Below are 115,343 nucleotides of genomic sequence, written 5' to 3' on the forward strand. Positions count from 1 at the left end.
TTCTCCATCGCCTTGTCCAGCAGCTCCAGCGCTTGCGTCTCGTCGGCCGGCGCGGCCACCGCCGATTCGCGCGGATAACCGAGTGCGGCCGCCTCGTAATAGTCGAACGAACGAAGCAGCAGTTGGGCTCGCTTCACCTGTTGAGCCGTTCCCGCCTGGGCGACAGCTAATTCCAGCCTACTACGGCTGTCGGCGATTTCCTGCTCCGTCACCAAGTTCATGTAATCCGAATCGAGGAACGGCAAATATTCGTACCTGCCGCGCACCCCGGGGACGGATGCTTTCCATGCCTGGAACCAGTTCGACGGAAGCACGCGCGTAGTCCAGAACTGCTCCCAATGATCGAAATATTGCTTCAAATAGGGTGCGGCCGCGGCGCCAACGGCATGCGTATACCAGTCGTCCAGCAATACGTCGACGTTCTGATTCGGATTCCACTGGAGTTTCGCCGCTAACCACGCTTTCGGCCCTTCACCGAAGTTCGGATACAACTCCGCAGCATGTCCGATCACATGATGACTGTCCCCCGCTGCATAGTTGTCCTTCATCAAATGCGGATAGACGCGAGGCAGCGCATACGGCGTTCCGTACAAATAATCGTACCAGCCGATTTTGTCCGCCTTCGCCGCCCATGTAGCCATCGCAGTCGATCCACTCGCGGATAAGTCCGGATCGGCCCACGCCATCCGGTCGTCGGTGATGTACGGAATGACATGCGAATTCAGCGCAAAAGAAGGTGGGTCGTAGACGCTGCTGTAAGCGAGCAAGCCGAAATATTTGTCCGGTTTCGTTTGCAGCACGCCTGCCGCCACCTGGTTTACCCACCCATAATAAATGTCTGACATGTCAAGCTTACCGATCGAATTCAGTTTGTTCGGATAACTCGGGTGAGCCGGATTCGCTTCGCAAAAATTTTTGCTGTCATTGATACCGAGCGAATAGTACATCTTATCCGGGTTCGCATCGAAATATTGATTGATCCTATAAACCGCCGCCGTGACCGTTGCCGGATTGGAGAAGCAGGGCTGCCAGTCGAACGGATGCGTCGGCACGTTGCCGCCCGGGTAATATTCGGGATGGTCCGCGAATTTCTTCGGATCGAACAGCACGTTCATGTTGTGATGAAACGCAATGGTTTCGTGCATGCGGTTGAAGCGCGCCCACTTTTCCCGCTCCGGGGTCCACAATCCGAAAAATTGACGCGAAATTGCTGCAGGCTCCTCGCGGATCGCTGTTCGCGGAACAGTGACTTGCGTCCGCGCCGGCACGTCTTCCCCGTCGGGACCGGGAAGTAGCCAACGGACGCCGACATAACGCTCGAGAAAATCGTATACGCCGAATTCTGTTCCGGTCGGCGTCGGACCGACAATTGCAATGGTATGACCGTAAGGGCGAATCACGAAGCCGTCCCCGTTCATCCCCGATAGCTCGGTGCTTGCATTCGGGTCCCCGCCCGTACCAATGTAGCCGACGAAGATGCGGACGTAGCCGTTTTGCGATGGGCTCAGGTCGGCTTCGGTCATAACCGGCAGGCTCGCTCCCGTCGACTTGTAAACATAGTCGGTCAACGTCCCCGCCGCGGCGACCGTACCTGAATCGGCACTGGGCGAGACGAGGACGACCGCCTTCGCCTCGCCGTTTTTCACAATGTCGAGCGGTACGCCCGACGAAGCCTCACCATTGCTGGCGGCATAAACGAGCATGCCCGCTCCGAGCATTATGACCAAACAAACCGCAATCGTGTGTTTGACCTTGCATCTCATTGCAATCCTCCTTCGCAATAAATAATTGAACGTTTACAATTCTGTTGTTAAAGTAATGAAACCGGTTTCAAAAAGAATTATATTAAACGTTTACAATTTTTACAATACCCTTTTTTTAAAAATATTGATTTTACTTGTATATGAATAGGTAATTTTAATATAATACAGTTATCGTAAACGTTTCCTATTTGATTCCTGTATCACATTCTTGAGCCAGTTATATGCTGCTTGCGACGCTAGACGTTTTGTATTCATTTGTATGTTATACTTATTCCGACGACGATAGGTAAAGGGAGTCGATTCTCCATGACGACAATTAAAGATATTGCCAAAGCCGCCGGGGTTACGATCGCCACCGTGTCCAGGGCGTTGAACAATGAGCCAGGCGTCAACGAGCTGACGAGAAGCAAAATTGTCGCGCTCGCCAACGAACTGAACTATATCCCAAATTTTGCCGCCAAGCGGTTGGTCAATAAAAGATCGAATTGTATCGGCATCATCTGGCACGGGGCGCGGGGATTGTTCTTCAGTCATTGGTGCAACAGCTTGCAGAAGCGGGCCGACCAGCGCGGGTTCAGCACGATGATTTCGCTGGCGCATCCGGATAAAGCGATCCGGCAGTTCAGCGAACATTTCATCGATCGGCTTATATTCTGGAGCAGCCCGGGATTGCCGCTTAGTCTGAGCTTTCTCCAGCAAAAGGAGAAGTTTGCAGGCTCCATGCTGGTAATGGGAGGCAATGTCCTGGAGAACGCACACCGGATCGGCATCGATCGCAAAGGCGCCATATTCAAGGCAGTACAGCATTTGGCCGAGTTCGGTCACCGGAGCATCGCATTTATTGGCCAAGACGAGGAAAAACTGTCTGGATTCATGCACGGTTTGCTGGAGTTTCAGCTGTCGTATCACCCGGATTTTATCATCCATTATCCGAGGCCTTCTTCGCTGCCGGAAGCGAAATTGCTGGCGCTCATCGGCAAAAAACCGCAAGAGAGACCGACTGCCTTCGTCTTGGACAGCCACGGTGTGCTGTTCGAGTTCAACAAAATTGTGAGAAAGCAGCAGGCCCGCATCCCGGAACAGTTTTCCGTTGTTGTGTACGACAGTATTCCGGAGATGGAGCAAGTTTTCGACGTTCCGCTCACTACTGTCGGCCCGAACATTGAGCAACTGACCGAAGCGGCGCTGGACATTTTGACCGGCGACCAGCCTGATGCCTCCCAGGGCCGGTGGGTGGATATGAATGTGGAATCGGAGTTGACCGTCCGTGAATCGGTATTACGGACGGAGAATAGGAGTTGACAAGCAATTGTAATTCGTATTGTCGCCCTGCATTCTTCGCTTCCTTCAGCAGTTCGATCGCCTGGGTCGCCCAGCTTCGTCCCCAGGAACACCACCGTGCGGGAATGGGAACATGTCGCGCATGATTGACAGGTTGCCGGCGACGATGGCATACTGCTCTGCCGCTTGACGAGCCAATTGGCGCAAAGTGAAGGAGGAGTAGTCTGGGAACCATTGGATTGTTTCTACCAAGACGCCACGGGCCTGTAGAGCCGCATGGGTCATTTCGATATCCAGAGACGTGAAGGCCAAGATCGGGAAGGAATGGGGCTTCACTGGCCCCCGGGCGGGAGTAAGGTGAAACATGTACTTCCCGTCCAGCTGCATTTCGGCGAAGGAGCCAAATTCATGGGGACCAATCTCGAATCCGAGGTTTTCATGGTACTATTCGGCTGATTGCCTAACATCCCGGACATGATGGATGATGGTGGTTTTTTGGTGATCGAGGTGGGCGGTCATCTTTCGTTCTCCTTCCATATCTTCTAGTAGGTTTGGACTTTGCCATATGGCGTAAGCCGCCTGCTATAGCCCTAAGCGCCATAGGCACAGCAGAAGGCTTATAGCCTTCATTGAGCTTCTTCACAGGCTGAATCATAACGTACCTCCCGTTGTGATGATCGGAATATAGCACTCCACGACGGTTGTCCGCTCCAGATCGGCGTCGTCCCCCGACACATACCGGGCGAACACGCTCGGGTTCCATCGGATACGTATGCTCTGACTAGTTGGGCCACCGGTAGAGCGCATAGAACAGCCGGTACAGGTTGGAAAGCGACATGGCCGCCGCCCCCCAGTGATCCGCTCCAGCTCCAATGGCTCGAACAGGTGGTCCACGATTTAGTCGAAGTCCCACTGGACAGCGTCAATGGTCACGGTTACCTTCCTCCCTATGCTTTGGAATCATTTCAATTAAGTTCATCTTAACAAAAAGACCGGCGCAAGGTATGTATTTTTTTATCAAATCGCCCCACTGCGCGGGCCATGATGGTAACGAAATAGAGAAAGCATGTTAATAAGGAGAGCCATCAGAATATGAGGGCTCTCTCATTTACATTTTTAACTATCGTGCCCGTTAGCTTAATAAAGGACTTATTTACAGACTTTCATTATGTTCTGATAAATGTTATCAATTTCGTCATCATTTAGAGCCACATCTTTATATTGTTCAATCATTCTGAGTAAAGAGTGATAAAAAGTCACATCTGCCTGGTTATTATAAAGATTGGCAGTTTTAATTTTAGGAATAATGATGACAATGGGATGGAAAGGAATCCTTTTTTCAATGGGATGCACATGCTTTTTTAACGATACGGAAAACAATTGTGCTTCAATTAATGGATTTCGGACTTTTATATGAGTATCACCAAGCCCCGGTACTAAGGGAAGTCGAATACTTGAAAAACGAGTCCAAGTCCAATTCTCACCATGTTCCCTCCCCTTGAGTCCAGAGAATCTGTGTTTTAAATTCAATAGTTTAATTAGAAATATGCCGTACTTAGATACAATCAAATAATCGATGAAAAGATTTTGCCCTGTGGCCGAATACGGCACCATTTCTCCATTTTTTAACTTATGAACATGATATTCGGGCAAGGATACATTCTGAATAATTCTGTAATTTTTATGATTTAGCTTTTTTAAATTTACCCTTATATGCATGTTCTCAAAAGAAAGCCTTAAAAAAGGCATAACATATTTGTAAACGATAAAGAATACCACAACATATATATATAACTTCATTACCCACCTCTTCTTGTATCACGAGCACCCGGATAACAGGGCACCGCATAACACATAGATTGTATGCGCCTTTTTCATTCGTTCCACTGCCACGAATGATTCACTCCACTATCTCTTTATCTTTATCTTGTCCTTCGTGCTCGGCATTCCACCCCTAATGGCGGTTATGAAAGCCAAAGCGGCAGGAATGAGGATCGCAAATATAAATAGAAGCAGCGCCAATCCGTTGCTGTACAAACTTACTTTGGCTAACCCGACAATCAAGGAGTAGATGTAGGCAAACGTATTGATTATAGTGAAAAAAATGCCGATAACAACCATCATTACACGATTGTTAGCCATGTTCCGCTTGATTCCTGAAATGTTCAACTGAAACGATGCGGAAATGGAAAAAGTTGAAGTAAAAGTAAGAACGACGCCGGCAAGAGGCTCCGATTCCGCCGCGACTGCGGCTAAACAAAGACCGAGCAGAAACAACACTGCTCCCCATATTAGCCATATTGATTTCTTTCACTCGGCATTTCCCCCTTTAAAGAATAAGGCCCTCCACTTCATTCGTGCTTATTTGTCTCATCCAACCATCCATCAAGCTCGGAAGCTAATCGTGAAAGTTCCATTTGCACTTCCGCTTCCGAACGGAGAGAAACAAGATGATTCAACATATTTTTTGCCGCAGCGATCTTTTTGATTTTGGGGTTGCGGTAAACGATCGGCTTGACGGCATGATTCAATTCGTCTATGAATACCTTCCATGCCGGCTCGTCGTTCAGCTTAAGCTTTTGAATGGAAGACCGGGAGACAGGCATTCCCAGTTTCGACCAATCCGCTTGGAATTCGCTATCCGGGTTAAGGACAATATCCTTGATAAACTTCCAGGCCAGCGGTTGCTGCTTGGAAGCGGCGACGATGGACAGAGCAGCCTCGATCCCGATCGTATTGGCCCGAACTCCTCTCGCCAGGCGGGGCAGCGGCGCGACTCCGATCCTATCTTTCAACTCCGGGTTACGGGCAAGAAACAAATAGTTTCCGATTACCCCGATGCCCATTCCCATATTGCCTGAGAAAATTTCCCCCAGGATTGCATCTGCCCCGTTCGGCATCTTTTTTATGACATCTTGGTTGTTGATCTCCTTCAGCAGCAAGGCGAACGCTTCGATGACAGGTCGGCTATCCAGATATCCGGTAAAGCGGCTATTGTCAGGTGACAGCATGCTGCCGCCGTTGCTTTGTGCAAGGGATTCAAATAACCCTGGGAAGATCGGAACTGCGCTGCCGCAAATCTCCTTCCCCCGAGCCGTGTTGGCCTCTTTCAAACGGGCCGACATGGCGAAAAACTGTTCCCATGTCCAATCCTCCGTAGGCTCGGGCAAATCTGCCCTGTTGAACCAATCTCTGTTGTAAAATACGGCCAGAGGTTGAGGAGACATCGGGATCCCTGTCCATTGTCCGTCCTCTGTCATCAGATCGGTTAGCGGTTTGTACAAGTCGTCGGGAGTTATTCCATCTTCCTTGCAAAAGGGAAGCAGATCGGCAAACAGGCCCTGTCTGCTGAACGCGGCATCATAAGGCCATAAGACGAGGTCTACGGCATGGGATCCGCTTATTCGTTCCAAAAACTTGGCCCCCTGGAAATCGGGTATTGGCATTGTGGCAATGGTAACCTCTATCCCGGGATTGGCGGATTTGAAAACTTGCGCACATTCGACGAATGTGGATATTCTGCATCGGAGCGAGCCGTCGTCATTGTTGGGTATAAGAATCGTCAAACACCGTTCTTTCGAACTTGGCTGTTCCGGAGGCACTACGGCTCCTGATGAGTTACACGCATCATCCATATACTGGTCTATCAAGAACTGCTTCCACTCCGCCTCGAACTGGCCAGATGGGCGCCCAACGATGGATTCGAGGTTGCCCGGGTCTCGAAGCAGGCGGTGGAGGGCGTCCCAGCTATGTCGGGTTACGATAAAATCAATCACGGTGTAGCATAAATCGAAGCCTCCAAGCTCTAAAAACTTAAGCCAGTCCGCTACCCGCAAGTAAGTCATCGAAGGCAGTTCACGTTGTCGGTACCTGGAAGTTATCCGACTTCGTACTTGCTCGCGGGACAATCCTTGCCCGACATACCCTCCTATCCCATATACTAGAAAAAGCGGTGTTTGAGGATTCGATTGCTTGGTTAACGCCATGCTATACAGAGCCAAAGATTGCCGGACGGTATTGTGATAATCAACTCCCGGATTCAAAGGTGAAACGATCTTCACAACGTTCAACTTACCGACGTTTCCGATGCTGGTTTTTTTAGAGGGATGCCCTTCGGGAAGCATAGAAAGCATCGACTCCCGATCGGGATAAATCTCATACGCTATTTTGGTGTGCGGGGTGAAATTTAAAGCTGATGTAATGCGCCGGAAGTTTTTGCGTAAAATGGCCGTGAAATCGTCGGTCACCTTCTGGAATTCCGGACCGCTTTGCCCCGTTTCCAGCATATTGACCATATGAATGTACTGCTTCGGGTTGAAGGGCACTGCGATGTGCCAGTTTTCCAAGTCATTTCTCATTTTTCCGAGACAGCGGTACATCCTGTTTTTGATCGCGCCTTCATTCAATTTCAACAGCTTGGCGATGTCGCGGAAGGAGTAGTCGGCAATATAACGCAAGGTGAGAATTTCCCGGTCGAGCTGATCCAGTTTATTGAAGGAAGTACCGAGATCAATTTTGAAATCCACCTCCTTCGTGAAGTCAGTCGTTATGAACCGCGAAAAGCCAGTCTCCTGACCTACCGGCAACTCCTTGGTATGATACGCCCTCCGTGCTTCGTTCATCATGATGTTGGAGGCAATGGCATACAGCCAAGTGTACAAACTCGACTTGTTCTGAAACGAGTTCAGCGACTGATTGGCTTTGAGAAACACCTGCTGCGTCAAATCCTCCGCTTGATCGATTCCGGCTTTGTAAACGATGTACCGCTTGATGCGATCATAATGCTCCATTAACAGATCATTATCGTGCCAATTCACGGATCGGTGCACCTCCCAGTTGTGTTAGACACTTCAGGATGGAAAAAAGACACAAATTTTTTTAAAATTTTTCTCTGTTCCGGACAAAGCGGGGGCTTTTGAAGCTGCGAATGTAACGACCAGGAGCAGTTCGCCGGGGTGCTTTCTCCCATTGTATTCGTTACCTAGGCTCTGTCAGTTGTTAGTTCTATTTTTCGCTGAGGATCTTCAGCGTTTTTTAAGTTCTGAGTGCTTTTCGGAACTGGATTGGGAAAACAAAAAAGAGCGCTTAATCCAAAGATTAGCCACTCTCACCCAGGCGTACATATAATAACGCCAGAAGCGCGTACTCGCGCGGGGAATCACAGGTGATCTTGAAACGATTACCACTTTATTCCACACTTATATTGCATTATCCTGCCCGTTAGCGCAACGACGGCAGCCGAACATTTTGGCCGGCTGCCGTCGTGTAACCACCTTTTTCGCTTGACCGCTTATCCCATCTATTACTTGTCGAACGAAATCAGATCGATCTCTCGCGAATAACCGTCACACCCCACCAAACGATACTTCGAGCCCCCCTCCCCGGCCTTTGCATCCTCGAGCCGTTTGCAGCTTACTGCCATGATCGCCATGCTGCCGAACCGATCGCGAGACCGATCTTGAATGTAATGGATGTTTTTGGAGGCACTATCGTAAATCAACGATTCAATAAGCGGATCACCCTCAATCGTATGCGACGTCAGACGAATCCAGTCTTCCGTATCCTCATGCACGCTTCGCACGAAAGTTTCGATCTTCTTCTTGTCCGGGCGCCGCTTCATCAGATCGCCGTTGCGTTCCGCCATCTCGTACGTATACGGATCGGGCAGAGCAGGTAATGGCGCCAAGCTGACCGAGACCGCTTCCTCCCGCTCGTCATACGACACCTTTCCACCAAACTGCTCCGCCAGGTACCGGATCGGTACATAAGCATGACCTCTATAATTCAGAATCGCTAATTCCTCCGGAAGCTTCTTCTGCTCCCCATTCAGCCACAACTTGACCGGAAACAAGTCGACTTCGATCTTGCTGGTCGCATAGGCGAACGGCGCCAACGCCAGAAGCAATCCGAATAGCACGCCGATCACAAATTTCTTCATCGTCGCTACACCTCCCATGTTTTACCGTTTAAACGCAGAAGGAGGCTTTTTGTTGCGCCAGACCGCAATCATCGTTGACTGGAATCGGCCAGCTGTTCGTAAAGCAATTCCCGCTTCGCTTCGAGCATCGCCGCAAGCTTGCCCGCATCATCTTCAACCATCATAGCGTCGATCAAACAGCGCCACGTAGTGCAATAATTTCCACTCAATTCGGTTATGGATTTATGTTCTTGTCCAAATACGGTAAAGGATATATGTTCGTGCTGAGCTGGGGTCAGAACAACGTAAAAAACACGAGCCTTATCGTAGGTGAAGACACCAACCCCGGCCTTTGCATCATCGAGCCGTTTGCAGCTTACTGCCGTGATCGCCATGCTGCCGAACCGATCCCGCGAACGATACAATAAGCGGATCACCCTCAATCGTATGCGACGTCAGACGGATCCAGTCTTCCGTATCCTCATGCACGCTTCGCACGAAAGCTTCGATCTTCTTCTTGTCCGGGCGCCGTTTCATCAGATGGCCGTTGCGTTCTGCCATCTCGTAAGTGTACGGATCGGGCAGAGCAGGTAATGGCGCCGACCTGACCGAGATCGCTCCCTCCCGCTCGTCATACGACACCTTCCCGCCAAATTGCTCCGTCAGATACCGGATCGGCACATAAGCATGACCGCTATAATTCAGAATCACATATTCCTCCGGAACATGCTTGTGTGCCGTTCCTAGAGACTCGGACCCTCGACGAACTGTAGATAAGCAAAACGTACGATTAGTGAAGAGAACAGGAGAAATGTAAGAAATCTAAGCATACGGTAATCAATATATGTTCTTGTCCCAATACGGCAAAGGATATAGGTTCTTGTCCTGAGCCAAGGACAAGAACCTATATCCTTAAAACACAAAAACCGCGACCTACGCGGATTCTTAAGCATACATGTTCTTGTCTCCCGACAGATCAGTGCAGGAGATTTACACAGAAAAACCGCATACACGTTGTGTGTTGAACATAACTGGCGAGTGTGGATACACCCGCGATTGTCAAAGCCGATCTGCGATTTTCAACCCCAAACCTAAAAACGCTCACCAGGTTATCCGCCTTCAATGGTTAACGGCTAACCTAGCGAGCAGTCGATTTATATAGTAGTACAACGTCACAAAGGATATACGGCCCCGTCATCCCTTTGGAATGCGTGCGCTTTACCGTTGAATTATAAGCATCTGTTATGTGAAACATTTATTGTAAACTAAGCTTGCATCGCTCCGAAGTCTTTCCAAATCCCCTATTCACAACAATTCCATCTCGAGAGTTTTTTTCAAACTGTCCGGTCATAGTCAATGACGACCATCTGGTGGCATTCGACAACCGGAACCCGGTAACGGATCGCCGCCCCCTCTTGCGTGAACGCCAGTTCCTCCATTTGTGGCGCCAAATAGACCCGCTTCACAGGCTCCGGCACATTCAGCGAAACATCAACCTTATAGATCGGCGTCATATCCTCGATAATTTCCATATTCCTTCCGCGTTTGACCGGGCATGCATACAACAGATGGTTCACATAACGCGCTTCATGCGGCTGATGCTGCAGCGTAACCGTCCCCTGCGCGGGCAAGCTTGTCTTAAGCGTTCGGCCGGGGCCGAGCAGCAAGTCCAGCGCATGCAGGATCGTTTCCTTGATGAACAAGCTGGCGTTCTCGCCATAATCATAAAACGCGTTCCAAGCATAATAAATGCCGTTTGCGCTTTGAATCATACCCGGCCCCGCGTTGTTGCGGCAATTTGGCGTGTGCGTGTAGTAATAGGCGCTCGCAGTGCGGTTGAAATAAGAATCTTCCCGTATGCCCAACTCGACGCCGCCCGCGGCCAGCTCCACCTTCTGCCCCAGCGCATAGAAGACGAACGAACCTTCCCCCAAGCTCGGTGTTGCAAAATGCGGCCGGAAATAGGCCGGCTGGAACGGATTCGTGCCGGTCCACGCTGCGCCGAGGTCCAAAGCGAACGCATCGCCGGCTTCGTTCAACCCCGATTCGCCGGTAGCGAGCACCTTCCCGCCGCTCTTGAAGTACGCGTCAAGCTTGGCGGCGAGTTTCGGCGTGATTCGTACCCTATCCGGCAGGATGACGACCTTGTAGGCGGTGAAATCCGAATCCGTGTCGAGGAAATCGAACAGGATGTTCCCCTCCTGCAAAATCCGGTACGCGCCGATGTCCGACCGCCCTTTCCTCTCCTCCGCAGGGCCAAGCGACTCGACGGCGAGGATGGCGACATCGGCGACGTTGCGGGCATCCGTACACCACGGCTCCTTCGCTTCAACCTCCCGGTAAGCTTCGCCGACCGACCGATAGACGATCGGGTCCATGAGGCCGTCGGGATGCAGATGATCTCCGACCGAACAGAGCGTGCCATGCGCCAGCGAAAGCGCCGCTTCGAAGCGGAGTGCGTTCGGATGTTTGTAGTTGCCGAAATCTCCCCAGTTTTTATGGAAACGTCCAGTCATGCCGACGATCTTTTTCTCAATTTGCTGCAAATATCTGGCCGACATCGGAAAAAAATCGTAACCCCAGCCGCCGGAGGGCAGGCATTCCACCTCCAGATGGCTGTTCATCGCGGCCATGTCGCGGCGTCCGAAGCGAATGCCGCTATTATGGTATACAGGCATATCCGGCTTGATCGCCCGCACGCGCTCGTTGATCTGGGCGGTGTAGCGAGCGTAAACCCGCTCCGCCATTTCCTCGGCCGCCTGCTTGTCGTACGGGTCTTTCCCTTCCGCCAGCAGCGTCGACCGGCAGTAGTGGCAGTAGCATGTTTTCGGATAAACGATGTCGAGGAAAATACCGTCCGCGTCATAACCGGTAGCGACCTCCTCGATGTGCTGCGTTATATATTCCAGATACGGCGAATGGAAGCAAAAAACATGCAGCCCCGGCTCGCGGAACCCGGCCTCGCAGGTGATTCGGTCGTTCTCGTCGCGGCGCAGCCACTCCGGACGCCGCCTTGCAAGCTGCTCATCCAGCCCGACGTTGAGATATACCGGCGTTTTGACGCCGATCTCATGGGCCGCTTCAATCATTTCGGCAAGCAGGTCCAACGACAAGCCCGGGTGCTTGGCGAATTTCTGCGTATCGTAATAAGCCCATCCATGAAAGCATTTGGCGAAAATCGTAATTGAATCGACATTCCCCAGCCGCAGCATATCTTGAAACTGTTTTTTGGAAAACTGCGTGCCGATCATTACATTTTTATCGTTATGGAAATCAAGATGAATTTGTCTGAATCTCATACGTAAACTCCCTCCGAAAATTGACGCGTATTTATTCCTTCACGCTTCCGAGCACGATGCCCTTCATGAAATATTTTTGCAGGAACGGATAAACGATTAGGATCGGCAATGCGCCCATAAAAATTTGCGCCGCCTTCACCGTTCTGTCCGAAATGTTCCGTAGCGCTTCCTCGTTCAGATCGGTCAACTCCGAGAAATCTTTCTGGATAATGATCGTTTGCAAATAACTTTGCAGCGGATAATGCTCAGGCGAGTTCATCAGAATAAGGCCGTCAAACCAGCTATTCCAATGAGCGACCATCGTCAGCAGCAAAATCGTCGCCAGCGACGGGGTCGATAGCGGCAAAATGATTTTGGCCAGCGTCCTGAAATGCCCCGCCCCGTCGATAAACGCCGCTTCCTCCAGTTCCTTCGGCAGCCCGCGGAAAAAATTGAGCAGCAGGATGACGTTGAACACCGGCACAGCGCCAGGAAGGACGAGCGCCCAAAGCGAATCCAGCAAGCCAACTGACTTAATGACCATGTAATACGGAATGAGTCCGCCGCTGAACAAAATCGTGATGACGAGCATCCAGACGTACCATGTTCGCGATTTGAACTTTGCCGATTCTTTAGACAACGGATAAGCCAGCAAAACGGTCATCAGCATATTAACGATCGTGCCGAGAATGACCCGCTTCACGGATACGAGCAAGGAACGGACAAATTCCTGCTTGCCGAGCACATAGGAATAGGACGTCGTAGTGAAGTCTACCGGCCATAGCTTGACGGTCCCTGCGGACGCCGCATGATTCGCGCTAAACGATACGGCAAGAACATGAACGAGCGGCAGCAAGCATAGCACGGCCAGCAGACAGAGAAAGGTGTAGTTGAACAGATTGAAGCCGATTCTCCAGCCGGTTGCCCGCATTTCATCCTCCCCTTTCAAAAAATCCGGTAATTGGCAAAGCGATGCGCCAGAAAATAGGCGGACGAGATCATCACGAACGAAACGAGCGATTTCAGCAAGCCGATCGCCGTCGCTGTGCTATATTGGGCGCTGATCAGCCCCATCCGGTACACGTACGTGTCGATAATGTCGCCGCTCTCATACACCTGCGGATTGTACAAATTGAATACTTGATCAAAGCCGGCGTTCAGCACGTTGCCAAGGCTAAGCGTCGCCATCAGCACGATGATCGGCCGCATGCCCGGCAGCGTAATATGCCAGGTTTGACGCAGCCTGCCCGCCCCGTCGACAAGCGCCGCCTCATAGAGCGACGGACTGATGCTCGTCAGCGCGGCCAAATAAATGATCGTGCTGAAGCCGAACTCCTTCCATTCGTTCGTGACGACAAGCACATAAGGAAACCAGTCGTTGCTGCCGAGAAAATAAATCGGTTTGATGCCAACCACGCCCAAAATCGCATTCACGATACCGACAGAGGGCGAAAGCAGGTCAAGCAGCACGCCGCCGAGAATGGTCCAGGACAAAAAATGCGGCAAGTAGATTAGCGTCTGCACGCCGCGCTTGATAAATGTGGACGCCACTTCATTGAGCAGCAGCGCGATCCCGATCGGCACGACCAGTCCGGCCGCGATTTTCATCAGCGCGATAAAGACCGTATTGCGCAGCACCTCGAACGTGTCCGGCAAGCTCAGCACATAACGGAAATTTTTCAACCCAACCCACTCCGAGCCGAGAAATCCTTTGGCCGGGATATACTTCTGGAAAGCGATAACAATGCCGAACATCGGACCGTAATGAAACAGAATAACGAGCAGCAAGCCGGGCAAAATCATCAGATGAAGCGGCCAGTTTGCCAGCTTCTTGCGAAGCCTCCTCCCGTATCGTGGAGAAGGAGGGAGAGGAAGCGTACCCTCTCCCCCATGTCCCGGCCCGCTTACTTGGCCGTTTTGTACCATTCGTTAACCTCCTTAACGACTTCGTCGCCGCCTTGTTTTTTCCACTGCTCCACGTATTTGTCGAATTCGTCGACCGGCGATGAGCCCAAAATGATTTTAGTCAGCGCCTCGAATTCCAGCTTGTCGAGCACAGGCTTCTTCTCCAGCATCGAAGGCAGCGGCGACGTAATGAACTCGTTGACAAGGTATAAATTGTTTTTGCGGTAATGGTCGGCCACCGACATCGTACCGCCTTTGTTGAACATCAAATTCCATCCCCAGTTGCTGAGATCGCCCGCCTGGAATTTCAAAATGCGGTCGTACACACCCTTATCCTCCGGCGTCAGCTTCGACAGATCCTTCGTCTCCAGCGCCCCGATAATACGCAAGCTCTCGTCGATGTTTTTGTACGATTTGTAAGCGGCCATCGCGTTAAGCAGCCAAACCTGGTTGCCGTCCGCCGACGTATTGTACTGCTGGTAAATATCGTTCGACGTATTTTCGTAGAACGATTTTAGCCAAAATTCAAGCAGCTTGAACACCGCTTCCGGATGCTGAACCCCTTTCTTGACCACCCAATAGTTGCTTACGCCGACCCCTACCTGCGATTTGGCCGGCTTGTCGTCCACCGACAGGATCGGAAACGCCTTCCACTCCATCGTCGGGTCTTTATCCTTCGCGGCTTGCAGCGGCGACAGACCGGCATACGGCGTGTTATAGAACATGCCGACTTTGCCGCTCGCGATCGATTCGTATACCTTCGATAAATTTTTCGCCCCGAACTCGGGATCGATTTGTCCCGCTTTAAACATATCCTGAAGCTGCTTGAACGCCTTCTTCATCTCCGGCTGCGTGGTGCTGTACGCCAAGCTTCCGTCCGCCCCTTTGACGTAAATCCCCCAATAGGCGTGGAAGCTGTTAAAAAAGCCGGTCAACAGCCCAAACTCTTTATCGATAGCGAGCCCGAACGTATCGTTTTTGCCGTTGCCGTCAGGGTCCTTCGTTACAAAAGCCTCGCTGATCGCGAGCAAATCGTTGAACGTCTTCGGCTCCGGCAAATTGAGCTTTTTCAGCCAGTCGGTGCGGACGAACACCATTTGCGAACGTTCTTTGGCCGCCGCCGTGTATGGAATCGCCATCAGCTTGCCGTTAATCGTAGCCGATTTTAGCGCCGTGTCCCCGTCCTCTGTCAGCAGCTTTTTGATGCTGTCGCTGGCATTCTTGTTGTAAACATCCGTCAAGTCGGCGATCAAGCCGGCTTCGGCAAGCTGCTTGAACTGGGTTGGAGTCACCTGGAAGAAATCCGGAATTTCCCCCGATGCGATCGTCAAATTCATTTTTTGCTCCAATTGGGTCGGATCGACCGCCCATAGCGTCTTCAGCTTGATGCCGTATTCCTTCTTGTAGGCGCGGGTCCAGGCGTTATTCTCGAGTGAATCGCCTTCGGCAAATTTGACGGTCGGCGCTTGTGCCCGTACGGTCGTCAAGGTGATCGGCGGGTCGTATTTGCCGTCCTTCATACCGTTTGCCGTACCGCTGTCCTGCGGTTTGGCGCTTGCCTCGGGTTTGGCCGATGGCTGCGGCGTTTGCTCCTTTCCTCCGCTGCATCCCGCAATGGCGATTGAAAGCGCGGACATAAGTGTTACGGTTGTGAGTCCAGCCTTTTTCATTTCAAACATCCCCTTCTAAATGCTGTCCATGTGACCGCAAGCTGCTATCGGAACCGCTTGCATTTGTAGAGTAACCGCAACAGCCACGGCTGAAAAGCTTCTGTTTAGGTTGACTTATTCCGTTAAACGCCTATATGCCGGATAACATCCTTCATGGAATAAAAAATTGGAAATTGCTTGTACGGCAAAAATCGGTCTGGCATCAATCGGGTTGCTTCATGTAAACGTCATCCAGCCAAGCGTTTCCGTTCACGGCTTGATCCGCTTTGAAATAAAGCTGCATCGATGACGGTGTTAATCGGCGCCGTGTAGGTAAGCGAGGCCGGGCAGCTCGCGAGATGCCAGCATACCCGACCTCGTCTGCATCACGGATAGGTCCCTCTTTACAGCGGAACTTCGTTCAGCTCAAGATCGTCGACCCACGCCGCGCCGTTCGCGGCCTGATCGATCTTGAAGTAAATCCAGACCGTTTTCGTTTGCGGCAACGCAGTGAACGCAACCTCAACCTTCGTCCAGTCGCCCGTTCGGGCTCCTTCTGTCCACAAATAGGAAGTGCTTCCGCCGCTTGCATCAACCTGTCTGACGCCAAGCGCCACGGAGCCGGCCGTCGCGCTGTTCTTGACCCAGCCCGACAAGACGTAGCGATGACCCGACGTTACGGCGATCGCCTTCGGCGTGTCCGTATTGAGCACATTGAACGTGTCGTTCGCGTCGGGAATGAGCTTCGCCGAATATTGCCCCGTGCGCGCGACCGTCTGATCCCACACGGCGGCCCGCATCGACCAGCCGTCCGGTCTCGCCCAGCCGACCGTTATTTTCTCGAAGCTGCTGTTGTATACGAGATTCGTATCGACGTTCACCTGAAGCGGCAACGTGGCATAACTGACGTCCCCAACCTTCGCTTCGATGGTTACGCCATATGTGTCTTTGGTTACCGAAGCAGGAACGTAGACCGAGCCCTGTACCGTCCTCTTCTCCCGTGCCGCCAGAGCGACGGAGTCGTCAAGCGTCATGGTGATTCCGTTCGGCGTCATGCGTGGCAAATCGACCGTTATCGGATGATTCGTGCCGTTCGTCAGCTCGACAGCAAACGAATACGCTCCGGCCTGCCTAATATCCATAACGCTCGGCGTCAACTGTGCGTCAAGAACGGTCATGACTTCGTTCAATTCCAGATCGTCCACCCACGCTGCGCCGTTCGCAGCCTGATCGAGCTTGAAGTACACCGCTCCGCGCTTCGTATTAGTCAGAGCCGTGAAGACGACCTCGACCTTCGTCCAATCGCCGGTTTTTGCCGCTTCCGCCCATGTATAGGTCACCGATGCGCCCCCTGCGTCGATTTGGCGAACGCCGAGCGCGACCGAGCCTGCCGTCGCTTCTGTCTTCACCCAGCCGGTTAGCTTATACGTGGTTCCGGCAGCAAGCGGGAATTCTTTGCTCGAATCCGTATTCAGTACGTTAAACGCATTGCTTGCGTCAGGAATCAGCTTGGCGGATGATTGGCCGCTGTGAGCCACGGTATTATCCCATACGCCCGCACGCATGTACCAGCCGTCCTTTCTTGCCCCGCCGGCGGTAACCTTCTCGAAGCCGCCGTTGTATACAGGGTTCGTATCAACCGACAGTGTAAACGGCAGTACCCCGTAGCTGACGCCGTAAACCCGGGTTTCGACGGTTACGGCATAATTGCCGCGCGCAGCCTCTGCGGGGATTGTGACAGCTCCCTGAACCGTCTTCGTCTCATGCCCGGTCAACGTCGCGGCCCCAGGGAGATCGACCGTCACGCCATCCGCAGCCGTCCGCTCCAGTTCAACGGTAATCGGCTCGTCAGAGCCGTTCGTCAGCTCGACGGAGAACGGGTACGTTCCCGCCTCTGTGACATCCATGCTCCCCGGGGTCAGCTTGGCGGCAAGAAGCGGCAACACCGTAAATGCCCTTTTTGCCGCGACTTGAATGTCTGAGCCTTTGTATTCGAAGGAAAGCGTAGCTTTTGCCACATAATCGCCTGGCGGCAGCGTTGCCGGAATAACCGGATTTACGCTGTGGGCGGCGCTTTCCCCACTCTTGATTTTACCGAACTGCGTCTCGATCGGCGGAATTCCCATCGCTTCCGGCAGTTCGATGCGCAATCGCGCATTTTGGATCGCCTTGTCGCCGACATTCCGGATTTCTGCGCTTAATGCCCATTCATCGCCCTGCACAAGCGACGATACCGCAGCTTGCAAATCCAGGAGCGCCATCGATTGCAAGATCGGCATAATGCTTGCGGTCACATCGTCCAGCAAAGCGTTCAACTGCTCTCTTTTGCCTTCCAAAACAAGATCGGATTTTCCGCTAACCCAATTTTTCAGCTTACCGGCACCGTCCAGCGCTTTCTCCGACTTGCTCATGGCTTTCCCTGCATCCACAGACGCCGCCGTCAACTCCTGCTTCACCTTCAGCAGCTTTTGGATCAGCTTCTCCGTTTTCTTCAACCACTGATGGTTTGCAATGAGGCCGGTTGCGCCTTGAAGCTCTCCGACCGCCCGATCGATCCCTGCCGTTAAAGGCGTGATCCGGTATACAACCGATTGCTCCGGCCCGAGGTTGACGCTAAGCTCATGCGCCCAACTGCTTGACTTCTGCGGCGGGGCGCCGTACAGCAGCTCCACCTGACTGCCTGCCTGCGCAAGCGGAAGCACGGCTGTCTGCGCTTGCTTGGTCAGGTTGATGGCTACGGCGTATTGCTCCTGCCCTTTGGCATAGATCGCCCATTGGACGTCACTGCCGATATGCTCCGCCGCCTTGTTGCCTGCGGAGACGAGATCCCCCATCAAGGCGATCTCGTCCTTGAAATTCACCAAACCCGGCCACAGCGCAGAATCCCGCAGCTTCCAGCCCGGGTCGTTGATTGAATAATACCCGAGACCCTTGCTGCCTGCGAGGAACGCCTGATAAGCCATATTGCGAAGTTGATCGATTGTCGGCAAATAGTTCCATATGGTTCCGGCATGTTTGAACGTTTGCAGCACCGTCCAAACCGGTTTCGTGCCGTCCACGTCCGCAGCCGCTTTACGCACCCCGTCTCCGACCGCCGAGATCGGCTGGTTGTAGTCCTGGTTATACGGGTAAACGTCCGTAACGAGAATGTCCGTCGCCTGACCCGTCGAACGATAATAATGCGAATCGACCTCGACCATATATGTCGGATGAACGGGATCGATCGAGCGAATCAGCTTGTAGGCATCCAGCAATTCAGACTGCGGAATACCGTTTCCGCTCGGTTCGTCCATAATCATATAAGCGAGCACAGCGGGATGGCTTTTGAATTTCGTTACAACTTGCCGGGTCAGCTCGAAGTTTTCCTTAACCTTCATATCAAGATAAAGCGGAACGAGCACCTTCAGCCCGCTAGCCTGAGCGGTATCCAGCATCGACTGCAAGGATGTCTCACTTCCGTTATTTGTGCCTTGAATCGTATTGACACCGATCTCCTTCAAGTAGGGATAATCCTCCGGGTAAGCATGGTAAGCGATGACCGGGAAGAAGGGCTGCCCGTCGACAAGTACCGGACCGTTCTGTGGGAGGGAAGTCGGACGCTCCCAACGGTATATCGCACAGGTTTCCAGCTCGATCCGTTGCCCCGCCTCATCTTTCAGCTCCACCTGTAGTTGGTAGGGCTGCTCAAGCGCCATCCCTGACGTCGGGAAGGCAACGTTCAAAGTTGCTTCGGCGGCAATGCCGTTCTGCTCAAAGACCGAATGGCCGGAAGCCTGCTCAACGAACCGAACATCAACCGTTTTGCCCGCCATACTGCCGTCCGAAGGTTCAAGCTTGATTAAAGCGCTTCCATTCGTCACATCGGGATAAAAATACCGCTGAGACGGTTCGATGATAATCTGCGGCTTGTCTTTTGTCTTGACAGCCGCCAAATCGTCGAAGTAAACGGTTCCCGTTCCGTACAACCGCAAGTACACATACATATAGGCCGATTCCGGCGGCACCTGAATGTTGTATTCCAGCTCATGCCACTGTCCGTCGTTAGCGGTTCGCGCCGCTTGGTAGCTATAACCGGTTACCCAGTTCTCGACCGTGCTGTCGATTCCTTTGTAAAATTCAAATTTATAGCCTACATTTCCGTTAACTCCGATTGCTTTGAACCAAGTCGTGATGTTGTATGTAGCCCCTTCCTCTACCGGAACAGGAATCGCCACCCACGGATTATTCCCTGTGCTCGTTTGAATGGAGACGCCGTAATTCCCCGTATGCGCCGCTTCCGGGGCCGCCTTGAATGCTTCCCCCCAGGCGTTGCCGATGACTTTCCACTGCGCGGGAACAACTCCCGTCACTTCCTCGAAGCCGGGATTCGCGACAAGATTGCCGCTCGAGGCCGCCGCTGTCCGTGCCTGAAAAGCGGCAATCAGTTGAAATGTTAAACAGAAGGAGAGCAATAACGATAACCAGGACTTCCTGCACAAGTGCATGTCTTTCATCCTCTCAAGCGTTTTTTGGGCAAGCAGAAAAAAACAGGGCGCCGGAATGCTCAACGCTCGCCGTTGCTTACACCGGACACCCCCTTTTTTTCTATTTAGTTGCATGAGATCTGTTCCCCCGGTCGCCGACAAAGCCGAACGCGACGGCCAGGAAGCTTGTTACGCTGATGGTTCGATTATCTCAATCGCGACGGCCGTATGCAAACCGAACGGAGGCACGACGAATGAGATGCGGTCGGAAGACTTGCAAATCGCAAGCTCGGTTCCTTCCGGGATTAACCGGACGCTGCCGGCATCGAGACGCAGCGAAATTTCGACTTCTCCGACCGGATGCACCTCCTCGATGAACACCTTCGAGCCTGCCGCCGTTTCTTCGCGCACATTGACCAGATGAACGATCACACGCGATTCGCCGGGCTGCCGCATCACGTTCATTTCCACGGAGAGCGGCGCGCGAACGACGATTCCCGGATCGGGATTCAATACCCGCAGGCCATTCAGGTATACATTGCGCAGCCACGGCGAGCCGCTGCTCCAATACCCCGCCTCCAGCGGCAGCGGGATGTACAGGCAACTTCCTTGACCGAACGCGTTCACCACAACGGACGGATGAGGCGTCTCGGCTGCCGGATGGGCGTGTTGGTGGTACACATGACGATGAACCTTCGTCTCAACGGCCGGCTCCATCAGCCCAGCCAGCTTCGTCCCGGTTGTCGGCGACACCTTTAGCGCAGGCAGCGCCGGGGTTTTCAGCAGCAGCGGCATATTAGGTACGTTGCCCGCAAGCCGGGCATCAAGCGGATACAGATACGAAACCCCATACAGCCACATGTCAAGGAAATCGGCGCCAAACACATCGCTCAGTCCAAAGTTTTCGCTACGCTCTCCGTTTGCTTGATACAAGGAGGTGCGTCCGCTTGCCAGCAGCTTGCCGCCGCTTCGCACATAGTCGCGTATGATCGCCTGCAGCTCTTCGCTCACATACGCTTGATCCGGCAGTATCACCATTTCATACCGGCCGATATTCGCCGCGAGCCCGTCTTCGTCAAGGAAATCGAAGTGGATATGCCCTTCCGACAAGAGCCGGTGTACGCCTTGCAATGTCGCTTCGTCCAGACTGCGCGGCAGCGCCGACGCTTCCAGCATGCGCTTGTTGCCGATGCTGAACAGCACGGCGACGTTAGGCTCGCTGACCGCCTCCAGCAGCCACGGCTCCAGCGACTGAACCCAGTCATTGGCATGCTTGACCGCCTCCATGACCGGCTGCGGCACGCTGCCCTTCAAGGCACCGGAGGGATACGCGACGTGGCCGAAGCTGATCGAGCCTCCGTTCGCCACGGCGATCGCCGCTGTCGTGCGCAGCGTTTCCGGCGGCGCGACCGTCCATTCCCCCCAGCTCCCCATCTCGCTTGGCATCATCAGCTCGAACGGCTTGCCGAACGACCGTTTCCAGCGCGCGAGCAGGCTGCCGTACATGTAGTGCGGCGGATGAAACTCCGAGGTGAAGTAATCCGCATACCGGTCCGCCTCCACTTGCCCGAACCGAGGGTCGCCGGCATGATTCCAGCCGATCAGGAAGTCCGGACGGATCGCCTTCAGCCCGTTCGCCGCATCGCGCAGAAACCGGTAGCGAATGTCGCGCTGGAACGATTGCCACTGAGCCATTTCCTTCGTCCCTGGGACCGGCGCCGTCGGGGCATCATAGCCGAATCGGTTGCGGTACGCCGCGCGGCAATATTCGCAGTGGCAGCAGTTGTCCCACACATACGTGATGTCGAAGAAAAATCCGGCCACCTCGTAGCGTTCCGCGATTTCGTACAATTGACCATACACGTAATCCCGATAAGGCGAGTTCATGCAGAGCAAATCGTAGAAGCCGAACGCTTCCTGAATCGGCGTCTGATCGGCGGCCCGCTGCCGGTAATCCGGGTTGGCGGCGGCGACATGGCTGTTAAGCCCGACATTATAATAGGCAATGATGGCGATGTTATGCTTTTTGGCTTCGGTTATAGCTTCGGAGAGCAGATCGCCGTTCAGCTTCGCATTTTTATGACCGATCTGCGTGTCGAAGTAGCTGTTTCCGAATGCATCCTTGGTCATGAAAGTAATGGTCTGCATACCCGCTTCGGCAGCGGCGGCGAAATACTCCGCTACGTTCAACCGCACCTCCGGAACAGCTTCTCCCGCGTGAAAGTCAAACAGCCCGCGGCGTATCGTTTGACGGTACAACTGGTTTTCCATCCGTAATGACTCCGTTATTTCTTGTTGATTTTGCGTATTTTCCGACCGTAAACCCTGCATTTCCGCGATCATCTCCCCCCGCCTGTTATCATTTCCGGCAAGCCGACCGGTCGCAACCGCTTGCAAATGTAGCGTAACCGTCATAATCATCGCTGAAAAGCTTCCGTTTCCGCCTACTTATTCCGTTTTACGCCTTTTAGCCGGTTCATGACCGGGAATGAATAAATAATTCAAAATTGCAGGTTCCCCACGCGCGGCAATATCGCCTATTATTAAAACAGAGAAAAATAGATACAGGGGGGTACGGAGGTGATCAACAGTCTGCAAGTTAAACGAAACTCCTTATTTGTCAAGCTGCTTCTCGGATTTATCATAATCATTGTCATTTCCTTTATTTTCAATGTGCTGTCCTTCAAATTTTTTACCGTCAGCATTCATGAGGAAGTTGTCCTGTACAACAAGTCGAATATGAGCAACACCGTGTCCAAATACGAAGATCATTTTCAATTAATGGAAGAGATTGCGATGAACTTCTATAACAACACAAATGTAACCGCTCTCAGCCGGGATAAAACAAACTTCTTCGCGATGAACGACTTGGCCGTCGAATTTACGACGCTGGTCATGAATTATAAAAATCTCGGTTTGGACAACCTGTTTCTGTATAACGGCCGCCATTCGTTTCTTGTTGACAAAAGCGGATTAATGAAGGAAGACGATATGTTCGCCAAGCAGTACATCAGCGCCAAATACGACGCCGCCTTTTGGGCGAAGCAATTTGATGAAGATTTTTATATGCGCATTTATCCTGCCGCGGACTTTACAAGACAAACGTTACACGGCTCTATCGAGCCTGCCGGCAAGCTGTTTCCCGTCATCGTCAAAAGCAAGCTGCAAAAGAACTACTATATCGCCGCTCTGCTTGACGCCGAGGCCCTTTATGAGAAATACCATTTGTCGGTTTCCGATCTTTTCTATATTGCCGACGCCGACGGAACGTTGTATTACAGCTCGAATGCCCAAGGTCAGACCGTAACTCCGCAGTCGCTCGCGGCATCCGGCAACTATTATATGAAAAATAATAACTATTACTTTTATACAAAAGGAGAGAAAACCGGGTTTACGTACGTTAATGTGGTCCCGAACCAGAACATCGCCGCCAAAATTTCGCGGCTCAGCGCCATTCTCATCTTGCTGCTGGCGGTATCGCTGGCGCTCAGTCTCATTATTTCCGTGCTGCTCAGCATCCGCTTCAAGAGCCCGATCCAAAAGATCGTCGAGTCTATGCACAAAATGAATCCGAATATTCAACTGGGCAGCAAAATCAACGAATTCAACGCCATCGTAGATAATTTGCGGACGATCATCGCCTCGAACCGCAGCATTCATAAGGATTTGCAAAATAAGAACACGCTGCTCAAAAAATACGGCTACTGGAACAAAGTCAAAAGCATCCCGATCGGAAGCCGCGACGTGCAAAGCTTGATCGATACGTCAAGACCTTATTTTTTCGTCATGTTCCATCTTCATTTCACACGTCGCTTCCATGAGCTGATTTCCGAGGAGCAGAAACAGTCCCATATTCTCGAATTTATTCAACTGAACATTCAACAATCGTTCCCGCAATCGGAGACGGTACAGTCGGAGAAAGATTTGATCTTCTCGATCGTATTTGCCGAGCCGGGTGCTTCGGAAACATTGCGCGGCGTGCTGGACAGGATGAAGCGGGTGTTTGACACGGACAGCGAATATTATTATGTCACGATCGCCTTCAATCCGGCGCCGTACAGCCCGAGCGGCTTTACGGCCGCTTATGACGAGGGACGGGAAATGATCCGCCGCCGCCGGCTGAACGGCGAGACGCAGATCGTCTCGGACTTCGCCGGCCCCCAGCAGGACTTTCATCTGACGCCGTCTGAGGAGAAAGAGTTTACTGCCCATTTGGCGGCAGCCAACGAGGCGGACATTATGACGATGATCGGCCGGATGATGAACAGGCTCCGCGCGAACGGCACGGCGGAGCAGTACCGGCAGCTTGCAGGCGAGGTCGTTTCCAAAACGTTGTTGGCGCTAGTGCTGCAAAATATTAACGCGGGAGCTTTGCAGGAAGAACTGTCGCCCTACGAACAGATTAAGGAATTTGTTTCGGAGGAGCAGTATGACGACTTCTTCAGAAGCTTGATCCGTTACGCGGCAACTCTCATGAACGATAAGAGAATGGAAAAAGACTCGATTATCGATTTCGCGCTGGCTTATATGGAGCAGCATTACGGGGATGACATAGGCCCGGATGCCGTTGCCGAGAAGCTGAATCTGTCGTCCGGATACATGTGCAAATACATCAAAAATAAAACAGGCAAAACGTTCGGTGACTTCCTCGACGATATCCGGATCATGAAGGCGAAGGAAATTTTGGAATCGACCGATTGCAAAATCCATGAGGTTGCTCTTCAGGTCGGTTACCAGAACGCGAATTCGTTCACGCGGATGTTTCGCAGGCTGACCGGCGTCACGCCGGGCGAGTACCGGCGGGAGAAGCGGATCGACGTCGCTTCGGACATGCAATAACGGAGCCTCCCGGCTCCGTCAGGCTGTCGAGAAAGAGTCGACAGTGGCAAACACGGAACGCTCGGTGCAGTGTTTATTTAAGCCGTGATGCTTCCTCAGATGAAGCGGAAAAGCATTCCACATAACAGGTGGCTTGGACAATCGACTGACCGCTCCCCAGACGACTCTTGAACGCGAAAGTCCAATCTTACAACGGCTGGATTCATCCTGCCGGAAGTACCCAAAACAAAGAGGGGCAATAATTTCTCCATGGAGTCGATTGCCTCTACTCTCGGTCAGACGTTACGTTCTGTTTGACCAATAGCATTTTTCCATCCTCTAGCAATATCCCCGTTACTCTAACCTGCAAAAGATTGCCCATCGCTCCTCGCCCCCCCAATGTCCCTCATTTTAGAAGTTATGAAACACCCTATTTCATTCGGCACTGCTTGAAATCTCCTTAGAGTTCTGTATAAAGAAATGTAAAAGCAAAAATACATTGCAATTGTAACCTAAAGGTTATATTATGTGTATTAAAGGTTACAATATTAAGGAGGAGATCGCTTTGGCATCCGAAGTAACACAGTTGGAAAAGAACAGGACAACATTCATTAAAAGAAGTCTGATCGGTTTTGCAATATGGCAACTGCCATATTTGATTCAACATCTTCATTTTGATACATTCATCACAGGCTTCATAACCATTATTTCCGTTATTGGTGCGATTGTCTGGGCGTATTACCTCATTAAAATTGTTCGGTTATCGTTTCTGTCGCAAAAGAAGCGCTCGCTGGCCATCTCCTTAAATAATGAGTATTTTCAAATGATTCGACTTAAGAGCTTTACGGTCGGATTCTGGGTTGTTTTGGGGTTAGTTGGGATTTTATTCGTTCTCAGCTTGTATGTTGCATTAAATATCCGGCTTGTTTTACACCTGTTGCTCGTTGTTGGTGTCATTTCTCCCCTGGTAAGTTACCTAATCATTGACAAAGATGAGGTTCTCGAAGATGAGTGAAGATGTTCTAGAAAATACGATAAAGGTGCAACGAGCCAAAATGAATCTGACACAAGAACAGTTGGCGGAATTGATTGGGGTCACCAGAAAAACGGTCAACACGATTGAAAACGGCAAGTTCATACCGAGTACCGTGTTAGCCATTAAGATGGCAAGAGTTTTTGGTCTTCCCGTCGAGGAATTGTTTATTCTGAAGTGATGGACCGAACCCTGAAATAACAAAACACCCCCTTTTCGAACAAAATTCAATTGCTCGAGAAGGGGGATTATTTAGCTTAACCTAGTTTATGAATCGAATCGTCGAAGCGGCCATACTACACTAAAACTTTACTTGCCCTTGTACGCCAACATTTTCAGCAATACGGTTACCGCCTCGGCTCTAGTCGTTTTATCGCCCGGAGCAAATTGGTTCGCTCCTTTGCCTTCCATGATGCCGAGCTTCTTTAGATCCTCCGTCGCGCCTCTCGCCCAAGAAGGAATGTCCTCGTCGTCCGCGAAGCCCGATTCTGCAGTCGCAGCGGCAGATTGGCCCAGAGCCCGAGCGACCATCACAGCCATCTCCGAACGGGTGATTTCGGCATCCGGACGGAAGGTGCCGTCGTCATAGCCGCTGATGACGTGCACCTCGACTGCTTGCGCCACCGCTTTCTGCGCCAAGGAAGCGATCTTGCCGTTGTCGGTAAACTTCAGTTCCGCCCCATTCCCCTGCTGCTTCGACGCATTCATCAGTATAACCGCAAATTCCGCGCGCGTTACGGTTCGGTTCGGCTTGAACGAGCCGTCCGAATAACCGTTGACGATGGCGGCGCTTGCCGCTTGCTTGATATTCGGGTGCTGTCCAAACATACTTTGTGCGAAAAATCGTACAATATGCCCCGACCGCATCGAAACCAGCGTTTGCTTGTATGAATTATATGACAAACTTATTAAGCTGGCCAACATTTTCGCAAAAAAACAGTCCTTGAAGGCTGCTAGTTGCCCACGAATCTCTTACGATCATGCGGGTCGTTACACCACGTTGAACTTTTCGGTGAACCACTTAAAGTTGACCGCCGGCTCCCCGAGGCGGTAAGCCTTGCTTTTTCCGCGTCTACGGTGCTCGTTATACTTATTTGATATAAATTCGACCCCGTTTCAGGTTAAGGACGCAGCCGTTTTCGTATCCGCCGGCAGCTTGAAGTAAAACCGACTGCCTGTCCCGGGCTGGCTTTCCGCCCAAATCGATCCTTTATGGAATTCAATGATCACCTTCGCGATCGAAAGTCCCAATCCGTTTCCACTCGAAGAATTGGGGGCCACTTTGACCGTCCGGTTAAAAATAACCTCAAGATGCTCCGGAGCGATGCCTTCTCCTTCATCCTCCACGCTTACGAGTACTTCTTCGTTTTCCGACCAGGCATGCAGACGGACCATGCCGCCTTTAGAGGAGAATTTGCCTGCATTATGCACAAGGTTGGCCAGCACACGGCTTACTTCATGGGAATGCATCGCGACCACGGCACGCGGGTCAACGGAAACCGAAACTTGACATTGCAAGCCGGCCATTTGAATCGTTGAAGCTAACGTATCAAATTCGCTTGAAATCCAGTCCGCGAAAGAAACCTTTTCCAGTGCTTCCGTATCGCGAGATCGCTCCAGATTGCTTATATCAAATAAATCGTCGATAAATGTATTGATATACAAAACTTTATCATACAACGTTTTCAGAAATCTTGCTTTCGCTTCCGGTTCAATCTCTATGCCTTGGATCAACACCCTGATTCCGCCCTGCACAACCGTAAGCGGCGATCGAATATCGTGCGAGATGTTTTGCAATAGATCGTTGCGCGTTTGCTGCATCCGTTCATTCATCGTAATTTGCTGCAGCGCTTTTTCTTTATCCAATTGAGTCTGCCTTAATTGATAGGACAGTGCAATCGAGAACATGATATATTCGGCTATCGAACCTACCTGAAAGCCGTAATGGGTCAGGAAATTTTCCTGCATCAAGCTGTACGTGTTCAGTATCGTGGGAAGAGCCATCCCCAGAAAAGGAATGGTAGCCATAACCACATAACGAGCCGCCACATTCCCGCGATACACCGTCCAATAGGTGCTGACCGTGAGCAATATGGCAAACATCGATTCATACAATATAGCGATGGTCGCATATCCCGGCCAATGAAACAGCGAAGCAATCAATACGAGCGGAGACGAAACATTCAGCAATCGGTAAATAATAAGCATGCGGGGAGCATAGATGTGCAATTGTAGGATTTGGCCCAGAAACAAAAGCCCGAACCAAAGACAGGAGATGAAGAAGAAATAATCGATGCCCTCGTAATTGCTAAATATACGAAGCAAAAAGGCCAGCAATTTACTTTCCGTGCCAAGAAACTCTTTCAATAACCCGTTCCATACGAGCTGAGAAATACTGAAGCATAAGATGTATAACGAATAAAACAGATAGGCCGATATTCGGTTGAAAATGAACATGGATAGCATATAGGCGGCCATCATCAATACAAATCCATAATAAATGCCGAAAAAGATATACTCGTTCTTGAGTTTGCCCAGGAAAGTACGATTATCCATCAATTCGATCGGAATAATCATAGAGCCATTAATTACGGTTCTCATATAAATGGTCTCGGGAACGCCTACAGGGAGATGGATGTAAAACGAAGTGAAGTGCTCGTCGACTTTCTCCAGAATATTGGGCTGTCCGGTATCCGCGGAGTTTTCGTTATGGAAGTACATGTCAAACTGTTCAATGACCGAATTGTTCACGCGAATGACCCATCGATCGATGGGAGATTGATTAATAACTGTCGTCCTTATCCAATACGTTCCAGCAGTCAATCCGAATGCGGATTTCCCTGAAGCAGGTTGAAATTGTTTAGCCACACTGGGAGCTTGAATATCGGCAAGCGTCAATCGACCGTTCTCATCGACAAAAACATCCATCTGATCGTTTACGAAATAAATGCCTTCATTCTCATGCAATACAATCTCATTGCCGGATACAGGCGCGTAAGTTGCAGGAGTTACCAGCATCCATATTACAGCAACGCCACCAATGAGCAATAGGATGGATAGGGCAAAAAACCAATTTTTCGCGATAATCGTCTTCTTACTGTCCATCGTGTCAGGCCCCCGTAGATAACGGCAGTTTCTCATCCTGTAATATCGGATACTCTATAGGTTTACTTGTATAACATTCAATTTCCTATGTTGCAATTCCTTCTTTCTTTCGACGGTATTCGAGTGCTTTCTGCTCGTTCGTTAAGGGGGCAAGACCTTTCACACAACATCTAGTCCTCTGCAGTCAGCTCCGTGCACAAATCCCACAATTTCGCTACTTGAATAGGATCAATCGCATATTGAGGATAGTTTCGGGATCCGAAAATATTTTTCAATTGCGCGAAGCCCTTCTCGCTTATCGATGGCTGAACAACTTCTCGTTTATGATTAAAAAGCAGACCTGTCGCATGCTTGTAATCCTGCGACGTGCAGAGCTGATAATAGTTGTCCGCCATGCCCGTTGGCAGAGGATTGGTGAAGTTTTGGAGCTTCGCCAGCATTCTGAACATTGGACTCATCTTCTGAATCGTCTCTTTCGACAGCTTGACCCGGTTAATTTGCAAGGCGTTCACTTTAATCCCCTGGCTTTTGAACTGCTCTGCCATTTTGAAGGTCAGCATTAAAAACGCCATTTTCGAGTCTCCGTACATTTTATAGACGCTGTAAGGCCGGGTTTCGCGATATTCTCCTCGTAGATTGTCAAATTCTATGTTTCGTTTCGGATCGAAGAAATGCTTGATGTTGGTCGTGCAAGCATTGAGCACACGAGGATCTTCCGATTTCGCGAGATGATCTGCCAGCAGATGAGTTAACAAATACGGACCGAATGCATTCGTGGCAAAAGACAGCTCGATATGCTCCGGGCTGAGTTTGTACGCCTTCTCGCCGTGATTCAAGTAGGCAGCATTATGAATGAGAATGTCGAGGTACGGATACTTGGCTTTAAAAGTGGCACGGAATGAACGAATGGAGGCGAAAGAAGATACGTCCAGCTCCATCAGATCCACTTGAGCACGGTCGGTTACGCCAATAATCTCTTGCTGCGCAGCTTTGCTGATCGTTAGATTGCGGCAAGCCATGACGACGCGATAGCCTTCCGCAGCAAACTTCAATGCCGCCGCTTTGCCGATACCCGAATTGGCTCCGGTAATGACTACGATTTTCTCTTTCATACAGAGCCTCCTGATTTGCGCGCGTGAGCCGCTGTGATGATATCCGTAGCCGCACTGTTCAAGATGTGAATCATTTTCTCTTCATCAAAATCATTGGGCAGCAATCCGTTAGCCACCATAACCGAAAGTCCCGTCTGAAAAATTTTCATTTTCAACAGAATGGCCATCAACTCCTCGTCAGCGAGGCCTTGAAGATGAGCATCTTGCTTCATGAGACTTACGAGCATGTCCATATCTTGCTCTCGATCGTTCTTATAATCGTTTTTGTTCATGACGAGATCCCGGTACAGCACACCATACTCCTTCGCAAATCGGATACTGGCGATACCAATATCCTGGAACGGGTTTCCTGAATGCTGTTCCTTCAGCAATTGCTTACTGATTGCGAACGTCTTCTTTACAACTTCCTGAATCAATTCGTCGACTTCTTTGAAATTCACATAGATCGGCGCGATGGAGCTGCCCAGCTTTTCCGAAACTTTCCGAATCGTAATAGCATTGATTCCTTCTATTCTCGCAATTTCGAAGGCTGCATCAATGATTTGTTCCTTCGAAAATTTCGTTTTAGGTGCCATACTTTCACCCCAATTATACAGTTCGATCGATATATATCATATGTTATATATCGATTATTATACATGTGTTTTGGAGGATTACAACATCATCTCGATCGAAGATTAGGAAGCGAAGGCTATATAAAATAATGAACAAAAAAAACGGCACTTCTGCCGTTTGTCTTTGTCATATGGTGGACCTTAGGGGGATCGAACCCCTGCGGCGCGTCACTATGCAGCTCGAATTGGAATCATGGTATAATAATAACAAGGATTGGAGTTGATTCGGATTCATGACCTACTTGATACAAACTGGGAGGTGTTGAAAGTGAACGAACCAGCTTTGGGTAAAGCAATGACCGCATTGGAATATCTGAGCCAAGATGCGGAAGCTCGTCGCTTATACGAGATGAGACAAAAAGCTCTTCACGATGAAGCCTCTATGCTGGAAGGTGCCAGAACGGAAGGGAAATTTGAAGTGGCTCAAAACATGCTGGCAAAAGGAATGGACATCGCCACAGTCGCGGAACTGACTGGACTTTCCGCCGAGCAACTGGCTCAACTGAGACGAACACATTGAATACATTAGGCTGCGTAGGATCGATTCCCAGCAGCCTTTGTTCATTTGATGCATATAAATGCTACTTTCGTTTGAAAAGCGAAGATACGACGTTAGAGAAAAAATAAAGTAAATTTGCTTTTTTTGCGGCCACCTACTTCATATCCTCCATGAATCGTCTGAAGTTCTCCACAATTTCCTTCGATTTTGTGTGATGTACGTAATGATCAGCATCGAAGGTGATCACTTTACCGTTCGCCACGTCAGCCGCTTGCTCCTCGTGCAAAGGAATCCATCCCTCTACGTCTTCATTGTTCCCTTGGATAAGAAGCAGCAGGGGAAGATCGGCCGGGAACTTCATATGCTGGGCTCCTTTAAAGTTCGAAGAGATATGCTCCATCTCGTTCAAGACGGTCGGATTGAACATGTTTTTGAGTTGAATCATCCGCAACTGTTTCCTTGTCTCCTCATCATAAGGCAAGCCTTCATAAGGATCGGCGCCTAGCTTCATCGCCAGTCGGGCAAAACCTGATTTTTTGAGTAGCTTATATTGTCCGATCGGGAATTGGACATCCATGCCTCCCTGAGTTGGAACACTGGTATCGATTCCGATAAACGCAGTGACTTCATCCCTATACTTGCTCACATAATCAATACCGTATAAACCGGCGATCGAGTGTCCCATCAAAATATAGCGGTCCATGTTAAGGCTCTGAAGCGCCTCATGGATTTCTTGAACGATAGTATCGGTCGTGCGGTCCTTATCGGTTAAGTCGCTTAATCCATAGCCAAACGGCTCGATTGCGACTACTTTATAATAAGGAGACAACTCGTCGATAAGCGGCTTGAAATCAAGCACAGGCGACGCAGTTCCATAACCCGGAAGCAGCACGATGGTTTGTTCCCCATCCCCTTGAATAAGCACATTCATCTCCTTGCCGTCTACCGGAACGAGTTGACCGTAAGCCTGTATTTTACCCTCCTCCGATTTGCTGCTGATCACATTAACGGTATATACGATCGCGACAATAGCTACAACGATGATTAGGATTGCTGCCAATGTTTTGAGCAAAATTCCAAGCCACTTTTTCATCATGCCTCCACCTTTCTTCACCAGTTAGTTAAGCGTTCTAAAACGACGATTATTCCAAGCTTAACCGATGAAGATGTACAGACGATGACGTGACTATGAACTGAATATGAACAGCGGCCAAAATATTGCGGATCACTCTGCCGGATCCGCCATTGGCAAGGTGACGATAAACGCGGCGCCGTGTCCTGGCTCGCTCTCGACTCGAATATGGCCCTGATGCAGCGATACGATCCGCTTCACGATGGCGAGCCCCATGCCGCTGCCGTCATACTTGCGGCTATGGGAACGATCGGCTTTGAAGAACCGCTCGAATATCCGTTTTTGATCCTCCCGAGAGATGCCGATACCCGTGTCGGCTATGCGTACGGTCACGTTTTTGGCGTCTTGCCTGGTACTGACATGAATCGTGCCGCCCTCTTCGGAAAACTTGATGCTGTTGCCAATAATGTTGGTCCATACCTGGTTGAGCTGATCATGATCTGCCGCGATTGTTACGGGCTTCAGATTTAATTCAAAGCTAATGTTGCGCACTGACCATTGCGGCTGAATCGCCACAATGACACGTCTGACCTGCTCATCAAGTCTGAGCTCCGTTACCCGGAGCTGCTGTGTATTGGATTCCAGCAAGCTCAGCTTCAGCAGGCTGTCGCTCATTTTGGACATGCGCTTCGCTTCGGAGATAATAATATCGAGGTAACGCTCGCGCTCGCTTTCGGTAATGCCAGCTTGCTTGAGCGCTATGGCATATCCGGATATCGAGGTGAGCGGCGACTGCACCTCATGCGATACATTCGATACGAATTCCTTGCGCATCTGTTCCAGTTGCTTCAGGTCGCGCATCATTTCCTCGAAGCTGCGGGCAAGCGTGCCCAGCTCCCCTTTTTGCTTAATGTTCAACTTGACGTTGAAGTCTCCCGCCGCGATACGTTTGGTCGCTTCCGTCAGCTTTTTAATCGGCCTAACGAGGAACACAGCTGCAACTAGAATGAGCAAGCTTCCCGCAATCAAGCAGTTGGTCAAAAACCTGATCAATAGCGATACGGAAGAAGCGGCAAGCGGCTCTACAAACATTGCTTTCATCCCTGTGTCTGTGTGAAGAGGCATGCCTAGCAGAACGGGTACTAACCCCTTCGAGCTGATCTGCAGCACTTCTCCAGCCAGCACTTGACTGATTTGTTCCGGCGTTACTTCGGATACGCGCTGGCCGTTCAGCTCTCCGTATGACTGTAGGTGACCGTCTTTGTCGTACATGCGAATAGAGTAGGAATGGAGCTGATTCATTCCGCTGACATACGAATCCGCCTCCTCTAACGGCAAGGCATCATAGATCCTTGCGACGTCCTGACCGAAATGGACAACATTTGCCAGCAGGTTATCGTTCAACTTCTCCTGATACAACCATGTCGTGGTAAAAGAAGCAATGATCGTCCCGCCGATGACAGAAGCCAGAAAGGTCAGTACGACGCGGGTATATAAGGAACTGATCATGGCGATACCTCAACCCGGTAACCAAGACCGCGGACCGTTTCGATCCGAAAATCAGGCGTTGTTGCGAACCGTTCGCGCAGTCGCTTGATATGGACATCAACCGTCCGTTCATCGCCTGTGTAATCCATCCCCCAGATTTGATCGATCAGTTGCTCGCGCGTATAGATTTGTCCGGGCTTGCTGGCCAGCTTGTACAATAATTCAAACTCCTTAAGCGGGAGCGCCAGCGAATCCGCCCCCCTTATCACCTTATACGTCTGTCGGTCCAGCTGAACGCTGCCGAGCTGAATGGTCTGCATCGAGCTGCCCCCGTATCGCTTCAGCAGCGCCCTTACGCGAACGGCCAGCTCCAGCGGATCAAACGGCTTCGTCAAATAATCATCCGCCCCAAGCTGGAACCCTTTCACCTTCTCCCATGTCTCGCCTCTTGCCGTCAGCATCAGCAACGGGAGATCCGGATTGGCTTTTCGAAGCTCCCTGCACAGCTCCCAGCCGTCCATAAGCGGCATCATAATATCAAGCACGACAAGATCGACTCTCGTCGAGGCATATAAGGTCATCGCTTCTTTGCCGTCTGCGGCTTCTATGGTCTCAAATCCGTCATTTCGCAAAAACAAACAGACGAGTTCGCGAATATTCAAATCATCATCAGCAACTAATATCGTAGGCATCTGTTCCCTCTTTTCCCTCGTTATAGTTGTTAACCAGTATCAACTTCTGAATCATGCCAAATACTGCATATTGAATATGTTCCTCCTGCTTTACCGCAAACTTTTCGCGGCAGTAAATTTAACGCCGTGCTCCTCCAGTTTGTTCTGTCCGCACGAGTGGACCCGGGTTCGCGCCCAAGCAAGCTACCACTGAAATAAAAAACACGCGCCATAACGAGGCGCGTAGATATCATTTGTTTGGTGGAGCCTAAGGGGACTGAACCCCTGACCTTATCGCTGCCAGCGATGCCCTCTTCCGCAATGGTTATACTGCCCCGATTAGCAGTATTGAATTATTTTAAGAAATGCATTATGATACGTTTAAGTAATTAAACATTATAACGGAGTGAGCCATGAGCGAATTCATCGGGAATCAGAAGGCAATTCATATTTTTGAGAAGCTGGGCCCCTATTTTCAAGGACTGGGAGACCCTATTCGTCAGCAGATCATATCGCTGTTGATCGATAAAGAGAGTATGAATGTGACGCAGATCGCAGAGCATATTCCGATGTCGCGCCCTACCGTCTCTCACCACCTGAAAATATTGCGGCAAGCAGGGCTGATTACCGTTCAGAAGAAGGGTACGGAAATGTTCTACAGGCTTGAGTTTGACGGAGTGATCGCAATGATGAAACAGCTTGTCCAGTTCGTTGAGGAGGAATGCCGGTACTAGTGCCATTACCTTGGCCAGCACATGTCGTTCCTATTTTTTCGATTTGTACGTTTAAAAAATTAAACATATAAGCATTCAAACATTTAAACGGAGGTTTATCTTATGATCAGAAAGTTGGTACTTATTGTAGGAGGATACGGTGAAGTAGGCAGACAGATCGCCCAAATCTTACACGATCGGCACCCCGATCTGGATATTGCCCTGGGAGGAAGGTCTCCGGGAAAAGCAGCACCATTCGGATCGGGACGGGTCCAAACAGTCGTTGTTGATAATAATGCGGAAGATCCGCTGCTCTATGCTGGCGACAATGTATCGTTGATCATCAACGCCGTCAACGATCTACAGGATCGGCTGCTTCTGTCTGCCGTTAGAAGAAGGATTCCACTCATCGACATTACGCGCTGGACAGAGATATTCCAACAAGCGATCACCAAATTGAAGAACACGGAGCTTCATGCCCCTGTCGTTCTGTCTTCCGGATGGATGGCGGGAACTGCTTCACTGTTCGCTATGCTGAATTCAACCTCACTTCAGAATGTCTCTGTTCATATTCATGCGCTTTACTCGGTGCGGGATAAAGCAGGACCCGACTCCGTGGCGTACATGGATCGTATGAACGTTCCATTCTACATTACCGAACCGAAAGGAAGTCGGCTTGTATTTCCAATGACCGATCCTGTAAAAGTGCAATTTCCAAACGGATACGAAACAAAATGCTATCGGCTTGGCACCCCGGACCATGTGACCCTGCTCAAGCCAGGCCATATCGACTCCGCCAGTTTCCGCATTTCCTTCGACAACAAAGCATCCACCTACGCGCTTGTTGGACTGGTCAAGAGCGGTATATGGAAGAGGATCAGCGGGGACCGATTCCGTTCACTTAGACGAAGCCTGCTCTACAATCCGGGCACGGGCAGCACGCATCACATCCTTATTCATCTAAACGGTCGTGACCATAATGGGCGATCGGTTGAACGGAGAATAGCGATTTCTGATCCGCTGGGTCAAACTCATCTCACCGCCTTGGGAGCTGCCGTCCAGGCAGAAAAGCTATTACGAACCTCAGAGGATAAGCCGCTGGCTCCAGGCATTTATTATCCGGAAGACCTGCCTGATGTAAGGATGGACAAGTCTGCAATTATCCATTTTTTCGAACAATATGGGGTTCATATATCTCACTAATGTTCTTTAGTTAATCTGGATTCCAGTTGTGTTGCTCTGTAACAATGACAACGGTCCGCGAAGCGCCCACCACTTCGAGCACTTCGCGGACGAATTGAATTAGAATGGGAGGCATCATCCATCGTGGTTCTCTACAACGATCTCCTGTAGCTGCTTTGGACATATAACCTCAACCCTGATAAACAAAAAACGGCATCTCTGCCGTTTTTGTTTAATGTGTTGGTGGAGCCTAGGGGATCTAACCCCTGACCTCATCGCTGCCAGCGATGAGCTCTACTACGGATGGTCATTAACATACCAAAATCTACTTTCAAGACTAATTGTCCCATCGGTTTTGCAATATTCATCATCATTCAATTATTCATGTACCAATTGATCTTTTTTCAAACACTCGCTTACCATGGTGAGACTAAGAATACAAATCCCTAATTAGCCATGAATATTATCATCGTTCATTTGGTTCATTTTTGAAATTCCAGAAGACACTTCCTTAATCCAATCGCCTCTTAGTTCCTTACCAAATAATTCCTGATAAACTTTTGCTTTAATTTGTATCATCTCTTTAGCTAAACCACCCTCTAATTCTTGAAGGATTTTTAAGTCTGCATCAGATAAAGGTTTGCTTTTGGTCGCAACATGATTGCGATATATGGAAGTCTCCATACGCCAAGCGTAAAACTCTGCTGTAAATTGCTCCTTCATATTGTTTAACATCTGAATGCCTGGAACATCTAAATCCCCTGAATAGTAAATGATGCAGTTTGGGCTTGCTTCAAGACATTTTTCTATAAATACTTTAGAAGCGGTTCTTGCCTGTCCGATCGTACAAAGAAGAACTGGAAAATCCGGTGGAAGTTGTTCTAATGAGAATTCATTTAGATTAAGAAAATGAATGGTTTCATCAACTAGATAAGATATCACAGACGGATTTTCCAGAATATATATTGACGAGTACTTTGGTAATTGCTCCATCTCTTCAATCTCACGTAAATTTAACGTGCGGGGCGAAGTCCCTTTGACGAGATGTGGAACAAAAACATGCGAAATCGAACTAAGATCATCATCCAGAACGTCGAAATTCCTATAAATTTGACGTTCGAACAAATACTCTGGTATGGCTGACATATGGTTATCAATATTTCCGTTTTGATTTAGACTTTGGCTATTTATATCATTGAGAGCGCTCCATAATAATCTTCCTTTTGCATTTGTTTTATCAAAGGCATGTGAATCCTCAGTAACATAAGCAGCGAACATAGGTAATCTAATTTTTCCAGTTGAGATCCCACATCTTTCAAACATTTCATCTTTTCTCATCAGCAAATGCCATAGAGCGCTCAGACATGTCAGCAATTCTGAATAGACATTTGTGTCTCTGTCAAAAACAGTTCTCAAAACCCTATAACCCTTGGCATCTCCTTCCTTTAATCTTTGAAACCAGTTAAATGTCTGTTGAATAAATATTTCAAGTTCAGTATTAGAGATATTAAAACGAGTAATAAAATCTAGTTCAACTTGAATGAATAGATTAGCCCAAGCTGAAAGTTTTGACTCTTTTTGTTGGCGTTTGGTGGAAAGTTGATGGCCGTAGTATAATTCTAACAATTCAAGTAAAGAAACTGAGTATCCTGCTTCTCTAGCCGCTTTTTCAAAATCAGCGGCTGGGAAACGTGGACCCTTGTAGCGAATGCCAAGAAAGCCGCGCAAAGCTTTTTCCTCTTCTTCGGTGGGTCGCATTGGCACCGTGCCGAATGCTCCGTAGCTTTCAAACTTCTTGCAATACAAGTCAAAAAGGCGGCCAAAGCCGCCGCTCTGCCGAAAAATCTCAACTAGTTGTCTGTTATCCTGCATAGAGGGAACGCTCCTCGATACTTTGCTCTAGCGATAGAAGATGTTTTTCTTTCCCATCCCAATAGTAACGTGCAACAGCGAGTACTGGAGAATCCACAGGTCGAAGAATTTGGGCAATGGAGAGTTCATCAACCGTTTCGTAGCAACCCCACAGCACCTGGGAGTTCATAATGTAATCAAACTCAAAGTCATGCACAAGTTGAAACATCTGTGCAATATTTTCGTTATCGATACCCGCAAAAGCTTCATCCAAAGAAATAACACGCGGTGCATCAGGTGCGGCATAAGAATATTTGGCAGCTATCGCCGCAAAGAGCGGCGAGTAGATGCTCATCGCCTTTTCCCCGCCGCTGAGCTCCCCGAACACTTTGTTTGTAAAGCGCTCCTCGGGAATACCCTTGCGCGTGATGAACATGTCAAACCGGAACCATTTGCGGTAATCCAGCGCCTTTTTCATCTCTTCAAACATAGAAAAACTCGCGTCGTCCCTGCACTTTTTTCGAGCTTCATTGATTTTGGATATGAAATGTAGACGCACCTTTTCCTTTTGAGATGGCGTCAGATATATGGACTCCTTGGATAAGTACGACAACAGCTCTGTTGTTGAAATTTGGTCCTCTTCTTTGCTCGTGAGGGGGATCCATTCGAGCCGCATCTGAATAGTGCCTGTTACACGTCGCAGCATCACGTTCGCGTCTTGTTCCCAGCGCTTCGCAGCCCGCACTTTCTCATGGATCGTAGTACCGACAACATCAATGAGCACCTTTTCAAATAACTTCTGCTCCTCTTCCCGAATATGTCTCGAAATGCGCTCTAGTTGTTCATTCACATAACGGTGTACTTCAAGTGGCGTGTTCTCTACATGCTGGAGGGAAAAGACCAGGAATTGTCGCGAGCAGTTCTGCACGAGGATCTGCCAGGACGGGTTCTCCATGTCTTCAGTCTTAATCTCAAGCGAAATAGAACGCCGCGCCGGCTTAAGATTGTAATCCACAAGTTCGCGCTGAGCGTAGCCTTCTGCTTCTTTTAATGCTGAAAGCACTTCATCAAACGAGAGTCCCTTGCACGATTGTTCCAGTGCCATAACGGTCTCAGAAGCACTCCGTGGAGGACATACAAAACCGAGATATAGCTCCTCTTGGTACAATTTCATCCACCCATTTAGCAATCGCAGCCGCTCTTCCATCACCGGTTGCTCCTTCGTTTGATTATCAATGAGGCCGCGAATTTTAATCTCTGCTTCGTTTATTTGTTTACGATAAGAGTCTAACCACACATCTGCCGACTTCGCCGCATTTATCGCTACCTCTATCTCATGTTTTAAGTCCGTATTGCCAAGATCCTGTATTCGCTCAAGAAACATTGATTCATAAGACTTGTTCTTCGCAATATCCCGCTCAAGATCGGATTTCTCATCTACAAGATAGTCATAATCGTCTGTCAATCGTTCTATCTCCGACTTAAGATCTGTCTGTGACTGATTCGCTGTAAGCCATGCATTGTGAGCAACGCGGAGATCAGCAAGTGTATTATTGTAAATTGTAAGGTCGCTAAGAGCCTGTTGGTAGCTGGCAAGCTTAAGCGGCAATTCCAACTGCTCCGTAGCATAATAGAGCGCATTACGCAAAACTTGTGTTTCGTTTCGGTAGACACGCAATGCAACTTGGAGCCTTTCTACCACAGAATGTTGAGTGGCGCGTTCATGACGCTTGATTTCATGGCATCTAAGTAACTCTTTAAGCCCCTGGAGGGATGGGAACACTTCCCGTTCCATGACAAGGAGATGCTGCTGCTTTTCTATGGAAAGCTGTTCCGATTCCAAGTTATCTTTATGGTGCATGAGTTCATCACATTGACTTTGCAGTTCTTTCAACTTGCGCAGACGGATTTGTTCCCGCGCCGATTTGCCAATGTATTTATCTTCATACTTAGGGGCCAGCCCCCCAACCATACCACTGCGGAATTCCCCGTTTTCCAACACATACCCTTCCTTATGGGGAACAATAGAAATGGTTTGCAGTACAGTGTTAATATCTTCCTCCGTGAGACCGTTGGTTGGCGTCGGACGTACATAAGTCAGTAAATTTTCTCTTTTGTACGACCCTACTTGCACCACAGCCATCGAGGCAGCGACTATAGAGCGATCACTCTCATGCACTACAAGAGCCGTAAGGAGTCCCGCGCGGGTAATGGCGTCTTCGATGGCTTCCTTTACCGTCGGCTGTAAGTGTTCCAAAAATTCAACCGTTTCATAAAAATAAGCAACACGTACGTTTTGTGTGCGCAAGCGCTCCATTTCTTCCACTTCCGAAATGGTAAGAACGGGCTCCATCTCCTTTTGTGCAGATAAAGCTTCAGCCTTTCGTTCAGCCTCCTCGATTTGCTCTAGGATATGACGGACGGAGGCCACGAGATTCGCATTCTGCTCCTGAAGTGATCGAAAGCGTTTGTCGTATAAGAAACTCAGCCAGTCAGTAACCGTTGCTGGAGAGACGTCATCCAGAAGATCTCCAATCCCTTGCAAGATTTCCTTCACTTCGAGAAGTTCTGCGGGCTGAATTTGAAATTGGTGAGCACTTTCCGCCCATTCGGCAACGGAATGTTCGACAGATGTCGAGCATGCGGAAATCTCTTTCACTAAGATGCTAATCTCAACGTCTAACTGATTGGCACGCTCTTCTTCGGTCGCCATATTTCGCTGCATTTGATCCTCTTGTTCAAGACGAGATTTCAGTGAAAGGAGCTGATCGGCAATCTTTTGCACCTTACTTCGGTACTCGTGGAGAGTTTCTTGCCAATTTTTAAAAGCTGCATCTGAAAAACTTTCAAGGCTAGATTTAAAGTGGTTACGTAAGATCCCGTGGGGTGAGAAGCAAGTCTCATCCGCCAGTGAATCCAGTTCCAAAAGCGCCTTCTCACGGCTCTGGACTGCTTTGTATTTATTTCCCTCAATCTGCTTAAACCGGTACTCCACTTGTCGTTGCTGGTTTTCATTCTTCTCTATGGCCTCAGTCTTTCCCTGCAGTTTCTCCCCTGAATCTCGTAGAGTTTGTCTTACCTGTTCCAATTCTTGCTCAAGTGTGAAAATTGGGTGCCCTTGTAGTGATACTATTTTCTTCTGCATGGTTTCCTTTATGTTAATTTGTTCTGCGTGCCTCCGCTCCAGTTCTGTTTTGGTCGCGGAGACTTCGACTTCAGCAACCTTACAATCCTTAATGCGTTTCATGGATTCATTAAATCGTTTCTCGCTGAACAACAGATGTTTCGCCTTCTCATAGAGAGAGAGTTGATTGTAGACGTCATACGCTTCTACTAACTTCGTAAGGAATCCTAGTTCCTTTTCAAGATGATTTTTCTTTTCTTGCAGGCTATCCATGCTCTCCAGCGACGAAGAAAGCGGCAACAATTCATGTTGCGACAATTCAGGAAGGGCATCAGAGAGGATGTTGGACACTTCGCTCGCTTTCACGGCATTGGAGAGCTTCGGGCTACGGAGCTGGAGCAGCACGCTAATTAGTTCTTTAAATTCCTGTGTGGTTCTAAATCCAAAGATTTCTTGATTCACGAGCTCCACATAACGCTGCTGACTGTCGGTGACTTCCCCGTCTCTGCCAATACGGTCTGCTAAGTCCCCCATAGTAAGAGGAAACTTTTTGGGTTCCCCGCTTATAATTTTTTCATCATATAACTGAATGTCGTACCCAATACGCTTATTGCGGAGAATAAAATACCACGTGCGCATAGTGTTGTCGCTCTCCCGCCTTTTTCCATTCAAGCCGATGCCAACGGTCACAAAGTTGTTTCCATTGCGATATTCCATGTAGAGATATCCCGTACCTTCTTCTCGTTTTGATACATGTTTATTGCCGAGCAATAGATCGATCATCCGTCGATCCTGTGAACCGAATGGATCAAGACGTGACGGGCGCTTATCGCCGTCGAGCAAAAATGGGACTGCCATGGTAGTGGATACTGATTTACCAGAACCGTTAGCGCCGCGGACAAAAAGGCGTCCATTACTAAATTCAAAAACTGTGTCACCGTGATACCAGAAATTAATGAGACCAAAGCGATTCAAATGGAATGAACTCAACGCCTATTACCTCCGTTTACCATAGATTAAGATACATATTCCCCTGTAACACGGCCAGCGGCGGAATAGAATACAACCTGATCGTCCGTAAGCGCATCTGCCATGTGAAAGTCAGACATAAATCCTATAACCTCTTCCCAAATGACGGTAAGAGACCGTTCTGTAAATGATTTGGTCCACCCATGACGGTGTAGATCCTTGATCTCTTGAAACCAAACGATTGCCTCATTTTTTGAACATAGGGCATGACCATTATGATTAAGAGCTATTTCTTGAGTGTTTACCTTATCCCAAATAAGAGTTGCATACTGCACAGCTGCATTGGAGATCTGATCATCTTTCGGATAATAGTCTCCATAACGACTTTCTGTATGAGTGAGCATCGTCGTACGATGGTACCGTTCAAGGTTCCAATATTCAAACAGTTCTGATATCATCGCATTAAACTTATTAAATTCTTCCTTATCCTCCAAAATTCCAGATTCCTCTGCAGACAATTCATCATCATATATAACTGATTCTAAAAATAATCTACGCAGAAGCCGCTGCCTCGGGGTTGTGACATGAACGATCTCTTTGCCAATATGTTCTTCCAACTGCCTAAGATTTTGAATTTTGCTGAGATCAAAGAAGTAAAGCAGTGCAAAATGACGGAAATACGGCGTAGTCTGCAACAGAACATCGTGCTGATCATTGTCTCGAAACCCATCTATTTCACGGTCCACGACATAGACGAGCCTTAATTTCACACAATGTTGCAGAACATCTGCAAAAGCCTTACGATGCGAACGCTCTTCCCAAGCGAAAGGAACGGCTTCTTCTGGGTAATACATACGGATGGCATCACAAGCGTTTTGCAGTGTAAATTGCTGGTCTTCCCCATTATCCTCTAAATAAGCAAGCAGGCAGCAGAAAAATATATAATGGAGTGATGCTGTAAAATCGCCAACTCCCATAAATGACTTTGACGTGACGGGAATTTTCTCTAGTTTGATGAACTCATTACGCAGAAGTAAACGATATCCGAAATATTCGCGCACGATTTCGGCAATATCCGCTTTTCGTGCGAGAATCTGAAAATATAGGTCCGCCTGCGTATCCCGATGAATCCAATGGTAATGAAACAGGGCTTCAATACATTCCTGAAGCACCAACCGATCTTTATCCATCCTGGTCCTCCATAAATACGAATTCGTAATCATTCATTGTCAACGTACCATCGGTGGAACGCAGGCGAATAAGCTTGCTAGAACGTAACTTAAGATTAAATTGGCGGCCATCTTCCGTTCGGCTTTTTAAACTTTTTGTAATCATAGCTTGTCCTAACAATTCAAGTAGAAGGTCCCTAACTTCGGGATACACGATACCGATTTCATCCAACGTAATTTTACCTTCCTTAATTAGGTTGTTGAATTGCTCACGTATCATACGCGTTTTCTCCAGATGCTCTTGAATCAGAAGCATCTGCGCCAAGGGATCTTCATATACAGCTACTTTGGTGCGTCCACTACGGTTCCCAGGCGCCTTTTTGTTAAGAGACACTTCAAAAGGATCGCATTCCCACACATGCTTTGTAGTGTCATCCTCAGATTTACGAAGGACTAAAAAGTGCTTTGCGGTGGAAGCGCCAAACATCGCGCCAGCAATAACATGGCAGTCTCGCAAGTCTGAAGTGTGCGCAAAAATGCGAGCCAATTCCAAATAGTCATTTTTGCGGCTTTTAAAGTAGTTGAATTTATCGCTGATTTGATCTGCAATTCGCACAATTTTTTGGATAGTGCCGCGAGTTTGTTCAATAAGAAAACGAGAACTAGCTTTTCGGCCGTTGATTTCCACAAACCACCCTCTAAAACCGAGCCATTCTGCCCTTCTTCGTGCAGAGGCAAGCTCTGCCTCAAATGTTTCATCAATTTGCTGCTCCGCTTCGTAAGAAACAATCACGGAAATAATGTGTTCGATCTCACTTTCATCGATAACCCCGAGGCGCTCCTCTATCAAATCTTTCTTCTCCATAATGCCTACTACGAAGTCACTTAACAAACGTACAAATTTTTCTTTGTATGGCAAAAAAGACTCCGTGCGGACTAGGCGTTCATATGGTTCGCTGTTTACATGCGACAAAAAATCGGCGGTGTCGTTGCGAAGGGATTCAAACCGAGACATGAGGTCGCGCCAGATGTTGCGGATATCGCCTAGAGTTCCGTTGTTAGAAGGCCTCCACTTGCGGAGTTTGGTCAGGTCCTCTAAAATATGGTCCGTCAATACGCGCTCGAAAGATCCTCCGCGAATCGCCTGCAGATTATGCTGCATCTCCTCCAGCGTACGTTCGAGTGAAATTGTATATTGTGTGACCTCATAATAATTCTTTCGTTTATAAAAATCCTCAATGCGCTGTGCATGGGATTCGTCTTGATGGATGATTAGGTTGTTCCATCTCACGAGTGACTTGAGGTCTTCTTCCAGGTCTTTCTCGGAATAATCCTTAAAGTGAGGACCAAATTGCTCTGACGTTACTAATTCTCGATACACATCATCCTGGAACATATAAGAGTTGTATTCCTGTCGGTACTTCTGATAGAAAACGTAGCAGATGGGACGATAACGGTCTGCCTTATTAACAGAAAGATATGTCGCCTCTTTTACAGAATTTAATTGAAAGCTCATTCAGCAACCCCCATTCTGTTACAAATATATACTATAATTACATATAAATTTAAAAACTCAAATTAACATTTTCGACAAAAAAGATAATATCCATGGATATGATAAGACATATTCGACATATGGGTATTTTTCCCTTCCAAATCGGAAAGCATCCACCTTTTGACCTAAAGGTTTGGTCAACTTCTATTCCACAAGCCCTATAGAATTATCGCTGTATGTGTGGGCGTTTTTGAACTAACCAATTGTCAAACTAAGTGCGACTCCTCGCCCATGAAAGAATTCGTGAACCAGCGCGCCATTCCGAGATATTTACGAGAGTGGTTTTTATCAAACGAATAGCATCAGCGAATTGGCAATCTATAACTTAAAATATAATTTTTAGCAGTATATTCAAACGTCGTGCTCCTCCTTTTGCAGTGTTCCCTCGAAACCTTATCACTTCATTCCGTCCGCGCGGACTGAAACCCGGGGTTCGCCCCCTTGGCATTCCATACAAAAAAACTCCACCACGTAATGAAGTTACCCCTGTCAAGTAAACATTGAAGATGAACCGTCATTAGACAGTGATGACGTTCTTTTTGTATGGAGCCTAGGGGGACTGAACCCCTGACCTCATCGCTGCCAGCGATGCGCTCTCCCAGCTAAGCTAGTGCCCCACGATATTTAATTCTTCATTTGCTGGCTCTGTCAATGCTACATGGCGCTCTCCGAACTGAGCCATGACCCTACAAAAAAATCCCTCCCAAACGGATCGTAAGAGGCAAGCCTCTACTTTCCGTTCGGAAGGAATCTCTTCTTTCCCTTACCCACGCTTCTCCAGCCGCAGCGTCCCGTCCTCGTCCAGAAACACCCGGCGGCCGGGATCGTTCTTTAACTTCACGTTCGCCAGCTTCAGCTGCATCTCCGTAACCGGCACGACTTCCCAGGAAGACGATTCCCCGACGCCTCTCGCTTCCAGAAAACCGGCCTTCTCGCGCACGGCCGCCTCCTCATCCTCCCAATCCTTCACACCGAAGTACGGCAGGTCGTATCGATTGACGAGCGTGCAGGCGAACAGCTCCGCACTTTCGGCATGCTTCAAGACGTACGGCATGCGCTTCCCTCCCCTGAAAACCTTCGAACTCCGGCTCGTCCGGCTGAACCCGCTTGCCGCGTGAACATTCCGGACCAACTTCCAGCTCGTCACCGATTTGCAAACGAAGAGGAGGCGAGCGCGAAGCTGCCGGTCATCCGCAGCTTCGCCGCCCGCCCCCATGTACGTTTACAAATAAGGATTTTCGTGCTTGGCCTTCAGCCGGTTCCAGCGGCGGTTGACCTCCTGCTCGAACGAAGCGAGCGCGTCGGCGTTTTCCGGCTTCGTCATATGCTTCGTCTTGCCCATCGAGCCGAGCCAATCGGCGACGGACACCGCTTTGTTTTTCTCCTCCGGGTTGTACGTAATGTTCGTAATGCCGTTCTCCACCTCGTACAGCGGGAAGAAGTTGGAGCTGACCGCAGCGTCGATAATGTTCGTGCCCTCCTGGTCCTCGGACAACCAGTTGAGCGGGCAGGTAATCAGGATTTTGCCGTAAACGAGCCCTTCGTGCTGCGCGTACCATTGCGCCTTGGCCGCTTTCTTGACCAGATCCTGCGGATACGATTCCGAACCGGTGAACACGTACGGAATGTTCGTGGCCGCCATAATTTGCGCCGTATCTTTATGATGGAACAGCTTGCCGGCCTGCTTCTTGCCGACGTTGGACGTCGAGGTGCGGTGCCCGATCGGCGTCGAATAGGATAGCTGCGCCCCGGTATTCATGTAGCCCTCGTTGTCGTATTCGAGAATGATCATCTTGTGATTGCGCAGCGCGGCGCCGATCGCCGGTCCCATGCCGATATCCATCCCGCCATCGCCGGTCACCATGACGAAGGTAAAGTCGTCGGGCAGGTTCAGATGGTCCAGCTCGCCTCTGCGCTTGCGCTCCCAGAACATCTCGACCGTACCAGACAGCGTCGCCGCCCCGTTCTGGAACAGGTTGTGGATATACGTCGCCTTGTGGGCCGAATACGGGTAGCCGGTCGTGACGACCATGGCGCAGCCGGTATGGAACAGCGTGACGATATCGCCCTCGATGCCTTTGAAGAACAGCTCCAGGCCGGAGAAAATACCGCAGCCCGGACAGGCGCCATGCCCCGGAGCGATCCGCTTCGGCTTCTTCGTCAGCGAACGGAGCGGCGGGATGCGCACGTTCAGCTTGCCCGAGGCGGCGTCCGGCGTGACGGTGATCAGGCCGGTTTTCAGATCCTCGTATTTCATCGGATTGAGCACCCGCTTGGGCGCTTTCGCCGGATCGCCTGGCGTATGGCCGTAATAATCGAACGGCTTCTCGACGTAGCCCTTCTCCGCCGCCTCGATGGCGAACCGGAACAGGTTATGGCCGTCCTCGGCGTAGAAGTCTTTGCCCCCCAAGCCATATATACGACTGACGACCAGCGTGTCGCTGTTGCCGTGCGTGAACAGGGCCGCCTTGATCTCGTTGACCATATTGCCGCCGTGCCCGCCGTAAGAGTCGGCCCGGTCCCCTACCGTAATCGCCCGCACGCCCTTGAGCGCCTCGGCGATCTGCTTCTGCGGGAACGGACGGATGATGTTCGGGGCGATGGAGCCGGCTTTGATGCCCTGCTCGCGCAGTTGGTCGACGACGTCCTTAATAATCTCCGAAGCCGAGTTCATCAGGAAGACGGCGACCTCCGCGTCGTCCATTCGGTACAGGTCGAGAATCGGGTAGTCGCGTCCGGTCAGTTCGGCGTATTCCTGACGGATGCGGTCGTAGACGCGCTCCGCGTTGTACATCGCCATCGACTGCTGGTAGCAGTTGTTGATATAGTCCGGCTCGTTCATGTAAGGACCGACCGTAATCGGGTTGTTCCGGTCCAGCACGTCCGGGTAGCCGGCAGGCGGCTGGGCTCCGACGAAATCGTGCACGTCCTGGCGGTGCGCGAACGTCATGACGCGGCGCTTCTGGTGGGACGTGAAATAGCCGTCCGAGGCGACCAGCACCGGCAGGCGCACCTCCGGGTCCTCCGCCAGCTTGAGCGCGATGATGTTCATATCGTAGACGGCTTGCGGATCGCGGCACATCACGATCGGCCAGCCGGTATTCAGTGCATAGTACAGATCCGAGTGGTCGCCGTGAATGTCGAGCGGCCCGGACACCGAGCGGCAGACGAGATTCATGACCATCGGAAAACGCGTCCCCGACTGCACCGGCATCTGCTCGATCATGTACAGATAACCGTTGGCGCTGGTAGCGTTGAACACGCGGCCTCCCGCGGCGGACGCGCCGTAGCACACCCCTGCGGAGCCATGCTCGCCGTCGGCCGGAATGAGCACGACGTCATGCTGGCCGTTGGCTTTCATCAGATCGAGAAACTGGGCAACTTCCGTGGACGGGGATATCGGAAAGTATCCCATAATGTGGTAATTGATTTGATGCGCCGCATAAGCGGCCATTTCGTTGCCGGATTCGTATACGATGCGCTGTTCGACTTTACCCGTATGCTGCTCTTCGCGCTTGATGTCAATAGCCATGTGCTTCTTGTCACCCTTTCGCTGGAAATGGGAAAGCTGCTACACGATCACCCGGTCAAACCGGTGCGGCACCCGATGCTGCTCGGCATAGCTGTCGTCGTCGCGCGATTTGGACAACGCCTCGGTCGGACAGGCGACGACGCATTTCAGACAGCCTTTGCAATACTGGTAGTCGATGCCTTGCAGAAACATTTGCGGACGACCCTTCTTGTCGGGCAGTTCGTCCCAGACGAAGCAGAAATCCGGACAGACGTTGTCGCAGGCGGCGCAATGAATGCATTTGTCGTCGTCGAATTGGGGCATCATTCCCGCGCGGGAAATGCTCAAATCTTTCAAAATGCTGTTGCCGGGGTTCGTAATGACGCCGCCCAGCGGCTGCGTCGCGAAGCCGAGCACAGGCGTATCCTGGCGGATGTACGCCGGCATCGTCTCGCCTTCCGGCAAGGCGAATGTCTCAAAGCGGACTTCGTTGTAACCCCTTTCAAACGTACGGATTGCCGGTTGAACGGCTTGCGGGTACTTTTTCTCCAGGGACTTGCGGATGACGCCCTTCATGAACTCCGCGTCCAGGAAAGCGCACAACCGGAACATCGCGCCGAGCATCGCCATATTGACCCTGTTCTTCTCTTCGAGCGCAATGCCGATGGCGTCGACGACCGCGATCGTCCCGCCCTTCAGCTTGAGCTTCTCCTTCAGCTCTGCCGTTGTGCGGACAGAATTGACAAGCACCAGGCTGTCTTCATAAATGCCGCTCACCACATTGACTGTCTTCGCCAGCGACTCGTGAAAAATACCGACTACATGGGGCCGTTCCACCGGCGACGTATCGCGGATATTCGTATCCGGAGCGCAGAAGCGGATATGCGCCTTGACGGCGGAGCCTTTCTTCTCCGAGCCGTACGAGGAAAAGCTGACTCCGTTCAAGCCGGCGCCCATGACACCCGCCTCGGCCAGCATTTTGCCGGCCAGATTGGCGCCCAAGCCACCGATCGATTCAAGGCGGATCTCGAAAAAGCCGAGCTCGTTCATTTTCGGTAACGATACCATTTGACGTTGCTCCTTTCGGGATGAGTGCGGCGAATGACGAAGTTGAATTGTGTCGAATATGTGTCTCTTTTTTTATTGTACCAGCTATTGCGGCGGGGGCAATCTTTTTTTCGGAATTTTCACGCAAACCGGTTATAACGATTTATAATAGAAATGCCGCAGCAGATCGCGCGGGGCCGCCTGCTTGTTTTTCACTATATGAGCGAGCCGAATCAATCATTCGCATCGCGCGGACGCGGCCGGAGTCGGTCTGCGGAGACTTTGCGCCGGAGAGAGGGTTACGCGCCGAATGTCCTACTTCCCTGAATATATCGAAACTTACCCGAACATGGACACCGCCTTTCCCTTGCATTTTTCCGTCAACCGGCTGGAAAGCGGGTTCCGCGCCCATCGTCACGACTATCTGGAAATGTCGTACGTCATCGGAGGCGAAGGGACGGAGACGATCAACGGAGCCACGCATCCGATGAAGCCCGGAACGCTGTCGTTTATTCAGCCTTACCAAATTCACGAATTGTTCACATTTCCCGGCTGTACGTTGACCCTCTATAATATTCGCTTCAGTCACGGACTGTTCGCCGAACTGGAAAGCAAGGCGGAGCTGCAGAGGCTGCTGATCGGCACCGACGCGGCGCTGCCTTCCTATCATCATTTCGAGGGCGAGCAGGGCGATTCCCTGCGGCGCGCCTTCGATGCGCTGTATGAGGAATACCGGGGAGACGAGAGCTGGAGAAGACTGAGGATGAAAATCATGCTGATCGATATTCTGATCGGCTTCGACCGCAACCGCACGAGGGCGGCCGCGCTTCAAGCCCGGCACGAGGAAGGCGCAGCCGGCAAAAGCCTGTTTCTAGACATCATCCGGTTCATCCAGCATCGGTACAAGGAAGACTTGACGCTGAACGCGGTAGCCGATCATTTCCGCATAAGCCCGGCCTACTTAAGCACGCTGTTCCGCAAAAAAACGGGGCGCACGTTTTTGCAGCACGTGCACGATGTGCGGCTCCGCCACGCCTGCGGCCTGCTGTCCTCGACCGATATGAAGATCGCCGACATTGCCATGGAGGCCGGCTACGGCTCCTACAATACGTTCTCGCGCATCTTCCGCGAGCTCAAGGGGACGACCCCGAACGACTACCGCAAGCTGTCGGGGGAGCTGTCCGGGCTTTCGCGCTAAAGGGGACGAAGGGGAACGCCTGGCGCTGCCGAGCATTTCGAAGGAACGGACCATCTTCTTTTGTGTAAAAAAGAAATCCTGCGACACGCCGCGTCGATCCGATAGCTTCCGCCTCGCGGACGAAAAAAGCCATGCTCCCGGCGCCAAGCCTCCTTCGTTCGAGAAAGGGGGTGGCGCCAAGGACATGGCTTATGTGTCAATCGCTTAGATGCCTGCCTCGGCGAACAGCCGGTCGTATTGCGCCGCCGTTCTTCTCACCCGCTCCTCCGCCGGCTCCTGCGGCGGCTGCTGGGTCAGCACCTCCTGGGCGACCGCTCCGGCGTAGCCGGTCTGCTTGAGCGCCTTCAGGAAGCCGACCAGGTCGATCACGCCTTCGCCGGCAATCAGCCGGCCGTTGTCCAGCGCTTCCTCGACCGGAACGTCCGGCGCGTCGTTCACATGGACGTGCACGATCTGCTCCGGGCGCAGCCGGGCGATATCTTCCGTAGTGAGGCCGTTCGTGTACCAGTGGTAGCAATCCAGCAGCAGCCCGACGTTCGGCTCGCCGATCGCCGCGACCATCTCGAGCGTATCCGCCATCGTCCAAATAAACGGATGCTTCCAGCGGGTCCGCAGATGGTGCGGGCCGACGAATTCGAGGCCGAGCCGGATGCCGTACGCGCCGAGTATTTGCGCGCACAGGCGCAGCCGGCGGACGGCCGACGCCATGAACGGAGCCGCCGGCTCGTCGGTGGACGGCAGTATATACGTCGTACAGGCCGTGCATCCGAGCTGGCGGGCGATAGCCGCCTGTTCCGCAAGGGCGGGAAGCCCGGCAAGGAACTCTTCTTCGGTCGTCCGCCACTGCACCGTCAGCCCGATGGCGCCCAGCACGACGCCGTGCGAGCGGAGCAGTGCGGCCGCTTCCTCTACGCTTCTTCCTTTGGTCAAGCTCCCCATGTCGATATCGACCGCTCCGAACCCGTACTTGGCCGCCAGAGCGATATATTGCTCGGCATTGCCGACGTCGCCGAGTCCGGCTTTCGTCAATCCGCGAATCATAGCGCAAGCCCCTTCCGTATTTCGTTGTGTATTAACGCAAGCCGTCCCAATCCAGCTTGACTTCCGAGCCCGTGCGGGACGATTCGTAGATGGCGTCGATGATCAGATTGTTCGTCAAACCGGTCAACGCCGACGTCAGCGGCTGCGTGCCGTTCTGCACGCAATCGAGGAAGTGCCGGCTCAAGCGGATGCGCGGTCCTTCGTCGCCAGCAGGCGTTTTCAGACCGACCTCCATCGCCCGGTCGAACGATTCGGACAAAAATTTGCCTTCATTGCCCTTGAGCGAAGCCCCTCCATCGGCGCCCATCAGATGAATGAACGGCTGGCTGTCCGTATCCATATGAACCGCCCAGCTTACCTCGAGCGTCAGCGTGCTGCCGTCTTCCATGCGGATGAGCGCCGTGCTGAAATCCTCGACGTCCCAGACGCCGTTCCAGTCCGGCTTGCCCCAGGTGCCGATCCCTTTCTTCTTAGGCCCGAATTCGGCATATACCGCTCCAGATACGGCCACCGGCTTCGGATCGCCCATCAGGTGCAGCGCCAGATCGAGCATATGGACGCCGATATCGATCAACGGCCCGCCGCCGGACATATCCTTGCGCGTAAACCAGGTGCCCCAGCCCGGGATGCCTTTGCGGCGGTACCAGCCGGTTTTGGCCGAATAAATACGGCCCAACGCGCCCTGCTCGACTTGCTGCTTCACCTGCAGCGGCAGCCAGTCCCAGCGCATCTGATGCGAGACCATCAAGATGTTTCCGGTCGCCTGCTGCGCCCGCACAATCCGCTTCGCATGCTCCGCGTCCAGTCCCATCGGCTTTTCCAGCAGTACGTGCTTGCCCGATTCGAGAGCGCTTACGGCCAGATCCGCGTGGAAACGGTTCGGCACCCCTATAATAACGGCATCGAGATCGCTGCGGGCGATCAGCTGCTCGGGGCTCTCCTCCACGTCCGGAATGCCGAATTGCTTCGCCCGCGATTCCGCAAGCGGCTTGTATACGTCGGTAATGGCCGCGATTTCGCAGCGCTCCGCCAATTTTCCGAATTCCGTGGCATGCACCGCGCCGATATTGCCCGCTCCGATAATGCCCAGTTTTGTTTTCCGAGTCATCGTCCTGCCCCTCTCCTGATCTGCATGCGCCTGCCGTGCCGCTTGTCCGGCCGTTCCCGGCCTCGGGTCTGCCTGCCGGCTCCCCGCCGGCGCGGCGGCGTCCATGAGTATTCCGACTCCAGTATAGCGCTTCCTCGGCGTCTTTTCGTTGCATTTTTTAAGCTCAATATCCCAACTTTTTAAGCAAAAAAAGAACATCGTGCCCAATCGTATTATGAGATCAACCAGTTCTTGCTGGTTGGGACCGAGACAGCCGCTTCAATCCCACCAAAACACCCATATATCGTGGCGGCGTAGATAGGCTGCATATTGTCCGACTGAATCAAACGAATCCAACACATATTGGCAAAACAGAAAATGTTCCTTTGCGAGTTGCAGTGCCTCGGCTTCCGTCGAAGGGCGTTTGCTGACACGAACGACCCATGTATCCTGGGTGACCACAAGCGGGACCATCCCATGTTCGTCCTGCCAATGCCGGAACAGCACAACCTGTTCCAATGGCTGGGGGCATTCATTGAATCCGCCCATCGGTACGATCAGCGGCGCATATTGCGATTCGCCGGCAGGCAGCGTCAACAGCAGCAGCCCTTCTTCCTCCCGATCCGCGATCCACGACAAATCGATGTCCGGATGCGAATAGGACGGCTCGCTCCACTGCTCCTCCAGCATCTCATGCCCGTCCCTCACCGAGATATATGCCGCATAGACGGCTTCGAAGGTCGCATACGTTTCTTTCTCGCGCGGCACCCCGTCAAGAGCGCTTAGAAACGAACGAACGATACTGCCAAACGCATCGAGCTTCGTCATCTGCCGTGCCTGCTCCAACTTCTGTGCAACATAGGTAACAAGCGACATTCCATCTTCCAACGTCGCGTCCATCACCTCCAGGATGTTGTCGCTCGGCAGGACAAGCAATTGCTGATCAGCAGTTTGTCCGTGCCAAGGCAAGGACAACTGCTCCGTTGTGACACGCTGGCATCCATACGGCGACAGCAGGGTATCAAGCGGTTCCACACCATTTCCCTCCTCTGTATGTTGCGTTAGCTGTACTATCCCCTCACCATCCCTTAATGGCTGAACAAAGAAAATGAAACGTTTTCAAATACACCATTCAACACTGGTAGGGATTATCCTCCTAGATGTGGAAATAGTTATTTGGAGGTGTTTCCAATGATCGAAAAATATAAGCTTGCCAACGAGCCTGACAAAACGATGTTCGTGTTTCCTGCGCTAGCCGGCAAGGTCTATGGTCATATCGTCAAAGATCGGACAGAGAAGGGGCCGGCGAAGCTCGTATTTGAAACGAGCCGATACGATTCGATCGAAGCGTTGAAAGCCGACTATCCGGAGGCGAGCAGCTGATGCTTGCCGTGATTTCGTAAATATCGGAGGCGTCCTATGCACAGGAAGTGGTTTCAGCGATTGCTGCTTTCTTACCTGCCAATCCTATTCGTGGTCAGTCTCAGTTTATTGCTGATGACGTATCTGACTTTAAGCGAGATATCCAAAAAATCCGCGCTTCGGGCGAATGAAATGCTTTCGCGGGACATTATGCAGTCCCTCGAGGTTTCGCTGCGCGGCATCGATACGATGCTGAACAAGGCCATTACGGATAATGGCCCGATAAAGCGACTATTCGAACCGCTTCCCGCCGATCAAAGGCAATATGCCGATTATCAGGCCGCTGTCGCCCTGAGCGATCTTGCTGCCGGCAATCCGTTGATCCATTCGCTCTACGTATACAGGCTGGAAGATAATATGATTATTACGCCCTCGACATCGGTTGGATTGGCCGACTTCGGCGACAGGGAGTTTATCGGACAGCAGGTTACGAACTTCTATCCTTTTAAGTGGACGGGGCGAAGAGAATACCGAAAGGAAACCGGAGACCGGCCCGCGGATGTCGTCAGCCTGGTTAAATTCGCCAAGCTATCGAATAGAAGCCTCATTGTCGTTAACGTGGATACAGCCAGTCTGAACAGGCACATGCGCGTCATGTCGAGCTTGTCGCTTCATTTCCTCGATTTAGTCGATCAGGAGGGAAGTCTTGTCGCATCGCGGGATTTGGCGGATGGCACGAATGCCGGCACTCCCCACCCCTCGGGCAGACAATGGTCGAGCGTTCGCTCCGATTATACTCAATGGTCGCTGCGCAGCGGCGTGTATCAAGCCAGTATTGCCGAATGGGTATCCTCCCTGTTCTATTTATGGATTGCCATCGGTTTTCTTGTCGTAGCGCTTTGTATCGTATGGCTTGTCTACGCAACCAGACGCAACTATAAACCGATTCGAAACTTCGCCGATAAAGTTGCCGATTATTCCGTACAACAAAGAGATCCTCCCGCTCATACGGACAAATTGGACGAATTCCAATATATCGAAACGGTGTTCGAACAATTGCTGGACCGTTCCAGCTTGCTGCAGGAGCAAAATAAGGAGAATCTCGATTATCGCAAGCTTCATGTTTTTCTTAATTTGCTAGAGGGCTCCGCGAGCAGTAGAAAAGACGGTTGGGTGTCCGAGCTGAAGCAGCTGGGGTTTCAAGGTACCTATCCGGGTTTTCTGGCTGTCGTTGTAGAGATAGATCGTTACGCAGACTTCGTCGCACGCTATAACAGCCGGGACCAATATGTGCTGAAGCAAGCGCTGCGGACCGTCGTTATGGAAATTAGCGAGAGCAGCCCTTTCCCCGTTTGGCCGGAATGGGTAAGCCGGCATCAGCTGGCCGTCCTTTATTTTTATCAGGATGCCGTAGACTCGGAACAAGACGAGAAGGTTATACAGCTGTGCGAAGAGCTGCGCACTTGGGTAGAGCAAAATCTGGCCTTTACCGTCACCGTCGGCATCGGAAACCGAATCTCACACATCGAGGATACCTCGGAAACGTATAAAAACGCTCTTCAGGCTCTGCATTACAAATCATCTCTCGGCATGAATCGGCTCATCATGCCAAGCGATTTGACATCGAAGCCGCAGGGCGAAATTTTCATGCAGCTGCATATCATCCGCACCATCTGTCAATCTTTTCGTACGGGGGACAGCGATTGGGAGGGACGATTTCATGAGCTTTGCAATACGCTCGATTCCTGCATGTTTTCCCATGAGGATCTGCTTAACTTGCTGAATTATTTGGTCTACCATCTTCATAAGGAAATGCTGGAATTGCCCGAGGAGCAGCGCGGGATTTGGGAATCCGACGCACATCCGGCGCTGCAGCTTATATTGGAGCGCGAAGAAACCGCAGCCGAGATCTATGCGGAATTTTTCCGGGTTCTGCTGGAAGCCTCCGTACAAATTCGCGGGCTGCGCGAAAGCAAAAACAGTTACCATCTGATTCGCAATGTAAAACAATATATCGGCGACAATTTTATGAATCCAGACTTGTCCTTGTCCCATCTGAGCGATGAATTCGGCTTGAATGCCAGCCATTTGAGCAGATTGTTCAAGGAAGCGTTCGGCGTGAATTTCGTAGATAGTTTAACCCGGATAAGAATCGATAAAGCGGAGGAACTGCTGCAAAATACCGGGAAGGCCGTCCAGGATGTTGCGATCGCTGTCGGCTATACGAATGCCCGTACATTCATCAGGGTGTTCAAAAAGCTCAAGGGATCCACTCCGGGTAGTTTCCGCAATGAAGACATTTGACGACAGCCTGAATCTGTCCGGCCCGTGCTAAAGGCGCTGGCTGAGCGGATTCAGGCTGTTTTATATAGCAAATGCAAATTTTGACCATCAGAAAAAAAACGGTCATTTACGCTTCATGGGCGGCATGGTACCTTAAGTCACGAAACCGGCGCTTGCCGGGAACGGGGAAAGGAGGTATCGCTTGCTGTCCAAGCAGCGAGCTCGCCAAAGCTTAAAATTTTCGGAAATATAAACAAGCATTTCAGGGAGGGGCAGCTTTGAAAATCAACAATTGGAGAGTTATAGGGGTATCGCTTTTTTGTCTCACCGCCTCGCTGTCGCTGGTCGGCTGCAGCGGTAAAAACGATGGGTCGCCTTCCGCAAGCCCGCTTCCGGCGAACAACTCCCCGGCCGCGGAGACTAAAGTTTATGCGGAGAACGGGCTGCCGCAGGATGAGAAAGTGACGCTGAAGGTCGGCTTTTTCGAAGGCGGTATGGGCAGGGAATATTTCGATTACGCGATGGATACGTTCAAGAAAAAATTTCCTAATGTCAACTTTGCCGTTACCTATTCGCCGGAGATGACGAAAATCATTACAACCAAAGTATCGGCCAACAACGATAACGACATGTTCGATATGTTCTCCACCGCTACGGATGCCCTGTCGCTCGTAAAAGCGGGCAAACTGGAGCCGCAGGATGACGTTTGGGACCGGAAAGCATACGACGGCAACGGCAAAACCTTGAAGGAATTGTCGCTGGACGGCCAATTCGCCTCGGCGCCGCGCTTTCTCGGGAAAACGTACGCCGTACCGATCGTTTCCTCCGGCGGCGGGTTGTTCTTCGACAAAGCCTTGTTCGAGGAGCATGGCTGGAATCAAAACCCGAAAACCTGGAAGGAATTCGTCGCATTATGCGAATCCATCAAAGCTAAAGGAATCATTCCGATTACTTACCCCGGCAAATTCCCCGGCTACGTGACGAATGGCTTTGGGGATTATAAGCTGTTCGAGCTTGCCAACTTGAAAGGGAATTTAAAAACGGTCGAGGACAGCTTCAGAAATTATACGCAATCGCTATATATGTCGCCTGAAAGCGTCGAGCTCTGGAACCGCATTTACGAGCTTGGCAAGAAGGGATTTTTCCCCGAGGGCGTTGCCGCTCTGAACCATACCCAATCGCAAATGCAGGTGCTTCAGCGTAAGGCCGCCTTGGTATCTACAGGCGTCTGGGTGCAGAACGAAATGAAAGAATCGACGCCGCAAAATTTCAAATGGGGATTCATGTCGGTGCCGATGGGGGACAGTCCCGACGATACGATCTGGGTTAGAAATACGACCAGCGAAGGCTTCTTTATTTGGGCGGCCAAACCGGAATTGACCAAAAAGTGGGCGAAAGAATTCAGCGCTTGGCTGTGGAATCTGGATATCCAGGGGGCCATTGCGGAGACGGGGGGACAGCTGCCGATTCGCAAAGATTTTACGGATGACCAGACCCGCGCCGGCAAGCTTCAGGACGCTCCTAGAGCATTGCTGGAGTATATGAAACGCAATAAGGTTCATATCGAAAGCGAATTCCGCGCTACGAATTTGACCGACCCCGCTGCAGCCCAAGCGAAGAAGGTCATGCAAGACGCGACTTCGGAAATTGCCGCGGGCAAACAGGACCCTCTGCCGAAGCTGCAGGAAGCGGATCAATTGTTGAAAAAGGCAATCGAAGCACAGACCAAATAGACGGCATCTGTGGAGGAGGCTTTGGGCCTCGGGGCATTGAGCTTCAGTGATTCGAGACCTCGAGGGCTTCGAGCATCAGACTTAAGCGGCCCATGCCCCCTCCTCCCGCCGGTTTTGAAAGGAGCGCTGTCGTTGAGCCAGCATGAAACTGCCGCAGCCGCACGAAGACCCGCTCGACAGGGGTGGCTGCAAAAAAGGTTGACCCGCGCGCAAACGCAAAAAAATATTTTTCTTCTTGTAGCGATTGCGCCCGCTTTCGGAGGATATTTGCTGTTTACGCTGTATCCCAATCTTCTGTCCGTCTACTATTCGCTGCTGGATTGGGACGGCATTTCGCCGGCGAAATTCGTAGGACTGAGCAACTATACGGCGATGCTCCAAGATAAATACGTCTGGCGCGCGCTGCTGCATAATTTGCTTTACATGGCGACCGTTCCGTTTCTCGTCATCTTCATTTCCTTGCTGCTGGCGTATATCTTGACAAGCAAAGCCTACAAAGGCTCCTCTTTGTTCAAACTGTTGTTTTTCTTTCCCAATGTTCTGTCTACCGTAGTGATCGCCTTGCTATGGGCGTTCGTCTACGATGGCAGCATCGGCATTCTTAACGCTTTGCTGAGGCTTGTCGGGATCGATGTCGGCAATTTTTACTGGCTTGGCGACGTCCGCACGGCGATATGGGCTGTTATTCCGCCTTATGTGTGGGGAGGGGTCGGCTTATATGTGATCATTTTCGTCAATGCCATGACGACGATTCCGAAGTCGCTCTATGAGTCTGCTGTTTTGGAGGGGGCCTCTCATCTGACCCGCCTCATGCGGATTACGATCCCGCTAATTATGCCGATCATCCGCGTCGGGGCTTTATTTCTCGTTCTCGGTTCGCTCAAGGGTTTCGAGCATGTGCTGATTTTGACAAACGGAGGGCCGGCTGGCTCGACGGATGTGATCGGCTTGTATATGTTCAACCTCGCCTTCGGCAAAGATTATCACAATTACGGTTATGCTTCGGCGGTAGGCATGTTCCTGTTCGTTATTCTCGTAGCCGCCAAGCTGCTGATGGACAAAGCGATGCCGAACAAGTCCGTCGAATATTAACTTGCAGCGCGAAAGGGCAGGTAGCTTGCATGAAGGAAAAACGCACTTGGGTTGACGGCTTATGGTGGATCATTTTGCTGGCCTGGTCCGTCACCATTCTATTCCCGCTGGTATGGGTGCTGTACGAATCGTTAAAAACGAACCGTGATTTTTTTCAAGACGTATGGGCGCTTCCCGAGAAGCTTCAGTGGCTCAATTATTCACGGGCCTGGTCCAAATACGGGATCGGCGCAGCGATGATCAACACATTGTATTACGTTGGAGCGAGCTTGCTGATCGGTCTCTTCCTGACGACCATTAATGCCTACGCGCTGACGCGCATGCAATTTAGAGGCCAAAAGCTGATTTGGGCGATCATTATGCTCTCCTTGTTTCTCCCCGGTATTAATGCTTTGATTCCGCAGTATGTGCTGATGCGGGAATTGCATTTGACCAACAGCTTGACAGGGCTCGTCATTCTCGACAGTCTTGGCGAAAGCGTATTTTATTTGCTGCTGCTTGGAGGCTTTATGCAGTCGCTTCCCAAGGAGCTGGAGGAGAGCGCTTTCATGGATGGCGCAACCCTTTTCCAAGTGTTTTGGCGCATTATCGTGCCGTTGTCGATGCCGGGTGTCATGACGGTCGCCATATTCAAGTTTCTCGGGTTGTACAACAACTTCCTCAGCCCGTTTATATACTTGAGCGATCCCAAGAAATATACGATTGGCGTCAGCATGTATGCGGCCAATCAGATGATGCAGTATACGGCCGATTGGGTCACCCTGTTTGCGGGCGTCGTCATTGCGTTGATCCCTTCGATCGCAATGTTCGTTTTCTTCCAGAGGTGGATAGTCGAAGGCGCTACACTCGGGGCCGTAAAGGGCTGAATTTGTAACGGCTCCCGAAAGGAGGCGGTTGCCGAAGCAGAGAGAAGACAGGCTTTCTGAGCGTGAACAAATTCATGAGAAAAGGAAGTGTCCATGAGCGTGCGAAAAGCAATGAAGCTTATGAAAAGCAGTCTTGTCCTTTATCTTTTGCTTCTCAGTCTGCTTGTAAGTGGGATGCCTGGCGTTACTTCGCCTGTCGCCCATGCCTCAGGAACGAGCCCTATCGTTTACAAATTCACCCACATCGGATTTCCCGGACAGCCGACACAGCCAGGCTGGAGCCTGGTAGGTTTAACGACGACTTACCCTGTCCTGGGCTATCAGTTTTACGGAGCGGCGATCGGCACCGAGAATGTGGGCATGTCGCGCGACTTCTTGTTCGATGTCCCCGAAGATGGAACGTATTTGATCAAGTTCAAAGGCTTCCTTGCCGGATCGGGAGCGATCGCGGAGCTGCAAATCGACGGCAAAGCGATTGGCTCCTACGACTTCTACGGCGCGACCGTCGGCTATGGCCCGACGACCCCGATTCGATACGCCGCTTTAACAGCAGGCACGCACACGTTGACGCTTAAAACGATTGGCAAGCAAGCGGCGTCGGCCCAATACCGGATGACACCGAGCGAATTTATACTGGAGCCGGTTTCAGCCATGCCGTCATTGGCGGGCGTGGCGCTTGCCGCCGGGCAGCCGGACATCTTCCTCGGCTCCCAAGTGCAATTAGCCGTCTACGGCCAAACGAATAACGGCGTTGCGTCGGATCTTCCCGGAGCGCAAATTCAGTATGCCAGCGATAACGAAGCGGTCGCCCTCGTCGATTCCAATAGCGGCATTCTGACCGCCGCCGGAGCAGGCGCCGCTTCCGTAACGGCAAATGTTTATTATAACGGCGCCCGCTTTACCGCGGTATTGCCAATCAATGTGAGGATTCCGACAATGACTTACAAGTTCACGCACATCGGCTTCCCCGGCCAACCGACACAGCCAGGCTGGAGTCTTGTAGGCTTGCCAACGACTTATCCTGTTCTTGGCTATCAATATTACGGAGCGGCGATCGGCACCGAAAGTGCGGGCATGTCGCGCGACTTCCGGTTTGATGTCTCTACAGACGGAACGTATTTGATTAAATTCAAAGGCTTCCTGGCCGGGTCGGGAGCGATCGCGGAGCTGCAAATCGACGGCAAAGCGATGGGCACCTACGACTTCTACGGCGCGACCGCCGGCTTTGGCCCGACGACCGCAATTCGATACGCCGCTTTAACGGCAGGCACGCACACGCTGACGCTCAAAACGATCGGCAAGCAAGCGGCATCGGCCCAATACCGGATGACGCCAAGCGAATTTATTTTGGAGCATACCCCTGTCTTGCCTGTATTGGATAGCGTTGCGTTCACTGCCACGCCGCCCGAGCTTTACGCCGGTTCCAAGTTTAACCTCCCGGTTATCGGGATGACGCAAGCCGGCATTCGGTTTGAATTGGCACAGGAATACGTTCAATATTCAAGCAGCGACGAGAATGTCGCCACAGTCGATCATACCGGAATGCTGACGGCGTCCGGACTAGGAACGGCTACCGTAACAGCCGACGTCTATTTAAACGGCGTTAGCCGCTCGGCCTCCTTGCCGGTCAGCGTTACCGAAGTCGTATACGGGAAAACCCGCAGCACGATCTATACAGCCGATAAAATCGCCGCAGCCCGCAGCAATATTGATAACTACGCTTGGGCAGCCGATTTGAGAGACAATGCCGTCGCCAGAGCGAACAGCTATTTGACGAAAGGGCTTAATGCTCTTTGGGAGCTGGTGCCGCCGCAAAGTCTGCCCCGCAGCTATAGCGTAAACGAGGCTCTCGGAAGTCCGGTCACCGGGAAGGAAATCGATAAATTCGGTCCCTATCCTTATATTACCGATCCACTCAACGACCCCTGGAAAATTACCGATCCGAGCAGCGGCTACAGATTCCCAACGAACGATTTCGGCGCTTATTATCGCAGCGGACTCGATCAGCATGGCATCTTTGATCCGACTAAAGCGGACCGCAGCCTGCTCGTCAATACTCTTTATCCGGAAAAGGGCCCGACCTGGGGAGTGGATGACGGCACAGGCTGGGTTGATGAAAATGGAAAATCATATACATTCATCGCTTTCTATATCCACTGGGGGCTTTGGGCCGATAACGGTCCCGGAGGCTTGAAAGGATTTATTCCGAAGGCGCTGGATGCGTTCCGGGACGCCTATCTGTATACGGGAGATATCAAATATGCCCGTGCGGGCGCCATTTTGCTGGATCGCATAGCCGATATTTATCCAAGCTTGGATACGTCGGTTTACAACAGAAGCATTTACCAGAATTCCGACGGCTATACCCGCTTGGGCAAAGCCACAGGGTCCATCTGGGAAACCCTGCTCGTCAAGCATTTCCTATATGCTTACGACGCTTTCTATCCGGCAATGAACGATTCGGCGCTCCTCTCGTTTCTGGGTGCGAAATCAGACACCTATGATCTGGGACCGCTTAAATTCAGCGCAAGCGGCATTCGCCGCAACATTGAGGATGGGATCGTCAAACAGATTTATCCCGGTGTGCAATCCTCCCGCATAAGGGGGAATCCCGGATTTCACCAAAGCGCGCTGGCGCTGGCGGCTGTTGTCTACGACAAATTTCCGGAGACGAAGGAATGGCTGGATTTCGACTTCCAGTCCGGTGGCTTCCAAATGAACCCGTATCGCGTTACTGGGGGTAACATCGGCTCGACGTTGGTGAACGATGTAGACCGCGACGGCAACGGCAACGAGGCCGCTCCACTCTATAACTCGTTATGGCTAATTAACTATCTCGAGCTGGCCAATATTCTTGACGGCTACGACTTGTATCCGAGCGCTGACCTTTACCAGAACGTAAAGTTCCGAAACATGTTTTCAGGCGTATATCAATGGATGCAAAGCGAGGTTTTCACCCCGTCAATAGGCGATTCGGGAAGTACGGGAAAACCGCTCATCTTTTTCTCGATGCCGACGATGATCGAAGCATTCAAGCACTATCAAGACCCGGAATACGCGCAGTTGATCCATTTCTTGAACGGGTTTAGCACGGAGGGCTTGTACGGCGACATTTTTTCGAGTGATCCCGAGCAAATTGCCGATGATATTGATGCGGTTATTGCGCAATACGGTCCTTTGAATTTAAAAAGCACGAATATGACCGGTACCGGGTTCGCCGCGCTAAGGGACGGCAAAGGCGAAGGCTTCAATAGCGACACGCTGCGCAATGTCTGGATGTATTACGGGAATAACAGCTTCCACGGCCACCGGGACACGCTGCAAATCGGGCTGCACGCCTTCGGCCTTGACCTAACGCCGGATTTGGGCTATCCCGAGACGACCGAATCGGCGGATACACACAATTATCAATGGGTACGCAATACGATTTCCCACAATACAGTTGTCGTCGATAAGGCGAAGCAGCAGATTCAATGGGACGGCGATCCGCAGCATTTTGACGATAGCGAGCAAGTGAAGCTGATCGACGTAGATGCGCCCGATCCGTATCCGCAAACCGAGCTGTACAAACGGACGACGGCGATGATCAAGGTCGACGACGCCAATTCTTACACGGTGGACTTCTTCCGGATTAAGGGCGGCAACGACCATCATTTCAGCTTCCATGCGGCCGAGGGACCTGTGACGACGGATGGCTTGACCCTCGTTTCGCAGAAGGACGGAAGCGGCAACTATATCGGCTCTTATGCAGGTGACAATGTAGAGTATGGAAAACGGGCGCCAGGCGACAGCGTCGATGGCCCCAACTATATGGGCTCGGGCTTCCACTATTTGAAAAATGTCGATCGGGATACGGCTCCGGCCGAGCAATTCAGCGTGGATTGGGATGTTACGGATACATGGAATATCAACCAGCCGCCGCGGGACGTTCATCTCCGCTTGACTATGCTCGGACAGGTCGACGATGTGGCGCTGGCGGACGGAAGCCCGTCGCAAAGAGTGCCGAACAATCCGAAAAGCTTCCGTTATGTAGTCGCCCATCGCGGTGGCAGCAATCTGGATTCGCTGTTCACTTCGATCATCGAGCCGTACGAATCGCAACGATACGTTCAATCGATCGAGCCGGTAACGGTAACCGTGTATGGCGCACCAGCGATCGGCAATGATGTGAAGGCGGTGAAGGTTGTTTTGACGAACGGCAGAACCGACTACATCGTCAGCGCGCTCGATCCGTCCGTGCTTTATACCGTGGATGGGAAATTCCAGTTCCAGGGGGAGTTCGGGGTTTACTCCGAGCAAAACGGCGCGCCTGTGTATAGCTACCTTAATGAAGGAACGCTGATCGGACCGGCCGGGCTTCCGCTTATCGACGAAGATACGGCGCAATTGACAGGCACCGTCGCCGATTTCACGCGGGATCTGTCCATGACGAACGACATCACGGTCAACCTGGATCTGCAGGGTGTAGACAGCGGCGAGCTTGTCGGAAAATACGTCTATATCGCCAATGACGGCGAGCGGAATGCGGTTTATAAAATTCACGGCGTCACGCAACTCGGAACGAATCAATACAAGCTCGATTTGGGAACCACCACGCTCATCCGGCGTTATGTGGACAACAATGACTTCAGCAAGGGATATGTGTATGACATTGCTCCCGGGGCTGCTTTCCGCATCCCGCTGGCTTACGAAAAGGCGATTGTGTCTGCCCGCAAATAAAGCACCCGTCGCTCGAGATATGAAGGTGTCGACCTTGAAAAAACGGCAATAAGCGGTACTTTACCAGCTGCGGACGGCGATGCGGACCAACCCAGACCCGGATAAACACCGCGAGTTTAGAGCCGCTATTACAAAACCAAAAGAAAGACGGTACAGCCCTTAGCCGTACCGTCTTTCTTTGTGACTTATTGTAGTGAATTGGCTGCATGAATGTTTTCATCGAGCCTGTCCGCCGCCTGCTGCTCCGTCCGTCATACCGGCTGCAGCCGTTCGGCGGCTTCGCGTTTGCGTATAGAGACGGCGAGTCCGCCTTCTCCCAGACCGACCTGCACGACCGAGCCCGCTTCCGCCTCGCCGGAGATGAGAGCTCGCGCGACGCGGGTTTCCAGGCTGCGCTGGATGAACCGTTTCAGCGGCCGCGCTCCGTACACCGGATCGAAGCCTTCCTTGGCGATATGGTTCACGGCCTCCTCCGTCAGCTCCAGCCCGATGTCCCGATCGGCCAGCCGCTTCCGCAAGCTGTCGGCCAGCTTGACGACAATCCGCCCGATCTCCGCTACCGTCAGCGGCTTGAACAGCACGATATCGTCGACCCGGTTCAGAAACTCCGGCCGGAAATGGCCGCTCAGCTCGTTCAAAACCCGCTGCTTGACGGCCTCGGTCAAATTCCCGTTGTCGTCGGTGCCCTGGAGCAGATGCGGAGAACCGATGTTGGAGGTCATGATGACGATCGTGTTTTTGAAATCGACGACCCGTCCCTGCGAATCGGTGAGCCTGCCATCGTCGAGCAATTGCAGCAATAGGTGGAACACGTCCGGATGCGCCTTCTCTACCTCATCGAGCAGCAGAACGGAGTACGGCTGCCTGCGCACCGCCTCGGTCAGTTGGCCGCCTTCCTCGTAGCCGACATATCCCGGAGGCGCTCCGACCAGCCGCGAGACGCTATGCTTCTCCATATATTCGGACATATCGATCCGCACCAGTCCGTCCTCGCGGTCGAACAACGCGACCGCAAGCGCTTTGGCCAGCTCCGTCTTGCCGACCCCGGTCGGGCCGAGGAACAGGAACGAGCCGATCGGCCGGTTCGGGTCCTTGATGCCCGCCCGCGCCCGCAGCACCGCGTCGGACACCAGCGTCACGGCCTCGTCCTGGCCGACGACCCGCTCGTGCAGCGCGTCCTCCAGCCGCAGCAGCTTCTCACGCTCGCCCTCCACGAGCCGGCTTACCGGAACGCCGGTCCAGCGCGAGACGATATCGGCGATCTCGTCCTCGGTTACCGCTTCGCGCAGCAGCCGGGCGTCCGGATCGCGCTGCGCCTCCTCTTCGGCGGCCTTCAGCTGCCGCTCCAGATCGGGAATGATGCCATAGCTCAGCTCGGCCGACTTGTTCAGATCGTATTCCTCCTGGGCGTCGACCAAGTCTTTGCGCGCCTGCTCCAGCCGTTTCTTCAGGTCGCGAATGCCCTGAATCGCCGATTTCTCCTTCTCCCAGCGCGCGGCCATGCCGAGCTGCTTTTCCTTCAGATCGGCCAGCTCCCGCTGGAGCGCCTCCAGCCGCTTCTTGCTCGCTTCGTCGGTTTCTTTTTTCAAAGCGGCTTCCTCGATCTCCATCTGCATGATGCGTCGGGTCACTTCGTCCATCTCGCCCGGCATCGAATCGATTTCCGTACGGATCATGGCGCACGCCTCGTCGACGAGATCGATCGCCTTGTCCGGCAGAAAACGGTCGGAGATGTAGCGGTCCGACAGCGTCACGGCGGCGACAAGCGCGCTGTCGTGGATTTTGACGCCATGATGCACCTCGAACCTTTCCTTAAGCCCGCGCAAGATCGAAACCGTATCCTCCGCATCCGGCTCGCTGACCAGCACCTGTTGGAAACGCCGCTCCAGCGCCGGATCTTTCTCGATATATTTGCGGTATTCGTCCAAGGTCGTCGCCCCGATGCAGTGCAGCTCCCCGCGCGCCAGCATCGGCTTGAGCATGTTGCCGGCATCCATCGCCCCTTCGGTCTTGCCTGCCCCGACGATCGTATGCACCTCGTCGATAAACAAAATGATCCGGCCGTCGCTTTCCTTCACTTCCTTGAGCACGGCCTGCAGTCGTTCCTCGAACTCCCCCCGGTATTTGGCCCCGGCGACGAGAGCGCTCATGTCGAGCGAGAAGATCGTTTTGTCCTTCAACCCTTCCGGCACGTCCTTGCGTACGATCCGGTGGGCCAAGCCTTCCACGATCGCGGTTTTGCCGACACCGGGCTCTCCGATCAGCACCGGGTTGTTCTTCGTCTTGCGCGACAGGATGCGGATGACCCGGCGAATTTCCGCGTCTCGGCCGATGACCGGGTCGATCTTGCCCGCCCGCACCTCGGCTACGAGATCTCGCCCGTACTTTTCCAGCACCTCGTAGGTGGCCTCCGGCTCGCGGCTCGTCACCCGCTGATGGCCGCGGATGCCGGCCAGCGCGGCGAGCAGCTTCTCCCTCGTCGCGCCGAAGCCGTGCAGCAGCTCACGGATGTCGCGATTGCCGGCGTGCCTTTCCGTGGCCATGGCCAGCACCGCATGCTCGACGGCGACAAATTCGTCCTGCATCGCCTCCGCTTCCTTCTCCGCGCTTTCCAGCACATGGATGAGCCCCGGCGAAGCATAGCGCCGCATTGACTCCGCTCCCGAGCCGCTGACACGCGGCTTGCGCTCGATCAGGGCGTTGGCGCGAGCGGCAATATCCGCTACCGGCACATTCGTTTTTTGCAGCAAGCGAGGCAGCAGCCCTTCCGGCTGTTGCAGCAGCGCCTTGAACAGATGCGGCGTGTCGATTTCGGCATGCCCGTGCTGCGAAGCAAGCGTCTGCGCGGCGGCGACCGCTTCCTGCAGCTTTTGCGTATATTTGTTAAAATCCATAGACCATCCGCTCCTTCTATTCGGTTCCTGTATGTTTGTGTCCGGCAAAAGGCGCATTATAGCCGGTCTCCCTCTACAATGCGCCTCACGCCCCTTTATGTGAATGGAATGGCGGCTCGGGGCGTTTCGTTAAGCGCCCGCGAGGCCTCATCCATGTCTGTCCTGGTCTGTCCTGGTCTGTCCTGGTCTGTCCTGGTCTGTCCTGAACTTGCCGTTCTCCGGCTCAAGCGCCGTCCTGAATCTCGATGCGCTGCGCCGGCGTCGGTGTTTTCTTCTGCACATGCAGCGATAGCACGCCATCCTTCATCGATGCCCGAATGCCTTGTTCCCCGACATCCTTGATATAGAAGCGCCGGACGTACTCGCCCTCCAGCCGCTCCCGGCGAATATACCGCTTCGCCGCGTCACCGTCACTTTCGTCTTCGCTTCGGCGCATCGCACGGATCGTCAAGTAAGGGCTCGAATAATCGATCTCGATCTCTTCCTTGCGGAAACCCGGCAGCTCGGCTTCGATGACGTACCCTTGCTCCGTCTCGCGGATGTCCGTGCCGAATGCGACCGAGCGAAGCTGCTTCGTCGGCACGGCGGGCATCCCGCTGCGGAACAGCGCATCCAACGAACGGGCCAGCTGGCCGAACGATTCATTTCTATATTTTCCAACAGGGATCAATTCAAACATCTTTCATTCCCCTTTCTTTGACCAAGTTTGACCTTACACCTTTATTATAGCAGCGAACGGAGATTAAACAATGACAGTTATTGCTCAAAAATGCTCGTATTCCACCATTTTCGGCTGTTTGAAGTGTTTAACACGGTGCGAATCCTTTGTTTGACCTTTTTTGACCTTAATAAGACAGAATGGTCTTTGCCGCGAAAAACAGCATTAAAAGAGTAGGAATGAGCGCGGTCCGGCGAAACAAAAAAGGAGAACGGCTGTCGGCATAGGCCACACCATTCTCCTTGTCGTTTTACTGGCATGGATGCTCAAAGCGACTCCCGCACCCGTGCGACCTGCTCCGGCGATAGCGTAATCGTACCGGCGCGGGCATTGGATTCAAGCTGCTTCACCGATGTGGAGGACGGAATAAGGGTTCCCATCCCGGGCAGCGTCAGCATATACGCCATAACCAGTTGGCTCAGCTCATAGTCCCATTCGCGCGCCAGCGAGCCCAGACGGTGCAGCTTGGCGGTCGTGTCCGAATCGACCTTCCAGTCTCCTTCGTCGTATCGGCGGTCGCCCGGCCCCACTTTCGCCGCATCGAGATAACGGTCGGTCAGCAGTCCTCGGGCAAGAGGGCTCCACGGCACGAACGATATGCCTTCCGCTGCGCAATAATCGAGCGCACCCGTCCGTTCGGCCTGCTCCCCATCCAGAAGGTCGAACTGGTTTTGCACCGCCGCGACCCGGCAGCGGACAGACAAGGAAGCCGATAGACGCTTGTACAGCTCCAACTGCGGTACGGTAAAATTCGAAACGGCGAAGTAGCGGACCGTACCGGAACGCACCAAATCCTCCACCGTCGCCAAGCTTTCCTCCGCGGGCGCGTCCTCATCGAAGCCGTGAAAATACAGCACGTCGATCCGGTCTGTCTGCAGCCGTTCCAGACTGGCCGAGACCGAGTCGAGAATGTTCGAGCGCGACAAGCCGCCATGGTTCGGGGTCGTCCCGTCCATGCCGCCGAACAGCTTCGTGGCCAGTACGATATCGCGCCGGTGCGCGGCGTTCGCTTTGAACCATCTGCCGATGACCCGCTCGGAATTGCCGGAGCCAAGATTATAGCGGTTCGCCGTGTCCCAGAACGTAACGCCCAGCTCGAGCGCCCGGTCGAACAAGGCGAACGCCTCCGCTTCGCCGACCCGCGCCCCGTCTCCTGTTTCGGGCAGCCCGATCTTCCAGGTGCCGAGCCCGATGCTCGATACTTGCAAACCGGTGGAGCCGAGTCTGCGGTAAGGCATTCCGTTGAAAGAGTTCGTGCGGAACGGTACATTGTATAAAGCCGGATTCGGTGTTAGCGCATCCATAAAGCAGCCTCCTCGCTTTTGGTTGTATGCAACCTGTATATGATCCTGATCATACCATATTCCGCTAGGCATGCGATACCCGTTCGCGAGACGGAGACGGGAGGCACGGGAGGCAATCTTACCGAATCCGCGTTTCGTTCCTACGAAGATTGCCTCAACAAGACAGCATGCCCGCTTCGCGCTCAATCTTTCGCGTAAACGGGCATCGGTTCTTTGCTTATTTCAACAAAAACTTGTTCAAGTCGTCGAGCATCAGGTTTGCGGAAATGATTCCTCCGGACGAGTTCCAAATACCGTCGTCCACCTTGATCGCCTTGCCCTTCTTTGCCACGTCCAGGTTTTTCCACAGCGGGTCCTGCAGCCAGTCGTTTTCCGTCTTCGTCGTTTCGCCTTTGTCGTCGAGCAGAGTAAAATAGAACAAAATATCGCCGTCGGCTTCGGGCAGACGCTCTTTGCCGATAATGTCGGCGAACGTCTCCTTGTCCTGCGCGGCCGGGCGCTTCAAACCGACTTTTTGCAGAATTCCGCCGGGAAATGTGTCATTATAGTAGATGCGGACCTTGTCCCCCACATAAAAGCGGACAAGCGACACTTTCGTATTGATTTTATCGCCCAACTGCTTGCGCAATTCTTCGGCTCTTTTATCGAACGCGGCCAGCTTCTTGTCGCCTTCGGCTTTCTTGTTCAAAGCTTCGGCATATACTTTGTAGTTGATGAACGTATCGGAGTTCGTCCGCGTCGAGAACACGGTCGGCGCGATACGGGACAACTGCTCGTACACTTTTTCCTGACGCAGCTTGTTGCCGATAATCAGGTCCGGCTTCAGCGCCGCGATCAGCTCCAGATTGGGCTGGTTCTCGTCGCCGACGATTTGCACGTCCTTCAACTGGTCTTTCAAATGAGCATACATCGGATCGGTGCCCCATGCCCGGACCATGCCTACCGGCTTGATGCCCAGATCGAGCGCCGCTTCCACGGCGTCATTGACCAGGACGACGACCCGCTTGGGAGTCCCCTTCACCGTCGTTTCGCCCATGGCGTGCTTCACCGTGTAAGGCGTATTGCTATCCTCCGTTGTCTGCGTATTGGCGGAAGCGGGCGGGGTCGGCGAATTGGCCGAAGTCGCAGGCGATGTCGGCTGGGATGCCGGGGCGGGTTTCGAAGCTCCCCCGCAGGCTGCCAAAGCAGCCGCCAGAAGCAGCAGCAGCAACGCAACCATTGCCGGGTACAAACGGTAATTTCGAATCATGATGGTCTCTCTCTCCCTTTCTGTGATAATGATTCTTGTTATCAATAATGCTAGTGTATATCAATGCAGAATCTGTCGTCCATGAACGGACGTATCCGTTTTGATGCACGATTCTACCCGAACCGCTATACTCCGGTCCGCATGTCTCAACCGGACAACCTTTACACCTCGATCGAACAGGAAGGAGCCGCTCTCTATGTCCACACGTTCGCCGGAAAGGCCCAGCCGCACGCTGCTGCTGCTGTCGTCCGTTCGCCGCATTCGCCGGTCCGGTCCCCGCTTCCTAACGCGCCGCGTCTCGCCCGCTCCGATGCTTTGCTGCGTCATCGCGGGGAGCGGGACGCTGCGACTCGATGGGGAGGCGTTTCCGGCGGAGCCATCCCGGCTTTATTACATTCCCGCAGGCGCAGTTATCGAAGCGGAGGTCGGCGCCAACGGGATCGAATACGTGCTCATCGTCACGAGGCCGGTCGCCGTCCCGGGCAAACGCGCTCTCCACGGCCACTCTATTCAGGCCAGAGGGCATGTCGGTTCAGGAGCGGAGGCGGGACCGGTTGGCTCTGACAAGCAGGGTGGTTCCGGCGGGCAGGTCGGTCCGGAAGAGCAGGCCGGCTCTGGCGAGCAAGCTGACTTCGGGGAGCAAGAAGCTTCGGACAAGCAAACCGACTTTGGCGAGCCGTTCGGTCTGGACAAGCACTTGGACCGCTCCCGCGAGCAGGTCGCTTCGGATAAGCAGGCCGACTTTGGCGAGACGGTCACAGCCGATCAGGTTTTTCCTCCCGGCGGCAGCATGCTTTCGCGCCATCCGGACGCGGCCCTTCCCTTTTTGCCCGGGCTCCTTCCGTTAGACAAGCCGCAGGAAGCGCTCCTGTTGCTGCACAGGTTGGAGAAAGCTGCCGGGAAGACGGCCAGCTCCTCTCCCCGGCGAGGCGGTCCGGAGCCGGAATGGCTGCTTTATGCGCTGCTCGTTCTGCTCACCGGCGGTCCGGAACGGGAATTGGCAGTTAGAACCATAGCGATAGCAGCGACAGGAACGTTAGAAGCAGCGGTAGAAACAAAGGAGCCTGAGCACAAGGCCGAAGACCAGACGACCCGTTCGTCCGACAGCGTCATCCAGCCCTGCATCGCCTATATACAGGAGCATTATTCGCGCAAAATCAGCCGCGAGACGCTGGCGGATATCGCCAAGCTGACCCCGAATGCCTTTTGCCGCAGCTTCAAACGCGTGACGGGCGTTTCCCCAACCGATTATATAAACCGCATCCGTATCGAGCGGGCTAAGGACTTGCTCTCGCCCGCCGGCTCGGTCAAGGACGTGGCCGCTTCCGTCGGATACGTCAGCGAATATTATTTTAGCCGCATGTTCAAGAAGACGGTCGGCTTATCTCCTACGCTGTTTATCAAAAGAGAGCGGCTCCGGGTCGCGACCGCTTCGCGCAACGGCTTCCACGATAATTTGTCCTTCATCGGGGTCGAAGCGGCCGCAGGCGTCGATTGCTATCGATACCCGTGGATGGATGACGCCGAGTACAACCGGAAGCTGCAATCCCAGCTCGGGCAGCTGCGTCTCGTCAAGCCCGATTTGATTATCGCTGACTATTTTCATGCCGGACTGTACAAAACGTTGAATGAAATCGCGCCGACCGTGCTGCTGGAGCACCACCTCGATTGGAAGCTGACTCACCGGAAACTTGCGGAGCTGACCGGCCGCGAACGGGAGGCCGAGCAGACGTTCCGGCTGCTGGAGGAACGTAAGGAGGAAGCACGCAGCCGGCTGGAAAGATCGGAGCGGGCGGGAACCGTAGCGGTCATGCAGCTTCTGCCGAGCGTCGTGCGTTTGCAAGGGGCGGTCAACCATCCTTTGAACGAGCTGCTTTACCTCGAATTGGGGCTCAAACCTGGCCAATCGGTGCCGTTGAATAAAATGAGGGAAGAGTGGCCGGCCGCTTCCTCGGCAAGTCTGCTCCCAGAGAACAACTTGTCCGATACGCAAACCGACTATTTGTTCATCTACCGGCATGAGGGCGAAATCGATTTTGACTTTGCAACAGCCATCAAGAAGCTGCCGGGAGCCGTCCATACCCGGTTTATCGCAAATTGGCTGCACATGAGCTGGACGCCTGCGGGGCGGCTGGCGATTATCGACGAAATCATCTCGACACTCGGCTAGACTGGCGCCGCTGCTCGATGACGCACAAAAAAAACCGCTGAAGCTCCCTGCTTTCAGGAACTTCGGCGGTTTTTTTGCATTTTTTCGATTGAGGAGTTTGGAAGGAACCAGTTAGTCGGAAAACCTGTCAATTTGGTGCCTATAACGGGCAAAATGCTCAGGCTTTTCCTCCCCACGCCCAGGCTTAATGCTCGAACGAACACTACCGCTCCGGAAAATCGCTCAATTCGCTCGGTTAACGCGCTTTGGAGCACTATCCGTACCCGGGTTCGCTCCAAACGGGTCGCTTTCCGGGTCCATGCCCAGGCTTAATGCTCAAACGAACACTACCAGACCGGAAAAGCACCCAATTCGCTCGGTTAACGCGCTTTGGAACACTATCCGCATCGGATTCGCTCCGAACATGCCGCTTTCCGGCCTCATGCCCTCGCTTAGTGTCCAAACGAACACTACCACTCCGGAAAATCGCTCAATTCGCTCGGTTAACGCTCTTTGGAGCACTATCCGTACCCGGGTTCGCTCCAAACGGGTCGCTTTCCGGCTACATACCCATGCTTAATGTCCAAATGCTCTCCCCTTACCATCCATCGCTCAGCAATTAACGGCTAAAGCCCTTCACCGTTCACCGCTTCGACTCGACTGCCCGCTCCTGCAGCTTGCGAAGACGGTGCATCGACTCGTTCGCGCCTTTGCCGAAATAGTCGTGCAGCGTCACGTATTCGCGGTACAGCTCCTCGTACAGGCGGACATGGTCCGCGTTCGGGTAATACGACTGTTTCACCGGCGGAGCCATGCGGGCTGCCGCATCGGCCAACGTCGCGTAGCCGCCGCCGGCGATTCCCGCCGCCACCGCGCCCATCATCGCCGAGCCGAGGGCGGTCGACTGCTCCGCCGCCGGGATGTCGATCTGCTTGCCGGTCACGTCGGCGTAAATCTGCATAAGCAGCGGATTGCGCTGCGGAATGCCGCCGTTGGCCGCCACGACCGAGATCGGGATGCCGCTCGCCTCGAACGCCTCGATCACCCGCTTCGTACCGAAGGCGGTCGCCTCCAGCAGCGCCCGGTATATTTGCGCCGGCCGCGTCTGGAGGCCGAGCCCGACGATCAGGCCCCGCAGGCTTTCGTCGGCGAGGACGGAACGGTTGCCGTTCCACCAGTCGAGCGCCAGCAGCCCGCTTTCGCCCGGCGCCATCGCCTCGGCCTCGCGTCCGAGCCAATCGAACACGGACTCGCCCTTCTGCGCCGCCTGATCGCGGACATACGCCGGAACGGCATGGTCGACGAACCAGGCGAACATGTCGCCGACCGCCGGCTGGCCGGCTTCATAGCCGAAATAGCCGGGCACGATGCCGTCCTCGACGACGCCGCGAATGCCCTCCACCTCGCGCTCCGAATCGGCGATCAGCATATGGCATAGCGACGTGCCCATGGCGAGCACCATCGTGCCGGGCCGGACAACGCCCACGCCAGGCACGGCCGCATGCGCATCGATAATCGCCGCCGCTACCGGGATGCCCGCGCGCAGCCCCGTCAGCTGCGCCATCTCGGGCGTCAGTTCCCCCGCCTTTGTGCCGGAGGGGATCGTCTCGCCGCGCAGCTTCGTCTCGGGGAGCGAAGCCAGCCGCGGATCGGCGGCCTCGAGATAGCCGCGGTCCGGGTAGCCTTCCGTCTTATGCCACGTCCCCTTGTAGCCGGCCGCGCAGCTGTTGCGCTTAAGCGTCCCGGTCATCGCCCAGACGACCCAATCCGCCGCCTCGACGAACCGGTCGGTCGCGTCGAACAGCTCGGGGTCCTCGCGCAGCGTCTGGGCTACTTTCGGCAGCAGCCACTCCGAGGACAGACTGCCGCCGTAGCGGCTCAGGAACGTCTCGCCGCGGGCGACCGCCAGCTCGTTCAGCCGGTCCGCATCCTCCTGCGCGGCGTGATGCTTCCACAGCTTTACCCAGGCGTGCGGCCGCCGTTTCCACGTCTCGCTGAAGCACAACGGCGCGTTGGCGCCATCGACCGGCAAGATCGTACATGCGGTAAAATCGATGCCGATGCCGACGATCTCGTCGGCCGACACGCCGGACTGGCGCAAAGCCTCGGGCACGGAACGGCGCAGCACCTCGAGATAGTCGTCGGGATGCTGAAGCGCCCAATCCGCGCCCAGCTTGACGCCGCCCTCCGGCAGCTCCTTGTCCATCACCCCGTGCGGGTACGGTGTTACATGAGTGGCCAGCACGCGGCCGTTTTTCGTATCGACGATCAGCGCACGGCCCGATTCCGTACCGTAGTCGATGCCGATCGCGTAAGTTCCGTTCATCGATTCATCGTTCCTTTCGCGTTACTTGTACAGCGGTCCATACGCGCTGCAGGCGCGGTAGTCCGCCCCTTCGGAATCGCTCGTGCCGAAGGCGTTCCATGCCGACGGGCGAAACACGCGTTCGGCCGGCACGTTGTGCATGCTCACCGGAATGCGCAGCATCGAAGCCAGCGTGATCAAATCGCCGCCGATATGCCCGAAGCTGACCGCGCAATGGTTCGAGCCCCAATGGTTCATGACCGAATAGACGTCGCGGAACGGGCCTTCGCCGGTCAAGTTCGGGACAAACCATGTCGTCGGCCACGTTTGGTCGGTGCGGCGGTCCAGGATGTCGTGCACGTCGTCAGGCAGCTCGACCGTATAGCCTTCGGCAATTTGCAGCACCGGCCCGATGCCGGCAACCAGATTGACACGAGCCATCGTCGCCGGCATCCCTCCGCGCGTCGTGAAATCGGTCGAGAACCCGCCTCCGCGGAAAAAGTCGATGGCCGGCCGCCACTGCGTCGCCTCCAGACACGCCTGCGCCTCCTGCTCGGAAATGTCCCAATGCGGCTTGACCGTCGGCGCCCCGTCGGCATCCTGCTGCCGTCCCGTCCAGTCCAGCGAAGCCGGGCCGGAGTTGATCAGATGGATGACGCCGTTCTCCGCGCGGCCGCTCAACCGCTGTCCGGTCACGCGCTCGACCGCATCTGGGCTCCAGTACGTGCGCACGTCGGCGAACAGTTGGGCCGAATGGGTAAGCAGATGCCCGAACAGCATCGTCACTGCATTCAATGTATCATTTTCGGTGGACACCGTATAGGGCTCGCGGATGCCGTTCCAGTCGAACGAGGTCGTCAAGATCGCCTCCATGAAGTCGCCGGTCGGATAATAGTCCGTCCATGCCCGCTGCCCTTGGAAGCCGGCGGCGATCGCATTGCGGCCGTGAGCCTCCTCGCCGTACCCCATTGCCGCCAGCTTCGGGTTGCCGACCATCAGGTCGCGCGCGATCAGCGCCATTTTGACGATCGTCTGCCAGTCTCCGTCCTTCTGCTCGCTCGTCCGCTTCAAATGTTCCGGATTGACGTCCTCGCCCTCGCGGCAATGCTCCTTGACCCATTGAAGCGCTTTCTCAAACTCGGCTTGGTCGTAAATGCCTTTCTCGATGCGCCGCACGAACTCCGTCATGTCGACGTACTCGTTGCGCATGCCCAGATAGCGCTGGAAGAACGGCTCGTCGGCGATACAGCTGGCGATGCCCATCGACACGTTGCCCATCGACAAATACGATTTTCCTTTGAGCGTTGCGACCGCAAGCGCCGCTTTGGCGAACTGGAGCAGCTTTTGCCGGACGTCGGGCGTAATCGTCTTGTCGCCCATATCCTGAACGTCGTTGCCATAGATCGCGAACGCCGGCAGCCCCTTCTGGTTATGCGCGGACATTGCCGCCGCCAAGTAAACGGCCCCCGGGCGCTCCGTTCCGTTAAAACCCCAGATCGCCTTCGGTATCGTCGGATCGGTGTCGATCGTCTCGGTCGGGTAGCACCAGGACGGGGTGACGCTAATCGAGACGCCTACGCCCTCGCGCGCGAATTTCTCCGCCGCCTGCGCCGCTTCGGCCACGCCGCCGATCGTCGTATCGGCGATGACGCATTCGACCGGAGCGCCGTTGGCATGCCGGAGATTGCCGCTCAACAGTTCCGCGACCGAACGCGCCATCTCCATCGTAACCTGCTCCAGCGATTCACGAATGCCCCCTTGGCGGCCGTCCAGTACCGGGCGGATACCGATTTTCGGCAAACTTCCTTTAAAACGATTGACGTATGGCGAACTCATGGGAAATCCCTCCTCAAAAGTTAGGGTTATCGATAACACTAAAGATTGTTTCCAAACGCAGCCTCCATCAAAATGGGCAAAGGCACCGTAGAGTTATCGATAACATTTTTCATTTAACTTTAGTTTATTCCGAAAAGCGGGTACGTGCAAGCTCTTTTTTTAGGGGGGATTTTCCACAACCCCCACCTCTTTTCCACGTCTATATGATTATGATCTATACCTGTAAAAGCTAGGAGGAATTTACCGATGAAAAAGTTCGTGATCGGCTTCATTTGCGGAGCGGCCGTCGCCGCCTCCACCGCGGTTGCCGCTTCCGACGCGATCCAGGCGCATTTGTTTCCGAGCGAGGTGTTCATCCGCAGCGGCGAGACGACGATCCAGCCGATCGAGGTCGACGGAGAAAATCCCGTGATCAACTACAACGGCAAAGCGTATATTCCGCTCCGCACGTTCGCCGAAGCGTTCGGGCTCCATGCCCGCTTCGAGGAAGGAAACCCGGACGATGGTGTCAAACACCGCATAACGCTGAAGAAATACGATATGCCCGACGACAACAATCTCTATCTCACCGATCCGGATAACCATGTCCATATGGGACAGTTTTACATGAGCAGGCAGCCAAACGGCCAATACGTGCTGACCCGCGGCACAATCCGCATCGACAAAGCGCTGGACAACAAGGCAATCTCGATTTCTGCGCTTGACGTTAACGGAAAGCCGATCGGGTCCTCGAATTTTGTATACATCGACGGCTCGAACGCCGCTCCGCCGCAGCCCGGGGAAACTCGTACGTTCTCTACGCTGATCGCTCTTAACGGCAGGGAGGTGGACTCCTACAAGGTTGCCGTCCGCGACGTGATGACTCCGATCCAAAACGAGCAGGTCGGGATGTTTTTGAACGACGGCGTGGTCGCGGCACTGTTTCCTTCAAACGGCTTCGATCCCAAACCGCGACAGGGAGACACCATGCCGTTCCATGCCTCGTTCCAGAACAACTACAAAAAGGAAATCGTCCTGGAGCCGTATGCATGGTCATGGTCCGTCTACAGAATGGACGATAATGGCGAAACGGGCCCTCTCGTTCTCGAGCAGCCACTGCCCGCGATCTCCGGTCCGCTCGCGGGCTGGGCTTCCTACTCGATACCCGTTAATCTCGATCTGAAGCGGGACAAGGACGGACAGCCGCTCGCCCCCGGACGCTACCGGATCGTTCTGAACCGACCGGATACGGTTGGCTACCGTTCGGAGGGGAGCGACCTCGTCACGGAAAAGCTGCTGACCAATACGCGAACGCCGAACGGGTTTGGATTTGAGCTCGAATAAACGGACTCGCGCGCGTTAGAAAAGCTTCTGATCGAAGCCTCTCGATGAAACGCATTCGAGCTTCAGAGGCATCTGCTCATAGACAGGAAGAAGCGCCTATCGGTGCCCCTTCCAAATAACGGCGCGCACGCGGCCCACCGCCTCGTCCCTCCACTCCTCGCACTCCCGCAGCAGCGCGGATGCGCGCTCCTCATACGCATCCCGCTCCCCCTCGTCCTTCAGCGAGGCGAGGTTGATCTCTACCGTCAAATACGCCGAACGAGCCGACGTTTCGAACAGCAAAGCGCCGATGCCCAGATCGGAAATCACGTTCGGATTGCCCGCAGCGGCGAGACGCGCCGTCAGCTCCATCGCATCGCGGCATACCCGCATAAGCGCGAGCGGCACTTCGATCGCCTGCTGCGACGCGTGCCGAAGCGCTTCGGCACGGGCCCGCTTCTCCTCGTCCGTCCCTTTGGGCAGCTTCAGCGCCGTCATATACCGGTCGAACGAGGCGATATCCGCCTCCAGCAAGTCTTCGCAATCCCGCGTCCAGCCGCTCAGCCGGTCAACCGCTTCCCGCATCGCCGGACCGACGTCGGCAAACTTCTCCCCTTGCGTGAAATTGGCGGTCATCGACACCATTGCCGCTCCCAGAGCGCCAACCAGCGCAGCGGCGCTGCCGCCCCCGGGCGTCGGCACAGCCGCTCCGGCCTCCTCCAGAAACGAGCGGATCGTCCGGTCGAACCGGCTTCCTTCTGTCGTCGTCATGCGCGTGCTCCTCCTTTCGTTTCAACGTCGCGGCGGGCTTCCTGCTGGAGCCCGATCGCCCGGATCGCATTGACGAACAGCAGCGCGGTCGTCAGCGTGCCGACGCCGCCCGGCACCGGAGAGACGGCAGCGGCCGTATGGATCGCTTCCGCGTCGACGTCGCCGACGACCCGGCCCTCCTCCGCCTCGTTAATGCCCGCGTCCACGACGACCGAGCCGGCGTGGAACATATCCGCGGTCAGCAGCCCCGGCCGGCCGACGGCGGCGATGACGATATCCGCCTGCTTCACATGCCGGCTCAGATCGGCGGTGCGGGAATGGCACACCGTAACGGTCGCCTGCTCGCGCTGGAGCATATGGAACAGCGGCAGCCCTACCGTCTGGCCGCGGCCGACGAGCGTTACGTTTTTCCCTTCGAGGGAGTACCCGTAAGCTTTCAGCAGCAAAATGCACGATTGCGGCGTAGCCGGGTACAGTCCCGCTTCGCCGGTCATGACGGCCAGCTTGTTGGCCGGCGTGACGCCGTCTACGTCCTTCAGCGGATCGATCGCGGCAGCGACCGCAGCGGCCGACACATGGCCCGGCAAAGGCAGCTCCACCATAATGCCGTGCACCGATTCGTCACGGCTCCAGGCGGAGACGAGACCGACCAGCTCCGCTTCCGCCGTCTCGCGCGGCAGCTCGGCCAGCACGAACTCGATCCCAAGCGAGGCGGCCAGTTTCTTCTTGGCGTTGGCGTAATAAGCCGAAGCCGGATCGCCCTCCACGAGCAGCGCCGCCACTTTGGGCACCACGCCTTCGGCTCTCAGCCGGGCAGCCTCCTCGGCCGCTTGTGCCCGCACCCGGGCCGCGGTTTCCTTCGCATTCATCCAAATTCCCACAGCGATACACCCACTTTGCCTAGAATAGCCGGACAAAGAAAAAAGCGCCCGAAGCGTGCCGCTTAACGCGGCCGCTTCGGACACTTTACCCAGGCGAACGGTCATGTCCGTTCCGCGCGCTCCCTTGTGGTTCCCCACCGATTCGCCAGTTACGCGCGGACTTGATCCTTTTTCCATTTTAGCAAATCCGGCTCCAAAAGAGAAGCGTCCGGCACATACGGCAAATATAAATCGATGACCGTCCCGAGACCTTGTTTGCTCCGGATATGGATCCGATACGACTCGCCATACGTCAATCTCAACCGTTTGTTCGTGTTGAACAAGCCGATGTGTCCCGTCAGCTCCGTATGATTCCGCACATGCTCTCCGACTGCGGCAAGCCACTCCGGGCTCATTCCGACGCCATTATCGGTTACGGTGATCCGCATGCAGGACGTAGACTGCAGCTGCGCTTTGACTTTAATCCGGCCCTCTCCCCGCTTCTCCTTCAGCCCGTGGTAAATGGCGTTTTCAATAAGCGGCTGGAGCGTCATTTTCACGATGCGGCAGGACTGAATTTCTTGCTCGTCGTATTCCCAGACGACGTCGAATGTATGCGGATATCGGATTTTCTGGATATCGATATAGCTTTTCGCCACTTTCATCTCGGTTTCAAAATGAACGATCTCGCCCGAGCCGTCCAGCGCGTAGCGGAGCAGGTTGGACAAATTCTCCAGCATGGCGTTCGCCGCGTTCGGCCGTCCCGTCAAGCTTAACGTTTTCCAATAAATCGTCTCCAGCGTATTGAACAGAAAGTGCGGATTGATCTGGTTTTGCAAGGCCAGCAGTTCCGCCGATTTCAGCAAATATTTTTCTTCGGACAGCTGCAGCTTCAACTGATTCCGCTCGGCGAACGATTGCAGGATGTTGTTCACGATGAAGCCGTATTCGTCCGCTCTGACGGAGGGCGACGGCCCGGGACGCGGCACTCCGCGTTCATGCGACCGGATGGTCGAGACGATCAACTGGATATGCGCCACGCTTTTCCACGTCATGAAGGCGGCCAAAGCAAGTCCCAGCAGCATTGCCAAGCCGATCGACAGCAACGTCAGCAGGCTGAGCTGGGACGGAATCGCATACAGCGATTGCCTCGGCGTGACGGAGATGTACTTCCATCCGTTGTCCGGCGATTGCAGTTGGAGCAAGGAGTAAGATTCGCCCCCGAGCTTAATAACGACCGCTTTGCCGGAATTATCGTTAAAGCGTTCAAGATCGAGCTCCCGCAAATACGGATAATCCCGGTTTTGAAACAAAATCCGGTTGTTCTCGTCGGCGATCAGCAGGCTTTGGTTCGGAAGCGTTTCGATATGCTGCAGCAAACTTTCGATATATCGGGTGCGCAAATTGAGCGCGATTACGCCGTCGGGACTGCTGCGAGTCGTCGAGGTGAGCGATTTGTACACGGTCGTAATCGGAGTCGGCTTCTCGAACGAATATCGCGTAATTGTTCGCGATTCGGCGAATATCCCCTGCTTGCTCTGGCCGCGCCGGTAGCCGTCGAACCACGAATGATCCGGGTAATCGCCCAGTCTGGCCAACCCTTCCGTCGTCGAAGTCAGAAAAAAACCGTTATCGTTCTCGATATACACATAAACCGACTCGATGTACGGCCTTGCATTGGCCGGCGTGTCGATCGAAGCTTTGAGCGTATTCATCAGCTGATTCTGCTCATACGTAAGCGTCTGCGTGCGAAGCACTTCTTTCAGCGAATAAATGACGCCCGGACTGCTGAAGCTCAAATATAGCGAATCCAGCTCGTGGAACAGCAGCTGAATGTTTTGATCGATCTGGGTGAACAGGTTCGTATTGTTCCGTTCCACCTCGTTGTTCACGTAACGCTGCACGGCTAAAAACGACAAGCTGCCGAGAAGCAGCAGCGGGACGACCATCGGAACGAGAAACAACGCCAAGTTTTTGACGAAAAACCGTTTGCGCACCTTCATCCCGTCCTTAGCGGTTTCGATATTCCCGCGGGCTGCTGCCGAAATAGTGCTTGAACGCCCGGGCAAAATTTTTCGCGTTGCTGTACCCGACCATCTCGCTGACCTCGTACGTTTTGTAGCGGATGTCCATCAGCAGCTCGGCCGCTTTGTCCATCTTCACCTGAAGCACGAAATCGGAAAAATATTCGCCCGTCTTCTCCTTGAAATAGGTGCTCACGTAATGCGGGTTCATATGGATAAGCCCGGCCGCCTCCTCCAACGTGGCGCGGCGGTAATTTTGCAGCACGTAATGGCGGATCGCCTGAATGATCTTTTCGTTGAAGCCGGCCCCTTCCGCCCCGGTCTTGGCCAGCTCCTCGCCCCGGTCTTCGTCCAACTCCGCCTTGAGCCGCGAAAACACATCGTAGAGCTCCTGATAAACGGTCGGTTTGACGATATAATTTCTAACGCCATACTGCAGCGCTTTCCTGGCATACTCGAAATCTTTGTAACCGCTTAAGAAAACGGTTTTCACGTCCAGCTTGCGCTCGTACAAGTGGCGGGCCAGCTCGATGCCGTTCATGACGGGCATTTTTATATCGCACAGCAGGGCGTCCACCTGGTGGTTCAGCATGTATTGCAGGGCGACCTGCCCGTTCTCGCAATGAAACGCGACTTGAAAGCCGATTTCCCCCCATGGGAAATAGCGGATCATGCCGCTGCGGATTTCAACCTCATCGTCTACGATGACCAGCTTGTACAAAGAACCTCTCCCTTTCGTCCGATGATCGTTTCTTCGGGCTTAAGGCCCGGCCCACTTTTGCCGGCGTCCGTGTCGATACCGGCCTGCGCCATCGGTGGACCGGGAGGCGGCTGCTTCCTTCTTTTTCGAGTATAGCTTATTTGGGCAAGGAAGTTTAGACGCAGGGCAAGAAAGCCAAAGCGGAAAACCCCAAATCTGACGAAATGATACCTTTTCGGCCATTGCCGCCCAACCGCTGAACGAATGATACGAAATATGAACCGGAGTGCCTTCCCCCCGATCGCTCCCGCTTTCTATACTGGGGGGAGAAAGCGGTAACCTTGCAGCAACGTACAAAAAGGGAGGATTCGAAATATGAGACCGATTGCATTCCGTTCCAAAACGAAAGTAGCCGTTGTCGCGTGCGGCATGTCGCTGGCGATGACGGCGCTGGCCGCCTGCTCCGGGAATAGCGGGAGCGCGCCCGCGGACAAAGCCGGCACCCAGGCGAATCCGAATGACCCCAAGTCGGCCCCGGCGGCCAAACCAGTGGAGCTGACGTTCGGATGGTGGGGCACGACCGTTCATAACGAACGGTATCAGAAAATTATCGATGCGTTCCAGCAGAAAAACCCGAACATCAAGATCAACACGCAATACGCCGACTATAACGGATTCTGGGAGAAGCTGGCGGTTCAAGCGGCGGGCAACAGCATGCCCCAGCTCATTCAGATAGAGCTGCCGAAAATCAACGAGTGGGTATCGCGCAATACGCTCCAGCCGCTGGACGGGTTCGTCAAAGACAATGTCATCAATTTGAAGGATGTCAGCCAGCTTCTGCTCGACGGAGGACGGGTCAACAACCAGCTGTATGCGGTAAGCGTGGGCACGAATTCGCCTGCCATGATCTACGACCCGGCGATGTTCGAGAAAGCCGGCGTCAAGCCGCTGGAGCCCGGCTATACGTGGGAGGATCTGGCGGAGACGTCCCGGAAGCTGAAGGAGAAGCTGGGCAAAGACTTCTACATCACTCCCTCGGACGGCATGCTCGGGTTTTACCATTATTTGCGAGAGAACGGACTTTGGTTTTACAACAAGGATAACAACGGACTCGGATTCGACGATCAGACGCTGATCGACTTCCTGAACTACTGGGCTCCGCTGCGCAAGGAAGGCGTGACTCCCCCGGCCAATGTTACCGCGGCGGTCAAAAAGAACGAAGACAAGCTGATCGTAAAGGGCAAGTCCCCGATGGACTTCATGTACGACGCGCAGACGCAGGCGATTCAGGAGCTGGGCGGACGGCCGCTGCAGCTGACCTCGTTTCCGACGAAGCCCGGCGGGCAAAAAGCGCTGTATTTCAAGCCGAGCGTCATGCTCTCGATTACGAAAAACGCAAATCCGGATCAAGCGAAAGCGGCGGCGATGTTTATCGAATATTTCACGAGCAGCGAAGAGGCCAACATGATTCTGCTCGGCATCCGCGGCGTGCCGATTCATAAAGACATACAGGATAAGCTGTATCCGAAGCTGGACGATTCGGTGAAAAAAATATTCGATTACGCCAAGATCGTGGAAAAATACGCCGGTCCGCTCTACACGGCCGAACCCGCCGGCCATTCGGAGGTGTCCGCTTTGTGGGACCGTCTGCATGAGCAAACGATATTCGAGAAGATTACGCCGGAGCAATTTGCCAAGCAGCTGCGCGAAGGGGTCCAAAAAATATTCGCCAAGTAACGCCCCGGCTCCCGACATCGGCGTAAAAGAAGGAGTGTCCCCCCATGAGCAAAGGAGAGCTAAGGCGCAACGCCGCGGGATATATGTTCATTTCCCCATGGCTGATCGGTTTTGTCGGCTTTATTATCGGACCGATGATCGCTTCGCTGTATTTATCGTTCACCGACTACGATTTGCTGTCCCCGGCCCGCTGGGTCGGTACGGCCAATTACAAAGAGATGTTCGACGACTCGCGGTTTTGGAAATCGCTGCAGGTCACCTTATCGTTTGCCGTCGTGTCCGTACCGCTCAAGCTGGGGGCGGCCCTTCTGCTCGCCATGCTGTTTAATACCGGCCGCAAAGGAACGAGAACGTATACCCTGCTTTATTACGTGCCCTCGATTCTCGGCGGCAGCGTAGCGGTTGCCGTCATGTGGAAGCAGCTGTTCAGCCTGGACGGCGTCGTCAATTGGGTCATCCGCATGTTCGGCGTCGAGCCGGTCGATTGGATTTTCAGTCCGGATTACGCCTTGTCGGTGATCGTTTTGCAAGTCGTCTGGCAGTTCGGCGCGCCCATGCTCATCTTCTTGTCCGGGCTGCGGGCGATTCCGAAGGAACTGTACGAGGCATCCTCGATCGACGGAGCTAGCAGATTTCGCCGCTTCGCCGCCGTTACGCTGCCTCTTCTGACTCCGGTCGTCCTGTTCAATCTGGTCATGCAGACGATCCATGCCTTTCTCACGTTTTCCCAGGCGTACCTGATTACCGGCGGAGGTCCGCTCGACGAAACGTTATTTTACGCCTTGTATTTGTATGAGCAGGCTTTCACCCATCACAACATGGGCTATGCGTCGGCGATGGCTTGGGTGCTGCTAGCCATTATCGCGATCTGCACGGCGCTCATCTTCCGCTCGTCCAAAGCCTGGGTCCATTACGAATCATGAGAAAGGAATGACGGATTGATGAAAGCAGGCATCGGGAGCACCTTCTACCATTTTTTTGTGATCGCTTTCGGCTTTTTGATGATTTACCCGATCCTTTGGACGGTGGCTAGCTCCTTAAAGCCCGGCTCCGAAATATTCACCAACGTCGCTTCGCTCCTGCCCAGCCGGTTCATGTGGGACAATTACGCGATCGGCTGGAGAGGCACCGGCAAAATCGGATTTTCCGACTTTTTCGCCAATTCCGCAGTCGTGACGTTCTTTTCCGTAATCGGCAGCCTGCTGTCCGCAAGCTTGGTCGGCTTCGGCTTCGCCAGACTGCAGTTCAAGTACCGTTCCTTCCTGTTCGGCTGCCTGCTCGTCACCATGATGCTGCCCGGACAGGTCACCTTGATCCCGCAGTACATTTTGTTTCAAAAGATCGGCTGGGTCAATACGTATTTTCCGTTGACCGTCCCCTCTTTTATCGGCGGAACCCCTTTCTTCATCTTTTTGATGGTGCAGTTTTACCGGGGAATTCCGCGCGAGCTCGACGAGGCTGCGGTCATCGACGGGTGCAGCACGTTCGGCGTTTGGCGCAGGGTCGTGCTTCCGCTGTGCATGCCCGCGCTGACGACGGTCGCGATCTTCTCGTTTTTGTGGACGTGGGACGAATTTTTCGCGCCGCTCATTTACTTGAACGATCCGAAGCTGTACACGATCGCGCTCGGCTTGAGCTTGTTCTCCGATCCGTCCGCCAGCACGGAGTGGGGACCGCTGCTCGCCATGTCGACGCTGACGCTCATTCCGCAGTTCGTCATTTTCATGATATTCCAAAAGTATATCGTCGAAGGCATCGCTACGACCGGCATTAAGGGGTGAAGGCAACCATGGAAAAGGTTCGGAGAAACGTATTGTTCATTACGTCCGACCAGCAAACGACCGAGGCGCTTGGCTGCGCCGACGCCAGCTTCAAGACGCCGAATTTGGACCGGCTGGCGGCCCAAGCGGCCCGCTTTACCGGGCATATGTGCACGTCGGCGCAGTGCACCCCTTCGCGGGCGAGCTGGATGACCGGGCGCTTCCCGCATCAGGTCGGAGTGAATGTCATCGGCCACATGCTCGATCCGCAAGAGGAAAGCATCGCCAAAGCCTTTAACAGACATGGCTACGAAACGGTTTATTTCGGCAAATGGCATCTGGGCTTGTCGGCGGCCGACCATGCGTTCCAAGTGACGGACTACCGGACGGACCTGATCGATCTATGGGGAGCTCATACCGATTATCCGCAGTACCACAGCCATGCCGACGCCCGAAGCACGGCGATGGCCGCCGCTTACCTTGACGATTATGACAGCGCAAAGCCGTTTTTCATGCACGTTTCGTGGAACATGCCTCATCCGAATACGCCGAAAGGGTCGGGGATGGGCCCGTTCGAGCCGATCGAGCCTTATATGGACGATTTTCCCGAAGCGGCGATGCCGGTCCCGCCCAGCTTCTACGCCGACGATTTGTCGACCAAGCCTCCGCATCAGCGAAGGCGGGCGGAGTCCGCCGAATCGGTCTTGACGGAAGACGTCATTCGCCGGGACGCCCAACGGTATCGTACGCTCGTTTCGCTGATGGACCGCAATCTCGGCATCGTGCTGGATAAACTGGAGGAGCGGGGACTGGCCGAACAAACCGTCATCGTCTTCTCCTCCGACCACGGGGATATGCAGGGAGCCCATCGCCTCCGGTTGAAGGGCGTGCTGCCCTACAAAGAGCTGTACAACGTCCCGCTCCTGATCCGTGTGCCGGGCATCGATCCTGCGCGGAAGGTCGTGGACGACCTGACTTCCGGCAGCTCGGTGGCCGGAACGCTGCTGGACGCGGCGGGACTGCCGATCCCCCCTTCGTTCGAAGGAAGATCTCTGCTGCCTTTATTGCACAGCACCGATCCGCCGCCCGGCGAGAGCGTATTTTTCGAGCATTACGAAGCTTACTGGGGCGAGCATCCGTTCCGGGGCATCCAGACCAAGCGGTGGAAGTATGTCTACTATTACATCGAAAATGACGAGGAAATGTACGATCTTCTGAACGATCCGGACGAATGCGTCAATGTGGCGGGCGAGGCCCGCGTTGCCGCTGTCCGCGAACAGCTGAAGCGCGAGGTGGATAATTGGTGGGAAGCTACCGGTGCGCTTTCGCGTACGCCGCTCCAGGACGAAGCGAGCGACTGGGCGCCGAGAAGCCGAAGCCAATTGCGAGAGAAAGGATGAGGAAACGATGAGAATGCTCGTCTTGGATTTGGACTCGCTCAGTCCCGATCATCTGGGGTGTTATGGTTACCATCGCAATACGTCCCCGAATATCGACCGCATCGCGGCCGAAGGGACGCTTTTTACCAACTACTATACGTCGGACGCGCCGTGCATGCCTTCCCGGACCGCTCTGATGACCGGGCAATTCGGCATCCGCAACGGCGTCGTCGGACATGGAGGCACCGCCGCCGATCTGCGGCGCGAAGGAACCGCCCGCGGGTTTCGCGACCGTCTCGGCGAAGGGCACAGCCTGCCCGGCTTTATGCGCACGCTCGACATGAAGACGGTGCTGTTCAGCCCGTTCGGCGAACGCCATGCGTCATGGAATTTTTACGCCGGGTTTAACGAAATGTACAACTCCGGCAAAGGCGGCATGGAGTCGGCGGAAGACGTGACGCCTTCCGTGCTCGATTGGCTAAGCCGCCACGCCCGCGAGGACGACTGGTTCGTATACGTCAATTACTGGGACCCGCACACGCCGTACCGCGCGCCGGAAGGCTTCGGCAACCCTTTCGCCGGCGAACCGCTGCCGGACTTTTTCACCGAGGACGTATTGGAGCGGCACAAGCGGAAGGTCGGGCCGCACAGCGCCCGCGAGATCAACATGTTCAACAATCGGACGTCCCCCGCGTATCCGCGTCATCCCGGAGAATTGCTCGACATGGACGGCCTGAGGCAAATGATCGACGGCTACGACTGCGGGATCCGCTACATGGACGAGCATATCGGCAAGCTGTTCGCCTCGCTCGAGCAAGCCGGCTTCATGGACGATCTGGTCATTATCATTACGGCCGATCACGGCGAAAACATGGGACAGCTTGGCATATACGGCGAGCACGGTACGGCCGACCAAGGAACATGCCATATTCCGATGATCGTCCGTTGGCCCGGCATGACGAAGCCCGGTCACGTCGATACGGGGCTGCATTACCATCTCGATCTCGGTCCGACGTTGGCGGAGCTGCTCGGCAAGCCCCCGGCCGCGAGCTGGGACGGGCAAAGCTATGCCGCGGCGCTGAACGCCCAAGAAGAATGCGGTCGGGATTACTTGGTCGTGTCGCAGTGCGCCCACGTATGCCAGCGCAGCGTACGGTTCGGCGATTGGCTGTACATGCGGACGTATCACGACGGGTATCATCTGTTCGACGAGGAAATGCTGTTTCATCTGGGCGACGATCCCTACGAGCAGCACAATGTGGCGCAGCAGCATAAGGACGTCTGCAAGGATGCGGTGTATTATTTGAACCAGTGGCACGATGAGCGGATGAGATCGATGCCGTATGACAGCGACCCGCTGTGGACGGTTATGAAGGAAGGCGGTCCGTATCATGCCAAAGGCAATTTGGCCAAATACATCCCCCATCTGGAGAACACCGGCCGCGGCGATGCCGTTCAGGAGCTGAGGCGCCGCCATCCGCTGGAACAAGTTTGAACGCACTCCTAACCCTAACGGAGCGATCGCTCCCCCTGAAGCCCACATTCTATTGGGAGAAATGGTCGATGCGAGCGTACGTTTTATGATAAAATAACGTACAACCGCAATCGCACATGAAATGACTCAGCGAATCGCCCTACGACGGCGAAACGAAAGCGGCACAGATCCATTCTGCGCCGCTTTTTTCCTTTATAAAGCCGGGAGAGATGGCCTCTTCGCCGGTGAAAACCGCCCACCCGCTTGACGGACGCTGACGAACGGCCGTTTCAAGCCCGGTGCAGCCCGGCAAATACGCCGCCGCGCGCCACCAGCTCTTCGTACCGTCCCTGTTCGACGATTCCGTCCTCGGTGACGACGACGATCCGGTCGGCGTGGCGAATCGTCGCCAGCCGGTGGGCGATGACCAGCGTCGTACGGTTGACAGCCAATTGCTCGAGCGCCTGCTGGATCACGACCTCCGTCTCCGTGTCGAGCGCCGAAGTCGCTTCGTCGAGGATCAGAATCGGCGGGTTCTTCAGGAACATCCGGGCGATGGCGAGCCGTTGCTTTTGCCCGCCGGACAGCTTGATGCCGCGTTCGCCGATCTGGGTGTCGAAGCCGTCGGGCTGCGCGGCGATAAACGTCTCCAGATGGGCGCGGCGGGCGGCTTCCCGAATGTCAGCATCGGTGGCGTCGAGCCAGCCGTAGGCGATGTTTTCGCGGATCGAGCCGGTGAACAGGAACACGTCCTGCTGCACGATGCCGATGTTGCTTCTCAACGAGCGCTGGGTCATGCTGCGGATGTCGGTTCCGTCGATCTCGATGGCGCCCCCGTCCACCTCGTAGAATCGCGGAATGAGGCTGCAAAGCGTCGTTTTGCCCGCGCCCGAAGGCCCGACGAAGGCGACCGTCTCCCCTGCCCGGATGCTTAGATCGATATGCCGCAGCACCTTGGCGTGGCCCTCGTAGCCGAACGTCACGTCCTTGAAGACGATATCGCCGCGCAGCGGACCGACTTCCTTCGCCCCCGGCGAGTCGGCCACGTCCGGCTTCGTATCGAGCAGCTCGGTAAAGCGTTTGAAGCCCGCCATTCCTCTCGGGTACATTTCCAGCAGCGCATTAATTTTCTCGATCGGTTTGAAAAACAGGTTCACGTACAGCAAGAAGCCGATCAGTTCCCCGTAGCTGAGCCGGTCCTTGAAGCTGAACCACGCGCCGAACATCAGCACCAGCAGGGCGAACACGCGCGTCAGGAAATAAATGCCGGACGAGCTAAACGAAATGATCCAGTACGACCGAAGCTTCGCTTTGCGGAAATTGGCGTTGTCCCGCATGAACTTCTCCGTCTCGAACGCCTCGTTCGTGAACGACTGGACAACGCGTATGCCGGACATGCTGTCCTCGACCCGCGCGTTTACTTCGCCGATCTCCGCGTACATGCGGCGAGCCGCCTCGTGCAGCAGCTTGTTGCAGGCGGCAACGAGCCAGACGAGCACCGGCACGGCGACGAACGTGATGAGCGCAAGCGGCGTATGGATCGACAGCATAATCGCGAAGGAGGCCACGAACGTCATGCAGGCGATGAACAAATCCTCCGGTCCGTGGTGAGCCATCTCGCCGATGTCGAACAAATCGTTCGTCATCCGCGACATGAGATAGCCGGTTTTCGTATTGTCAAAAAAACGGAACGACAGCTTCTGCACGTGCTGAAACAATTGCTGCCGCATATCCGTCTCGATATTGATGCCGAGTTTGTGCCCCCAGTAGTTGACGATAAACTGCAGCCCGGTGCTGACCACATACAGCGCGAACAGCCCGCTTCCGGCCAGCACGATCGTCCGCCATTCGCCTGCCGGCAGAAGCGAATCAACGAACCATTGCACCGCGAGCGGAAAAGCCAGCTCCAGCACCGCGACGACGCAGGCGCTTCCGAAATCGAGCATAAACAGCCGCTTATGCGGCTTGTAGTACGTAAAAAAACGACGAATCACATTCATGTCTTTCTGACTCCCATTGTCCAATGTCGTGCCTATTATATAAGCTCTCGTCCGCAGGGACAAGGGAAAGAACGACTGAAAACCGATCATCCCGCAAAGGAAGTGTCGCTTACCCATGACTACCCGAAATCGCAATCGTACTCGCGGCAGACATCTCCTCCGCCTATTGTGGCCGGCCAAGGATCACAGCGCTGCCGGACACCGGCCGCATGCGCGCCAGCCCGGAAGCGGGTACGGGCTGCGCTCCCGCATTGCGGCACTCGCCCTGACCGCCCTGCTGGGCGTCTCGCTGGCGCTTCCGCCGGTCGCGAGCGGCGCGGAGCATCCGTGGAACCTCCACCTGAAAGCGGAAGCTTACCGTCAAGCCGGCCAGACGCATCTCGCCGTGCCGATCTGGGACGGGCTGATGCGCGCCGGAGAAGCCGCAGGAGACTGGAACACGGCGGCTATCTACGCCGGCTATATCGACGAATACTATGACGCCATAGGCGATTACGAGAACGCGATTCTTTATTACGAGCTCGAGAACGATTACTGGCTGAAGGACGGCAAAGACTGGGGGGCCAACGATATCGTGCGCGCCAACCAGCTTCGCACAACCGTCGAGCTGTACGCCACGGCTCCGGAGGACGACGCGCTGCTGCGCGCCCATGCCCCTTCGTCCGGTTCATTGGCCAAGTTCGAGCCCGCTTACGGCATGTATGTCGGCATTTATTCCGAGCAGGACAGCGAGATGGGCAACGAGTTCAATAAGTCGGCGTCGATCTACGGGCGCAAGCATGCGATGTACCTCGCATACGCCACCTACGGCGAGCCGTTCCCGCAGCGCTACGTTCAGCGGGCGAAGGAAGCGGGCGGGGCGCTGCAGATCGCCTGGCAGCCGCTGGACGGACTGGAGCGCGTCGCCGACGACGGCTATTTGCGGCAGTGGGCGAAGGCCGCCAAAGCGGCAGGCATCCCGATCTTCCTGCGCTTCGCCGGGGAAATGAACGGGGACTGGACCGCCTGGAGCGGGGACGCCGCCGCTTATATCGAGAAGTTCCGCATCGTAGCCGACGCCATCCATAGCGAGGCGCCCAACGTGGCGATGGTGTGGAGCCCGGGAGACGTGCCCCGCTACAATATGGACCGCTTCTACCCGGGGGACGCCTATGTCGATTGGGTCGGGGTCAGCCTGTACACCGAGCCGTATTCGCACGGCAATCCGCAGGAAAGTATGGAGGCGACGACGCCGATCGAACGGCTGGACGAGCTCTACTCGTTGTACGCCGACCGCAAGCCGGTCATGCTGAGCGAATCCGCGGTATCCCATTATACGAACGCCGACGACAAATCGCATACCGACTTCGCCCTGATGAATCTTGACCGGCTGTACCGCGTCATGCCGGCAAAATATCCGCGACTGAAGGCCATTACGTACTTCAACGTCGACCTGAAGCAAAAAGAATCCCGCAACGACTACTTGCTGCGGGACAATCCGGATATGCTGGCCTTATACAAAACGCTGATCGCCGATCCATACATGCTGTCGGAAGTCAAGACCGGGGCGAAGCCGTCCGATGCGACCGGCTACCGCAGCGCCTCGGCCCCGTTCGCCGGGAAGACGTCGATCGTGCCGTTCGTGCGCATTCCGGACATCTGGATCGGCAAGCTCGAATACGTATTGAACGGGAAGACGATCGCCGAGCAGACGAAGCCGCCTTACGGCATCTCGCTCGCGGCCGGTCAGGTGCCGGACGGCTCCCGCCTGGAGCTGCGCGTGTTCAACCGTTCGGGGACGATCGCCGCGACGAAGACCGTACCGCTCTCCTCGCTCGTCTCGGTACGGATCGATGGCCGGACCGAGTCTTTCGAGCAGCCGCCCGTTATCGTCGACGGCAGCACGCTTGCCCCGCTGCGCGCCATCTTCGAACGGATGGGCGCAGCCGTAACGTGGGACGCCGCCACGCAAACGGCGACCGCCCGCAAAGGCGACAAAACCGTCACGCTCGCAATCGGCCAAAGCGTCGCCTATGTCAACGGCCAAGCGGTCAATCTCGGGGTGCCTGCACGGCTCGTCGGCGGTTTTACGATGGCGCCGGCCCGATTCGTCGGCGAAACGTTCGGCGGTACCGTAACGTGGGACGGCGATTCGCGCACGGTGATTATCGTCAGGAAGCAATAAAACGGTCAAGAAACAGGAGTGTGCGCGAAACCGCCCGAGGCGGAGCGCATGCTCCTGTTACGCTTTCCCGATCTCCGCCGCCTTCGGCTCCGAGCCGAGAGGAAATTCGATGCGGAAAGTCGTGCCTTCGCCGAAACGGCTGTCGATCTTCATCGAGCCTTGATGATTGGCGATAATCCGCTGAGTGATCATAAGGCCGAGACCGGTTCCTTTTTCCTTGGTCGTGTAGAACGGCTCGCCGATGTGAGCCAGCACATGGTTAGGAATGCCCTTTCCTTTGTCGGATACTTCGATGTGCAGCCTGTCCTCCGCGGCCTGCACCTCGATCAGCACATCCCCGCCTTCCGGCATGGCCTCCATCGCGTTTTTGATCAGATTGATCAATACTTGCTTGATCTGATTCTCGTCGCAGCGCAAGTACAAGGAACGATGCTCGCAGCGGATCGCCAGCCGGATATTGGTCAGGACCGCCTGCGTCTCCAGCAGCGACGTCACCTGGACGAGAAGCGATACGATATCGTTATGATCGAACTTCACCTGCTGCGGCTTGGCGAGCATAAGCAGCTCGGTCAATATCGATTCGATGCGGTTGATTTCCGACGACAAAATATCGAAATATTGCTGCTTCGCCCCGCCGTTCTGCATCAGCTGGTGAAACCCGCGGATCGCCGTCAGCGGATTACGGATTTCATGGGCAATGCCGGCCGCCAACTGGCCGGCGATCGACAACCGCTCCGAATTGTTCAGCAGCTCCATCGTTTTGGTCTGCTCCGTAATATCTTTGGCGAGCAGCAGGATCGAATCGACCGCTCCGTTCTCGTCGCGCACGATGCGCACCGTACTGTCAAACCAGACGTAATGCCCCTCCTTATGCCGGTAGCGGCTCGTCTGGCCATACCGGTCTTCCGACCAAATCTGCGGAAGCTGAGGGTCCTCTGGATGGCGGTAATCGACCTCGTTCCGGCCCACCATCTCCTCCGGCGCGTATCCGAGCAGCACGGTGACCGCCGGCGATATGTAGAGAATGTCCATGTTGGCCGAGCAGAACGCAATCACGTCCTGAGACTGTTCCGTAACGAGCCGGTACAGCTCCTCGTAGCGTCGCGTTTCCCTTCCGGTCTCCGGACAGTCCCGCCCCTCGATCTGGGCGATCAAATACAGCGGCATCCCGCGCCCGTTCCGGACGACCGAAGTATGCAGCACCGCTTTGACGCAATGCCCCTCCTTATGTATATACCGCTTCTCCAGCCGGTACGAATCCAGTCTGCCCGACAGCAGCAAGTCGGCTTGGACGACTTCCTTGTAAATTTCGTCGGGGTGGGAAATATCGATAAACATGCGATTCAGCAGTTCCGCCTCGTCGTATCCGATCAGCCGACGCAACGCTTCATTGATTTTCAGAAAACGGCCGCTCGTATCCATTAGCGCCATCCCGATGGGAGCATGCTTGAAGGCGCTGTCAAAGAGAGCCATATTATCTTTTCGCAAATAACCTTTTCTGACCATCCGATACTCCTCTCGGCGTTTGGCCGCCTTCGGGCCGCTGCGCCTGTCCCCCATGAGCGGATAAGCCCACGACCTTTTGATCAACTCCTTCATATCATAGGACTAAATGACTATTTTTTCAACTCCTTCATGCGTATAACATGCTGCGTCTTCGTACGCCGATTTGCGCGGACATGCTATAATGGACCGTATGCAAGTCGGGACGCAATCGGAACGCAAGGAGTGAGAACGTCTTGGGTAATTGGAAACTGAATTTAATCGTTCTGTGGTTCGGCAATTTTCTGGTTATGGCCGGCATGACGATGATTATTCCGTTCCTGCCTCTCTATATTCAGGAGCTTGGGGTAACCGATCCGGGCAAGGTCGCCTTCTGGTCGGGACTCGTATTCGCCGGCAATTTCGTCAGCTCGTTCCTGTTCCAGCCGTTATGGGGCAAGCTTGCCGATCGGCATGGCCGCAAGGTGATGCTGCTGCGTTCCGGGTTCGGGATGGCCATCGTCATGGTGCTGATGGGCTTCGCCGGCAACGTATGGCACTTGTTCCTGCTGCGCATGCTTAACGGCACCATCTCCGGCTTCGTGCCGGCCGCCGTCGCGCTCATGTCGGCCAATACGCCGCGGGAGAAAATAGGCTTCTCGATGGGGACGCTCCAGTCCGGGGGAACCGCCGGAAGCATCCTCGGTCCGTTCATCGGCGGACTGCTGGCGGAATGGGTCGGCTTCCGGCCGATCTTCTACATTACCGGCACGCTGCTGTTTCTCGCCTCGATGCTGGCGATGATCGTCGTCAAGGAGAAGTTCGATGCCGGCAAAGCCGCCAAACAGCCCAACGTATCGGTCGTGGCCGGCCTGAAGGAGCTGGCGCGCATTCCGCAGCTGACCTCCTTGTTTACGGTAACGTTTCTGATCCAGTTTTCGATGCTGAGCTCCATGCCGCTTATTCCGCTGTTCGTGCAGCATTTGCACGGGGAGGGGCATATGCTGGCCTTTTTCTCCGGACTCGTCGGCTCGATTACCGGTTTTTCCAATATGATCGCCTCCCCTCTGCTCGGCAAGCTGGGCGACCGGATCGGACAGGAGCGGGTGCTGTTCCTGTCGTTGATCGGCGCCGCGATCATGTTCATTCCCCAAGCGCTCGTCCAGAACGTCTGGCAGTTGTTCGCCGCCCGCTTCATGCTCGGCATGTTCATAGGCGGACTGCTCCCCTCGGTGAACGCGCTCATCCGCAAGTATACGCCCGACGGTATGGAAAGCCGCTCGTACAGCTTTAACAGCAGCTTCCTGAGCCTCGGCAATATGATCGGCCCGGTCGTGGGCGGGGCGCTCTCCGGGCTGCTGACGATACGCGGCATTTTCCTGATCGCCATGGTTATGCTGTTCGCCAATGCCGTCTGGGTCAACCGGACGCTGATCCGCAAGCCGGCCCCTAAAGTCGAAAGACTGCCGTAGCCGCCATGCGTGCATTCGAAGCGCAACCTGTACCGTTTAGGAGGGCCCGCCGAGGCCGAGGACTCATGCTGCCGCCATAAGCATGCCGGCGTAGGGCCCATATGTTCCGCCGTCCGGATCGCCTCACCATCGGCTCGAAGCCCTTGCGGGCAGCACAAAAACCTCCAAAACTGCTTCTTTCGGCAGCTTGGAGGTTTTGTGCGTTAACGGGCTCTCTTTTATTTCAATTGTCCCTGCAAATCCTTGTTCGCCTGCTCTTCCGCCTTGCTGAGCGCGCTGTTGATATCGGAGGAGCCGCTTATCACGTCTTTGAGCGCCTGCGTCAAATATTTATCCGGAACCCGGTCGTATTGCGTCGGGCCGGAGAAGGATTGAGGCTTGGCTTTCGTAAGCGCCTCCAGATGCTTTCCTTTCAGCGAACCGAGACTGCTGGCGAACGTCTTGACGACAGCATCGTTTTTGAGGACAGGCAGAACGCCCTTTTCCGACAAAAACGTCTGATACTCCACCGAAGCGGACAAATAGGAAATGATTTTGTACACAAGCGCGGTATTCTTCGACTGGGACCCGATAGCCAGCAAATTCGGCACGCCGCTGCGGTTGTAGCCTTGATAGGTAGGCGCCTGCGCCAGTTCCCAATTGAACACGTTGCCCGCCTTCGTCTCCGCCTCGAGACGGCCCGAATCGAAATGATACGGAATCATGGCTAGCGTCTTATCCTTGTAAAACTTGTTCAAAGCGGCCGCATAGTCGATATACTCCATCCCCTGCGAGGCAAAGCCGGACTTGAGCAGCTCGAACGTCTGCTTCATCTCGGCGTTGTTGAAGCTCATTTTGCCGTTCGCCGCGTCGACGTAGCCTTTATTGAACAAGGCGTACGTGAAGCTGTAATTGCCCGGGTAAAATCCGCTGTACTGGACGCCTCCGTCCGTCCGGGTCAGCTTTTTGCCCAGCTCGATCGCTTCTTCGTACGACATGCCGTCCTTCGGATAAGGAAGCGCGAACTTGTCGAAGATGTCCTTGTTGTAGTACAGCGCGGAGGCATAGTTCGAGTAAGGCAAAGCGTACAGTCCGCCGTTCGGGCTGAAGCTCTTGATCGTATCGATAATCGTCGGCTGGTAGGTTCCCAGGTCGAGCCGGTCTTTGGCGATCCATTCGTCCATGTTAGCGATCAGCTTCGTATTGATTTCCAGCGGAAAGCTCCACGATGTCGCCATGAACATATCTGGCGCGATGCCGCTTGCGGCCAGCTCGCTGACATACGTTCCCTTGCCGGGCTTGATCACTTCGAAGGTGACGTTTGGAAACTTCTTCTTGACCGGCTGTGCGAACCGTTCCTCGAATACCTCCGGAGCCATATTCGACTCGTCGTAGAACAGCAGCTTGACCGGCGTCTGCAGATCGACCTGAATGCCTTCCTCCTTGGGTGGCGCGGCTTTCCCCGGCTGACTCTCCTTCGCCCCTTGATCGGATGCGCATCCTCCCAGCAGACCTACCGACAGCGCTAAAGCGGCTAATGCTGTTACTTGAAATTTCACGTTCATGTTGATCTCTCCCCCTCTTATATATACCAGTTGAACGAACGGCGGGCAATCCGTTACGGCGATCGCCGCTCGAACCGGACCGCATCCGCACGCGTATAAATCAGACTGCTGCTTGCCGTGGTGCGCGTGAGGCTGACATATTCGACGCCCGTGCTGGAGAACTCGAATGTCCCCAGTTCGATCCATCCCGATGCTCCAGTCGTCATATTCAAATAACGGGTATCGGTCTGTCCGTTGTGCCGATATAGACCTTGACGTTCGGATCGGCCTTGTCCGGCCAGTTGAACTTGTAAATCGATACAGTGACCGTGCCCGCCTCAAGCATCGGATTTCATGTAATCGACGAGCCTCCAATCGACGTATACCTCGAGCTGGAACCGTTTACACCTTTCACTGCAGTCGATGTCGACCACGAGCCCGATTCGGAATACCCGGCGTCTCCGGCATCAATCACGATGCTGCGGTATACGGATGCCGGCCCCCCGGTATCGGCGTAAGCCGTCCAGCTTGGTATTCCGGCGGGCAGCGCCCAGGTCAGGCACGAGCACAGAGCCGTATCAGCCATTCCTTTCAACCTCATAAGCACCCCCTTTTACTTCTTTCCATTGCGGGTACGATGGCAGCGCTGCGATTGTTTTTCGCCCCTTGCGGGAGCGGCGGCGATTACGGTAAGCCCTTTCCCCTTTATAGTAAGACAGACGCCGTCTGCAAAGACATATCCAATCGCAGCAAAATGTTAACGAATCTTACGATTTTTTTGGTATTCCTTTTAATGTAATAAGGCCTCCTTAAACAGAAACCGGGTTTACGGATTTGCGCATAGCCATTAGACTGAAGAAAGGAATGGCCGGAGGAACGGCGTCTGAAAATTCGCGTAGGCGGAGGGGATCATTCAATGGAGATTATTTCGGTGGGTCATTCCATTCACACCAAGCCGTTTTATACCGATAAGCGCGGCGGTTTGGGACACTATATCGTTCGGCTGCAAACGGACGGCGCCTGCCGGGTCGTCGTCAACGGCGTTACGCATCGTCTTGGCCCGGGCGACCTGCTGCTGTGCAGACCAGGCGATTCCTACGAGCTGACGATCGGGGAGAACGCGGGCCCTTCTTTCCGCAGCATCGACTATTTTCTACTTATCTCGGCCGAACAAAGCTGGTTCGCGGAATGGTGGGAACGATACCGTTACATCGGCCAGTGCCAGCTCGGACTGGACGATGACCTGATCGCGATGTGGAAGCTGATCCGTTACGAGAAACGGCGCCTGAAGAAGATGGACCCCGTTATTCTGGAATGCCTGGTTCACGCTTTCTTCCTCCATCTCGGCCGGCTGATCTCTGAAGGGAAGCGGTCCACCGCCTACGAGCGGTCCGTCGCCAGCGGGATCAAATATTTTATCGACAAGCGCGCGCCGGACAAATTAATGCTGAAGGAAATATGCGCCCATGCCGGCCTAAGCGTGTCGCGGGCATCTCAGCTGTTTAAATCCGCCTTCAATCAGTCCATTATGGATTATGTGATCGAAACCCGGCTGACGATGGCAAAGGAATATATACTGGTCGGAGGAACGACGCTGGAGGAAGTCGCTTACCGGAGCGGCTTCTCGAGCTACATTCATTTCAGCAGGACGTTTCGTTCGCGGTACGGGGTTTCTCCAAGCGATTTCAAAAAGACAGCGCTTTCAATCGAGGAACGGGCAAACGAGCCGAAGCCCCTCCAATGAAGGGACCGCCTCGCCGGCGCAAGCAAGCGCGCTGCACCGCAGGGATGCGCAGACAAACGCGCGTCACTTGCAAGGATGCACAGACAACCGCGCGTCCTTGCAAGGATGCGGGAGCAAGCCCGCATCCGAAACCGGCGCAGCGTGCGGCGCCGGTCCGTGCCACCTTTACCTTTTGACTCTGGCGATGCACAGGCCGTCGTAGGCCGGCAATATCGTACTCTCCAGCCGCGGATCGGCGGCGAACCGCCTGTTGAACTCGCGCACGACGGCAACGGAGCTGCCCTTGGCCTCGGGGTCCATCGTTTTGCCGTGCAGCAGAGCGTTGTCGCCGACGATCAGAGCGCCCGGGGCTGCCAGCCTTATCGCCCAATCGAGATAATTCACGTAGTTGCCTTTGTCCGCATCGATGAAGAAGAAATCGAAAGCCGTCCCTTCCTCGCCAAGCTGCTCCAGACTGGTCAACGCCTCGCCGATCCGGTAGTCGACGACGCCCCCGAAGCCGGCCGCCGTCACATTCGCCTTTGCCACGGCGGCGAACTCCTCCTTGAGCTCCAGCGAGAGCAGCTTTCCTGCGCCGTCGAGCCCTCTAGCGAGACAAATGCCGCTGTAGCCGCCGAGCGCCCCGATCTCCAGCAGCCGTTTGGCCCCGGACAGCCGGACAAGCATCGTCAGCAGTCTGCCGTAGCCGGGCGCGACCGATATATCGGGCATGCCGTGCCGCTTGATCGCCTCGTTGACCCGCTCCAAATCCGCATCCGCTTCATACAACGACTCCACATACCGGTCCGCCGTTTGAAAATACCGATCCTCCATACGATCCTCCGCTTCCCGCCGCGATGGGCGCGTTTGTATCCTTGTTTCGTTTCGCCTATACTTATTGTATTATTTCGCCGGCATGGAAACAACAATGCCGGGACACAACGAATGACGCAACAGCGAAGATGGAGTGGACAAACAGTGAATAAAGTGCAGTTAATCGCAACGGCCCCGATGGGACTGGAGGCGATCGTCGCCCGCGAGGTGCGGGAGCTTGGCTACGACGACGTTATGGTAGAGAACGGAAAGGTCCTGTTTCAAGCGGAGCCATCGGCTATCGCCCGCGCCAACCTGTGGCTGCGAACGTCGGACCGGATTTTGCTCAAGCTGGGCGAATTCCCGGCCCGCACGTTCGACGAGCTGTTCGAGGGAACGAAGGCTTTGCCTTGGCCGGACTGGATTCCCGGCGACGCCGCCTTCCCGGTCGAAGGCCGTTCCCATAAATCGCAGCTGTCGAGCGTGCCCGCCTGCCAAGGCATCGTCAAGAAAGCGGTCGTCGAAAAAATGAAGCAGCGCTACGGGACCGAATGGTTCCCCGAGGACGGCCCGCGCTATGTAATCGAGGTCTCGCTGCTGAACGACATCGCTACGCTGACGATCGACACGACCGGACCGAGTTTGCATAAGCGCGGCTACCGCAAGCTGATTACCGAAGCGCCGCTCAAGGAAACGATGGCTGCGGCCATGGTGCTGCTGAGCCGTTGGCGTCCGGGCCGGCCGCTGATCGACCCGTTCTGCGGCTCCGGCACGATTCCGATCGAGGCGGCTATGATCGGCTGGAATATCGCGCCGGGACTGCGCCGCGAGTTTTCGGCGGAAGCTTGGCCGACGCTCGACCGCAATCTGTGGGATGACGCCCGCGAGGAAGCGTACGACCTGCTGCGCGACGACGAGCCGCTCGATATTATCGGCTCGGATATCGATCCGGAGGCGGTCGAGGTAGCCCGGGCGAACGCGAAGAAAGCCGGCCTGTCCGGCGAGCTGCGCTTCCACGAGGCGCCTGTCGCCAAGCTGTGGCCGGATACCGAGTACGGCTGCATCATTACGAACCCGCCATACGGCGAGCGGATCGGCACCATGGAGGAAGTGGAGAAGACGATCCGCCAGCTTGGCTCGATCTTCGCCAAGCTGCCCACGTGGTCGCTGTTCGCCCTGAGCCCAAGCAAGCAGTTCGAGCATTATTTCGGCAAAAACGCCGACAAGAAGCGGAAGCTGTTCAACGGCCGAATCGAGTGCAACCTGTTGATGTACCACGGCCCCCTGCCACCGCGCCATTAATCCGGACAGGGCCGTACTCAAACCAAAACCGCATGGCCTCCAGCAGCCGATTCCGGCCAAAGGAAGTCATGCGGTTTTATCGTTACGGGGAGCTTGTCCAGTAACAATCGCAACCGATCCGTCTGCTCCCACAGGCGGTCATGCTTACGCTCGGACGCCGACGGCCATCTCCTCCGCAAACGGCTCCAGCCAGTCCGCTTGATCGGCCAGCTGCAGAATGGTGTACCGGCTGCGAACCTCCTTGGCCATGCGCAGCGCCTCCGCCAATTCCTCCCCGCCGATCCCGATTTGTTCCGGCTTGGCGGGCGCGCCCGCTTGACGGAGCAAATCCGGCAAGTCCGAGGCGAGGTCGAGAATCGCCCTCAGCCGCGACTTCAGTCCGGGCCAGTGCGCGACAAGCCTGTCGCGGCGAATATCCAGCTCCGGCTGGGGCAGCAGCAGGCCGCGGTTGGCGGCGATGATTTCCTCGGCCAGCGCGCCGTAGCAGCGGCGAATATCGCGCTCCCATTGCTCCCTCCGCTCCGCCGGCTTCTCGCGCATCGCGATCGTCTCGACGTCGGTTTGCAGCAGCTTCTCGTACAGCTTCGCGATAACTGGGGTGGCGACCCCCACTTTGATTCCGTGCAGCTCCGGTTTGTGCCCCGCGGCGAAATGCTTCATCTCCCAATAATGCGAAAGGTGATGCTCGGCTCCGGAGGCCGGACGGGAGCTGCCGACCATCTGCATGGCGATGCCGGACAGCACGAGCCCTTCCATCAGCAGGCGGGTCGCCTGCTCCTCCCCGTCGCGTATCGCTCCGATGCTGTCGATAATGCCTGTCAGCGCACGCACCATCAGCCCTGCAACGATGTCGCAATAATATTCCTGCTCCACGACAGACGCCAGCAGCCAATCGCATAATGCCGTTATCTTCGCCAGCATATCCCCAACCCCGGCCGCCGCCCGGTCGGCCGGAGCCTGCCGAAGCACGGTCAAATCGCCGACGACCGCGACCGGAGAAGCCAGCGCGTACGTCTTCTTGAAGCCGTTCACAAGAAGCGGCGAGGCCGTCGAGGCGTAGCCGTCCATGGAAGGCGCCGTTGCCGCCACGATATACGGAAGCTTCGCCTTGGAGCTGACGAAGCGGACGATATCGTTGATCGTCCCGGAACCGACGGCTATAACCAGCTCCGTATCCGGCTCCAGATCGATCAAGACGCGGACGATCGCTTTCTCCTCGGCATACCATTGCTCTTCGGGAAATACGCTCAGCCGAATGTCCATCCCTTGGCGCGACAGTTCCCCGGCCAACGTCTCTCCCGCCGCTGCATAGCTCGCGCGATCGGCTACAAGCAGCGCCTTCCGGCCCAGCCCCAGCTCCCGGATCAGCCCGTACGTCCGGTACAGGGCCCCTTCCTCCAGCACGAATTTCCGAATATGCACCTCATGTTCCCGCCCGCACGGGCAATGAAAAGAAACGCCCGCAAGCTGCTCCGCCGACTGCCGCAGCACCGATTCCGCCGTGTTGTTCATCGCTCTCTCCTTTGTCTGCCGCGTCTCCGGCTTTACAGCTCGATCCAAAATCTGCGCAGTACGTTGCCGTCTTCATCCCTGTATTCGGATTCCAATCGACCGCCGTTTTTCAAGATGGTCTTCTCGGAGCCCGTGTTCTCTTTGTCGCACACGACCAGCACCTTGTCCAGCCCCAGCTCCTTCGTCTTTTGCAAAGCAAAGCGCAGCAGGACCGACGCGTAGCCTTTTCGCCGCGCGGACGGCCGTATTCCATAGCCGATATGGCCTCCGCTGTTCAGCAGCTTCTCATTCAGCCGATGGCGGATATTCACCGCTCCGACCACTTGGTCCCCTTCGTCGACCAGCCAATAGGTGGAGTGGGGGACCCAGCCGGGGGTGAACAGCTTCTCTTCGCTGTCTTCGGCATACAGAAAGTCGAGCATCGCCGTGAAATCGTCAGGCGCCCGTTCGACGACCCAAGGCACGATATCCTCCCCGCTGCTCCTCCACTCTTCGTAAAACGATACATACTGCTCGCGGTATTCTTCCGCTGGCCTTACCAGACGTACCCGACTTTGCTCCAACAACCGCACCACCCGCATTTAAATTTCACTAATGGTATCATACGGAGGCGGAACAAAGCAATTGCGGCTAGGCGTCTCTGCCCGGGCCGGATACGAAGTTGTTCACCCGCTCCCGGCACTTCTCCTTGTCGCCGTAGTTATCGTACAATCGGCTCGCCACCTTGCCCCCATCCCCGAAAAAGAACCGTTCGTACAGCGTCTGCCTCCCGGCGAACGAGCTTGCGCTCAGCTCCCAAGCGAGCCGGAACAACCCGATCTTCGAACGGGCGTCCGTATCGATGCCTTTCAGATGGGCGTTCAAATCGGCTTCGACGGGAGAAAGGAAATCGCGCTCGCCCGGAATCATAACCAATCCGCTCGCCCCGAGCAGCTGAACGATCTCGATCAGGCGCGGATACAGCTTTGGATACAGGAAATTGGCCGTATAAAGCGGGCCGGGAGCGGGGAGCATCGTTCCCCACCGATCGTTCTTCGCTTGAAGCTCGGAGGAGGTCAGCAGCGCTTTCAGCGTCTCCAAAGCGGCAATCACCTCCGCGGCTTTCTCCACGACATGCGGGTACGTGCGCAGGCCGAGCATTTGAATAATCGCTTCGATCGTTCCGAGCAGGAACTCCGTCTTGGCGACGTTGCGGCAAAGCACTTGATGAGTGGCGTGGGTATGAAACCGGCTCTGCTCGATAAAGCTCACCGCCATATTCTCGTCGCCGTACAGAAATACACGGTCGTGCGGAACGAGGACGCGGTCGAATACGACCAGCATATCCATCTCCTCGAACCTCGAGCTGAGCGGGTAATCGAAGGGGGAATCTCCCGCTACGAAGCTCTCCCGGGCGATAAAGCGGATGCCCGGCAAATCGCTCGGCACCGCGAAGGCGAAGGCATGCGGGTTGACGTCGGCAAAGGAGGGCAAAGGGGCCGGGAAGATAAGAATCTCCTCCGCCGTAGCTCCCTGCGTGGCTAGCAGGAATGCGCCGCTGACGACGAGTCCGTCCTTGTTCTTCTCGATGACCCGCGCCGTTTCCGGCTGCTCCAGCGTCTTCATGAAGGTCGACAGACGACCTGCATGGGGAACGATAAACGCATGCGACAACGTAATATCCTGATCCCGGCAATATTCGTAATATCTCCTTAAGTTGTCCGCATATTGCGGGTTATGCTCCTCCAGCAGTCCGGCGGCCGCACCGAAAGCCATGATCGTCGTATTCATATAGTCTGGGGCGCGCCCCAAAAACCCGTGATGACGTCCGGACCACAGCGTCATCATCGCTCGCCGACGTTCCAGGTCCCCCTTCTCGACGGGACGCAGAAACGACAAGCCGACAGGATCGCCGGTAGCCGGGGAGGCATACGTCATCGCATCCTTGAAGGCTTCGCTGCCCTGCATGTCGTAAAGAGACGCTTGCGTCGAAATCAGTCCGCGAAAAGCCGGATGCGCCGAGAGCGGTCCCTTCACCTTCTCCCCGCTCAGCCATATTTCCATCTTTGCTTGATCGATTCGATCCGTATACTGTTTTCCGTTTTTGATCGGCATATACATCCACCTTCCGGCGTAATGCTATAGCATACGCAGAACGCGGCGGAAGGCAAGGGACAACAGCCTTCGTCGGGCACGGAACGGGAAACGAAACGGTGCCGGGACAAGCGTCCGCATACGACAACGAGCCTTCTTGACCGCTTTCGGCGGCTTTGAGGGCTCGTTATTCTTATACTTATCCGTTCTGTTTCATCGTCGAGACGATCCGCTCCAGCGATTCGTTAGCGGAATCGTAAGCGACCTGGCACGTTCCTGCGGCAACATGCCCGCCTCCTCCGAAGCCGAGCATCAGCGCGCCGACGTCAGTACGGGAGCCGCGGTTCACGATGCTGTGCCCGCAGGCGAATACGCAATTTTGCTTGTTTTTGCCGTCCACAATCCAGATTGAAATGTTCTGCTCCGGATAGAGAGCGTAGATCATGAACCGGTTGCCCGGATAGATCGGATCGACGCCGCGCAGGTCGGTCACGATCACGTTGCCGTCGGTACGCGTATGCGCCGCCAGCATCGCGCGATACTGCTCGTCAAGCTCGTTGTACCGCTTCACCCGCTCCAGCACGTCCGGCAGCTGCATGATCTCGTCCACCGACTTCGTCGCGCAGTGCTCCACCAGCTCCTCCATCAGCTGGTAGTTGCTGATCCGGTAATCGCGGTATCGGCCAAGCCCGGTGCGGGCATCCATAATAAAGGACAACAGGTCCCAGCCTTGCGGTTGCAAAATATCGTCCCGGCTGAACTGCGCCGAATCGGCCTTGTCCACGCCGGCCATAATGTCGTCAAGTTCGGCCCCGAACTTCTCTCGGCCGCCGTAATAATCGTATACGACCCGCGCTGCGCTCGGCGCTACGCGCGTCTCGCCCTCGAAGCGGATGTTTTCCCCGTTGCGCAGCAGCTCGCTGGAATGATGATCGAACCATAGACCGCAGCCCGGCGCATAAGGCAGGTTGGCCAATATATCGTTCCCGTTCACTTCGACCAGTCCGTCCTGCACATCCTTCGGATGCACGAACTTCATCTCGTCGATCATTCCCAGCTTCTTAAACAACATGGCGCAGACGAGCCCGTCGAAATCGGATCTTGTAATTAAGCGCATTGTCCGCTTCTCCCCTCCATAGTCCATTGGAACTATACATATTCGCGAAGGAATGATCGTTTCCTGCTGCTTCACGCTTTTTTTACAATCATCTTTTCTACTATAAAAAAAGAAAGAGACGGCGCCATCGCAGCACCGTCTACTTGTCGTCCCTTTTACCCGGGACGCGGAATCATTTTATTATTTGACCACCATATGGATCGGATGACCCAAAGCGCCTTCCGCCGCGTCCATCACGATCTCGCCGAGAGTCGGATGCGCGTGGATCGTCAGCGAAATATCTTCGATCGTTGCTCCCATCTCAACCGCGAGACCCAGCTCGGCAATCAGGTTGGATGCTTCCGCGCCGACGATTTGCGCGCCGATCAGCAGCCCCGTATCTTTGTCGCCGATCAGCTTGACGAACCCTTCGTTCGCTCCGATCGACTGGGCGCGACCGTTCGCTCCGTAGCTGAAGCGTCCGGAAAAGACGTTGACGCCCTTCTCTTTCGCTTCGGTTTCGCTCAAGCCGACGCTGGCGATTTCCGGCTCCGAGAAGACGACGGCTGGAATCGCTTTGTAATCGACCGCGCTCGATTGTCCGGCGATCGCTTCCGCAGCCACTTTCGCCTCGTAGGAAGCTTTGTGGGCCAGCGACGGGCCAGGAACGACGTCGCCGATGGCGAAAATCGCCGGCACGCTCGTGCGTCCTTGACGGTCGACCTCGATCAGTCCGCGGTCGGACACCTTCACGCCGATGGCTTGCAAGCCAAGCTCATCGGTGTTCGGTCTGCGTCCTACGGTAACGAGTACGTAGTCGGCCGTTACTTGCTTCTCTTCTCCGCCGACCGTGTACGTCACCGTAACGTCGGAATCGGTTTGCTTCGCGTCCTTCGCCAGTGCTTCCGTCACGACGTCCACATTGGACTTCTTCAGGCTGCGGCCGACATAGCGGGACAGTTCTTTCTCAAAGCCCGGCAGAATCGTGTCGGAGCCTTCCAGTACGGTAACTTTCGTGCCGAACTTGGCAAACGTCTGTCCAAGCTCGATTCCGATGTAGCCGCCGCCGATGACGACGAGGCTTTGCGGGATTTCGCTCAAGGAGAGCGCTTCTGTCGAGGACAAAATCCGTTTGCCGAACGGGAAAGCTTTCAGCTCGACCGGACGGGAGCCGGTAGCAATAATGCAGTTGTTGAATTTATATTGCGTCGAGTCGCTTTCGGTTGCGACGCTGACGACGGACTCGTTGACGAAGAACGCTTCTCCGCTGACGAACTGAATTTTGTTGCCCTTGAGCAGCGAGCTTACGCCGCCGCTTTGTTTTTTGACGATACCGTTTTTCCATTCCTGTACTTTGGCCCAATCGACCTTAACGCCGTCGACCTCGATGCCGTATTCGGACCCTTGCAGGGCCGATTCGTAGCGATGAGCCGCGGAAATAAGCGCTTTGGACGGAATGCAGCCGCGGTTCAGGCAGACACCGCCGATTTCGGCTTTATCCACACAAACGACAGACTTGCCAAGCTGAGCGGCGCGAATGGCAGCCACATATCCTCCGGGACCGGAACCGATAACCAACACGTCGACATCTACTGTAAGCGTTCCGACTACCATGTGTTTATACCTCCATTACCATAAGCTGCGGGTCTTCCAGCAGCGATTTGATGTAGTTCATGGCGTTTTGCGCCGTTGCGCCGTCGATCAGGCGATGGTCGAAGCTGAGCGAGAGCGCCATGACGTTGCCGATAACGATCTGACCGTCGCGCACGACCGGCTTCTCGGAGATGCGTCCGGTGCCGAGAATGGCCACTTCGGGATAGTTGATAACCGGGGTAAAGAACATGCCGCCGGCCGAACCGATATTCGTGATGGAGATCGTACTGCCCTTCAACTCGCCCGATTGCAGCTTGCCGTCGCGCCCGCGCGCGGCCAACTCGCGGATTTCACCCGCCACCTGCCATACGTTCTTGCGGTCGGCGTCGAATACGACAGGCACGAGCAGTCCGTTGTCCGTATCGGTAGCGATGCCGATGTTGTAATACTTTTTATACACGATCTCGCTTTTCTCGTCGTCGATCGACGCGTTAAGCGCCGGGAATTGCTTCACTGCAGCTACCAAAGCTTTCACGATGAAAGGCAGGTACGTCAGCTTGACGCCCTTCTTCTCCGCCAGCGGCTTCGCTTTTTGACGAAGCTCGACGAGCGCCGTTACGTCCACTTCGTCCATGATCGTAACATGAGGCGCCGTATAGACGGATTTGACCATCGCATTTGCAATCGCCTTGCGCATGCCCTTAAGCGGTACGCGTTCTTCGACGCGGTCGCCGGAAACTGCCGACGACGATGCGGGAGCGGATGCCGACGCTTGCGGCGCCGCATCCTCTTGAGCGGGAGCCGAAGCTTGACCGCCACCCGCTTCGAAAGCGAGCACGTCGTCCTTCGTTACTTGGCCGTTGCGGCCGGTGCCGCGGATCGCGGCAAGATCGACGCCCTTCTCGCGGGCGAACTTGCGCACGCTAGGCGTAGCGAGCACTTGACCGCCAGCGGCGGCTGCCGGTGCGGCCGGAGCCGGTGCTGCTTCCTTCGGCGCAGCCGTCTCGGAAGCGGCAGGTGCGGATGGCGCAGCCGCAGGTGGCGCTGCTTGAGCCGGCGCTGCCTCACCGGCAGCGTCTCCGCCGCCATGGTGAATGGATTCGGGCGGAATTTCCCCGACTACATCGATAACCGCGAGCGGATCGCCTACGTGAGAAACCGTTCCTTCCTTCACTTTCAGCTCGACGATTTTGCCGGTTACCGGGGAAGGCACTTCCACGACCGCTTTATCGTTCTGCACGTCCATAATGATTTGATCTTCTTTTATTTCGTCTCCAGGCTTGACGTGCCATTTCACGATTTCGCCTTCATGGAGTCCTTCGCCGAGCTCCGGAAGTCTGAATTGCCAGATCGCCATAATGATGCCTCCTTCGGATCGCCCCGCGAGCGACCAAGCGGTCCGGGGCAAAGTATGCGTATTGCGGAAGGCAATGACGGGAACGCGGTTCCGTCATTGCCTGCGGCATGGTTATTAGAAATTGAGCACTTGATTGATGCCGGCGATGATGCGTGCCGGCGTCGGCAGCCATTCGTCTTCGATCTGGCCGAACGCGTAAACCGTATCCGGAGCGGCTACCCGCAGCACCGGCGCTTCGAGGTGCAGGATCGCTTTTTCGTTGACCTGGGCGATCACTTCTGCGGCGATGCCGGCCGTTTTTTGCGCTTCCTGTACGACGATGGCCCGGTTCGTTTTCTTGATCGATTCGACGATCGTCTCGATATCCAGCGGCATGAGCGTGCGCAGGTCGATGACTTCGACGGAAACGCCTTGCGCCTTCTCGATTTCTTCCGCAGCTTTAAGCGACGTGTGCACCATCGCGCCGTACGTCAGAATCGTGACGTCTTTTCCTTCGCGAACGATGTTCGCCTTGCCGATCGGCACCGTGTAGTCGCCTTCCGGCACTTCGGCGCGGAATGCACGGTACAGCTTCAAATGCTCCATGAAAAAGACCGGATCGTTGTCGCGGATAGCCGAGATCAGCAAGCCTTTGGCATCGTAAGGATTCGAAGGAATGACGACCTTAATCCCCGGCGTTTGCACCAGCATGCCTTCCAGGCTGTCCGTATGCAGCTCGGCTGCCTTGACGCCGCCGCCGAACGGAGTGCGGACGACGATCGGCGCATTGTAGCTGCCGCCGGAACGCCAGCGCAGGCGGGCGGCCTGAGCGACGATGGAGTCCATTACTTCAAAAATAAAGCCGATAAACTGAACTTCCATGATCGGACGGAACCCTTGAACGGAAAGCCCTACGGCCAAACCGCCGATACCGGACTCGGCCAGCGGCGTATCGAATACGCGCTCCTCGCCGAATTCCTTCTGCAAACCTTCGGTAGCGCGGAATACGCCGCCGACATGACCGACGTCTTCGCCGAAAACCATGACGTTCGGATCGCGTTGAAGCTCCAGCTTCATCGCCTCGTTAATCGCTTGAACCATCGTCAATTGTGCCATGACTTACTTGCCCCCCTTGCCAGCGAACCAAGCTTTTTGCTCTTCCAGATGCGCCGGAGTCGTTTCGAACATCGAGTCGATCAAGTCCGGAAGCGTCATTTTGGCCGTTTCCTCGGCTTTCTTGATCTGCTCGTTGACGTGCTCCTTCGCTTCCTCGATCACCTTGTTTTCCGCTTCTTCGTTCCACAGGCCTTTTTCAGTCAAATAGTTGCGGAACCGGACGAGCGGGTCGCGAGTCTCCCAGTCGCCGGACTCTTCCTTCGTTCTGTATTTCGACGGGTCGTCCCCGGACATCGAGTGCGGGCCGAACCGGTACGTGATCGCTTCGATCAAGGTCGGTACGCCTTCGAGCGCATGCTCGCGAGCTTCGGATACGGCTTTGTAAACCGCCAGCACGTCCATGCCGTCCACTTGCACGCCGCGGATACCGGCTGCGACGGCTTTCTGGGCGATTGTCGGAGCCATCGTCTGCTTGGCGCGTGGCGTCGAAATGGCATAGCCGTTATTTTGCACGACAAAAACGCAAGGAAGCTTGAAAGCTCCGGCAAAGTTCATGCCTTCGTAGAAATCGCCCTGCGAGCTGCCGCCGTCTCCGGTGTAGGCGATCGCGATGTTTTTCTTGCCGCGGCGCTTGAGGCCCATGGCGATGCCCGGAGCTTGTACGATTTGAGCGCCGATTATAATTTGCGGGAGCAGCACATTGACGCCTTCCGGAATTTGTCCGCCATGCTGATGGCCGCGGGAATACAGGAATGCCTGATACATCGGCAGGCCGTGCCATACGAGCTGCGGGATATCCCGGTAGCCCGGACATACCCAGTCTTCCTTGTCGAGTGCGAACTCGCTCCCGATCATGGACGCCTCTTGGCCGGAAACCGGCGCGAAGAACCCGAGCCGTCCCTGACGGCTTAAGCTGACGGCGCGCTGGTCCCAAGTGCGGGTAAATACCATGCGACGCATCAGTTCCTTCAATTGATCGTCGGACAAATTCGGTAAGGCTTCCGGATTGACGACCTCGCCGTTCGGAGACAATACCGACAACGGCGCGATTTCGTCGATCCGAACTTCGGACAATGGCTTGCTCATCGCTTTTCACCTCTAAAGTTAATGTACGTATCTGTTATACAGAACAGCAAACTGTTATAGTATATCAATCGCTCTGTTTCATAACAACTTACCCTTATCTGCTTGAAAAGTACGCAATATGCCTTGCAGAAGGGTATGTAACAGAGCACTCTCATTATATAGTACAGAACAACAAAAATCTACACCATCCCACAAAATCTTTTACAAAAAAAACGTATCCCGCCGTGCCGCGCGGCTTCCGGCCCGCATAGAAAAATCCGTTTCTCCGCTAGCGGCGGCGGAACGTCATGAAACAGAAGCGCTCCTCTGCTCGGTTCTGAGCGCAAACTGTCTCTTTTCATTTTGCCCGGTATCGCTGCTATAATTATTGTACACGTAACGAGGCAAATTCAATCGGGAAAGGAACGCGACATGGACGACAATCGCTACACGAAACGGACGATCAAGAAAGAAGAAGTGCCATCCTCGCGGCTGAACGAAACGCGTCATGCGAGAATTTACCTGCCGCCCGGCTACAACGAGCTGCTTAGCTACCCCGTGCTGTACTGCCAGGACGGGGAAGATTTTTTCAACTTCGGACGTCTTGCCACCCAGATGACGAAGCTTGTTCTCGATGAAGGGGTCGAGCCCGCGATCATCGTCGGCGTCGATGTGGACAAGGCGGTACGCACCGAGGAATATTCGCCGGACGGCTCGCGCTTCAACGCCTATTGCCGGTTTTTCGCCGAAGAGCTGGTGCCTTACATCCAGGAGCGTTATCCGGCAAGACGCGATAGCGGCTCGCGCATCATCGCCGGCGACTCGCTGGGCGGCACGGTCTCGCTGCATATCGCGCTCGACTATCCGGAGCTGTTCCGGCGAGTTATCGCTTTGTCGGGCGCTTTTTTTGCCGGCACCCGTGAGCGCATAGCTTCGGAGAACGATCTGTCCTGGCTGCAGCTGTACATGCTGGTCGGTCTGCAGGAGACGGACGTGTCGACGTCTCGGGGAACGTACGATTTTCTGGAAGAAAACCGGCGTACGCATGAGCTGCTGGAGGCCCGAGAGGCCGATCTGGTTTATGAAGAGAAAGACGGCAAGCATGTATGGGGCTTTTGGCAGCAGGAGCTGCCTGCCGCGCTGCGGCTGTTTCTGGACTGATCGGGTGCGAACCCGTTCCTCAAACGGTTTGTAACTTTTAACGGTCCCGTTTCGTCAAAATATAGGATACGCATAAGACGATAACGATACACCCTGGGAGGAAAATAACGTGAAACCTTACATAATCCGGACTGCGTCCGCCTTGCTTCTGACCGGCAGCCTGCTTGCGCTGGCTGCCTGCTCCGGGGACAAAACGCCGACGGGAGATGGGGGGGCGGGAGGCGGGACACCTACCGCCCAAAACGCGGCGACGAACGATTCCGGCAAAACGGCGGGCGGAACAGCCGACAAGACGACGCCACCCGACAATAATAATGCCGGAGGCAAGTCGGACGGGGCCACAAAGTCGGAAGGCAATGCGGGCAAAACCGGTGGAACGACGCCCCCAGGCCAAGCGGGAACGAACGGGAGCTCCGGGGGGACCGACAAAACCGAGCAGGTCGTGGCCAAGCCGGCCGATATCGCCGTACTGGTCAACAAGACGTACAAGCTGCCGGACAACTATAAGCCGGACGATCTGGTCGAGCCGAATATCCCGTTCATCTTCAAGGAGAAAAGCGACAAGCGGCTGATGCGCAAGGAAGCCGCCGGAGCTCTCGAGAAGCTCGTCGCCGCCGCCAAGAAGGACGGCGTTCCGCTCGCCGGCGTGTCCGGCTACCGTTCACAGGATACCCAGAAGACGCTATTCGCCAACTATGCCAAAAAGGACGGCGAGGAAGCGGCCCGCAAATACAGCGCCGTTCCCGGACATAGCGAGCACCAAACGGGCTTGGCAATGGACGTTTCGGGCAGCGACGGCAAATGCGCCGCCTCGGACTGCTTCGCCGGGACGAAGGAAGCGAAATGGCTCGCCGAGCATGCCGCCGAGCACGGCTTCGTTATCCGTTATTTGAAAGGCAAGGAAGAGATCACCGGCTACCAGTATGAGCCTTGGCATCTTCGCTATGTCGGCGTCAAGATGGCCAAAGAAATCGCCGAGAAGGGTCTCACGCTGGAGGAATATTTGAAGCAGGCCGTCCCTGTGTCCAAATAAGAAGGAAACGCAAAGAGCGCTGCGCCGCCGTTACAGTTGGAGGCGGGTAGCGCTCTTTGTCATTGTCGGAAGATCAACCCCGGCTATTCGGTTCCCGACCCAAGACGGGAACGGCTTACGACTCCGCCGGGGAGGCGTTGTCGTAACGGTTGCGAAGCGCAGCCGTCATCTGCTCCAGCTCGGCCATCGACGGCTTGTCCGGATGCCTGCCGATCGTGCCGCCCCATTCTGATAGCGTGACCGCTAGCGCCCGCATGAATGTCCGTACGGTCGCGCCGCGGCCGCCAGCCTCGTTCAACGTCGTCATCGTCGCCGGGTCCACGCGCGGCGCGTCCAGCTCCGGATCGCCCCCGGTCGCTACTTCATAGAATGAACGGATCAGCTCGCCGCGTCGGAACGCATGCCCTTCGGCCGCGACGAATGCATTGACGATGAACGCTTTCGTCTGCCGGCGCTGCGAAATGCCGCACAGCTTGCGACCGTTTACGCTGACGTCGTATTCCCCGGGACAGTAGGAGCCCGCCACTTCTCCCTTGAACGCCTCCATCCCGAGCTTGTCCAAGCTTTCGCGGATCAGCGCGTACATCAGCTCGAAGTCTTCCTTGAACTCCAGACGGCCGTCCGGATTCGGCATGACGATCGAGATATTGACGATCCCCGGATCGAGCGATACCGCTGCGCCTCCCGAGTTGCGCACCCCGACCTGGTAGCCTTGCATCTTCAGCCATTCGATCGCCCGGTCGGCGTGAGGCAGCCTCCGGTCGCGAAGACCGAGCACGATAGCCTTCTCGTGACGCCATATATGGACGAACGGAACTGCGCCCTCGCCGACTTTGCGGCACAGCAGCTCGTCATACGCAAACGGAAACAAAATATCGCCTACCAGCGTGTTGTCGCCGGAATTCTGAATGTAAAAAGGAGACGGTATCCGTCCACTCATGTCTCTCATCTCCCCTACTCGCGATTTCGCGAAAATCAGTAAGAGAATACCATGAAAATGGATTTAGTTCAACGCCGCGGGTCCCCGGACGAGGCCGCCACTCTACCCTACGACGGGATAACCCTCTTCGCCTTTACGAATCGCTCCTTCCAGCGCGTGTCCAGCTCCGATACGATAACGCCGATGCCGGTCCGGTATGTGTGCAAGATTTTATTGTCGCCCACATAGACGGCCACGTGCCCGATCCGCTCCACCCCCGTGTTGTTTTTGCGCTTGGGCGTCGTAAAAAACAGCAAATCTCCTTTGC

83 protein-coding genes, 1 tRNA gene and 1 riboswitch (2 of these 85 cut by a window edge) are annotated in these 115,343 nt (G+C 54.4%); of the genes, 27 read left to right on the plus strand and 57 right to left on the minus strand.

Translation table 11 applies throughout. From position 1 onward, the window contains the following. Positions 1 to 1,763 carry the 5' portion of a DUF4838 domain-containing protein gene (locus tag ABD796_RS03970; protein WP_344903154.1) on the minus strand. It extends 754 nt beyond the left edge of the window, so 1,763 of the gene's 2,517 nt are visible here — the first part of the coding sequence; its start codon is at positions 1,761 to 1,763; the stop codon falls past the left edge of the window. Positions 1,764 to 2,069: 306 nt separating this feature from the next. Between ABD796_RS03970 and ABD796_RS03975 the strand changes: the two genes are divergently transcribed. After that, positions 2,070 to 3,065: a LacI family DNA-binding transcriptional regulator gene (locus ABD796_RS03975; RefSeq protein WP_344903157.1), complete on the plus strand. Its 996-nt coding sequence runs from the start codon at positions 2,070 to 2,072 to the stop codon at positions 3,063 to 3,065. Positions 3,066 to 4,193: 1,128 nt separating this feature from the next. On the opposite strand, the gene ABD796_RS03980 is transcribed toward ABD796_RS03975, so the two are convergent. From ABD796_RS03980 to ABD796_RS04035, 12 genes are all read right to left on the minus strand, one after another. Further along, on the minus strand, positions 4,194 to 4,844 hold the full coding sequence (locus ABD796_RS03980) for a nuclease-related domain-containing protein (protein ID WP_344903160.1): 651 nt from the start codon (positions 4,842 to 4,844) through the stop codon (positions 4,194 to 4,196). Positions 4,845 to 4,952: 108 nt separating this feature from the next. Next, the gene (locus ABD796_RS03985; RefSeq protein ID WP_344903163.1) at positions 4,953 to 5,321 is read right to left on the minus strand and encodes a hypothetical protein; all 369 of its coding nucleotides are present in this window, start codon (positions 5,319 to 5,321) and stop codon (positions 4,953 to 4,955) included. 74 nt (positions 5,322 to 5,395) lie between these two features. Beyond that, entirely contained in the window at positions 5,396 to 7,861 is a 2,466-nt protein-coding gene (locus ABD796_RS03990) for an extracellular solute-binding protein (protein WP_344903166.1), read from the minus strand. A 485-nt stretch (positions 7,862 to 8,346) separates the two neighbouring features. After that, positions 8,347 to 8,982 carry a DUF4362 domain-containing protein gene (locus ABD796_RS03995; RefSeq protein ID WP_344903169.1) on the minus strand — a complete coding sequence of 212 codons (636 nt, stop codon included), beginning with the start codon at positions 8,980 to 8,982 and terminating at the stop codon, positions 8,347 to 8,349. A gap of 68 nt (positions 8,983 to 9,050) precedes the next feature. Next, positions 9,051 to 9,356, minus strand: a complete 306-nt coding sequence (locus tag ABD796_RS04000) for a hypothetical protein (protein WP_344903172.1) — start codon at positions 9,354 to 9,356, stop codon at positions 9,051 to 9,053. Beyond that, positions 9,319 to 9,672 (minus strand): hypothetical protein, encoded by a 354-nt coding sequence (locus tag ABD796_RS04005; RefSeq protein WP_344903176.1) that lies wholly within the window; start codon positions 9,670 to 9,672, stop codon positions 9,319 to 9,321. Before ABD796_RS04005 ends, ABD796_RS04000 begins: the two co-directional genes overlap by 38 nt. Positions 9,673 to 10,295: 623 nt before the next feature. Continuing rightward, on the minus strand, positions 10,296 to 12,260 hold the full coding sequence (locus ABD796_RS04010; protein ID WP_344903179.1) for a family 10 glycosylhydrolase: 1,965 nt from the start codon (positions 12,258 to 12,260) through the stop codon (positions 10,296 to 10,298). Positions 12,261 to 12,291: 31 nt separating this feature from the next. Then, positions 12,292 to 13,170 (minus strand): carbohydrate ABC transporter permease, encoded by an 879-nt coding sequence (locus ABD796_RS04015; RefSeq protein ID WP_344903182.1) that lies wholly within the window; start codon positions 13,168 to 13,170, stop codon positions 12,292 to 12,294. A gap of 14 nt (positions 13,171 to 13,184) precedes the next feature. Next, entirely contained in the window at positions 13,185 to 14,042 is an 858-nt protein-coding gene (locus ABD796_RS04020; protein WP_344904213.1) for an ABC transporter permease, read from the minus strand. Positions 14,043 to 14,143: 101 nt separating this feature from the next. Beyond that, entirely contained in the window at positions 14,144 to 15,814 is a 1,671-nt protein-coding gene (locus tag ABD796_RS04025; RefSeq protein WP_344903185.1) for an extracellular solute-binding protein, read from the minus strand. Positions 15,815 to 16,197: 383 nt separating this feature from the next. Then, positions 16,198 to 20,277 carry a carbohydrate binding domain-containing protein gene (locus ABD796_RS04030; RefSeq protein ID WP_344903188.1) on the minus strand — a complete coding sequence of 1,360 codons (4,080 nt, stop codon included), beginning with the start codon at positions 20,275 to 20,277 and terminating at the stop codon, positions 16,198 to 16,200. Positions 20,278 to 20,445: 168 nt separating this feature from the next. Beyond that, on the minus strand, positions 20,446 to 22,527 hold the full coding sequence (locus ABD796_RS04035; RefSeq protein WP_344903191.1) for a beta-galactosidase trimerization domain-containing protein: 2,082 nt from the start codon (positions 22,525 to 22,527) through the stop codon (positions 20,446 to 20,448). A 309-nt stretch (positions 22,528 to 22,836) separates the two neighbouring features. On the opposite strand from ABD796_RS04035, the gene ABD796_RS04040 reads away from it, so the two are divergent. The 3 genes from ABD796_RS04040 to ABD796_RS04050 all read left to right on the plus strand — a co-directional run bounded on the left by ABD796_RS04040 (position 22,837) and on the right by ABD796_RS04050 (position 26,288). Further along, on the plus strand, positions 22,837 to 25,095 hold the full coding sequence (locus ABD796_RS04040; protein WP_344903194.1) for an AraC family transcriptional regulator: 2,259 nt from the start codon (positions 22,837 to 22,839) through the stop codon (positions 25,093 to 25,095). Between the two features lie 544 nt (positions 25,096 to 25,639). Continuing rightward, positions 25,640 to 26,089, plus strand: a complete 450-nt coding sequence (locus tag ABD796_RS04045; RefSeq protein ID WP_344903197.1) for a hypothetical protein — start codon at positions 25,640 to 25,642, stop codon at positions 26,087 to 26,089. Next, positions 26,082 to 26,288, plus strand: a complete 207-nt coding sequence (locus ABD796_RS04050) for a helix-turn-helix transcriptional regulator (protein ID WP_160043326.1) — start codon at positions 26,082 to 26,084, stop codon at positions 26,286 to 26,288. Before ABD796_RS04045 ends, ABD796_RS04050 begins: the two co-directional genes overlap by 8 nt. Positions 26,289 to 26,416: 128 nt before the next feature. Here the strand turns inward: ABD796_RS04050 and ABD796_RS04055 are convergent, their stop codons facing one another. The 4 genes from ABD796_RS04055 to ABD796_RS04070 all read right to left on the minus strand — a co-directional run bounded on the left by ABD796_RS04055 (position 26,417) and on the right by ABD796_RS04070 (position 30,899). Then, positions 26,417 to 26,935, minus strand: coding sequence for an S-layer homology domain-containing protein (locus ABD796_RS04055; protein WP_344903204.1), 519 nt, complete (start codon positions 26,933 to 26,935; stop codon positions 26,417 to 26,419). Positions 26,936 to 27,223: 288 nt separating this feature from the next. Next, the gene (locus ABD796_RS04060) at positions 27,224 to 29,212 is read right to left on the minus strand and encodes a 7TM diverse intracellular signaling domain-containing protein (RefSeq protein ID WP_344903207.1); all 1,989 of its coding nucleotides are present in this window, start codon (positions 29,210 to 29,212) and stop codon (positions 27,224 to 27,226) included. A gap of 170 nt (positions 29,213 to 29,382) precedes the next feature. After that, positions 29,383 to 30,324, minus strand: a complete 942-nt coding sequence (locus ABD796_RS04065; RefSeq protein WP_344903210.1) for an SDR family NAD(P)-dependent oxidoreductase — start codon at positions 30,322 to 30,324, stop codon at positions 29,383 to 29,385. Beyond that, positions 30,321 to 30,899 (minus strand): TetR/AcrR family transcriptional regulator, encoded by a 579-nt coding sequence (locus ABD796_RS04070; RefSeq protein ID WP_344903213.1) that lies wholly within the window; start codon positions 30,897 to 30,899, stop codon positions 30,321 to 30,323. Before ABD796_RS04070 ends, ABD796_RS04065 begins: the two co-directional genes overlap by 4 nt. A 307-nt stretch (positions 30,900 to 31,206) precedes the next feature. Between ABD796_RS04070 and ABD796_RS04075 the strand changes: the two genes are divergently transcribed. Further along, entirely contained in the window at positions 31,207 to 31,458 is a 252-nt protein-coding gene (locus tag ABD796_RS04075) for a hypothetical protein (RefSeq protein WP_344903216.1), read from the plus strand. 133 nt (positions 31,459 to 31,591) lie between these two features. Here ABD796_RS04075 and ABD796_RS04080 read toward each other — a convergent pair whose 3' ends face one another. The 3 genes from ABD796_RS04080 to ABD796_RS04090 all read right to left on the minus strand — a co-directional run bounded on the left by ABD796_RS04080 (position 31,592) and on the right by ABD796_RS04090 (position 34,689). Continuing rightward, a complete protein-coding gene (locus ABD796_RS04080; RefSeq protein ID WP_344903218.1) occupies positions 31,592 to 32,533 on the minus strand; it encodes an alpha/beta fold hydrolase in 942 nt (313 codons plus the stop codon). A 129-nt stretch (positions 32,534 to 32,662) separates the two neighbouring features. After that, complete coding sequence (locus ABD796_RS04085; protein ID WP_344903221.1) at positions 32,663 to 34,018, minus strand: sensor histidine kinase; 1,356 nt, start codon at positions 34,016 to 34,018, stop codon at positions 32,663 to 32,665. Then, on the minus strand, positions 34,015 to 34,689 hold the full coding sequence (locus ABD796_RS04090; RefSeq protein WP_344903223.1) for a response regulator transcription factor: 675 nt from the start codon (positions 34,687 to 34,689) through the stop codon (positions 34,015 to 34,017). Before ABD796_RS04090 ends, ABD796_RS04085 begins: the two co-directional genes overlap by 4 nt. A gap of 392 nt (positions 34,690 to 35,081) precedes the next feature. Here ABD796_RS04090 and ABD796_RS04095 point away from each other — a divergent pair, with 392 nt between their 5' ends. Further along, positions 35,082 to 35,402: an ArsR/SmtB family transcription factor gene (locus tag ABD796_RS04095; RefSeq protein ID WP_344903225.1), complete on the plus strand. Its 321-nt coding sequence runs from the start codon at positions 35,082 to 35,084 to the stop codon at positions 35,400 to 35,402. Between the two features lie 102 nt (positions 35,403 to 35,504). Continuing rightward, positions 35,505 to 36,584, plus strand: a complete 1,080-nt coding sequence (locus tag ABD796_RS04100) for a saccharopine dehydrogenase (protein WP_344903228.1) — start codon at positions 35,505 to 35,507, stop codon at positions 36,582 to 36,584. A gap of 429 nt (positions 36,585 to 37,013) precedes the next feature. Here the strand turns inward: ABD796_RS04100 and ABD796_RS04105 are convergent, their stop codons facing one another. The 8 genes from ABD796_RS04105 to ABD796_RS04140 form a co-directional block, all read right to left on the minus strand. Beyond that, entirely contained in the window at positions 37,014 to 38,435 is a 1,422-nt protein-coding gene (locus tag ABD796_RS04105) for a TIGR02679 domain-containing protein (RefSeq protein WP_344903231.1), read from the minus strand. Next, positions 38,425 to 42,528 (minus strand): TIGR02680 family protein, encoded by a 4,104-nt coding sequence (locus ABD796_RS04110; protein WP_344903234.1) that lies wholly within the window; start codon positions 42,526 to 42,528, stop codon positions 38,425 to 38,427. The genes ABD796_RS04105 and ABD796_RS04110 overlap by 11 nt, the downstream gene beginning before the upstream one ends. 26 nt (positions 42,529 to 42,554) lie before the next feature. Then, the gene (locus tag ABD796_RS04115; RefSeq protein ID WP_344903237.1) at positions 42,555 to 43,697 is read right to left on the minus strand and encodes a TIGR02678 family protein; all 1,143 of its coding nucleotides are present in this window, start codon (positions 43,695 to 43,697) and stop codon (positions 42,555 to 42,557) included. Continuing rightward, positions 43,690 to 45,192 carry a TIGR02677 family protein gene (locus tag ABD796_RS04120; RefSeq protein ID WP_344903240.1) on the minus strand — a complete coding sequence of 501 codons (1,503 nt, stop codon included), beginning with the start codon at positions 45,190 to 45,192 and terminating at the stop codon, positions 43,690 to 43,692. Before ABD796_RS04120 ends, ABD796_RS04115 begins: the two co-directional genes overlap by 8 nt. Positions 45,193 to 45,775: 583 nt before the next feature. Beyond that, positions 45,776 to 45,848 (minus strand) — tRNA-Ala (locus ABD796_RS04125). Positions 45,849 to 45,994: 146 nt separating this feature from the next. Continuing rightward, positions 45,995 to 46,285: a hypothetical protein gene (locus ABD796_RS04130; RefSeq protein ID WP_344903243.1), complete on the minus strand. Its 291-nt coding sequence runs from the start codon at positions 46,283 to 46,285 to the stop codon at positions 45,995 to 45,997. Positions 46,286 to 46,453: 168 nt separating this feature from the next. Further along, positions 46,454 to 48,763 carry a thiamine pyrophosphate-dependent enzyme gene (locus ABD796_RS04135; protein ID WP_344903245.1) on the minus strand — a complete coding sequence of 770 codons (2,310 nt, stop codon included), beginning with the start codon at positions 48,761 to 48,763 and terminating at the stop codon, positions 46,454 to 46,456. A gap of 39 nt (positions 48,764 to 48,802) precedes the next feature. After that, entirely contained in the window at positions 48,803 to 49,810 is a 1,008-nt protein-coding gene (locus ABD796_RS04140; protein WP_344903248.1) for a 2-oxoacid:acceptor oxidoreductase family protein, read from the minus strand. A gap of 289 nt (positions 49,811 to 50,099) precedes the next feature. Between ABD796_RS04140 and ABD796_RS04145 the strand changes: the two genes are divergently transcribed. After that, positions 50,100 to 50,987 (plus strand): AraC family transcriptional regulator, encoded by an 888-nt coding sequence (locus tag ABD796_RS04145; protein ID WP_344903250.1) that lies wholly within the window; start codon positions 50,100 to 50,102, stop codon positions 50,985 to 50,987. Between the two features lie 204 nt (positions 50,988 to 51,191). Here the strand turns inward: ABD796_RS04145 and ABD796_RS04150 are convergent, their stop codons facing one another. From ABD796_RS04150 to ABD796_RS04160, 3 genes are all read right to left on the minus strand, one after another. Beyond that, a complete protein-coding gene (locus tag ABD796_RS04150; RefSeq protein ID WP_344903253.1) occupies positions 51,192 to 52,028 on the minus strand; it encodes a sugar phosphate isomerase/epimerase family protein in 837 nt (278 codons plus the stop codon). 31 nt (positions 52,029 to 52,059) lie between these two features. Further along, on the minus strand, positions 52,060 to 53,136 hold the full coding sequence (locus tag ABD796_RS04155; protein WP_344903256.1) for a Gfo/Idh/MocA family protein: 1,077 nt from the start codon (positions 53,134 to 53,136) through the stop codon (positions 52,060 to 52,062). 258 nt (positions 53,137 to 53,394) lie between these two features. Continuing rightward, positions 53,395 to 54,150 carry a DUF4253 domain-containing protein gene (locus ABD796_RS04160; protein ID WP_344903259.1) on the minus strand — a complete coding sequence of 252 codons (756 nt, stop codon included), beginning with the start codon at positions 54,148 to 54,150 and terminating at the stop codon, positions 53,395 to 53,397. Between the two features lie 156 nt (positions 54,151 to 54,306). On the opposite strand from ABD796_RS04160, the gene ABD796_RS04165 reads away from it, so the two are divergent. From ABD796_RS04165 to ABD796_RS04190, 6 genes are all read left to right on the plus strand, one after another. Beyond that, positions 54,307 to 54,498 carry a hypothetical protein gene (locus ABD796_RS04165; RefSeq protein ID WP_344903262.1) on the plus strand — a complete coding sequence of 64 codons (192 nt, stop codon included), beginning with the start codon at positions 54,307 to 54,309 and terminating at the stop codon, positions 54,496 to 54,498. 36 nt (positions 54,499 to 54,534) lie between these two features. Continuing rightward, positions 54,535 to 56,781, plus strand: coding sequence for a helix-turn-helix domain-containing protein (locus ABD796_RS04170; RefSeq protein ID WP_344903265.1), 2,247 nt, complete (start codon positions 54,535 to 54,537; stop codon positions 56,779 to 56,781). Positions 56,782 to 57,038: 257 nt separating this feature from the next. Beyond that, entirely contained in the window at positions 57,039 to 58,493 is a 1,455-nt protein-coding gene (locus ABD796_RS04175; protein WP_344903268.1) for an extracellular solute-binding protein, read from the plus strand. Positions 58,494 to 58,625: 132 nt separating this feature from the next. Then, complete coding sequence (locus tag ABD796_RS04180; RefSeq protein WP_344903271.1) at positions 58,626 to 59,585, plus strand: carbohydrate ABC transporter permease; 960 nt, start codon at positions 58,626 to 58,628, stop codon at positions 59,583 to 59,585. A 29-nt stretch (positions 59,586 to 59,614) separates the two neighbouring features. Further along, complete coding sequence (locus tag ABD796_RS04185) at positions 59,615 to 60,451, plus strand: carbohydrate ABC transporter permease (RefSeq protein ID WP_344903274.1); 837 nt, start codon at positions 59,615 to 59,617, stop codon at positions 60,449 to 60,451. Between the two features lie 93 nt (positions 60,452 to 60,544). Continuing rightward, positions 60,545 to 65,170, plus strand: coding sequence for an Ig-like domain-containing protein (locus tag ABD796_RS04190; protein ID WP_344903277.1), 4,626 nt, complete (start codon positions 60,545 to 60,547; stop codon positions 65,168 to 65,170). Between the two features lie 251 nt (positions 65,171 to 65,421). On the opposite strand, the gene clpB is transcribed toward ABD796_RS04190, so the two are convergent. The 4 genes from clpB to ABD796_RS04210 all read right to left on the minus strand — a co-directional run bounded on the left by clpB (position 65,422) and on the right by ABD796_RS04210 (position 71,335). Beyond that, positions 65,422 to 68,064: an ATP-dependent chaperone ClpB gene (gene clpB / locus ABD796_RS04195; RefSeq protein ID WP_344903280.1), complete on the minus strand. Its 2,643-nt coding sequence runs from the start codon at positions 68,062 to 68,064 to the stop codon at positions 65,422 to 65,424. A gap of 223 nt (positions 68,065 to 68,287) precedes the next feature. Then, the gene (locus tag ABD796_RS04200) at positions 68,288 to 68,743 is read right to left on the minus strand and encodes an Hsp20/alpha crystallin family protein (protein ID WP_344903283.1); all 456 of its coding nucleotides are present in this window, start codon (positions 68,741 to 68,743) and stop codon (positions 68,288 to 68,290) included. A 305-nt stretch (positions 68,744 to 69,048) separates the two neighbouring features. Further along, complete coding sequence (locus ABD796_RS04205; RefSeq protein WP_344903286.1) at positions 69,049 to 70,086, minus strand: aldo/keto reductase; 1,038 nt, start codon at positions 70,084 to 70,086, stop codon at positions 69,049 to 69,051. Between the two features lie 217 nt (positions 70,087 to 70,303). After that, entirely contained in the window at positions 70,304 to 71,335 is a 1,032-nt protein-coding gene (locus ABD796_RS04210; protein ID WP_344903289.1) for an ABC transporter substrate-binding protein, read from the minus strand. 196 nt (positions 71,336 to 71,531) lie between these two features. Here ABD796_RS04210 and ABD796_RS04215 point away from each other — a divergent pair, with 196 nt between their 5' ends. Then, positions 71,532 to 73,505 carry a helix-turn-helix domain-containing protein gene (locus tag ABD796_RS04215; protein ID WP_344903292.1) on the plus strand — a complete coding sequence of 658 codons (1,974 nt, stop codon included), beginning with the start codon at positions 71,532 to 71,534 and terminating at the stop codon, positions 73,503 to 73,505. A 622-nt stretch (positions 73,506 to 74,127) separates the two neighbouring features. Here the strand turns inward: ABD796_RS04215 and ABD796_RS04220 are convergent. Beyond that, positions 74,128 to 75,810 (minus strand): ribulokinase, encoded by a 1,683-nt coding sequence (locus ABD796_RS04220; protein ID WP_344903295.1) that lies wholly within the window; start codon positions 75,808 to 75,810, stop codon positions 74,128 to 74,130. Positions 75,811 to 75,831: 21 nt separating this feature from the next. Continuing rightward, positions 75,832 to 77,625, minus strand: coding sequence for an L-fucose isomerase (locus tag ABD796_RS04225; RefSeq protein ID WP_344903298.1), 1,794 nt, complete (start codon positions 77,623 to 77,625; stop codon positions 75,832 to 75,834). Positions 77,626 to 77,871: 246 nt separating this feature from the next. Between ABD796_RS04225 and ABD796_RS04230 the strand changes: the two genes are divergently transcribed. Then, positions 77,872 to 78,948 (plus strand): hypothetical protein, encoded by a 1,077-nt coding sequence (locus ABD796_RS04230; protein ID WP_344903301.1) that lies wholly within the window; start codon positions 77,872 to 77,874, stop codon positions 78,946 to 78,948. 96 nt (positions 78,949 to 79,044) lie between these two features. Here the strand turns inward: ABD796_RS04230 and ABD796_RS04235 are convergent, their stop codons facing one another. The 4 genes from ABD796_RS04235 to ABD796_RS04250 form a co-directional block, all read right to left on the minus strand. Beyond that, entirely contained in the window at positions 79,045 to 79,698 is a 654-nt protein-coding gene (locus tag ABD796_RS04235) for a cyclodeaminase/cyclohydrolase family protein (protein WP_344903303.1), read from the minus strand. Further along, positions 79,695 to 80,579 (minus strand): bifunctional 5,10-methylenetetrahydrofolate dehydrogenase/5,10-methenyltetrahydrofolate cyclohydrolase, encoded by an 885-nt coding sequence (locus ABD796_RS04240; protein ID WP_344903306.1) that lies wholly within the window; start codon positions 80,577 to 80,579, stop codon positions 79,695 to 79,697. The genes ABD796_RS04235 and ABD796_RS04240 overlap by 4 nt, the downstream gene beginning before the upstream one ends. An 80-nt stretch (positions 80,580 to 80,659) precedes the next feature. Further along, positions 80,660 to 80,742: riboswitch (ZMP/ZTP riboswitch) on the minus strand. Then, the gene (locus ABD796_RS04245; protein WP_344903309.1) at positions 80,729 to 82,555 is read right to left on the minus strand and encodes a sensor histidine kinase; all 1,827 of its coding nucleotides are present in this window, start codon (positions 82,553 to 82,555) and stop codon (positions 80,729 to 80,731) included. It overlaps the preceding riboswitch by 14 nt. Positions 82,556 to 82,568: 13 nt before the next feature. Further along, positions 82,569 to 83,303, minus strand: a complete 735-nt coding sequence (locus ABD796_RS04250) for a response regulator transcription factor (protein WP_344903312.1) — start codon at positions 83,301 to 83,303, stop codon at positions 82,569 to 82,571. A 354-nt stretch (positions 83,304 to 83,657) separates the two neighbouring features. On the opposite strand from ABD796_RS04250, the gene ABD796_RS04255 reads away from it, so the two are divergent. From ABD796_RS04255 to ABD796_RS04275, 5 genes are read left to right on the plus strand one after another with little or no spacing between them, the layout of a single operon-like run. Continuing rightward, positions 83,658 to 85,019 (plus strand): ABC transporter substrate-binding protein, encoded by a 1,362-nt coding sequence (locus ABD796_RS04255; RefSeq protein ID WP_344903315.1) that lies wholly within the window; start codon positions 83,658 to 83,660, stop codon positions 85,017 to 85,019. A gap of 44 nt (positions 85,020 to 85,063) precedes the next feature. Continuing rightward, complete coding sequence (locus tag ABD796_RS04260) at positions 85,064 to 85,942, plus strand: carbohydrate ABC transporter permease (protein ID WP_344903318.1); 879 nt, start codon at positions 85,064 to 85,066, stop codon at positions 85,940 to 85,942. An 18-nt stretch (positions 85,943 to 85,960) separates the two neighbouring features. Beyond that, complete coding sequence (locus ABD796_RS04265) at positions 85,961 to 86,800, plus strand: carbohydrate ABC transporter permease (RefSeq protein ID WP_344903321.1); 840 nt, start codon at positions 85,961 to 85,963, stop codon at positions 86,798 to 86,800. Between the two features lie 8 nt (positions 86,801 to 86,808). After that, positions 86,809 to 88,179, plus strand: coding sequence for a sulfatase family protein (locus tag ABD796_RS04270; protein WP_344903324.1), 1,371 nt, complete (start codon positions 86,809 to 86,811; stop codon positions 88,177 to 88,179). A 7-nt stretch (positions 88,180 to 88,186) separates the two neighbouring features. Next, positions 88,187 to 89,653: a sulfatase family protein gene (locus tag ABD796_RS04275; protein ID WP_344903328.1), complete on the plus strand. Its 1,467-nt coding sequence runs from the start codon at positions 88,187 to 88,189 to the stop codon at positions 89,651 to 89,653. 269 nt (positions 89,654 to 89,922) lie between these two features. Here the strand turns inward: ABD796_RS04275 and ABD796_RS04280 are convergent, their stop codons facing one another. Continuing rightward, positions 89,923 to 91,626, minus strand: a complete 1,704-nt coding sequence (locus ABD796_RS04280; RefSeq protein WP_344904216.1) for an ABC transporter ATP-binding protein — start codon at positions 91,624 to 91,626, stop codon at positions 89,923 to 89,925. A 121-nt stretch (positions 91,627 to 91,747) separates the two neighbouring features. On the opposite strand from ABD796_RS04280, the gene ABD796_RS04285 reads away from it, so the two are divergent. Next, entirely contained in the window at positions 91,748 to 93,796 is a 2,049-nt protein-coding gene (locus tag ABD796_RS04285) for a stalk domain-containing protein (protein ID WP_344903331.1), read from the plus strand. Positions 93,797 to 93,853: 57 nt separating this feature from the next. On the opposite strand, the gene ABD796_RS04290 is transcribed toward ABD796_RS04285, so the two are convergent. Next, positions 93,854 to 95,302, minus strand: a complete 1,449-nt coding sequence (locus ABD796_RS04290; protein ID WP_344903334.1) for a PAS domain S-box protein — start codon at positions 95,300 to 95,302, stop codon at positions 93,854 to 93,856. Between the two features lie 233 nt (positions 95,303 to 95,535). Here ABD796_RS04290 and ABD796_RS04295 point away from each other — a divergent pair, with 233 nt between their 5' ends. Next, complete coding sequence (locus ABD796_RS04295) at positions 95,536 to 96,750, plus strand: MFS transporter (RefSeq protein WP_344903337.1); 1,215 nt, start codon at positions 95,536 to 95,538, stop codon at positions 96,748 to 96,750. Between the two features lie 218 nt (positions 96,751 to 96,968). Here the strand turns inward: ABD796_RS04295 and ABD796_RS04300 are convergent, their stop codons facing one another. From ABD796_RS04300 to ABD796_RS04310, 3 genes are read right to left on the minus strand one after another with little or no spacing between them, the layout of a single operon-like run. Beyond that, a complete protein-coding gene (locus tag ABD796_RS04300; protein WP_344903340.1) occupies positions 96,969 to 98,294 on the minus strand; it encodes an ABC transporter substrate-binding protein in 1,326 nt (441 codons plus the stop codon). A 53-nt stretch (positions 98,295 to 98,347) separates the two neighbouring features. After that, on the minus strand, positions 98,348 to 98,593 hold the full coding sequence (locus tag ABD796_RS35805) for a golvesin C-terminal-like domain-containing protein (RefSeq protein WP_486348533.1): 246 nt from the start codon (positions 98,591 to 98,593) through the stop codon (positions 98,348 to 98,350). A 32-nt stretch (positions 98,594 to 98,625) separates the two neighbouring features. Then, positions 98,626 to 98,874: a hypothetical protein gene (locus ABD796_RS04310; RefSeq protein WP_344903346.1), complete on the minus strand. Its 249-nt coding sequence runs from the start codon at positions 98,872 to 98,874 to the stop codon at positions 98,626 to 98,628. A 315-nt stretch (positions 98,875 to 99,189) separates the two neighbouring features. Here ABD796_RS04310 and ABD796_RS04315 point away from each other — a divergent pair, with 315 nt between their 5' ends. Further along, complete coding sequence (locus ABD796_RS04315; RefSeq protein ID WP_344903349.1) at positions 99,190 to 100,017, plus strand: AraC family transcriptional regulator; 828 nt, start codon at positions 99,190 to 99,192, stop codon at positions 100,015 to 100,017. A gap of 165 nt (positions 100,018 to 100,182) precedes the next feature. Here ABD796_RS04315 and ABD796_RS04320 read toward each other — a convergent pair whose 3' ends face one another. Continuing rightward, positions 100,183 to 100,830 (minus strand): O-methyltransferase, encoded by a 648-nt coding sequence (locus tag ABD796_RS04320; protein ID WP_344903352.1) that lies wholly within the window; start codon positions 100,828 to 100,830, stop codon positions 100,183 to 100,185. A gap of 144 nt (positions 100,831 to 100,974) precedes the next feature. Here ABD796_RS04320 and ABD796_RS04325 point away from each other — a divergent pair, with 144 nt between their 5' ends. Next, entirely contained in the window at positions 100,975 to 102,111 is a 1,137-nt protein-coding gene (locus ABD796_RS04325) for a THUMP domain-containing class I SAM-dependent RNA methyltransferase (RefSeq protein ID WP_344903355.1), read from the plus strand. Between the two features lie 144 nt (positions 102,112 to 102,255). On the opposite strand, the gene ABD796_RS04330 is transcribed toward ABD796_RS04325, so the two are convergent. The 8 genes from ABD796_RS04330 to pdhA form a co-directional block, all read right to left on the minus strand. Next, entirely contained in the window at positions 102,256 to 103,623 is a 1,368-nt protein-coding gene (locus ABD796_RS04330) for a sn-glycerol-1-phosphate dehydrogenase (RefSeq protein ID WP_344903358.1), read from the minus strand. 32 nt (positions 103,624 to 103,655) lie between these two features. Beyond that, positions 103,656 to 104,186, minus strand: a complete 531-nt coding sequence (locus ABD796_RS04335; protein ID WP_379117909.1) for a GNAT family N-acetyltransferase — start codon at positions 104,184 to 104,186, stop codon at positions 103,656 to 103,658. A 67-nt stretch (positions 104,187 to 104,253) separates the two neighbouring features. Continuing rightward, complete coding sequence (gene hpaB / locus ABD796_RS04340; RefSeq protein WP_344903364.1) at positions 104,254 to 105,717, minus strand: 4-hydroxyphenylacetate 3-monooxygenase, oxygenase component; 1,464 nt, start codon at positions 105,715 to 105,717, stop codon at positions 104,254 to 104,256. 178 nt (positions 105,718 to 105,895) lie between these two features. After that, a complete protein-coding gene (locus ABD796_RS04345; protein ID WP_344903367.1) occupies positions 105,896 to 106,813 on the minus strand; it encodes an exopolyphosphatase in 918 nt (305 codons plus the stop codon). A 180-nt stretch (positions 106,814 to 106,993) separates the two neighbouring features. Then, positions 106,994 to 108,406, minus strand: coding sequence for a dihydrolipoyl dehydrogenase (gene lpdA / locus ABD796_RS04350; protein WP_344903370.1), 1,413 nt, complete (start codon positions 108,404 to 108,406; stop codon positions 106,994 to 106,996). Between the two features lie 4 nt (positions 108,407 to 108,410). Continuing rightward, positions 108,411 to 109,742: a dihydrolipoamide acetyltransferase family protein gene (locus tag ABD796_RS04355; protein ID WP_344903373.1), complete on the minus strand. Its 1,332-nt coding sequence runs from the start codon at positions 109,740 to 109,742 to the stop codon at positions 108,411 to 108,413. A 114-nt stretch (positions 109,743 to 109,856) separates the two neighbouring features. Beyond that, positions 109,857 to 110,837, minus strand: a complete 981-nt coding sequence (locus ABD796_RS04360) for an alpha-ketoacid dehydrogenase subunit beta (protein ID WP_344903376.1) — start codon at positions 110,835 to 110,837, stop codon at positions 109,857 to 109,859. A gap of 3 nt (positions 110,838 to 110,840) precedes the next feature. Beyond that, positions 110,841 to 111,923 carry a pyruvate dehydrogenase (acetyl-transferring) E1 component subunit alpha gene (gene pdhA, locus ABD796_RS04365; protein WP_344903379.1) on the minus strand — a complete coding sequence of 361 codons (1,083 nt, stop codon included), beginning with the start codon at positions 111,921 to 111,923 and terminating at the stop codon, positions 110,841 to 110,843. Positions 111,924 to 112,334: 411 nt separating this feature from the next. Here pdhA and ABD796_RS04370 point away from each other — a divergent pair, with 411 nt between their 5' ends. Both ABD796_RS04370 and ABD796_RS04375 read left to right on the plus strand, forming a co-directional pair. Then, entirely contained in the window at positions 112,335 to 113,063 is a 729-nt protein-coding gene (locus tag ABD796_RS04370) for an alpha/beta hydrolase (protein WP_344903382.1), read from the plus strand. Positions 113,064 to 113,172: 109 nt separating this feature from the next. Continuing rightward, the gene (locus ABD796_RS04375) at positions 113,173 to 114,096 is read left to right on the plus strand and encodes a M15 family metallopeptidase (protein WP_344903385.1); all 924 of its coding nucleotides are present in this window, start codon (positions 113,173 to 113,175) and stop codon (positions 114,094 to 114,096) included. Between the two features lie 115 nt (positions 114,097 to 114,211). On the opposite strand, the gene ABD796_RS04380 is transcribed toward ABD796_RS04375, so the two are convergent. Both ABD796_RS04380 and ABD796_RS04385 read right to left on the minus strand, forming a co-directional pair. Further along, a complete protein-coding gene (locus ABD796_RS04380) occupies positions 114,212 to 115,036 on the minus strand; it encodes a lipoate--protein ligase family protein (protein WP_344903388.1) in 825 nt (274 codons plus the stop codon). A 107-nt stretch (positions 115,037 to 115,143) separates the two neighbouring features. Then, positions 115,144 to 115,343 carry the 3' portion of a C40 family peptidase gene (locus ABD796_RS04385; protein WP_344903391.1) on the minus strand. It continues 589 nt past the right edge of the window, so the window shows 200 of its 789 coding nt (coding positions 590-789); its start codon lies beyond the right edge, outside the window; its stop codon occupies positions 115,144 to 115,146.

The sequence above is a fragment of the Paenibacillus hodogayensis genome (assembly GCF_039536325.1).
In the GTDB taxonomy this organism is placed as follows: Bacteria; Bacillota; Bacilli; order Paenibacillales; family NBRC-103111; genus Paenibacillus_AB; species Paenibacillus_AB hodogayensis.

Bases quoted from the DNA above. Each gene is read 5' to 3' on its own strand.
- ABD796_RS04020 (WP_344904213.1), bottom strand. From the start codon at position 14,042: ATGATTTTGCCCGGCTTGCTGCTCGTTATTCTGTTTCATTACGGTCCG.
- ABD796_RS04285 (WP_344903331.1), top strand. From the start codon at position 91,748: ATGACTACCCGAAATCGCAATCGTACTCGCGGCAGACATCTCCTCCGC.
- ABD796_RS04315 (WP_344903349.1), top strand. From the start codon at position 99,190: ATGGAGATTATTTCGGTGGGTCATTCCATTCACACCAAGCCGTTTTAT.
- ABD796_RS04310 (WP_344903346.1), bottom strand. From the start codon at position 98,874: ATGAGGTTGAAAGGAATGGCTGATACGGCTCTGTGCTCGTGCCTGACC.
- pdhA (WP_344903379.1), bottom strand. From the start codon at position 111,923: ATGAGCAAGCCATTGTCCGAAGTTCGGATCGACGAAATCGCGCCGTTG.
- lpdA (WP_344903370.1), bottom strand. From the start codon at position 108,406: ATGGTAGTCGGAACGCTTACAGTAGATGTCGACGTGTTGGTTATCGGT.
- ABD796_RS04220 (WP_344903295.1), bottom strand. From the start codon at position 75,810: ATGAACGGAACTTACGCGATCGGCATCGACTACGGTACGGAATCGGGC.
- ABD796_RS04070 (WP_344903213.1), bottom strand. From the start codon at position 30,899: ATGGCACCTAAAACGAAATTTTCGAAGGAACAAATCATTGATGCAGCC.
- ABD796_RS04345 (WP_344903367.1), bottom strand. From the start codon at position 106,813: ATGCGCTTAATTACAAGATCCGATTTCGACGGGCTCGTCTGCGCCATG.
- ABD796_RS04060 (WP_344903207.1), bottom strand. From the start codon at position 29,212: ATGGACAGTAAGAAGACGATTATCGCGAAAAATTGGTTTTTTGCCCTA.
- ABD796_RS04230 (WP_344903301.1), top strand. From the start codon at position 77,872: ATGAAAAAGTTCGTGATCGGCTTCATTTGCGGAGCGGCCGTCGCCGCC.
- ABD796_RS04370 (WP_344903382.1), top strand. From the start codon at position 112,335: ATGGACGACAATCGCTACACGAAACGGACGATCAAGAAAGAAGAAGTG.
- ABD796_RS04165 (WP_344903262.1), top strand. From the start codon at position 54,307: ATGATCGAAAAATATAAGCTTGCCAACGAGCCTGACAAAACGATGTTC.
- ABD796_RS04100 (WP_344903228.1), top strand. From the start codon at position 35,505: ATGATCAGAAAGTTGGTACTTATTGTAGGAGGATACGGTGAAGTAGGC.
- ABD796_RS04080 (WP_344903218.1), bottom strand. From the start codon at position 32,533: ATGATGAAAAAGTGGCTTGGAATTTTGCTCAAAACATTGGCAGCAATC.
- ABD796_RS04055 (WP_344903204.1), bottom strand. From the start codon at position 26,935: ATGTTTGGACAGCACCCGAATATCAAGCAAGCGGCAAGCGCCGCCATC.
- ABD796_RS04360 (WP_344903376.1), bottom strand. From the start codon at position 110,837: ATGGCACAATTGACGATGGTTCAAGCGATTAACGAGGCGATGAAGCTG.
- ABD796_RS04170 (WP_344903265.1), top strand. From the start codon at position 54,535: ATGCACAGGAAGTGGTTTCAGCGATTGCTGCTTTCTTACCTGCCAATC.
- ABD796_RS04030 (WP_344903188.1), bottom strand. From the start codon at position 20,277: ATGCACTTGTGCAGGAAGTCCTGGTTATCGTTATTGCTCTCCTTCTGT.
- ABD796_RS04215 (WP_344903292.1), top strand. From the start codon at position 71,532: ATGTCCACACGTTCGCCGGAAAGGCCCAGCCGCACGCTGCTGCTGCTG.
- ABD796_RS04130 (WP_344903243.1), bottom strand. From the start codon at position 46,285: ATGCCGTACGTCTTGAAGCATGCCGAAAGTGCGGAGCTGTTCGCCTGC.
- ABD796_RS04205 (WP_344903286.1), bottom strand. From the start codon at position 70,086: ATGGATGCGCTAACACCGAATCCGGCTTTATACAATGTACCGTTCCGC.
- ABD796_RS04140 (WP_344903248.1), bottom strand. From the start codon at position 49,810: ATGGTATCGTTACCGAAAATGAACGAGCTCGGCTTTTTCGAGATCCGC.
- ABD796_RS04225 (WP_344903298.1), bottom strand. From the start codon at position 77,625: ATGAGTTCGCCATACGTCAATCGTTTTAAAGGAAGTTTGCCGAAAATC.
- ABD796_RS04190 (WP_344903277.1), top strand. From the start codon at position 60,545: ATGAGCGTGCGAAAAGCAATGAAGCTTATGAAAAGCAGTCTTGTCCTT.
- ABD796_RS04265 (WP_344903321.1), top strand. From the start codon at position 85,961: ATGAAAGCAGGCATCGGGAGCACCTTCTACCATTTTTTTGTGATCGCT.
- ABD796_RS04260 (WP_344903318.1), top strand. From the start codon at position 85,064: ATGAGCAAAGGAGAGCTAAGGCGCAACGCCGCGGGATATATGTTCATT.
- ABD796_RS04010 (WP_344903179.1), bottom strand. From the start codon at position 12,260: ATGAGATTCAGACAAATTCATCTTGATTTCCATAACGATAAAAATGTA.
- ABD796_RS04000 (WP_344903172.1), bottom strand. From the start codon at position 9,356: ATGGCGATCACGGCAGTAAGCTGCAAACGGCTCGATGATGCAAAGGCC.
- ABD796_RS04330 (WP_344903358.1), bottom strand. From the start codon at position 103,623: ATGAACAACACGGCGGAATCGGTGCTGCGGCAGTCGGCGGAGCAGCTT.
- ABD796_RS04095 (WP_344903225.1), top strand. From the start codon at position 35,082: ATGAGCGAATTCATCGGGAATCAGAAGGCAATTCATATTTTTGAGAAG.
- ABD796_RS04050 (WP_160043326.1), top strand. From the start codon at position 26,082: ATGAGTGAAGATGTTCTAGAAAATACGATAAAGGTGCAACGAGCCAAA.
- ABD796_RS04320 (WP_344903352.1), bottom strand. From the start codon at position 100,830: ATGGAGGATCGGTATTTTCAAACGGCGGACCGGTATGTGGAGTCGTTG.
- ABD796_RS03975 (WP_344903157.1), top strand. From the start codon at position 2,070: ATGACGACAATTAAAGATATTGCCAAAGCCGCCGGGGTTACGATCGCC.
- ABD796_RS04120 (WP_344903240.1), bottom strand. From the start codon at position 45,192: ATGAGCTTTCAATTAAATTCTGTAAAAGAGGCGACATATCTTTCTGTT.
- ABD796_RS04150 (WP_344903253.1), bottom strand. From the start codon at position 52,028: ATGATTCGCGGATTGACGAAAGCCGGACTCGGCGACGTCGGCAATGCC.
- ABD796_RS04255 (WP_344903315.1), top strand. From the start codon at position 83,658: ATGAGACCGATTGCATTCCGTTCCAAAACGAAAGTAGCCGTTGTCGCG.
- hpaB (WP_344903364.1), bottom strand. From the start codon at position 105,717: ATGCCGATCAAAAACGGAAAACAGTATACGGATCGAATCGATCAAGCA.
- ABD796_RS04105 (WP_344903231.1), bottom strand. From the start codon at position 38,435: ATGCAGGATAACAGACAACTAGTTGAGATTTTTCGGCAGAGCGGCGGC.
- ABD796_RS04145 (WP_344903250.1), top strand. From the start codon at position 50,100: ATGTCCTACTTCCCTGAATATATCGAAACTTACCCGAACATGGACACC.
- ABD796_RS03995 (WP_344903169.1), bottom strand. From the start codon at position 8,982: ATGAAGAAATTTGTGATCGGCGTGCTATTCGGATTGCTTCTGGCGTTG.
- ABD796_RS04115 (WP_344903237.1), bottom strand. From the start codon at position 43,697: ATGGATAAAGATCGGTTGGTGCTTCAGGAATGTATTGAAGCCCTGTTT.
- ABD796_RS04025 (WP_344903185.1), bottom strand. From the start codon at position 15,814: ATGAAAAAGGCTGGACTCACAACCGTAACACTTATGTCCGCGCTTTCA.
- ABD796_RS04035 (WP_344903191.1), bottom strand. From the start codon at position 22,527: ATGGAAAACCAGTTGTACCGTCAAACGATACGCCGCGGGCTGTTTGAC.
- ABD796_RS04380 (WP_344903388.1), bottom strand. From the start codon at position 115,036: ATGAGTGGACGGATACCGTCTCCTTTTTACATTCAGAATTCCGGCGAC.
- ABD796_RS04090 (WP_344903223.1), bottom strand. From the start codon at position 34,689: ATGCCTACGATATTAGTTGCTGATGATGATTTGAATATTCGCGAACTC.
- ABD796_RS04355 (WP_344903373.1), bottom strand. From the start codon at position 109,742: ATGGCGATCTGGCAATTCAGACTTCCGGAGCTCGGCGAAGGACTCCAT.
- ABD796_RS04275 (WP_344903328.1), top strand. From the start codon at position 88,187: ATGAGAATGCTCGTCTTGGATTTGGACTCGCTCAGTCCCGATCATCTG.
- ABD796_RS04135 (WP_344903245.1), bottom strand. From the start codon at position 48,763: ATGGCTATTGACATCAAGCGCGAAGAGCAGCATACGGGTAAAGTCGAA.
- ABD796_RS04300 (WP_344903340.1), bottom strand. From the start codon at position 98,294: ATGAACGTGAAATTTCAAGTAACAGCATTAGCCGCTTTAGCGCTGTCG.
- ABD796_RS04235 (WP_344903303.1), bottom strand. From the start codon at position 79,698: ATGACGACGACAGAAGGAAGCCGGTTCGACCGGACGATCCGCTCGTTT.
- ABD796_RS04270 (WP_344903324.1), top strand. From the start codon at position 86,809: ATGGAAAAGGTTCGGAGAAACGTATTGTTCATTACGTCCGACCAGCAA.
- clpB (WP_344903280.1), bottom strand. From the start codon at position 68,064: ATGGATTTTAACAAATATACGCAAAAGCTGCAGGAAGCGGTCGCCGCC.
- ABD796_RS04085 (WP_344903221.1), bottom strand. From the start codon at position 34,018: ATGATCAGTTCCTTATATACCCGCGTCGTACTGACCTTTCTGGCTTCT.
- ABD796_RS04185 (WP_344903274.1), top strand. From the start codon at position 59,615: ATGAAGGAAAAACGCACTTGGGTTGACGGCTTATGGTGGATCATTTTG.
- ABD796_RS04065 (WP_344903210.1), bottom strand. From the start codon at position 30,324: ATGAAAGAGAAAATCGTAGTCATTACCGGAGCCAATTCGGGTATCGGC.
- ABD796_RS04290 (WP_344903334.1), bottom strand. From the start codon at position 95,302: ATGGTCAGAAAAGGTTATTTGCGAAAAGATAATATGGCTCTCTTTGAC.
- ABD796_RS04200 (WP_344903283.1), bottom strand. From the start codon at position 68,743: ATGTTTGAATTGATCCCTGTTGGAAAATATAGAAATGAATCGTTCGGC.
- ABD796_RS03980 (WP_344903160.1), bottom strand. From the start codon at position 4,844: ATGAAGTTATATATATATGTTGTGGTATTCTTTATCGTTTACAAATAT.
- ABD796_RS04015 (WP_344903182.1), bottom strand. From the start codon at position 13,170: ATGCGGGCAACCGGCTGGAGAATCGGCTTCAATCTGTTCAACTACACC.
- ABD796_RS04155 (WP_344903256.1), bottom strand. From the start codon at position 53,136: ATGACTCGGAAAACAAAACTGGGCATTATCGGAGCGGGCAATATCGGC.
- ABD796_RS04210 (WP_344903289.1), bottom strand. From the start codon at position 71,335: ATGATTCGAAATTACCGTTTGTACCCGGCAATGGTTGCGTTGCTGCTG.